Below are 115,343 nucleotides of genomic sequence, written 5' to 3'. Positions count from 1 at the left end.
CGCTGACCGAAAGCCCTCTTGCCCCCCTGCTCAACCGCTTGTTCGAAGAGGCCGAGGCGGTGTCGCCTCTCGCCATCCCGGAGATAGCGGCGCTCTCGCGCGAGGAGCGGGAGCGCATGATGCGAAGCAAGACGGACTACCTGGAGTTCTACGGACGGCTCAAGAACGCCGCGCTGGCCGTGTCGCGCGAGACGGGCCTCCTGCTCTACATGCTGGCGCGCAGTTCGGGCGCGCGGACCATCGTCGAGTTCGGGACGTCGTTCGGAATCTCCACGCTGCATCTGGCCGCCGCACTCCGAGACAATGGTGGGGGCCGCGTCATCACGAGTGAATTCGAGCCGTCGAAGGTCGCTCGTGCACGAAGCAACCTCGAAGCGGGCGGCCTCGCGGACCTGGTGGAGATTCGCGAAGGAGATGCACTGAAGACTCTCGCGCTCGACATCCCCCCGCGGGTCGACATGCTCCTGCTCGACGGGGCGAAGGCGCTCTACCCGGACATCCTGCGAATGCTCGAGGGCCAGCTCCGTCCGGGGGCGCTCATCGTCGCCGACAACGCCGACGACAGCCCCGACTACCTCGCGCGGGTTCGAGACCCGAGGAGTGGCTATCTCTCGACGCCATTCGCGGAGGACGTCGAGCTGTCCATGCGGCTCGGCTGAAGTGTGAGGACAGACGCGACATGAATCGCGAGTCCCCGGGTTGCCCACCGACAGCCCCGCTTCGACTTCATGGAGCTGTGGTGGGCAGACCTGAGGCGGCCCACGCATGGCACGAGGGTGAAACGGAAGGCCCGCACTGCTCGCCGACGATGTCCGAGCCCAGGCTCACGCCCACACTGTAACGCGGCCTGGAAGGGATTGTCGGGGCCGGTCATTCGGACTCAGCCCGGAGTGCCGGAGGGCGCCGACGACTGTTCGAGCGTCAGTGATTCGATGCATACCTGTGCCGTGCTTGCTTCGGACGTCGCTTGCTCCGCCGCGCTCGCTTCCTCGGTCAATGAGGGCGACCCACCCAGCCCCCCTCCACATTCGCAGGGGCCAAAACGGCTGTTGACGCAGTAGCGCACGCTCATCGAACCGTCGGGACAGAGGCACGTCTGGGTGTCTCCGTCCTGACAGAAGGCCAGTGCACTTCCAGTGGGGAGTGCCAGTGCAGCCACCAACAGCAGTCCCTGCATGAGTTTCGAAGTCATACGCGCACTCCTGGGGTTGGACCCGGACATCCGGATTCATTCGCATCATGAACCCACTGTCTGCGCATGGCCATGCGGGAAATCCCTATCTTCTCGTGAGGTCGTCAGTCGCCGTGGCGATCCGCGGGGAAGCAAGGGCCGCACCGGTCGGCGACAGAGAAGGTTGTCTCCTGGAGGGTATCCGTGGCCCATGCTCCTCGCAGAGGAAGGAGAGGCCCCGGGCTTGTTCGACGAGTGCTACTCTTGTAATGGAGTGAACATCGGGAACTCAGTTCCAGGAGAAAAATCCATGTGGGGAGCGACGGTCATCCGGGGCGTGTTGCTGGCGACGGGGCTGCTGGTGATGGGATGTGGTGGGTCGGGCGTTCCCTCTGAAGTGGAGGAGGACGTCGCTTCTCGTGAGGAGGGCCTGCACCCGATCTGCCACTCTCTGTACCGCGTGAAGTTCTACACCAACAGCGCCTACTCGACCCTGAGCGGGGAGGGGGCGTGTCTCACCTGTGAGCAGGCGATGACCCTCTACTACGGCCTGCCCACCAGCTACGCGGTCTACGAAGACGTGCGCGACATCTGCTTCTAGCGGATGAAGTTGTTGGGCATGCCGAGCACCTCGTTCGGGAGGTGCTGGGGGAGCTGCGTGACGAAGACGGGCTCGAGCCAGCGCTGTAGACTCATCCCTCATGTCTCCAAAGGCCCAGCCCTACACGACGCTCACCGGTGCGCGGTTCGAACCCCTGGCAACGGAGGTGGGTCTCGAGCGTTATTCCCTGATCGAGGTCAGCGATGATTCGGTCAACTACGAGGACCTCTTCGGCGGACGTGACGTCACCTTCGTGGTGCACGAGGGCACGCTCTCGTTGAGTGGTCCGACGTATGTGGGCAATGAGGATCCGATGGTGTGCGTCGTCGAAGGGGACGTCATCGTCGACGGCCCGCTGGTGATTCGCGACGTGGGCGTCTACGTGCCGCTGTGGATCAAGGGCTCGCTGATTGCGAGCGACCTCTTGTTGGTACACGAGGCGCAGGTGTTCATCGAGGGGGACCTCAAGCTGACGGGCAATCTCGTCACAAATGGGACGGATGCGACGCATCTGGTCGTCCACGGTGAGGCCCAGGTCGGCGCGTGGCTGCGGCCGAGTCAGAGAGGAGCCATCTATCTGCCGGCGTCGATTCCGGACCCCATCGAGGGAGATGCCCTCGTGGCTCGGCTTTCGCCCACGCTCAGCTCGTCACAGTCGTGGGTCGAGCACGTGCTCGCGGGGCAGCGGCTGCTGCGCGACTGAGGAAGAGGGACGGTCAATGCATAGGAGGGATGGGAGCCCCCTGCACGTACGGCAAGACCCGCCGCCTGCCTCCACACCTCACGCAGGCGAACACGTTGAAGTCGAACGTCCTCCTCGAATGGCCTTTCGGGAGGACGATGGGGACTCAGTCCAGTCGGCCCCGAAGTGACGGCTCGAGCTGTTGCAGCAGCTCTCGGGCCTGCTCTTCCTCCGTGAGGTGACGCTCGTAGCGCAGCCGGCCCGCCGTGAGCTCCCAGCAGTCGAGGATATCCTCGCACTGCGTGAGGATGGCGTACCAGCGCGCATCCTCGATCAGCGGCGCGGCACTCTCGAGGATGCGCTGCGCCAGCGCGTACTGCGCGTACACCATGTCAGCGCCGGCCGGCATGAACTCGAGGTAGAGCGACGCGGGCGGCAGCGGGGCGCTGTCACTCAGGTTGAAGCGCGGCCCACGACGGCCGGACCCCGGCTCGAACAACCCGATTGCGTTGCGCGGCGGCCCCCCTCCCATGTCCGGGTTTCGCGCCAGCGCCTCGGCCACCAGGCGCCGCGCCTCCTCCTCGCGTCCAGCCCGGACGGGGAGCATGGCGGTCCATCGGGTGTGGAGCGGAGCGACCTGCCAGACGCGGACGGTATGCATCAGCGAGGACCCGAGCCCCTCCAGGTGCGCCGAGGGCGCCTTGCTGCCGGGCGGATCTCGCTTCATCGACTGCCCAACATAGAGCAGCCGAACAGGTGCGTCGACCTGCCCGAACTCGGGCCATGGGAATCTCGCGCACGCTCGACCTCGGCGAGGGAGACCAGTCCGATGGGTGGACCGGCCACCTCGAATCAGCTCACGACGGCGTCACCTTCCCTCGGGTCCGAGGCCCCCAATCCGCGCGAGCAGTGGGGGCCTCGCGTCATCGCCTACGGGCGCTGCTGAGCGAGCAACCACTCGTAGAGGTTCGGGGAGTGATACGTGTGGTCCGTGTAGTAGGCCCGGGTGTAGGCCGCATGTCCCACGTTCTCGTAGCGAGTCACCACCGTCGGTGACGGAGGCGCGCAGGCGTTCAGTCGCGCGACGAAGTCCGTGGCCGTCCGCCCCCAACTGCTGTCGTTCGCCCCGTAGAACTGCCAGACCTTCACGTCCGCCTGCGCGAGATGGCACGCGTCGGTCGTCACGTTGTCCAGGTCCGGCGTCCAGATGATGCCGCCGTAGTGGGCACCATCCGTGGGGGCAATGGCCGCGATGCGCTGGGAGTTCGCGAGCGAGAACTCCACGAAGGCGGTGGTACCGAAGCCTCCCAGCGACAGGCCCGTCAGGTACACGCGCTTGGGATTGATGCGCAAGCCGGCCTGCGCGACGTCGAGCAGGCGCTCGATTTGATAGGGATGCCAGCTCGAGCCGCTCTCGCTCAACTGCGGGACGAGCACCACGAAGGACTCCGTCACCCCGTTGACTGTGAACTCCAGCGGTTGCCCCGCGTTGATCTGCGCGGGCACGCCATTGGCCAGCGTCCTGGACAGCTCCGTCGTGCCATTGCCACGCTCCCCGATGCCGTGGAGGAAGATGAGCAGCGGCCACCGACGGAGCGGGTCGGCGTCATACCCACGCGGCAACGACTCGTAGTACCCCATCTGACCGTTCCAGAGCTTGGGCACCGTGGTCACCCTCGGCGTGAGGGTGCGCTGGGTGACGGGCGGGGGCGGCGTGCTGGCGCGCCGGTGGGAGAGCATCCAGTGGTAGATGTTGCTGGCCACCGGCTGCGTGGGGGAAGCGCCCGAGCCGATGATCCAATGGTCCCCCGTCGTGGGGCGCGTGTAGCGCGGCGCAGGGTCCGGCGCGGGGGCGCAGGCGTTGAGGCCGTTCACCGCGGCGTCCGTCGAACTCACGTGCACCGTGCCGTCATCCGCCGCGTGGAAGGCCCACACGGGCACGTCCTCGGTGGCCAGCCGGCAGACCTGTGACACGCCGTTCACGCTGTAGACGCGCCCGCCCGAGAAGGGGACGATGGCGGCAATCTGGCGGGCGTGCGCGTCCGAGCGCTGCGGGAAGCTCCAGGTGTGGAACGCGCCCAGCGAGAAGCCCATCAGGTACACGCGGTCCGCGTCGGCGCGGAGATTCGCCTTGGCCGAGTCGATCATCGCCTGGGTGAAGAAGTCCTGCCAGTCGCCGTAGTTTCCGTGGAGCTGCGGAATCATGACGATGAACGACTCGGTCACTCCGTTGATGGCGAACTCCAACGGCAGGTTGTCCCGGACGAGCGTCATGTTGCCGAGCACGCTCGGCAGCGACTCCGGGGTGCTGCCCTTCTCGCCGACCCCGTGGTGAAAGACGATGACCGGCCACTTGCGGTTCGGGTCCGTGTTGTACCCGCGAGGCAGCGACTCGTAGTAGTGGATGAGCTTGCCGCCCGCCGTGACGGACTTCTCGGTGAGCGTGCGCAGGAAGGGCGTGCCGCTTCCCGTACTCGGCACCACGGACACGCTCGCGTCATCGGACGCGCTCGCGCCCTGGGCATCCGTCACCGTGAGGCGGAAGACGTAGGTGCCCTGCGCCAGGTTGCTCGCGACGAGCGGGGTCCAGGGGTTCTGGTAGAGCCGCGCCGTGGTGGGACCCGAGACCTGGGACCACACGAAGGTCATGCTCTGTCCCTCCGGGTCGGAGAAGGACTGCTGGAGCGCCACCGTGTTGGTGGGCAGCGGCACGGTGCGGTCGGCCCCGGCGTTCACCACGGGGGGCTGATTCACCACCACGCCGCCGTCCTGCTCGATGACCTCGAGCACGCCCAGGTAGCCGAAGATAGCGCCGGGCTTCATCGTCACGGTGATGTCCAAAGCCCCGTTGGAGGGCACCAGGTTCGTCAACTCCACCACGCCGTCGATGTTGTTGGTCGCCTGCAGCTCCACCGCCTGCGTGCCCACCGTGTAGCGCGTCGTCCTGTCCGCCGAGTCACCCGCCATCCGCGACGCATAGAAGCGCAGCGAGTAGGTGCCATTGATGGCCAGCCCGGAGAGGCGGACCTGCGCCTGCGAGTCCGTCCCCTCGTTGGTGCCAATGAAGAACGTGTCCCGCGTGGCCGACGCGGGATAGACGGTGCTCGCGGTGGTGCCCCCGCCGTTGTAGGCGCCCGTCCAGCCCTGCCAGAACCCGTCCGTTATCTGGAGCGACAACCCCGAGCCCACGCCCGTGGCGTCCACCAGGTTGCTCAGCGATGAGCCCGTGGAGCCGAAGTGGAGATTGTTCCACCCCGGCGTGGCGGTGGGCCCGTCACCGAAGTCGACGAGGAAGCGCCGCTCGGCGGCGACGGCCTCGGAGGCGCCCCAGACCTGGAGGAGCAGTGAGACCACCGCGAACATGGGAAGTCCGGGCAGTGCCCGGCGGGAGAGACGCATGATGGAGAACCCTCCTTGGTTCACCTCCATGGTATCCGGGCCTATCAATATTTACACGAATTTCGTGTTCCTTTGACTGTCGTAGTACCACTGTATCTGTATCCAGGCTGCCGGAAAGGTGGCCCCCCGCCGTGGCCTCGAGACGCCGTCTGGGGCACGTTGGTGCTGCCGCGCGTCTTTGCGCCAGGTCCCGAATCGTGTGCACGTGGTCCGGAGAGGGGCGGGGAGGAAGGCTCCTCGGAGGCATCATTCAGTGGTGTCTTGGATTGAAGTCAGCAGGCCCTGTCGAGAGAGCGACGATCATTTCAGACGCCAGTAACTTCAATGGCAACGGCCATGATGAGATGCAGAGCGCTGGCTCGGTCCGGGTAGGCTCGTCGGACAGAAGTGCGACAATGCTTGTTGCTTGGAAGATTCCTTTGGAATGGTAGTTGATTGGGGCTGGAACCTTCGCGTGGTCTTGATGGCAGGATTTGCGCCCGGAATGTGACGCTAATCACTCGCTTGGTGATATACAATCCGTGGCTGGGCCGGAAATTCTTCGCGGAGTTCCATCATGCCGCTACAATCGCGACGCCTCTTCTCGTGTCTTTGCATCTTGCTGCTGGCTGCGTGTGGAGGTGAGTCCTCCGACCTGGCCTCCCATTCCACCTCGCGCGGGTCGCTGGTCCAGGATGACTACGGAGACGTGCCGTGGGAGGCCACCCCCGTCGATCCCCATGCCGGCCCCATCGTGGGCGCCCTGGAGTTCGACGGGGACCACGACGTCTTCTCCTTCACCGCCCAGGCTGGGCGCTACTACCGTTTCCAGTGCCTCTTCTCCGGCCCGCTCTCGGAGTGGACCCTTCGCCGCTTCGACGCCCAGATGCAGGGGGCGGAGACCGAGGGGGTCTGGGCGCCGCCTGGAATGGGCATCCACTTCAAGGTGGCGGTCACGGAGCCCACGTACCTGAGCATCTCCTCCCGGCTCGCGGTGACGGTGAGTCCCTACTCCTGTGAAATCATCGAGCTGGGTTTGGACGACCATGGGGACCTGGCCGCCACCGCCACGCCCTGGAACCCAGCGACCGCTGCTACTGGCGTCCTTGAGTATGTCTTCGACCGGGATGTGTTCTCGCTGTCCCTTCCACGGGGAGCCGTCTATCGCGTGCGTTGCGAGTCGACGACGCTGAACCCCTGCAAGGTGAATGTCACCTCGCCGGTGGGGACTGCCACGGGAGCGACGGTCCAGGCAGCCGTCTTCAATGCCACGCACCCGGGGACCTACAGCGTAGAGGTCACCCCGGACTGGTACGCGCCCTTGCTCCTCAACGGTACCTACGCCCTCCAGCTCGACTTCCTCGAGGCCGACGACCATGGGGACGTGCTGGAGTTCGCCACACCGCTAACCCCTTCGCCCACGCCCTTCACCGGCAGGGTGTCGAATGCCAAGGACCGGGATGTCTTCACCTTCTCGGCGGTACAGGACCATCTCTATCGCTTCACCTGTAGTGCGCCACCGAGCCCTGGCCTCCTGCTCCGTGACGGCGCTGGGGTGGCGGTGGAGGGCTCGGTCCATGTGTCGGGTTGGAGCACGAGTGTCTCAGTGGAGGCGCCCGCTGCTGGTGGCTATTCCGTCGAACTCTTTCACGACAACTTCGTCGGCCCCTACACCTGCGCCCTTGAGGACCTGGGGCTGGATGACCATGGGGACTCGGCTGGTGTGGCGACGGCCATCGCGTTCCCCACGACGCTCGACGGCCACCTGGAGACGCGCGGGGACGTGGATGTGTTCGCGTTCCCTGTCCAGGCGGGGCGCATCTATCGCTTCCTTCGCACGAGCGGCACGGGGAGTTCCCAGGCCCTTCAGCTCAGGAATGCCCAGGGGCAGTCGCTCCAGACCTCGATCTCCGGGAATCTGATTCATGAGGCCGCGGAGGACGCGCAGTACACCCTGGAGGTGAAGCTTGATCCCGGTGGCATCCGCTACCCAGGAACGTACGTCATCGAGGCCACCGACATGGGGCCTGACGACCACGCGAACACGCAAGTGGGCGCGACCGTACTGGTGCCGGGGCAGACCGCGACGGGCTGGCGGCATCGCGAGCAGGACCGGGATGTCTTCGTCTTCCACGCGCAGGACCAGACCCTCTACAACTTGTACTGCACCGTGTGCGATCTCACCTTCGAGACGCCCAACGGGCCGGCGCGTCGGATTCACCATGGAGGTCCGACCCGGTTCTTTTTCGATCCGGTCGAGGCGGGGCCCATCTATGTCACCGTCAACCAGGCGTTCGTCGGGGCCTTCTATGACCTTCGGCTGGAGGTGGCCGCCGTGGATGACCATGGGGACGACGTGGCCCATGCCACGGTCATCACCTTCCCCTCGTCGTTCATGGCCGGGTTGGATTCCTTCTACGACGTGGATGTCTTCGCGGCCGACCTGGTGGCAGGTCAGCCGCGCCGGGTCCAGGTCCTGGGCGCCTACTCGATGTTCCAGGTGTTGGACCCGATGGGCCAGCCGGTGGCCGTGAACTCCGCGGGCGAGTTCACGCCGCAGCTCTCGGGGGGCCACCATGTCGTGGTCAAGGTCGACCCCTGGTATGCCTACCAATACGGGGCATTCCGGCTGACGCTGGACTGAGGTTGTCGGGGTTGCGCGAGGGCACGGAGGGTTCCTCCTCCGTGCCCTTGTTGTCTGGGGGCACACCTCCCGTGCGTGGCATCGAGAGCCGGGTGGCATCGAGTTGGAGAAGAGGCTCGCCACTCCGGAGGGCGCGACGAGCTGGACTCCGCCAGGGCGGGTCGTCCGGCGTCCCTCAGGGACTGACGATTCGCCCCAGGAAGAGCACGCTCTTCGTCTCCACCTCTTCGATGAAGAAGAAGAACGGGCGGTCCACCCGGAACTCCGGCGGGAGGGACACGGGGACGCCCTCGATGGCGGTGGCGGCGGCGGCCTCGGTGCCGCGCTCGTCCACGGCCACGAAGGTCTGGTGTTGCGCGCCGCTGAGCATCAAGCGCTCCTGCCGGGTGATTCCAGACAGGTCCGCCCGGGCGCCGAAGGCATCCACCATGCCCAACGCCTTCAGTGCGTCGACGACGGAGAGCGACTGGCTCACCTCGAAGCGAGGCATGCTCAGCATCACGCGATGGTCCCTCAATTGCGCGCGCACGGTGTCGAGGAAGGCGGCGGACAGGCGCTGCTCCACGTCCTGGAAGCGATTCGCATCGGGAATGACCAGAAGCATGCGGAAGGCGCGCCCCGCGTACGGAAGCGCGATGGCGTCATAACCATCACCCTCCGCGACGGGGAACAGCCAGGAGGTGTTCATCGTGGGGACAGGGGTCGTGGCTCCGTCCAGCCCGTGGAAGGGCTCCGAGCGGGTCCCCTGGGACATGAACGGCGCACGCCAGCTCCCCTTGAAGTACAAGGCATTGGCCAGGACCAGGCGCGTGTCCGGACGCACCTCGCCCTCGGGAATCAGGTCCTGGATGCGCCCGTTCGTCTTGCCGGAGACCCAGTCGTTGATGGAGCGACGCACGCCGTCCGCGTCCGCGGCGAAGTCCACCGCGTGCAGACCGGCGCCATGGTGCTCGGCGAGCACATCCAGGTAGGACGCCTCCAGGGGATAGCCCTGCTGGCTCCACAGGGCATTCACCGTGCGGAAGGTCGGCGCATCACCGGTGTCGCCATGCGACTGGCCGGCCTGGGCCTGGAGCGCCAGGTCCAATCGGTTGAGCGCGGGATGCAGCCGCTCCTGAGGCAGCGTGAAGCCCAGCGCCCGCGCCATCTGCGCCGCGGTGTCACCGCGCGCTCCGGCGTACACCATACTGAAGGCCCGGGTGAGGCTGAGCGGAGACAGGACGACATTCTCTCCGGGCTTGTCCACCTGCCGGTACATGGCCACGCCGAAGTCGGTGTTGCTCGCGACGAGCGAGGCGAAGTCGGTGTCGGAGACGACAGGCGCCGCCACCCGTTCCTTGTTGGAGGCCACCAGTTCCCCGGGAGCCGGAGTCTCGTCCTCCATGGGCGTCTGGCCGTCGGAGTGGCAGGCAGCCAATCCCAACAGCGCGGTGAATACACAAGCCTTCAGCGGGGTCGACGACATCGGGGTCCAGTCCTTTCGGAGTGCGGAGGACAGCCCTGGGAAGCAAGCGCCATGCGCATCCCTCCGGCCTGGGATTTCAATGGGTTGCCCTCGACGCGGGACGGCGCTCCTCGGATTTTCGAGGACAGGTCCTCGCCCCTTGAAGGAAATTCCGTGACGGCTGTTTCACCGAAACGGAAAGGCCTGGGATGACCAACCACCGGCTTACTCCAATCATCGTCCAGTCGGAGGACGTGGTCTCCCACGCCGACGAAGAGGTGGTTGCGGAAGAAGGCCCGTGAGTTCACGGGCCCCTTGGGGAGGGCGAGCTTCCGTCGGGGCCCGCACACGCGCCCGACACCGGAAAGCGGGTGGCGTGACGCGCGACGAGGGCCTTGCCCTGGAGCGCGAACAGACCGCCGTTGCCATACACGTAGAGCGTGCCCGCGTGGGACCTCAGACCGCGGAGCCTGCTCTGCTCCTTGCCCACCTGTTCGAAACACAGCTCCTTTCCCTCGGGCGTGAGCCGACCCAGCCCGTTCGCCGAGCACAGGCCAGGAAGTGGTGTGCGAGGACGGCGCGGACTACGTCTATGCCGACCTCTTCAACGACGACACGAACGTGGCGGAGACCCACTCCATCCTGCTCGCCTCCACCTCCGGAGAGAAATACGGTGACGGAAGAGTCTTCGCCCACGTACGGGTCGCGGCGACCGTGGCCACCGGTAAGGGCCGCGTGCTGCGCATGGAGCCGCTGTTGATGGCGCCTGGCGCAACGCTCATACATCAGAGGGATGGGGCCCAGTAGAGGGGAGGGAGGGTGCAGGGGGGCCGAGGAATGCCGCTGACGTGGCCGCCCGAGAGATGCACTCGTCCGGTGGACAGGCCGCGCAGCCCGCTTGGGGTACACGCCTGCCCAGACCTGCCCTGAGCCGTCCAACGACGCCGAGCGCTACTTCCTCTCGAGGGTGGCCGCGCAGCGGCTCGGCCGGCGCACCGTGGGGGTGGAAATCGAGGAGTAGTGCTACCGCGAGGTGGCCGCCCGGAGGCTTGAAGCGGCGGGACGCGAGTGCCCGGTGAGGGCAGCCTGACGTGCGCCCAAGCCCGCTCCGAAGTACCGGAGCGGGCATCGAGCTAAGTAGCCTGCAGCTCACCACCGGATTCGGGGCGGGAGCTACTCGCTGTGCGTCGCGCAGCTTGGCGATCTCGGGGAAGGTCGGTCCGCGCTAGGGCTCGCCCCCGGGCCCTACTGAATCTACTCCTCCGGGTCCGCAACTCTGTGGTGACTCCATGCAGTAGGGCGGATTCGCAGACGTGCCGGGGCAGCACGTCATCGCGCCTGGGTCGCGGCAACCGCTACTGCCATACGAAGCGCAAGTCCTGCGGCAAATAATACCGACACACGTATATGCAGCGGGGCAGGGCCCATCTTCAGGGAGACAGCGGTACAAGCCTTGCTCTTGCGCTTCGAAACTGGCCAGCTCTCCCTGCTCGTCCGCCGAAGTGCCACCACAGCCAGTCGCCGCGAGCCCCACTACGAATACACCCACCAGCAGTCCTCTGATGATGCTTTGCATGCGTCCCTCCGAGTGTGAACGTCGAGTCGGTGCAGCGATGCAATGGTAACACGTACAGCAAGTGCGGGTTGGTTGATGGCGCTGGTAGCGGCAACACGGTACATCTGGTGCAAGGATGGCGCAGCGCTGCCCCCTATTGACTCTCCACAATCCGTTCGTCCACGAGCACACGAAAGCGCAATGCGCCTCGCCCCTCGCCCACCACCGAGACGAGGTAGGAGTGTCTGGACCGCGCTGATGGCTCGGCCGCCCATGATGAGGGTGGCGTTCAGAGGCGTCTGCACGCCCTTGATGAGTCCCTGCCCGAAGTGATGCACCCGTCCGGTGGACAGGCCGCTTGAGCCCGCTTGGGGCACATGCCTGCCCAGACCGCGCTCCCCTCAGGTGGGTAGCAGGGGCCTGGACCTCGTGGCGCCGGATGCGCCTCAACACCCGGCGGCCTGGGTTGGCCCTCGTGCGGGGGCCAACCTCGCACAGGCTGGCGGACGATCAGCGCCTTGACCCACCCGTGGCCAAGGCGCGCACGCTCAGCCTCGAGCGCTGGGTATCCCGTCGCACCTCGAGGATGAGCTCGGACGTACGTGCCTTGCGGCTCTTAGGGATGAGATTGGATGTCGGCAATGATTGATCCGGCGCGGGATGCCCTTTCCGCCACTTCAAGAATGACAAGCCTTGCACTACAATGCGCGGAATGCGCACACCTCTCCACGCCGTTCCAGGACTCACCTGCGGGGTCGGGCTGCGGATTCTAACGAGCCTTCTCCTCGCGGCAGCGCTTGCTTGTGGCGAAGACGCGGGGATGAGCGTGGTCATCACCAGTCCCCTCGGTACAGCCTATGTACGCGATGCGGTGACGGTGCAGGTCGCGGTTCATGCGGGCACTCCCGATAGCGTGGAGTTGCTCCTGGATGGCAACGTCCTCGCGAAGCTCGTCGCTCCCTACCAATACACATGGGCCACCACTCATGTGCCAGAAGGCCAGTACCAGTTGACCGCACGGGTCCACCGTGGTTCCACCACCGCCGTGAGTCCGCACCTCGAGGTGGTGGTGGACCGCACGCCGCCGGAACTCATCTCCCGAAGCCCCACGCCTGGAAGTCCCGAGGAGTGGACTGGGGCTATTTCCTTCACGGCTTCAGAGCCGCTCCTCGTCGCCAGTCTCACGGATAGCAGCGTGCAGCTCAGAGCGGGCACGACGCCCGTACGCGCTCAGCGAGAACTCTCCACGGACGGGAAGACCGTGAGGGTTGCCTGCGACGAGCCCCTCTCTCTTCCCGTGGACATGACGCTGGACGTCACGGAGCAGGTCTCGGATCTGGCGGGTAACCACCTCATTCGCCCCACTGGCGTCTGGTCGTGGCACGCTCCTGCCTGGCGGCTGTTGGGGGCATCCGTGCATTCCGAGCCTGGTCGATACGCTGTCAGCACCGAGCAGCCATCGCTGGTGGTTCTTCCAAACGGAAAGCCTGTTGTGGCCTTCGAAGAGTGGAACTCCGTCGGCCCCTCTATGACCCTCAAGAGCATCGTCGCGCAATGGGATGGTGGTGACTGGCGCAGCATCGGTCCCCCCAATACCTACGGCTCCGGGAGGCTCGCGCTGGGGCTAGACAATGTCCCGCACTTCGCATGGACAGTCGATAGAACCGACTTTCATCTGCTCCGAAGAGACGGGGCTGCGTGGACTCCCATCCATGAATCCACTGGCAACGGCTATTCGTCGATCAACCGCTTTCTTTTTGGAATCGGCCCCAGAGGCCGCGCTGGCATTTCCGTGACCTGGTTCGACTCGGCCTCTTCGTCGAGCATGTCCTCGGTCCATGTCGGAGGAAGCGGGCCCTGGACGGAGGTACTTCCACCGCGCCGTGCGGAGATCTTCTCGCTGGCCATCGATTCCCTCCAGCGGCCATGGGTGGTGTACCAGGACGCTGGTTCGAATGAGCTGCGGGTGTTGCGTCTGGAGGGAACACAGATTTCAGCAGTCGGCGATTCTCTCCAGGTCGAGGCAGGCTCCTCCTCGGGTTCAGCGTATGCGGCGGATCTGAAGTTCGCGGCGGATGGCACGCCGGTGGTCGCATGGAGGGATGTGTCAAGCCTCTATGTCCAGCGATGGAACGGAACAGCCTGGACGAAGGTGGGGAACGCTCAATCGGTGCTTGGCTTCGGCTTTAGTAAACAGTCGGTCTCCCTGGCACTCGCACCCGAAGATGATGCTCCGGCCGTTGCCGTGGTCCAGTACTCCATGGGGCAGGAGGTGTCGGAACTCCGCGTCGTGGCATGGGACGGTTCTGGCTGGAATACGCTGCTGAGCGGCGTCCCGGCGGACCGGAGCAGCGAGCCCTTGCTTGCGCTCATGAGCGCGGGTCGCGTGGTTGTCGCCTGGGTCGCTCCGGCCAACGCCTCAGAGCCTGGGCCAGCCATGTTGCGCGTCCGCGCCAACCACTGACGCCGTGGAGTGCCATCCAGGGGCGCAAGACGCGAAGCACGCGGCCTGATTACGACCAACATGGCGTCTCAACAATCCGGTGCGGTACAGGGGCCCGCGCCGCGTCCTGGCGCTCACCAGGACGCGGCCGCGGGCTGTCTGAAGTATCAACGGCGGGGTGCTCGCGGTCGGTCATCCAGCGGGCGCTCCTCGACGGGAGGCGCCGCTATGACTCCTCGTCCAGAACGCGGCGGCGCTACGGTGTGAGCGTCGCGTTGAACGAGTAGTGGCCTGAGCCCTGCGTCACGCCGGTGGTGGGAAAGGTGACAGGCATCGCGCCGTACGTCCTGCTGACCCAACGCTCGGTCCCTGACCCGCTGCCATAGGCAAGGACGGTGCTGCCGCTGTTCAACCCCACCACGAGCCAATAGGTACCCGCCGGGAGGGAGACCGGCGTGACGACGTTGACGGTGTTCCACCCGACCACGGGGACGAACGACGTTGTCGTCGCCTTGAGGCTGCCGGGCGCGCCACCAGCGAGGCTGTCATAGACGGCCAGGGTCAGGTTGCCAGTCGAGGTCCCCAAGGCCTTGACGTTGATTCTCAAGGTCTGGAGCGTGGCCGTTTGTGTCAGCGCAACCTGGTTGCCGACCAGCAGATCCGCGAGGCCCGAGTCCGTGCCCGACAGGATGTTCGTCTCACCGATGGTGATTGACGAACTCGAGCTGGTCACGAACGAGTTCACCTGACCCACGCCGGTGCCGTCGGTGCTGCTGGCGAGCGCGCAGAAGTAGTACGTGGTGCCAGCCGTCAGGCCGGTGAGGGGCTGATTGAAGCTGACCGAGGTGCTTCCGCCGCCAAGGCTGACGCCGCCGCTGGTCGGGGCGCGGGCCCCGAAGGTGTCGTTGCAGCTTCCGGGATGGGTCGCGCTGTAGCGGAACCAGCCGGTGGTCGCGGCACCATTGGGGGTGCCCGCCCCGTTCAACGTGGTGCTGCTCGAAGTGACGCTGGTCGCATCCGAGGTGACGACGGTTGGAGCGGCTCCCGTGGCCGAAGTGGTGAACGACAGCACCGCGCTCGCGGGCGTCACTCCCACCGGATTGCTGGCGATGGCGCAGAAGTAGTACGTGGTGCTCGCCGCGAGCCCCGTCACTGGCTGGGTGTACGTGAGCGTCGAGCCGCCGCTGCCCAGGCTCACGCCACCGGTGGCGGGAGCGCGAGTTCCAAAGGTGTCGTCGCAGCTGCCGGGGTGGGTGGAGCTGTACCGGAACCAGCCCGTGCTCTGCGCGCCATGGGGGTTGGCCGAGCCGTTGAGCGAGGCGCCTGATGCGCCGACATTGCTGGCCGCCGAGGTGCTCGCGGTCGGAGCCACGGCGCCGCTGCATGGGGCATTGGTGTTGAGGGTGAGCACCCAGTCGTTGCAGGTGGTGGACTGCGGCGCCGCGTCGTCGCAGTTCGACTGGTGGCTCGTGGTCCACGGAGGGGTGGTGAAGTCCTGGGTCCCGGTGTTGGCGAAACTGGTGCCGACGGTCGTGTACGCACCGTTGGTGGGGTTGAACCATTTGACAGTGGAGGTGCCGCACAGCTTCGTCATGTCCACGCGGACGGTGCGGGACGACGGGATGTAGATGACCACCGCCGACCCGTTGGAGGTCCGCGCGGTCGTCGCGTAGTAGTTGGTCCGGACGGCGTTGTTGCCATAGCAGCTGGTGCTGTTGCTCCCGCTGGTGCACATGCCCTGGGTCACGATGGTGCTCCCGTTGACCGGGTCACCAGGCCCTCGGTCGGGGACCAGGTCCCACCAGTTGAACCCACTGGGACCATCGAAGAAGGTCCGCAAGTGCTGCATGAAGATTGCGCCTGGGTGCGTCGGGTTGTTGAGCAGGGACTTGTTGGGGAACGGCGCCCCCAGTTGCCACTCATGGGACGCCCCGTAGAGAGTGCCGACGGAGCCGGAGGTGATGGACCACCAGGCCACCTTCCGGGTGTCTCGCCCAGTCACTCCTTCGTCTTCGTACTTGGGCTCCATCAGGAAGCTGGGCATGATCGCCGGCAGGGTTCGCCCGTAGTCGACGTGCTGTTTGTAGTACGCCGCGTTGTAGTTGTAGACGCCGCTGAGGGTGACAAGGCCTCCCCACACCGACCAGTCGCCATCCAGGGAGCTGGTCCCGGTGATGGGGGCGAGCTGGAGCACGAAGAGCTTCGGCTTGACGTTGTCCGTGCTCTTGATTCCGCTCGCCACCGCGGCCATGCGCGCCTTGTCATTGACGTCGACATCGAAGTAGTCGCCGCCCATCCACCAGACGATGTTGTGGTGGTTCTTGTAGCGGTTGCCGAGATACTGGCCGTACTGGTTCGCCCGTGTCGTTCCATTCGCGACGAGGGTCTCGTGGAAGCCGACGGGACCGTCGATGGGCGTCGTGAAGAGCACGATGTTGTTCTGGTTGGCGGCCGCCACCAGGGCATCGACCCGGGCGAAGTAGGCCTCGTTCGGCGTGCTCAAGTCCCAGCAAGGGCCATAGTCGCAAGTCTGGGCGAGCGTCCCGGTGAAGGGCTTGATGCCGTCCCAGGTGGAGGAGTCAGGTTTGGAGTAGTCCTGAATCAACCAGACATCCGCGGCGTTGACGCCCTGGCTGGCCTTGGTGGCGAAGATGGTATTGAAGTCTGCGGGGTCGACTCCGGTGACGATGGATTGGGGATTGAATCCGTTCACGAGGAACGGGACGTTGTTCTGGTCGACCAGATAGCGCTGGTTGGCGCTGACCTTCAGCGGGAAGGTGAAGGTAGGCCCGATGCTCTTCTGGCCCGTGGTGTCGAGAGCAACGGCGTCGTCTGAAGTTTCGACCTGCGCCGAACAGGCTGTCATCACCGAGCAGATGGCGCCGAGCAGGGCCATCCGTAGAAGGCGGGCAGGGCGGCCCGATTCAGAAACGCCAACGTCATTGGAACTGCATGTCCATGAGCTCATGAAACAACTCCGAGTAACCCAGCCAGCGAACCGGCTTCGCGGCTGGAATGAGGCACCCTGTTGTGCGCGAACCGGGAAGGAACCCCCGCGAAATCGCGGAGGGGCATCACGTCTGGACGAGGGGTCGTCCAGTCCGTGGTGCTCATCGTGCGGTGAGTGCGGCCCACGCTCCTCTGGAGGTCGGCACGGAGGGAATCACCTGGCAGGCGTCGATGACCTTCCTGTCGAACCGCATTCGCGCAACACCTTCGTCGAGAGTGTGGGGGCTCTACGCATGAGGCCCGCCAGACTTTCCTGGAACTTTACGGGGTGTTTTTCAGCAGCGGGGCCCCCCGGACAAGTCCTGCGCGGTGACGCGCGACCGAGGGCAGCCCCATGCGTGGTGCCGTCCGGCAGTGGGCGCTTCATCCGATAGGCGATGCGGCCGTCCTCCGCTCGTGACAGCCGCTCCAGCGCACCGGGGGCCCGCGCTTCTCACAGGTGCCTGTTACTCCATCGAATCAGTGCCCTGGACCAGTGACATCACATCGAGCTCCGCCCCAACCACATACAAGGGCTCCGGAGGAGTCAAACTCCACGTCAAGCACTGGCCGGCCAGGTTTCTGCCGTAGGCGGGGCCTTCGTGTCTGGGACCTAGATGGAAGGCACGATTCTTTCCGGGAAAGCCCTGCGATTCGTCAATGTAGACGGCGTAGGCGCCGACGGTGCAGGACGCAGGGTAGACATGGGACACCGGTGTCGTGCATGCGGCATCCGCGAAATATCCGGGCTCGAGGTTGATCAAGTGTTGGCTTGGATAGCAGCGAAGCGTGCCCGCGGGGTCCGACCTGAACGTACACCGCGTCTCCAATTGCGTATCGACAATCTGGGTGGGCATCTTCACGGCCCCTCCCAGCTCCACGCCGCGCACCGTGAGTCGGCCATGGGTCTTGAGGTCGACCTCCTTCGCCTCGACCCAATTCCTGGCGGGAAGCTCGGCGCCAGCCCGGTAGTAGCGGACGTACCGTGGCTGAGGCGGCCGAGGCTGGCACCCGGGGTTGTTTTCACCGAGGGAGCCATAGACCTGGCTGACTTCCTCGCCGACAGCCACGACATGCAGACCCGAAGGGCACGTCTCTTCCGGATTGGCATACACCGCGAAGCGCGGCGCGGTGCAGAAGAGGTAGGAGGTCGTCGCGAATGCAGGTTCGGTGCACGCCGGGTCTACCGAGGCGGAGGCGCTCGCGCCTGTCGACTCACCCGACGGCAAGCAGCGAAGTGTCCCGTCACGCGCCAACCGAACGGTGCATTCCGTATCGCGGGTGGTGTCTTGGAGCGACTGGAAGCTCTCCGAGCCATCCTCGCCCTTGATGGTGTAGGCCTTGATGCCCCTGCCGCTCTGCTTCTCCTGAAGGACGCCACGAACGAGGTAGTCGCTGGCGGCCACCTCGGGTCCCACCCGGTAGAGGTAGGCGGCGTATCTCACTTCCCGAACGCAATCTCCGTTGTAGTCCCGCTGGAAGTAGCTCTCACTCCAGGCCTCCCCCACGGTGTGGAAGCGTTGAAGCCCATCACAGGTGCCATCCGTCTTCGAGATGAGGGTGTTGGGGCCCGGGGGGGTGGAGAAGTAGGCGAGGGGGATGGAGCAGTTGGCGTCGGTGTAGCCCTGGAGGCGGCTGTCCTCGGCGACCGTGATGTTGCCCGTGTCGGAGGCTACGCAGTAGTAGGCCCCATCGGGCGCCGCTTTCTGCCAGGTACAGGGCGTCTGGAACTGGCTGTCATAGAGCTGCTTGAACCAGCGCAAGCCATCGCTCGTGGAGAGGACCCTGGCCTTGAGCCGTGAGCCGTCCACGTGGCGCTCGATGGGCTCCGTCGCCACGGGCTCCGTCGTATCACCGCAGCCCGCTCCCCAGAGTGCGGCCAGGACCAGCCCGGTATAGATGCGCCCCATGATGTTCTCCTCGAATGAGTCGATACAGGGCGTGGCATGACGGCCGCGCCCAGCCAGCGCTCGAGCCGGCATCCGTCCTTTATCGTGCCGAGGAGAGGTGATGGCAACCCGCCGGGTGTGATGGCCAACCAACAGGGGCCTCTTCTTGACTTCCGTGCGGGAGGCAACGGCCCCCCGAGCCTGAAGCCGGCACCCTCAATTCATCGATTCAGTCCCCTCGACGAGCGAGGTCGCCTCGATTTCCGCCCCAACCTCATACACGGACGCTGGCGGCGCCCCCTCCAGCTCCGCGCATCTTCCCGCTTGGGCACCGTCCGCCTGGACGACATAGACGGGGCCTTCGTGCTGGGGGCCCAGATGGAAGGCGCGGTACCGCAGCCGAGGGCCCTGGGCGAAGTCCACGAAGACGGCGTACCCGCCGACAGTGCAGGGCGCGGGGAAGACAGGGGACACCCGCGTCGTGCATGCGGCATCCGCGAAGTATCCGAGCTTGAGGTCGATGCCGTGGCCCGCGGGGAAGCAGCGTTCCGTGCCCGAGGGGTCTGGATTGAAGAAGCACTCCGTCCCCAACTGTGTGTCGAAGAGCCTGGCGGGAACCTTCACCGCCCCTGCCACCTCCGCGCCGCGCACGATGAGACGGCCATGCGCCTTGAGGTCGATCTCCTTCGCCTCGGGCCAGTTCGTGGCGGGAAGCTCCGCGCCCGCCCGGTAGTAGCGGCCCTCCCGTGACCCAGGTGTGAGTGGCCGGCACGTGGGGTCGACTGCACTGGCGGGCGCGTAGACCTGGGTGACTTCCTCTCCAACCGCGATGACCTTCAAGTTCGGAGAGCACGCATCGTCCCCGTCGCTCATCAGCGAGAATCGAGGCCGGGTGCAGGCGCGGGGGGTGAACGTGGTGAGCGCGGGCTCGGTGCATGTCGGGTCCACCGAGACCGAGGCGAGCCAGCCCCTGGGTTCGCTGCTCGGAAGGCATCGAAGCTTCCCGTCACGCGCCCGGTTGACGACGCAGTTTGTGTCGTGGGTGGTGTCCTGGAGCGTCTCGAAGGTCTCCGACCCATCCTCGCCCGCGATGACGTAGGCCTTGATGCCCCCGCCACTCTGTTTCTCCCGCAGGGTCCCTCGAACGAAGTGGTCGCCAGTCACGAGCTCGGGGCCTATCCGGTAGTGGGTGGAGTGGCCCAGCGGTTCCCGGATGCAATCCCCGGCCTGGTTCCGGCGGTAGTAGGCCCCCGTCCAGGGCTCCCCCACGGAGTGGAAGCGTTGCAGCCCTTCGCAGGGGTCATCTGACCTCCTGATGAAGGTGTTCGGACCCGGCGCCTGGAAGAGGTCAGCGAGCGGGTCGGTGCACTCGGCGTCGGTGTATTCATCGTCGTGGCTGAAATGCGAGCCACCTCGGGACACCAGGCCCACGCCGTCGTCCACACAGTAGTAGGCACCATCGGGCGCGGCCTTCTGCCAGAAACACGTTGCCTGTCGCTGGCTGTCGTAGACCCGCTGGAACCAGCGCAGGCCATCGCTCGTGGAGATGACCTGGGCCTTGAGCCGTGAGCCGTCCACGTGGCGCTCGATGGGCTCCGTCGTCACGGGCTCCGTCGTATCGCCGCAGCCCGCTCCCCAGAGTGCGGACAGGATCAGCCCGGTATAGATGCGCCCCATGATGTTCCCCTCGTATGAGTCGATACAGGGCGCGGGATGCCGGCCGCGCCCGGCCAGCGCTCGGGCTGGCCTCGTCTCCCTATCGTGATTCGAAGAGGTTGATGTCACTGCGATGTAACCGCGAGTCCGTCGCCCGCATCTCCCTGCTCGATTCACGAGCGCATCCAGGCGCTCTGCGTGGAGGAAGACGCACTCGCGGAGGAGGGGGACCCCGCGGCGGCGTTGCGGTCCTTCAAGACCGCGTTCCAGCTGAGCCCCGAGCCGTGGCTGGACCAAGAGGCCACCACGTGGGTCCGCACGGCCATCGGTGACATGTTCTTCCAACTGGGAGATTTCGCGCGGGCACGGACCGCGCTCCTGGATGCGGTCCGGGCGCCCGAGGGTCTGCTTCCTCAAGACGCCGCTGCGCCCACCCCAGGGCGCCTGACGCCCAGGGGTGGACTGTCGCGGGATGCCCGGTGGTGCGCCATCACCGGCCCAGGGTGATGACAACGTCGGCCGAGAAGGTCCTCGCCCTCATCCCGACCCTTCGGTCGCCAAACAGGCAGATTTCCTTGCAGTGGTCGAAAGCCCTCCCGTCCCCAGGGATACAAGCGGTGAGCGCGTCCCCGCCCCAGCCTGCTCCATCATCGGCCTCGGCCATGAAGTAGACCCACGACTCCTGCGTCGTGAGGACATGGACCTCCTGATTCAGGCCGATTCCCCACCACCCGCGTGTCAGGTGCCCCCCCAGCGAGCCCCCACAGCTGGCGGCGGCGGGGAACGCGATGCAAATCCAGATGAATGAACCGTAGGTGTTGCGAAAACGCACCTGCCGGTTGCTTGCCTTGGTTTCGCCATCCAACGAGACAACCCGCGGCTGGGTCATCAAGTCTGGGATCGCCGGAGGACCGCCCTGGATGATGCCTGGAGGTTCGTACACGGTGTTGAACGGATTGAGATCAATCCGTGGGCGCGTCTGATAGCCGCGTCCGGGCGAGGGGGGGACGCCGTAGGGCCCGGTTGGGGCCGGGAGGTCACTCCCCTCGGCGGCCCATGCATTGGACGGCCGCACGGGGAGAATCCCGCTGGCGCCCATGCCCAACACCGCGCCCGCGCGAAGAAAGCTCCGCCTGTTCATCGAAGGCCTGTTTGATTGATGCATACGAGTCCTCTCGGGCTCGAAGAGGCCTTGTCGGAAACGCGGGCCGCCTCGAGCCTGAATCGACTTCATGCAAAGCAGCCTGCCCTTGCATGCCGTTCCGACCGCCGTCATGCAATCGGTTTGCATCTTAATGAGTGGCACGTCCGGGCCCTGGGCATTCCCATGGCGTCTGTTTGGAACCCGACAGCCGTGCCCCTCCGAGGCAGTGATTGTGCCAACAGGGGGGCTGGTCTTGATTCAAGAGCGTGCGGAGCCGCCCTTGGCGGCTCAGTGCCTCAAGCGGCGGCGCGGAGCTGCTCCACGTAGGCCTGGGCGGCGGAGGCCTCCACGCCATGCAGTCGCGCCATGTCGCGCGCGATGGCGGAGGGGTCATCTCCCATGCGCAGTTGCATGCGGATGTTGTGCTCGAAGGGCTGGAGGATTCGCAGCGCGTCCGCGCCTCGGGCTTCCTTGACGACGGGCGCCGCGCGCCGGCGCGAGCGGCCCATCTCCGCGCGGGCCTGCACGTAGGTGACGATGTTGGACAGCAGGTAGTACCAGGTCACGAAGAAGGAAATCGTGCCCCACCAGCCCAGGGTGACGTTGCGCAGCGTGTGGTGCCAGAACGCCTTGCCCAGACACGCCCGGCACAGGTCGGCGGCCGTCGTATGGGAGCGACGCGCGAACAACATGCCCACGTTGTGGTGCAGCTCAACAAAGACCGTCGTCTCGGACCGGGAACAGTGGTCGCATCGCATGGCGGCGCACCCTAACGGGTTCCTTGCCCGCGTTCGAGTACTCGGATTCAAGCCCGAAAAGCCGGGCGATCCGCGCAACTCCAATGGACATGGGAGATCACCGGGAACATGGGGCCGCGGATGCCCTGGCGGCCCCGGGTCCACCTCGAGTCCCGCGCGTCACCCCGAACCACGGTGGCGTGTGAGCGTCACCCGCGTCCGTGGACCCCCCGAGCGCTTTCCACGCGGCCCTCCCAAACCTCAGGCGCTGCCGAACGCTGTCTGTATAAACGACCCCGCGCGGCTCTCCACCTCACAGCAGGCCGCGCAGTCATCTCACGAATGCTCTGTCTCATCCGCGTGGACAGGTTCCGTGGCGGTGGGGCAGATCTTCTCGACGTCGCCCGCTGACAACCTCGCGGCGCTGAACCAGATGCCTGCCGCCGTGGCGGCCCTGCTGGCCTCGTCGCCTGAGTATCTGGAGCGATTCCAGTGCATGCCGCGAGGCGAGCATGTGCAGGCCGTCTCCAAGCTGGTGACGAACCTGATCGCCACCTGGGGCACAGCGTCTGCCGCAACCCGCACGCTGCAAGGTGCGGCTGTTGCTACGGCCGAGGTGCCAGTGCTTTCGCTATCTGCCCAAGGCGCGCTCGTCATGGGTCGTGTCGCGGTGCCGGTGGGGCGAGCGGCGGCGGTACTGAGCGGTGGGCCTGGAGCGGCGATCATCCTCCAGCGGGCGAAGGGGGCCTCGCCGTCGAAAGGGCCTGGCCAGTGGGGACCGGTCAATGAGTCCATGAAGCCGCCTGCCCGTCGTTACCAGGAACAGGTTACGGGCCACTCTGCCGATGATGCCTACTGGGTCGGCGGCATGAGCACGCAGACCGGCGGCGTGAAGTTCGACGGATTCAAGGACGGCGTGCTGTTGGAGGCCAAGGGACCTGGCTATGCGAAGTTCTTCGAGGGGCTGGAGCCCAAGGAGTGGTTTCGGAACTCCGGAGCAAAGGGGCTCGTTGAGCAAGCAGAGCGCCAGAGCAGAAAGGTTCGGGGCATGGGTATCCCCGTCCGGTGGCATGTCGCGGAGAAAGCGGCTGCCGATGCCTTGCGCGAACTCTTCAAGAACGCTCGGGTTGTAGGGGTCGAAATCGTCCACACCTCAGCTCTCTGAGTGGATAACCTCATGACCGTGAAGCTCGAATCCGAGACCTATCCCGACACCTACTTTGTCGGTGCCTACTGGGGGCCGCGCAAAGAGCCTCCCGAGGAGTGTGCCCACCGCACAGCGGACTTCCTCAACCTCTTGGCCAAGTGCGACCCGTTCCTGGCCGACTGGTACATGCCCACCAAGTCGCGCAAGGACGCGCGCAAGCATCCCCTCATGCCGCCTGACATGACTACGCTCGCTGAGATGTTCAGGCGAGGCGTCAACCGGGAGAAAGGGGGGCCCATCTTTGAGGACTTGGGCTTTAGCTTCTGGTTCGACAATGGCGGAACCGGCCGTGATTGTGCAGCCCTGCGCATCCACTGCGGCGGATACGCGGAAGCGTTCTCTAACTCCTGTTTCTTGTCACTCCCCAGCCAGGGCGCGAACGCGGAGCGATTATTCACGGCCCCTGCCTTGTCTTGCGTAGTGCGCAGCATGGCTCTTGCCTGGGAACCTGACTGGGTCGCCGCCATGTCCCGCACGCATCGGGATCTTGACGACAAGGACGGCAAGACTGACGTGTGGCTTGGCTGGGCGACGTACCTTGCACGTCACCGGGGCACGGTGCCTCCGCTTCCTGCTCCAGTGCGCATCGAGCCGGTGGGGGACCGAGGCACGCTCATCATCCTGACTCCCGAGCGATTCACCGTGACGAACCCGGAACATGTTGCGCTGTCGAGGCGCGTGCGTGAGCTGCTAGACCGAGCGGGGTTGTTGAAGCCGGTTCAGCCCCAAGCGTAGAAGAGTGGGGGACCCGAGTCGCCCGCTACTCGGCTCCACAACGCGGGCCGGTTCGAGCGCAAGAAGGGGACATGCTCATTTCCCCCATAGAGCCCCTCCCTGGGGGGAATCTGGCGGGACGGAGCGGTACGGGGCGGGATGGCGGAGGTCCAAAGTCCCCAGGAAAATCGCGGGGCAAGGCGACCCTGCCTGGATATGGGCGACAAACCCGCCCAAGCCCCCAGCTCAGTTCATCCACTCCGTCGAAACCATCAGCTCCGCGCGCCGGTTCTTCTCCGGCTCCGTCGTCGACAGCGGCCGGTCCTCTCCAAATGACAGCGTCGACAACCGCGCAGGCTCCACACCCAGTCGCCGCAGGTAATCACGGACCACGGAAGCACGGCGCTGGCCCAGGGCCAGATTGTACTCCGTCGTCCCCAGCTCACAGGTGTGCCCGGTGATGTTCACCCGTGCCTGGGGCCGCTTGCGCAGCGCGTCCGCCAGCTGCGTCAACGTGTCACGGAACTCGGGACGCAGCGTCGTCGAGTCGAGCTCGAAATAGACAGGCTCCAGGGCCAGGGGGAGCAGGTCCGTGTCTGAGGGCTCGGTCATGGTACCTCTGGCTATTTGCCTTCCGACCGCTCCCGACGGTGGATGGTGGAGACATCAATCCCGAGCAGCTCCGCCGCTCGCGTCTTGTTCCCGCCGCACCGCGCGACGGCCCAGGCGATGTACTCGCTTTCCAGCCGGCGCAGGGGAATGACTTCCCGTTGCGCCTCCAACAACGGGTGTTCCTCCGCGCCGCCCTCGCTGACGTGGGGACGAAGCTGCTCCAGGTCCACCGTGTCCCGGGTACCGAGCACCACCAGCCGCTCCACCAGATTCTCAAGCTCTCGCACATTCCCGGGCCAGCGCTGCGCACACAGCGCCGACACCGCCTCCTGCGCGAAGCGCTGCACCGGAGACCTTGGATTCCTCGCCCGCGCCTGCTCGAGGAAGTGCTCGGCCAGCGCGGGAATGTCCTCGGGCCGCTCCCGTAGCGGCGGCGCCTGCAACGTCACGACATTCAGCCGATAGAACAGGTCCGCCCGGAATCGGCCCTCCTTCACCCGGGCCTCCAAATCCTGGTGCGTCGCGGCCACCACCCGCACGTCCACCATCCGCGAGCCGTCCGCCCCCACCGCCCGCACCTCGCCCTCCGCCAGCACCCGCAACAGCCGCGCTTGCAGCTCCGGCGCCATGTCCCCGATTTCATCCAGGAACAGCGTGCCCCCATCCGCCTCCACGAAGAGCCCGCGCCTCGCGCTCGTCGCTCCGGAGAACGCCCCCTTCACATGGCCGAACAGCTCACTCTCCAGCAGCGAGTGGGGCAGGGCGGTGCAATTGACGGCGACGAAGGGCCCCGCGCGACGCGTGCCCTCGAAGTGCAGGGCCCGGGCAATCAACTCCTTGCCACTGCCGCTCTCACCCCGCACCAGCACCGGCGCGCTGGACCAGGCCACACGCTCCACCAGCGCATACAGCGCCCGCATCGCCGCGCTGCGCCCCACCATCGCCCCCAGCCGGCCCCGGTCCTCCGCCTGCTGCTTCAGTGTGCGGTGCTCGGAGCGCACCCGCCGCTCCTCCAGCGCGCGGCCCACGTAAAGCCGTACCTCGTCCAGCCGGAAGGGCTTGGCGAAGTAGTGCCACGCCCCGCGCTTCATCGCCTCCACGGCGTTCTCCACGCCGCCGAACGCCGTCATCATCAGCACCGGCAGGTCCGGGTCCAGCTTGCGCGCCGTCTCCAGCACGTCGAAGCCATCCACGTCCTGCATGCGCAAATCACAGATGACGGCGTCGTACACCCCGGCGCGAAGCTGCGCGATGGCATCCGCGCCTCCCGAGGCCACATCCACCGCGTAACCCGCATCGGACAAGGGCTCGCGCAGCATCTGTCCCATCTCGACGTGGTCATCGACGACGAGAACCCGGGCTCTAACCGACATGTTGCTCCTCTCGCGCGGGGGCCGCGGCGGGCCATTGCAGCATCACACGCGTCCCCTGACCGGGTGCGCTGTCCAGCTCGATGCGCCCGCCATGGTTCCGGACAATGTGCGCCACCATGGTCAGCCCCAGGCCCGTGCCCAGTCCGCGCTTCTTGGTGGTGAAGAATGGATCAAACACTTGATGCAGATGTCTCGCGGCGATGCCGCAGCCGTCATCCTCGACGGTGATGCGCACCCGACCCCAGGCCCCCGACGCATCCGCCTCGCCCGGCGTCGCCGTCAGCCTCACCCGTCCCCCCGGCTCGCACGCATCACACGCGTTGAGCAGCAGGTTGACGAGCACCTGCTGGAGCTGGTCCGAGTCCGCCGCCAACGCGGGCAACGGCTGCGACACGTCCATGCTCAGCACCACGCGCCGCCGCTCCGTCTCGACGCGCAGCAGCTCCTGCACGCTCTTCACCACGGACGGCAGCGTCACCGCACGCGACTCGGCGGGCTGCAGCCGCGAGAAGTCCAGCAACTGCCGGATGGTGCGGCTCACCCTGTCTATCTGCTCGACGATGGTCCCCAGCCCCGCGGACTGCGGGTGCTCGGGGCCCAGCTTGTCCTGCACGTATTCGGCGCGGCCCCGAATGACACCCAGCGGGGTGCCAATCTCATGCGCGATTCCCGCCGCCAGCACGCCCACTGTCGCCAGCTTCTCCGCGCGCAGCAGTTGTCCTTCCAGCGCGCGCAGGTTGCTCAGGTCCTCCAGCACCAACAGCGTGCGGACGTCGGGCTGGTGCGGCTCCAAGGGCACCGCGTGGACGTTGTACTGTCCTTCCTCCGCGAAGAGCCGCAGCGGCTCGCCGTGCAGACTGCGCACGCGGTTGTCGCCGCCCGCCGCGTTCACCAGCTCCTCCAGCCGCTGGATGACGGGCGCGTGGGCCTGCGGGAACGCCGCCGCCAGCGTCGAGCCCACCACATCCGGCGGCATCTTCGTGCTCAGCGCGCGATTCGCCGAGGTGATGCGTCCCGTCGTCGACAGGGCCAGCACGCCCGTGGGGATGTGGTCGAGAATCTTCTGCGTCTTGTCGTGCAGGTGCGCCAGGCGACTCGCGTGGCGCAGGCTCTCCTGGAGGGCCACGGCGCGGCTGCGCGCCAGCACCACATACACACCGAACGCGATGAGGAAGGACGAGAACAGGAACGCCGCGAAGGACAACCGCAGCACCAGGCTTCGCTCATGGGAACGCAGCCCTCGCGTGGAGGACAGCGTCGCCAGCGGCCACAGCGCGCCGTTCTTGATTCGCACCGGCACGAAGCTCGCCACCACCTCCGCGTCTCCCAATCCCAACCCCACCGCCTCCGTCCGCTCAATCACCAGCGAACCCGCTTCACCCGCGAGCATGCGCCGTGACAGCGCCGCGAGCCCCGGAGTTCCACGGACATCCGTGGCGAGCCCCTGATAGCGAGCCGCCAGCGTCGGCGCGCTCAGCGCGGTGGGCGCTCCATGCGCGCCGAGCAACAAGAGATGGGTGTCGCTCTCCGCGGTGAGCAGCTTCAGCGGCGCGAACAGCGGCTCGGCGTCCACCAGCACCACCACCGCGCCTCCGCCCCCGGGTGCATCCTCGGGCAGCGAGGTGGCGAAGGCCCGCAGCCACCCCGTCGAATCCCCAGACAGCGGAGGCGAGGACGCGATGTGACCCGAAGCTCCCTCCAGCACGCTCCTCGCGGTGCGGGCCAGCTCCTCCGCCGGGTATTGCTTCGCGAGCGACGCGCCCGTGCGCTTGTCCAAAAGCCGCAGCCGCTCCTTCCCATCCGGCCCGAAGACGACGATGGCCTTGTATTGCCCCACGGCCTCCAACAGCGCGCGCAGCTCGCGACGGTGCTCCTCGGCCGTGCCCGGTTGGGACAGCAACTCACCCGTGAAGCGCAGGTCCTCGCCCACGTCCTCCAGCGCCTCGGACACCCCTCGCGCGGCCTCCCGGAGCTGGGCCTGTCGCTCGCGGGCGAACTGGTCCACCAGCGCCTGCCTGTCCCGCTGGATGAAATACACGGCGCCGCCGATGACGCCGGTGAGCGCCGTGCACAGCAGCAAGACTGGCAGGAGGGAGGAGCGCATGAGGGCAGATACCAACATCCCGTCGCGAGGGGGTGGGGGAAGCCCGTCAGAGGGCTCCCTCCCCAGGAACCGGCTCGTCGCGTCGGAGGCCCACTCGGGGGGCTGGCGGGGCCTCAGGGCCTCGAGGCCTGCTGGTTGAGCTTCTGCGACACCTCGCGGACCTTGCCCTGGATGTGGCGCAGGTTCGTCGGACCCATCCGCAACAGGTGCTTCTGCGCGGGAGTGAGCGCCTCCAGCGCGGGGTCCGCGTAGACGTACAGTGCGCCCTTCGCCACCACCTCCACGTCCCCGTCGAGCACCGGCACCGCCAGCACCTGCTCGAAGGCCCGTCGGAGCGTCGCCTCGAGGGAGCTGCCCGGCGGCGCGCTCTCCTGGTGGAGCCGCTCGGCCAGCCGGTGCACCTCGCGCCAGGTGTCCACCAGCACCGTGGAGTCGAGGCTGCCCACCACCCGGCCCAGCGTGTCGTACCGGGTGTAGCCCTTCTTTCCGACGAGCGTCCGGCCCTCGCGGGTGCTGCTCACCTGGAAGTCCCCGGACGGCGCCAGGAAGGCGACCACGGCCCGAGGACTCTCTCCGCTGGCCATGTTGGACACCACGGCGACGAAGCGGCGCAGGAGGTCCGCCTCCCGCAGCCAGGCGCCGAACTGCGACATCGACGAGGCCCCCGAGAGCCGCGAGCGCAGGAGCGCGTCGACCTCCGCCGTGGGCGGCAGGGGCGCATCCGGAGCCCGGTCCACCACCGAGGGCACCACGGGCGCCTGGGTGACGACGACGGTCGGCGTGTCGGGCGCGCCATGGAGCAGGCCGTGCCAGACCCCGGCTCCCGCGAGTACCGCCGCGACCAGAATCACCAGCCCCCAACCCCAGAGCGCGCCCCGTTCGAGCTTCACCATCGCACCGCCGTCGTTGTCCATGTGTCCTCCGCGACCGGACCCAGGGATTGCAGCGGTGATGCCAGCGGGAAGGGGACAGGGTGGGCGGCGAGGCTTCACTCGGGAGCGTGTGCTCCCGGAGCCGTCAGCGCGCCCGCTCGCAAGCCCCGCGAGCATGGCGTTCCGCGCGCCACCCTGGCGGATTGCACCGGGGGCGCGCGGGACTCACTCAGGCTCGGGGCCGAGGCGCGCCCGCGGAACCGGCCGCCGGGGGCGGCATCGCCGACTCGGCCGTGACTTCCGCCCAACGGATGTGGAACGTCGCCGACGTCCCGTCGAACTCCTCGGGTAGCACCACCACCCGGAAGCCCCCGCACAGCTCCACCGCCCGAGCCAGCAGCCCCGCGGAGAACGTGGGGACGTCCGCCAGCACATCGTTCATCCGCAGCTCCACGAAGGTGGGGCTGCGCTCAACGATTTCGACCACACTGAAGTTGTTGCCGGCGCGAAAGCCCATCCCCGCGCGCAGCAGCATCCGCCGGGGGCCTGCCAGCCGGACGACGCCCAGGAGCGCGCGGCCAAAGAAGGTCCCGAAGTAGGCGTCCATGAACCGCTCGCCCAGCGAGTAGTACGCGGCTTCAGCGGGAACTCCGCCGTAGACGTGCCCAGCGGCGATGCGGAGGAACTCCTTCCACTGCTCCAGCGAATACGTCCGCCCAAGCTTCTGGTCGAGGTCCAGGCCCGCACGGCGCAGGTGCTCCCGACACGCTGGCGTGAGGCGGTTCTCGAGGGCGCGCACGAAGAGCGCTTCCACGGTTTGCGTGAAAATCAGCTTCTCGGAAGAAGTCATAGGGTCGCACCCTACACCGGTCGGCCCGTCGGATGCTCGCCCACAGGTGAATTGACGTTCAGTGTCCCTGTCGGCGAGCGACAGCCGGCCTGCTCCGTCCTGAAAAGTGCTGGATTCCCATGGGGTTAGCGCTCATCACGCGGTGCGGCGGCGGCGCGGGAGACCATGCCGCGCAGCCACCGGTGGGCCGGTTCATCGTCGAAACGCTCATGCCAGACCTGGAGGACGTCGAACGGTCTCAGGGAGACGGGCGGAGGAAGGATGCGCAGGGGGCAGAGGTCGAGGAAGAGCTCGGCCAGTCGGCGGGGGGCGGTGAGGACGTGGTTGGAGCGGACCATGGAGATGGCGGCGGTGAGGAAGTAGGGAATCCGCAGGCCGATGCGTCGACTGCGGCCCAGGCGCTCCAGCGCGACGTCCACGGCGCCCGCCCCCTCGCCCCGGGGGCTGACGAGGACATGGGGCAGGCGCAGGTACGTCTCCAGGTCCAGCTCCTCCTTCACCAGGGCGTTGTCGCGACGGACGACGCACACGAAGTCCTCGGTAAAGAGCTTCTGCTGGCGCAGCGCGGGGGCGGGGTCCGGGTAGGCGCCGATGACCAGGTCCACCTCGCCGCTCTCCAACTGGGCCTCCACCTGGGAGACGACGAGGGGGCGGATGGTGAGGTCCACCCGGGGGGCCTCGTCGTCGAACATCTCCAGCAGCGGGGGCAGCAGGGCGGCGGCGAAGTAGTCACCCGAGGCGATGGTGAAGCGCCGCGCCGAGGTGCGGGCCTCGAAGACGGACTCGTTGCGCAGCGCTCGTTGGACCTCCAGCAGTCCCCGGTGGAGTGGGGCGGCGAGCTGTTCGGCGCGCGGGGTCCGAATCATCCCTCCCCGGCCCCGGATGAGGAGGGCGTCTCCGAACTGCTCCCGGAGCTGCCGCAGGGCGTGGCTCATGGCGGACTGGGTGATGCCCACGCGCGCGGCCGCCCGGGTGACGTTGCCTTCCGTGAGCAGCGCATCCAGCGCCACGACGAGGTTGAGGTTGACGCCGGACAGGTCCAGTCCCGTGTTCGACGGCTGGCTCGGCGCGGGGGCGGCGCGAGGTTTGCGTCGGGTGGGGACGCGGCTCTTTCCCCGGGCAACATGCGACTTGCTCATGTGCCAATGAATAACATGCGATGGTCTCATGATGGGGGTGGGAACACTCTGGAGCCATCTCGAAGTCACCGGAGGCGTCCATGAGCGTCGTCATCAACACCCCGAATGGAAACATTGGCCGGAACCTCGCCCTGCGGCTGCTGGATGCGGGGCAGTCCCTCACCCTCATCAGCCGGAGCGCGGAGAAGGTGGCGGACCTGGTGAAGCGTGGCGCGAAGGTGGTGGAGGGGTCCTCGGACGACGCGGCCGTGTTGGACAAGGCCTTCGCCGGAGCCTCGGCGGTCTTCTGGCTGACGCCGCCCGCCATGCGCCCGGACTTCGTCGAATGGACCCAGGCCATGGGGCGACTGGCGGCGCAGAAGGCGAAGCAGCATGGCGTGAAGCGCGTGGTGGTGCTGTCCAGCGTCGGCGCGCAGTCGGGTCCAGGGACGGGGCCGGTGGGCGTGCTCCTCGCGGTGGAGGAGGCCTTCAAGGCCGCCGTCGCCGACGTCACCATCCTCCGTCCGGGCTACTTCATGGAGAACCTGCTGCGCGACCTGCCGTCGCTCGTGAACGCGAGCACGCTCTTCCTGACGACCTCTCCCGAGCGCCGCGCCCCCTTCGTCGCGACGGTGGACATCGCGCACAAGGCGGCGGACGTGCTGCTCGACGCGGGCTGGAAGGGGCACCGGTACATCGGCGTTCACGGGCCCCAGGACCTCACGTACACGGAGGTGGTGGGCATCCTCTCGCGAGAGCTCGGTCAGCCCGTGCGCTACGTGCAGGTCTCCTTCGACGACGCTCGCAAGGCGATGCTGGGCATGGGCCTGCCCGCGTTCATGGTCGACCTCTTCGTGCAGATGTACGAGGCCATCCCCGAAGGACGGATGGACGCGGCCGAGCCCCGGTCCGCGGAGACCACCACGTCCACGACGCTGGCTCAGTGGGCACGAGAGGTCCTCAAGCCCGCGGTGGCGCAGGCTCGCGCGTCCGCGGCGTAGCGCGCGGTGGGCCTGTCCCTGTGTGGCTTCACACTTCTTCATGAGCGCGTCATCTCTGTTCATCCCGGTGGGCTGGGATGGCGCGAGAATGGCGCCCGTCAATCAAGCGTGACGGGTGTCACCGAACGTGGAGCGAGAAGCATGGCGTCGGGGCAGGCAATCATCGGCGGGCTGCTGGGGCGGTTCCTGTTCAAGGAAGCGCGAGTGGGACAGGTGCGGGACGTGTCGCCGCACTTCCGCTGGATGGAGTGGGTGGGCGAGGGGCTGCGTGACGTCGAATGGAGCCCGGGGGACAAGGTGCAGGTCTTCCTTCCCGACGTGGGCATGCGGACGTACACGCCGCTGGGCTGGGACTCGACGCTGGGGTCCACGCGCTTCCTCGTCTACATGCACGGCGACAGCCCCGGCGCGCGATGGGGCCGCGACCTCAAGGTGGGAGACCGCTGCCAGTTCTTCGGGCCGAGAGGCTCCCTCGCGCTCAAGTCGCTCCCCGGGCCCGTGGTCCTCTTCGGGGACGAGACGTCGTTCGCCGTCGCGCACACGCTGAAGTACCTGAAGGCGGGCTCGGCGGACGTCGAGCACGTGTTCGAGGTCTCCTCGCGAGGAGAGTCGGAGGGGGTGCTGGGGGAGCTGGGCCTCGCGGGCGCCTCGGTGGTGGAGAAGCGGTCGGACGAAGCGCATCTCGCGGACGTGGAAGCCCGGCTGCGGGCGGCGCTGGAGCGACGGCGTGGCGCGCACCTGGTCCTGACGGGGCGGGCGCACGCCATCCAGGCCGTGAGGGCCCGGCTCCGTTCGAGCGGTGTCGCGCACGCGGGGCAGAAGGTGAAGGCGTACTGGGCCGAGGGGAAGAGCGGTCTCGACTGAGCGATAGAGCCGGGCGGATGACGGCTGCCGCACGGTTGACGAGTGAAGCGCTTGCGTGCGCGCCCGCACCGCTTCAAACACGATGCCCTCATGGACGAGCGCGCGACTGGCCCCCGGAAGTCGGACCCTTCCTACAACGTGCTGCACCAGCAGGGCACGCGGCAGCCGTTGGATGTCATCTTCAAGCCGCGCAGCGTGGCGGTGGTGGGTGCCAGTGAGCGTCCGGGCAGCGTGGGGCGCACCGTCCTCTGGAATCTCATCAGCAATCCCTTCGGCGGCACCGTCTATCCCATCAATCCGAAGCGCCCCAACGTGCTGGGCATTCGCGCGTGGCCGTCGCTGCGCGCGTTGCCGGAGCCGGTGGACCTGGCCGTCGTCGTCACGCCCGCGCCCGCCGTGCCCGATGTCATCCGCGAGTGCGCGGAGCTGGGCGTCCAGGGCGCCATCATCATCTCCGCCGGCTTCAAGGAGACGGGCGAGGCGGGCGCGCGGCTGGAGCGGGAAATCCTCCAGATTGCCCAGGCGGCGCGGATGCGCATCATCGGCCCCAACTGTCTGGGCGTGATGCGTCCGCCCACGGGCTTCAACGCGACATTCGCCGGGTCGATGGCGCGCCCGGGCAACGTGGCCTTCATCAGCCAGAGTGGCGCGCTTCTCACCGCCATCCTCGACTGGAGCCTGCGCGAGTCGGTGGGTTTCAGCGCCTTCGTCTCCGTGGGATCCATGCTGGACGTCGGCTGGGGCGACCTCATCGACTACCTGGCCGATGACCCGATGACGCGCTCCATCCTCATCTACATGGAGTCCATCGGGGATGCGCGAGCCTTCCTCTCCGCCGCGCGCGAGGTGGCGCTCACCAAGCCCATCATCGTCATCAAGGCGGGGCGCACCGCGCAGGCCGCACAGGCCGCCGCGTCCCACACGGGGACTCTGACGGGCAGCGACGAGGTGCTCACCGCCGCGTTCCGTCGCACCGGTGTGCTGCGCGTGGAGTCCATCTCCGACCTCTTCTACATGGCGGAGACGCTGGCGAAGCAGCCGCGCCCGGCGGGTCGTCGCCTCACCGTCCTCACCAACGCGGGCGGGCCTGGCGTGCTCGCCACGGACGCGCTGGTGTCGGGGGGCGGCGAGCTGGCGGTGCTCGGCGACGAGACGCGGAAGGCGCTGGACGGCTTTCTGCCGCCCCAGTGGAGCCATGGCAATCCGGTGGACGTGCTCGGCGACGCGGACCCGGAGCGTTACGCGAAGGCCCTGGAGGTCGCGGGGAAGGACCCGAACAGTGACGGGCTGTTGGTCATCCTCACGCCGCAGGACATGACGGAGCCCACGCAGACGGCGGACCGGCTCAAGCCCTACGCGAAGCTCTCCGGCAAGCCGGTGCTGGCGAGCTGGATGGGCGGCTCGGAGGTCGTCGCGGGCGAACGCATCCTCAACGACGCGGGCATTCCGACCTTCGGCTATCCCGACACGGCCGCGCGCATCTTCAATTACATGTGGCGCTACTCGTACAACCTCGCGGGCCTGTACGAGACGCCGACGCTGGCCGAGGAGCCCACGGGCGGGAGGGACGCGGCGCGGCGACTGGTGGATGCCGCGCGAGCGCAAGGACGCACGCTCCTGACGGAGCACGAGTCCAAGCAGTTGTTGGCCGCCTATGGCATCCCCACCGTGGAGACGCGGCTCGCCACCACGGAGGAGGGCGCGGTGGCCCAGGCGCAGGCGCTCGGATATCCCGTGGTCCTCAAGCTCCACTCCTTCACGGTGACGCACAAGACGGACGTGGGCGGCGTGCGGCTCGACCTTCCGGACGCGGAGGCGGTGCGCGCCGCGTTCCGAGGCATCCGCGAGCGACTGGTGGAACTGGGGAAGGGGGAGGCCTTCGACGGCGTCACCGTCCAGCCCATGGTGAAGCTGGGTGGCTACGAGCTCATCGTGGGCAGCAGCCTGGACCCGCAGTTCGGTCCGGTGTTGCTCTTCGGCGCGGGCGGGACGCTGGTGGAGGTGTTCAAGGACCGGGCGCTGGGGCTGCCTCCGCTGAACACGACGCTCGCGCGGCGGATGATGGAGCAGACGCGCATCCTCCAGGCGCTGCGCGGGGTGCGCGGGGCGAAGCCGGTGGACCTGCCGGCGCTGGAGCGGCTGCTCGTGCGCTTCGGTCAGCTCGTCGTCGAGCAGCGCCTGGTGAAGGAGGTGGACATCAACCCCCTGCTGGCCTCACCGGAGCGACTGCTCGCGCTGGACGCGCGCGTGGTGCTGCACCCGCCCGACGTGACGGAGGCGGAGCTGCCCAGGCTCGCCATCGAGCCCTATCCGCAGCAGTACGTGTCTCCGTTCAAGATGAAGAGCGGCGAGGAGCTGCTGCTGCGGCCCATCCGTCCGGAGGACGAGCCGAAGATGGAGCGCTTCCACCGGACGCTCTCCGAGCAGACGGTGTTCCTGCGCTACGCGGGGCTGATGCAGTTGAGCACGCGCGTGGCGCACGAGCGGCTGGCGCGCATCTGCTTCAACGACTACGCGCGGGAGATGGCGCTGGTGGCCGAGCGGCGCAGCGGAGAGATTCTGGGGGTGGGGCGGCTGACGCGGCTGCGGGGGACTCGGGACGCGGAGTTCGCCATCCTCATCAGCGATGAGGTGCAGCACCAGGGCCTGGGCTCGGAGATGCTGCGGCGACTGGTGGAGGTGGGCCGCGCGTGGGGCATGCAGCGCATCGTCGCGGACATCCTCGCGGGCAACCGCGCCATGCAGAACGTCAGCAAGCGACTGGGGTTCTCCATCCTCCCCCACGAGGAGCTGGCCCCGGACATGGTCAAAGCGGTGAAGGTGCTCTGAGTCACATCCGGGGCCGCCAGGTGGCTACTTCGCTTCGAGGTTCAGCTCGAGGTCGAACGCCACGTCGCTCGACTCCGCGTTGGCCTGCTTCACCATCACCGCGATGATGTTCTCCCCCACGACGAAGGCCGAACCGTCGAAGCTGGCCGTGCTGATGACGGCGTCCTTCAACACGCCGCTGGCGAAGGTGCCATGGCCGAGGCCGTTGTCGGCGTACCGCGAGTAGACGAGCTTCCCGTTCACCCAGATGGCCACGCCGTCGTCATGCAGGACGCGGAGGTTGGCGGTGCGGATGGCCTCGCCGAGCGTGAGCTTCTTGCGGAAGTAGACGCTCGGTTGGAGGGGCGTCGTCTTGGTGATCACGGTGTGCTCGTCCCCGTCGCCGTAGCCGAGCTTCGCGGGGCCCGAGCGCCACGCGCCGTCGTCGAAGTTGAGCGACGTCCACTGCGTGCCCGGGTTCACGTTGCGGTCATCGAAATTCCAGTACTCGCCGAAGGCGATGGCCTGGAACTGGGGCGTCCGGGAGATGGTGAAGGGCAGGTCCGTGCGATCATCGATGTCCGGCCGCGAGGCGTCCGAGATTCGCAGCACGCCCTTGGCCGTCTCGGTGCCCGGCACCGCCCACTCATAGAAACCGATGTTCGGGATACCCTGGTCGACCGTGGTCCAGTTGGCCCCGTCGTCGGGCGAGAACTGCACCCTCACGTTGTCGACACCCGCGCCGTGGGTCATCCACTGGAGCATCTGGACGTTGCCCGGGCGCAGCGTCTCGCCGCCGTTGGGGCTCTCCATGATGAGGGCATCGTGCTGCATGCCGTCGGTGGCCACCTTCAGCTCCAGGTCGAAGGACAAATCACTGGAGGTGGCGTTCGCCTGCTTCACCATGACGGCCAGCGTGTTCTCTCCCATCAAGAAGCGAGAGCCGGGGATGGTCGTCTCGCTCAGGCTGTTGTCGGAGGCGGTGCCGGAGGCATAGGCCGAGTGCGCGGTGGAGCCGACGTACTTGGAGAACACCTGGGTGCCATTGAGGAACACCGCCACGCCGTCGTCGTGAATCACCTGGAGCGTGGCCTGCTCCACCATGCCGTGGACGGTGAACTTGCGGCGGAAGTAGACGGTGGGCTGCGCCGGCGTCGTCTTCGTCAGCGCCGTCTCCTCGTCCGTCTCGCCATAGCCGAGCTGGGCCGGTCCCTTCTTCCAGGTCGCGTCGCTGAAGCCAGAAGACGTCCACGCGGAGCCCGGGTCGACGTTGCGGTCGTCGTACTTCCACTCGGAGCCGAAGGCCACCGCGGTGTAGCCGGTGTTGGGAGGAGGGTCGGTGGGGGGCGGCGTCGTGCCTCCTCCGCCGATGCGGATGATCTTCGCGACCGACGGCACCTTCTTCGAGTTGAGCAGGAACAGCATGTAGTGCCCGGGCGGCGCCACGTTCGGATTGGGCGGCGCGACGACGTTGAGCCCCCCTCCGCTGGCGGTGAAGCGCAGCTTCATGAAGCGCTGGTTTTCGTCGAAGGCGTGGGTGACGGAGCCCAGGCGAACCCACGACGCCATGGTGATGCTGGCCGCCTCGGGGGTGTTGACGCGGAAGGTCTCTCCGTAGGCGATGGACGCGGGCGCGGAGGCGATGGTGGGGCGCGGGCCATTGAAGAGGTATGGCGGGGAGAAGACCTGCATCGTCTTGACGTTGCGGCTGCCCGCGGACAGCACGCGCCCGTCCGGCAACAGCAGGGTGGTGGAGTGGTAGCCGCGATAGGCCGACGCGGGCGCGAGCACCGACCACTGCTCGGTGACGGGGTTCCACAGCTCCGTCTCCAGGCGGGGGTACTTGGGGTTGTCGGTGCCGGGGCCACTGTGGCCGCCGGTGATGAGCACCGTGCCGTCCGGGAGCATGGTGCTGTTGTGCTGGCGGCGCACGTAGCGCATGGGCGGCACCGTGCGCCAGGCGGGCTTCGTGGCGTTGAGGTCCAGAATCTCGACGTTGTTGGTGGGGGGATTGTCGCCACCGGTGACCAGCACCTTGCCGTCGTCATACATCACCGCGCTGCCCGCGTTGCGGCTGTGGGCGTAGCTGGTGCGAGGCCCGGAGGTCCAGGAGCCGGTGCCATCCGTGTCGAGGTACCGCGCGGGCTTCCAGTACCCCGCCATGAGCGTCTTTCCCGTGTTCGTCACGAACATCCACGGGTAGTACATGAGGTCCAGGCTCGCGCCCGTCAGGTTGCGCCAGGAGTTCTTCGACGTCTGCCAGACTTGAGGAATCAGGTTCTTGGTCCTGTCCTCCTTCGCGCCGCCAATCACCAGCATGTCCCCGTTGGCGAGCGTGGTGACGGTGGGGTACCAGCGGCCGGCGTTCATGTTCGGCAACCGCGTCCAGGTGAGCTTGAAGGGGTCGAAGGTGGCGGCGTAGGGCAGGCCGGAGTCATTGTCGATGTGGCCACCCGCCACGAACAGCCGACCGTCCGGCATGAAGGCGTGGCCCGCGCAGAAGATGTTGAAGCCCGCCTTGGGCAGCGTGGTGAGGACGTTGGTCTGCGGGTCCCAGAGCGTGGGGGTGTCGCCGTCTCCGAATTCGGAGAAGAACATCACCTTGCCCGTGGGCAGCAGGTGGGTGTGGACCGCCGAGTACGGCCATTTCTGGACGGCGGTCCATTGTCCCACGGAGGCGGGTTGTGCCTGGGCGACCGATAACGAGGCCCAGGCAGCGAGAAAGGCAAGACGCCACGGATGGAACATCAGGCTGCCCCTTTGTTGGTCGAAAGGTCGCGCAACGGTAGGCACGGGCCCTGCGAGCCACATCGTTCCGGCGTGCGTGGACAATGACGCGGGGTGGACCGAATCCCGGCGCCCGCGTCCGGGTCAGGACCGTTCGTGGGACACGGGTGTCTGATTTCCCAGCGGACTCGAAACGGTGGCTGCTCTAGAGTCCGCCGGGTGATGGACACCCCTGAGTCCCAAGCGCCGCTCGCTGCCCTGCTTCCCAAGAAGGGCGAGCCCCCGCTCGACGCTGACAGCATCCTGGACCGCTTCGTCGGCTACGTCTCCACGAACGGCCTCAGCCTCTACCCGGCCCAGGAGGAAGCCATCCTGGAGCTGCTGGCGGGCAAGCACCTGTTCCTCAAGACACCCACCGGCTCCGGCAAGTCCCTGGTGGCCACCGCCCTCCACTTCAAGGCCATGGCCGAGGGCAAGGTCTCCTTCTACACCTGCCCCATCAAGGCGCTGGTGAACGAGAAGTTCTTCGCGCTCTGTGATGCCTTCGGCGCGGAGAACGTGGGCATGCTCACCGGCGACGCGAGCATCAACCGCGACGCGCCCATCATCTGCTGCACCGCCGAAATCCTCTCCAACCTGGCGCTGCGCGACGCGGGCGCCCGGGTGGACTACGTGGTGATGGACGAGTTCCACTACTACTCGGACAGGGACCGTGGCGTGGCGTGGCAGATTCCGCTCATCGCGCTGCCCCAGGCGACGTTCCTCCTGATGTCGGCCACGCTGGGGCCCACGCACATCATCGAAGAGAGCCTCCAGAAGCTCACCGGCCGGGAGGTCGCCACCGTGCGCAGCACCCAGCGCCCGGTGCCGCTGGACTTCGACTACCGCGAGTCCGCGCTGCACGAGACGATTGAGGACCTCATCGCGCGCAAGAAGTACCCCATCTACCTGGTGAACTTCACGCAGCGCGCCGCCGCCGAGCAGGCGCAGAACCTCATGAGCGTGGACTTCTCCACCAAGGAGGAGAAGGAGGCCATCCGCCTCGCGCTGATGGACGCGCCCTTCGACACGCCGTACGGCAAGGACTTCCAGCGCTATCTGCGCCACGGCATCGGCATGCACCACGCGGGCCTGTTGCCCAAGTACCGCCTGCTGGTGGAGAAGCTGGCCCAGGGCGGCCACCTCAAGGTCATCAGCGGCACGGATACCCTGGGCGTGGGCGTGAACATCCCCATCCGCACGGTGCTCTTCACGCAGCTCTTCAAGTTCAACGGCGAGAAGCTCACCACGCTGAGCGTGCGCGACTTCCTGCAGATTTCAGGTCGCGCGGGTCGCAAGGGGTTCGACAACGAGGGCAGCGTCGTCGCCCAGGCGCCCGAGTATGTCGTCGAGAACGTCAAGCAGGCCGCCAAGGAAGCCGCGGGCAAGAAGAAGACGCCCAAGGCGAAGCCGCCGCAGAAGAACTTCGTCCAGTACGACAAGAGCACCTTCGAGCGGCTCCAGACGGGCATGCCCGAGCCGCTGGAGTCCCGCTTCGCCGTGTCCCACGGCATGATTCTCAACCTGCTCCAGAGCGACCACATCCGGGGCACCGGGGGCTATCACCGGTTGGTGCAGCTCATCCAGCGCTGCCATGACTCGGACTTCCTGAAGCGGCGACACTTGAAGGAGGCGGCGCGGGACTTCCGCACACTGCGCGGCGCGGGAATCGTGGAGGTGACGCGCGGCGAGGGCGGCTCGGGGGCCACGGTGAAGGTGGCGCAGGAGCTCCAGTACGACTTCAGTCTCAACCACACGCTGTCGCTGTACCTGCTGGAGACGCTGGAGCTGTTGGACCCCACCACGGAGACGTACGCGCTGGACGTGGTGACGCTGGTGGAGTCCATCCTGGAGAACCCGGAGGTGGTGCTCTACGCGCAGCTGCACCAGCTCAAGGGCGAGAAGATTCAAGAGATGAAGGCGCGCGGCGTCGAATACGACGACCGCATGGAGGAGCTGGAGAAGCTGGAGTGGCCGAAGCCGAACCGCGAGTTCATCTACGGCACCTTCAACGCCTTCGCGCGCAAGCATCCGTGGGTGGGCGAGGAGAACATCCGGCCCAAGGCCGTGGTGCGCGACATGTTCGAGCGCTTCATGTCCTTCCACGACTACGTGCGGGAGTACGGGCTGCAGCGCAGCGAAGGCGTGCTGCTGCGCTATGTCAGCGACGTGTACAAGACGCTGTCGCAGACGGTGCCGGAGCGCTTCCGCACGGAGGAGGTGGAGGACATCATCGACCACCTGCGGGCCACCATTCGTCAGGTGGACTCCAGCCTCGTGGACGAGTGGGAGCGGATGAAGAACCCGGGCGCCGTCGTCGAGGCGAAGCCGGCCGTGGAGCTCAAGCCGAAGGAGCTCACCGAGGACCCTCGCGCCTTCGCGGCCCGCGTGCGCGAGGAGCTGCACCGGCTGCTGCGCGCGCTGGGGCAGAAGCGCTACTCGGATGCGCTGTCGCTCCTGGACAACGCCCTGGGCGAGTGGACCGCGCCGAAGCTGGAGCAGGCCATGGTGCCGTACCACGAGGAGCACAAAATCGTGGTGCTCACGCCCCAGGCTCGCAAGCCGGCCAACACGTTCCTCAAGGAGTCGGGACAGCGGCTCTGGGAGGTCCAGCAGCGCATCATGGACCCCGAGGGCCATGGCGACTGGATGATCGACTGCGAGATTGACCTGCGGGACAGGCGGCTGGACGAAGGCCCCATCCTCATCCTGCGCCGCATCGGTCCGTGAGGTTCAGCTCTCGGAGGCGGGCGTCGTCAGCTCGCCTCCGGCCAGCGGGGCTTCTTCTTCGCCCAGGGTGGACTCCTCGACGTCGAAGTCGCCCTTGCCGTCGGAGATGAGGACCATCCGCCAGTCGTGGGTGGAGAGGATGACGTGCTCGGCGTCGCACTGGACGTCGACCGCCACGTCCTCGACGGTCCACGAGCCGACCCACACCGTCATCTTGTCGATGCACTCGGTGTCGCCGCACTCCTCGGTGGAGGCGACCCACAGGCGGCCCTCTGGCGCGGCGATGCAGGACACGGGCTCCGCGTGGCGCAGGCGGGGCGGGGCCATCTCGTCCGGCGCGCCCTCGAAGAGGTCCTCACGTTCCGGCATCCCCGCGTCGAAGAGGGACGGAGTCGTGTCTGTCTGCTCGGGGGGCTGAGCGAGCGTCGTCGGCTTCGCCAGGGCCCCGGGCGCGGCCAGAAAGCCGCACATCGCCGCCACCTTCCAACACCGTGTCATCCACATGACCTTGTGCTCCTGAGCGGCGCTGTTGGCCGCGTCTCGTGCACAGGGGTTCTGCAAGGCGCGGACCGGGCCTGCGTGCGGGCGCGGAGACACAGCGGTGAGCCTGTGTCTGGGGGGCGTTCAGTCCGCTCCCGTGGTTCCGCGCGGTGACCTGCGGGCGCTTCGCTCCGATTCAAGGGGTCGTCGTGGAGCGGAGCTGCGGCGGGGCGGGCGGGGGCGGGATGGGGACTTCGGAGGAGCGCGCCTCGGCCAGCTCCTTGGCGAGCCACGCGAGGCCCTCGTCATTCGGGGCGAGGGTACTCGCGCGTGTCGCCAGCTCGCGTGCCAGCTCCAGGCGTCCCGCGCGGAGGTGATGCTCGGCGGCCACGTTCAGCATGGCTGGCGCCTTGGGGGCCGCCGCGAGTCCCGCCGCCACGGCGTTCTCCAGGGGTGCGGTCGCGAAGTTGAAGCCCGGCAGGGCCTGCAGCGCCCGCGCATAGGCTCGCAGCGCGTCGGCGTATCGGCCCAGGCCCGTGAGTGCCACGGCCCGCAGATGGTGGGTGACGGCGAGGTCGGGAACGGCGGCGAGCACCGCGTCCGCATCCTCCAGCGCGCCCGCATACAAACCCCACCGCACGCGCGCCAGTCCTCGCGCATGTCGTGCGCTCAACAGGTCGTGCATCGCGAAGAGCCTTGCCTCCCAGCGCGCGCGTTGCTCGCCCGCTGCCTCGGGCAATACCTCGGCTCCCACGACCGCGAAGGCCAGCGCATCCAGCGTTCCGCCTCGCTGCTCCAGGGACGCCGCCGCTGCCTTGAGTGCCCCCGCGCGGTCGCCCTGTGTGAGCAGGCAGTCCGCCACGACGAGGGCCGGATCCAGCGACGTGTCATAGAGAGCGCCCCGATAGCCCGCGGCCTGTGCCGCCCTCGCCGCGTCGAGCGCCTGCTCACAGTGGCCCGCTCGCCGCGCCAGCTCCGAGGCGAAGTAGAGGTCCATGGGCGTATCGAGCCCGAGCTTCTCCACGGACAGCGCTCCGGAACGCTCGGCGACGGCGGGTGACTCGAAGGGGACACCGCGTAAGGCTCGGCTGAGCGCGGTGAACGGATGCGCTGCCTGGAGCTGTTCGAAGGCCCGCGTTGCTTCGTCATAGTGGCCCGCGCGCAGGGCCTCGTTCAGCGCGGTGCCCGGGCTGCCGACCGCCTCGGTGCGTTCCAACATCCGGTCCACGTCACGGACGAAGGGAAAGAATGACGGCAGCGCCAGGCACAGCGCCAAGGCCGCCACGCTGGCGCCCAACACGCGAGGCTGACGTCGCGATTCGAACATCGCGACGGCGAGGGCGCTCGCGAGCAGTGCCCACGCGGGTAGGGCGGCCACCCGATAACGACTCACCACGTAGAAGCCCACGGCCAGCGCGGTGCTCGCCGCGAGGTACAGCACGACGAGACCGATGGGCCGTCGCCGCGCGAACATCACGCCCAGCCCCGCGAGTCCCAGCAGCCCGAGGACCTGGGCATTCAGGAGCGGCAGGCCCGCGAGTCCCGCCTCGGCCCGGCGCACTTCGACCAGGTCGTGTCCCTCCGGGCCGAAGAGGAAGAACGCCAGCTTGCGACCGAAGAGGCCCAGGAAGGTGCCCGGTTCCTCCAGCGCGAAGTTCAGCGTCTTGCGCATCCAGTACAACTCGGTGCGAGTGGGGGAGAGGTCTTCACCTGCCTCCGCGCGAGCGAACTGGCGGTAGAGGCTGTGGGCGTGGTCAGGCCGCTCGGGAGAGCGGAGCTGGGCCTCGTACTGCTTGATGAGCGTGGGGGGCTGGGCGCCCAGGCCGGTGCCCTCGGGCCGGTTGCCCATGTGCAGCACCGCGCCCGCGCTCATGGTCGCGCCGAGATGCGAGCCCACCGTCGCGCGGATGACCTGCGCGGGCAGCCAGGAGGAGAACAGCCCCGTGACGAGCAGCACTCCGGCCACCTTGAGGCCGGTGCGTCGCGCCGCGTGCCGGGTCTCCCATAGCACCCAGCCCGTGGCGAGGACGAGGATGGCGAGCCCCGTGGGGCGCGTCGCCGCGGAGAGTCCGAGCAGGACGCCCGTGCCCACCAGCCAACGTGTCCGGAAGCCAGGCCTCGCGTGGGCGAGCAGCGCGAGCGCGCCCAGGTTGAGCACCATCACCAGGAGGTCCGGCTCCAGGGTGGCCTCATAAAGCAGCACCGGCGTCGTCACCGCGACGAGCGCGGCGGCGAGCAGGCCCACGGCTCGCGACAGCAGTCGGGCGCCGAGCACATAGACGGCGATGAGTCCGAGGGCGCCCGCGAGGCTCTGGACCCACCGCAGCGCAGTGGGGGACAGCGCGACGTTGAGGAGCAGGTAGAGCGGGCTGAAGTCCGCGCCCTGCTCGGGGAGCATCCGGTCCGTCATCAGCAGGCGAGCACTGTCGGGGTACTTGGCGAACATGCTCCCGGGGAGCAGCACCAGCCCCAGCGCGACGTGCGCGACGCACAGCACCAGCAGGACGAGGGGTAGGAGCCCACGGGGGAAGGGGCGGCTCAAGCTCACGGGGGGACCATACCGGATGTGCCTGCTGGAATCGTCGGCGCTCGCCTGGTCGGGTGGGGGGCGAGAGGTGGTGTGAAGGGGCGCCGCTCCTGCTCATGGCCGGACCGCATCAGAGCCCCCCTTTGGCACGGAGCCTGGTCAGCTCGTTGCTGGCCGAGCCGTCGGCGCGGTGGCTCGCTGGCCGACCCCCCCAGCGGGTCGGTTCAGGTTGCCTTCAGCGCGGCCATCGCCATCCCAATACGACGAATCAAACGAGGAGCTGGACCATGGGCTATCGCATCGAGCGTCCTGCGGAGCTGTTCGAGTCCGTTCGCTACAACACCAAGACGACCCCCGACCTTCGCGGGGCAATGCGGAAGAAGGTCGAGGAGCTTGAGAAGCGCATCGCAGAGCGCGAAGGCCGGCTGCAGCGAATTCGCGACGAGTACCAGATCGACCCCGAGCGTCTGGCCACCCTGGTCATCCAGTACCAGAACAAAGAGTCTGATTTCGTCTCCTACCAGGCTCAAGGCGGCTCTCCCCGTGACACCGTCGTGCCCGCTGGGGTCATCGCCAACATCATCCGTGAGCGGGAGATGATCGACTCGGAGCGAGGTCAAATCCGCAAGCTGGAGCTGGTCCTGCGGAACCTCCCCGAGTCGGAGCTGTACAACGACCCCAGGACGGGAGAGGTCAAGAGCCGGCAGCCGTTGCATCAGCTGACGGATGACGAGCTCGAGTACCTCGGGTTCTGAGTCGGACGAGAAGTGGGGGCCCCCGGACATTGCCCGCGCGAACCCTGGCGGAAGCGGTTACGGTCCACGACATATGGCTCGTATGCGCGCCGTGGATCAGCCGCTCCGTCGTGATGTCCGCCTGCTGGGGCGACTGTTGGGAGAAGTGCTCGTCGAACAGGAAGGGCAGGAGCTGTTCGACCTGGAGGAAGAGGTGCGCCGGCTGGCCATCCAGCGGCGGCGTGGCCCGGTGCCGGGGCGACGTGCCTCCGCGGCCGAGCTGGCGGACATCCTGAAACGCCTGCCCCTGGAACAGGCCGAGCCCGTGCTTCGCGCCTTCTCGGTCTACTTCCAGCTCGTGAATCTGGCCGAGCAGCACCACCGCATCCGCCGCGCCCGCGCCCATGCTGGCGCCGAGTCCCCCAGTCCCCAGCGAGGCTCGCTGGAGGCGACGCTGCTGTCTCTCAAGGACGCGGGCATTTCCGCCTCACGCGTGCGCGAAGCGCTCCGACAGATGAAGGTGACGCTGACGCTCACCGCGCATCCCACGCAGGCCGTGCGCCGCACGTTGCTGGAGAAGCTCTACCGGATGGCGGGGCTGCTGGAGGAGCGGGACCGCTGCGAGCTGACCCCCCGCGAGAGCGCCGACAACGTGGAGTCGCTCCGCGAGGAGATCACCACGCTGTGGCAGACGGACGAGCTGCGCCGCGAGCGTCCTACCGTGGGCGACGAGGTGAAGAACATCCTCTGGTACGTGGAGGAGGTGCTCGCCGAGCAACTCTCGGAGCTGCCCGAGGTGCTGGAGTGGGCCTTCGAGCGCGCGTACGGCGAGCCGCTCGGGCAGGTGGTCACTCCGGTGCGCGTCCACTCGTGGGTGGGCGGCGACATGGATGGCAACCCGCTCGTCACGCCCGAGGTCTTCGGCGACACGCTGCGCGCGCACCGTGCTCGCGGCCTGCGTCTCTTGATGCAGGGCCTGGAGCGCCTGGGCGGAATGCTCTCCCAGTCGGACCGACACGCGAAGCCATCACAGGAGCTGCTCGCCTCGCTGGAGCGCGATGCGGCGCAGCTTCCCGAGGCCGAGCAGCGCCTGGGGCCTCGCACCGTGGGCGAGCCCTGGCGTCGCAAGCTGCGCTTCATGGAGGAGCGGCTGCATCAGGCGCTGCGCCACGTGCTGGCCCAGCGCACCGGCGACGCGGGGCCGATGCCCGAGAGCGCGTACCGGACGCCGGAGTCTCTGCTCTCCGATTTGGACCTGCTGGCGCGCTCACTGGTGGAGGCGAAGGCCGGCAACGCGGGGCTCCGACAGGTGCGGCGCATGCGCGAGCGGGTGTGCGCGCTGGGCCTGTCCCTGGCCGAACTCGAGGCCCGTGTTCCGGCCGAGGACGCCGTGAGCGCGGCGGCCTCGCTGGAGCCAGGTGGTCCCGCGCCGTCGGAGGGTGGAAAGCGCCTGCTCGCGGTGCTGGAAAAGCTGCGCGAGGCCCAGGCCGAGGCGGGAGAGCCCGCCTGCCGCACGCTCATCCTCAGCATGGCCAGCACCGCCGAGGACGTGCTCGCGGCCTTCCGCTGCATCAAGCATGCGGGCCTGTGGGACGCGCGGCGGGGCTGCGCCACCGTGGACGTGGTTCCCCTGTTCGAGCAGCTGGGCGCGCTGGACTCCGGACCGGACGTGCTGCGCACGCTCTTCGCGCATCCCGAATACCGCAAGCACGTCGACGCGCGGGGCGCGCAAGAGGTCATGGTCGGCTACAGCGACTCGGGCAAGGAGGTGGGGTTGCTGGCCGCCAGTGCCGCGCTCTACCGCGCGCAGGTGGCGCTCACCGAGGCGGCGCGCGAGGCGGGTGTCCCGCTGCGGCTGTTCCATGGACGAGGTGAGTCGGTGGCTCGCGGTGGTGGCCCGGCGCAGGAGGCCATCCTCGCGCTGCCTCCTGGCGCGGTGGCGGGGGGCTACAAGGCCACGGAGCAGGGCGAGGCGCTGGACCACAAGTACGCGCGCCCGGAGCTCGCACGCCGCACGCTGGAGCTCATCGTCGGAGGGGTGTTGCCGCACCTGCTGGATGCGCAGCCGCGCCCGTCGCCGGAAGACGAGAAGGAGTTTCGCGCCGCGTTCGACACGCTGGCCGAGACGGGCCGCGAGGCGTACCGCGCCCTGGTGTGGGACGACCCCCGGTTCCTGGAGCTCTTCACCGCCGCGACGCCGGTGGAGGAGATCTCCGCGTTGCCCATCGGCTCGCGCCCCAGCAAGCGCAAGGCGGGAGGACTGGAGACGCTGCGCGCGATTCCGTGGGTGTTCGCCTGGACGCAGAATCGGGCCATCATCCCCGGCTGGTACGGCGTGGGCTCCGCGCTGGAGGCGTTCGCGAAGGAGCCCGGTGGACCCGCGCTGCTCAAGCGCATGTACCGCCAGTGGCCCTTCTTCAAGGCCGTCATCGACAACGTCACCATGGTGCTGGCCAAGTCGGACATGGCCATCGCGGGCCGGTACGCGGCCCTTGCCCCCGCGTCCACGCGTCCGCTGTGGCGCCTGATTCAACAGGAGCATCGGCGCACGCGTCGGCAGGTGAAGCGACTGACGGGGGAGGCCCGGCTCTTGGACCACAACCCCCAGCTCCAGCGCGCCATCTCCCTGCGCAACCCGTACGTGGACCCGATGTCCTTCCTCCAGGTGGAGTTGATGCGCCGCAAGCGCGAGAGCGCGTGTGACTGCGACAGGCCCCTGTTGCTCTCGCTCAACGGTATCGCGGCCGGCATGCGCAACACGGGTTAGTCTTTCCGGGAGGAGGCGTCGGATGGCCAGGGACACATTCACGGTGGAGGACGTCAACCCGAAGCACGGCTTCGCGCGGCTGCGTCCGGACTCGGGCGAGGGGCTCTTCAACGCGCCGCTCTATCCGGAGCCGGAGTCCGGCGCGCCGCCCTTCCAGCTTCGCAAGGGAGACCGGGTGACGGGGCTGCGCCGGGGCCAGGCCGTGGCCGACGTGGCCTGGGTGTCGCGCGCGGAGCCTCCCTATGAACTGGTGGAGCGCATGGGTGAGCTGCTCGCGAAGCTGGAGCCGTGGGAGCTGAAGGTGCCTGCCACGGCCATGGAGCTCGCGGAGCATCACTGGCGCGACAGCCGAGAGGACCCTTTGCGCCAGGAGCTTTTGTCCCAGCTCCCGACGTTCTTCGACTTCGAGCTGTCGCATCCGTTCAAGGACGGCGCGCTGCTGGAGCGACTGGAGGCGGCCATGCAGCCCTACCTCCCGGGCTTCGCCGTGAAGCCGCTGCAAGGGCGCAACGCCTTCGTCGTGGACCCGGGCGCCGTCGAGGTCGAGGTCGGCGAGGGTGACTGGGATGCGCCCGCGAAGACCTTCGCGCCCTTGCTGCTGCGCGTGAATGCACAGCTGGAGGCCGCGGGCGCGCCGGTGCGCTGGGTGCCCGCGGAGAACGACTGGCTCCTGCTGCCGCCAGGGCTGGCGGAGCTGCTCGTCCTGCACGGCGTGCTCGGTCCTCGCTGAGCCGCCGCCGCGACGCGCGCGGCTACAACTGGCCGCGCTCGCGCAGGGTGCGCACCACCTCGGTCGCCATCACCCGGTGGCCATCGGTGCTCGGGTGGATGCCGTCCACGCCCAGCCCTTCCAGGTAGAGGTGCACGTTGCCCGTGCGCCTCATCACCGACTCCAGGTCGATGACCTCCGCGCCCGTGCCGCCGGCGCGCAGCCACGCGTTGAAGCTGAGCCGCTGCGACTTCACGTACTCATAGGCGCCGTAGTTCGTCTTCTCCTTTGGCAGCAGCGTGCTCACCCAGACGTGGCAGAAGGGCTCCAGCCGCTGCACCAGCAGGAGCATCCGCGTCTCCATCTGCTCCTCCGCGCCCTCGTCGCCCAGGTCATTGGTGCCCAGGAGCACCAGGCAGTCGGTGATGCCCTTCACCGCGAGCACCTCGTCGTCGAGCAGCATCAGCGCGTCGTAGAAGCCCTGGCCGCTGACGCCCGCGTTGACCACGGGCACGCCCAGCTGGGACTCCACCAGCGCGGGCCACGCGTTGCGCGTGTCGTTGCGCAGGTCGACATAGCCCTCGGTGATGCTGTCGCCCATCGCCAGGAAGGCCCGGCCCGTGGGGCCCTCCACGTCCACCGTCGCCACGCCCACGGAGCGCTCGAAGGCCTCGCCACCGAGCGCCTCCGACGCCTGGGAGTGCGTGCCGACCCGCGCGAAGCTGCCGGGAAACGCGTTGATGGCGCTGGCCGCCAGCGCGCCGCGAACCTCGAAGGTGATGGCCAGGTCGTCGCGGAACGTCACCGGAAAGGTGAGCGGGTCCGACCTCACCAGTGCGCGCGCGCCCGAGGTGAAGCCCGGTTTGCCCTCGAAGCTCAAGGCCACCGGCGTGGTCACGAGCGAGCCGTCCGCGCCGGCCCGCGCCACGGTGGCGCGCTGGAGCGTGAGCGCTCCGTCACCCGCGCGGAACGTCACCTGGATTCGCTCTCCGGCCCGCGCCACCGGCACCCGCATGCGGAACGTCGTGACGCTGCTCACGGAGTAGGACCAGCGCAGGGCCTGATGGAAGCCGGGCTGGAAGCTCACGGCCGGCGGTGTTGGTTGTGCGGGTGGGGGCGCGGTTCGCACCTGCCCCTCGTCGTTCAGCACCAGCGGCGGTGCCACCTCCACGGACGCGTCCGGCGCATTCGAGGTTTCATTCTGCTCCTGAGAGGGCTCTTCCCACACGGGGTCTTCCGCGTTGCTGGGAGTGCACGCCCATTGCGCACCGCCCACACACGCCAGGACTCCGAGCCACGTCCGCCACATTCGCATCGTCGCTCCCTCCCGAGGACGCACGATGCTCACCGCTCATTCCCGCGACGACCACCCGACACACGCGCAAGGCCCGAGGCGCGCGGCGCACGCCTCCCTGGTCTCCGGGCGAGACGGAGCCGCGAGTGTCCCTCGCGTGCGCATTCGCCGCCCTTGCGTGGCCTCGCGGCGTCCACCTAGGGCAACGGAGTTACCCCGCGTGGGCACTCCGCTTCAGGGGATGCATGCGCCCACACCGGGATTGTCATTCAGTGGACGACACGTCCCGGCGGTACAGGCGGGAGTGCCCGAGGGCCGGCACAGCGGCCGGCAGTTGAGCCCACGCCCCGTATTCACACACGCGCTGCCCGGCGCGCACTGGTTGCTGAAGTCGCACGTCTCGCCCGTGCCGCGCGTGCCGCTGCCCGCACAGACGGGGCCCGACGAGGCCGGATAGCAGCTCAGCGGCGCGGTGCAGCCCTGGGCGAAGGGGTCGCACGCCTGCGAGCGCGGCCCGCACAGCAGCGGCAGCTCCGACGTGCCCGCGAGCCGCAGCACCGTGTTGCACTCGCCCGCATCCCCGCACTGCGTCGTCGCGTGGCACAGCCGGCGACAGAAGAAGCCCGTGCCGCCGTCGTCCTGCCGCTCGTCCTTGCAGAACAGGCCCGCGGCGCACGTGTCGTATTCGACGCCGCCATCCGTGGGCGCCAGCGTGCACCGCGCGCCCTCCGCGCTCGCACCCGCCTCCACGCACCGCCGCTCCGTCGTCGCGCCCGCGCTCACGTATGTGCAGCGCTGACCCTGCGCACAGTTCTGCTGGACGACGTCGCATGCCGCCGCGAAGCACCGGCTGCCCGTCTTGCCGCTCCCCAGGTCCGCGAAGTGGCAGCTTTGGCCCGTTCCACAGCCTTCCTGCCTTGCGACGTTGCATGCGAAGTCAGGGCTCGGCCCGCCGTCTCCCGGATGCCCGCCGCCATCCGGGTCCCCCGGCACCCCGGAGTCTTCACCGTTGGGCGCGGGCTTGTTGTCATCGTCATCACATCCAGGCGCCAAGAGCGCCAGGAAGAGGGTCCCCGTCAACACCGCGAGCCACGCGCGCATCCCACGCTCCCGAATCGAAGTCAGCGGGGACTTACCTGATGGAGTTCATTCGTGGGGGCCCACTTGAATCGTGCCTGGAAAGCAGCGGACACTTGCCGGATGACCGATGCCCAAGGGGTGGCTCGGCGCGTCAGAATCCCTGAGGTTGGGATGGCAGCGGGTCGCCAGCAGTGGCCAGGGGGTAGCGGGTGCACATGACTAGCAAGGTGGCGGAAGCAGAGATGGCACCAGGAGATCCTTCCGCGTACGCGAACCGTCGCACCGATGAGCGCGTGGCGGCGAAGTTCGCGGTTCGTTTCGAGCACACGGAGGACGCCGCGCGAGCGCTGCGCGTGTTCTCCATCAACGTGTCGGCGGGCGGCCTGTGCCTGCGCACGCGCAAGGCCTACGACGTAGGTTCGCAGGTGCGGCTGTCCATGGACATCGCGGGCGAGGAGTTCCACCTCAATGGCATCATCGCGTGGGTGCGCGATGAGGAGGAGGCCATTGGCGTGCGCTTCACGGACGTGAGCGACGAGGACCGCGCGCGGCTCCACCGGGTGGTGGAGAGCTTCAAGAAGCGCTGACGCCCGGTGGAGACACGACGGAGCCGGCCCTAGTGGCGGCCCTCTGTCTCCACATGGCGGAACACGCCCGCATCGATTTCGGAGAAGCCGCACGCCGTATAGAAGTTGCGCGCCTCCGGGCTGATGGCCATGGGCGAGACGAGCTGGAGCTGACGGGCGCTGAGCACCTTGCAGCGCTCCAGGATCTGCTTGATGAGCGCGCGGCCCACGCCCCGACGCCGCCAGGTCTCCGTCACCACCAGCTCGTCGATGGTGGCCACGCGTCCGCGCAGCCGCAGCTGCGGCCGGTGCGAGAACGACAGCATGCCCACGGGTTTGTCCTGGGGATCGCCCGCGACGAAGATTTCAATCTCCGGATGGCTCACCACCCAGTGCACGGTCTGCTGGTCCGTGCCCTGGGGATAGCCCAGCTCGCGAAGCAGCAAGGCCATTGCCTCCGCGTCGCCCCGACGGGCGCGGCGAATGCGAAAGGCGGGGGCATCTGTTCCCGCGGGGGTGACGGTCCGGACGATTGGCTGTGACAAGGCAGTTGGGAGTCTAACGAAAGGGCCGCCGCTCCTCCAAAGAGGAACGGCGGCCCGGAACTTTCCGTGGTGCGGGAACCACGGCGTACTTGTGGGTGCGACGCTTACGGCTGCTCGCCAGCAAGGGAGCGCAGGGCGTCGGTGATGTCGTTCTGCTGGGGCACGGAGGCCATCTCCAGCGTGTCGGCCAGGCCGATGCCGGGGACGAACTTGCCGGCCACGAGGCGGGGCGGAGCGAGCAGCGAGTAGAAGAGCTCCTCCACCGTGCGGCGCAAGAGGTGCTCACCGAAGTTCGTCACCTCGGTGTCCTCGTTGACGAACAGGACGCGGCCCGTCTTCTGGACGGAGGTCTTGATCATCTCCCAGTCGTAGGGCCACAGCGAGCGCAGGTCGATGACCTCCACGCTGATGCCCTCGTCGGCGAGCGTCGCCGCGGCGCGCGCGCACAGGGGCAGGGTGCGGCCGTAGCTGACGACGGTCAGCTGCGTGCCCTCGCGCAGGAGCTTGCCCTTTCCAATGGGAATGGCGAACGCCTCCAGCTCCGCGGGCCACTGGGGCTTCCACTGCGAGCGGTCACCCAGGGGCGCGTCGATCATCTTCGACAGCGCGCGGTCGTCGTCCGGCTCGCCGGGGATGCGCTCGTCGCCCTTCACGCGCAACAGCGCCTTGGGCTCCAGGAACATGACGGGGTTCTGTTCCTTGCACGCGGAGATGAGCAGCCCGTACGCATCCAGCGGCGTGGAGGGCATGACCACCTTCCAGCCGGGGATGTGCGTCATCGTCGCGTCGAACGAGTGCGAGTGGTAGATGGACCCGCGGATGCCGCTGCCCACCGGGGTGCGCACCACCATGGGCAGGTTCCAGTCGCCGTTGCTCGCCCAGCAGGTGTTGCCCGCCAGCTTGAGCAGGTCGATGGTGTTGTAGACGTAGTCGCAGAACTGGATCTCCGCGACGGGCCGACCGCCACCCAGCGAGATTCCCATGGCCGCGCCGATGATGCCGCGCTCGTCCAGGGGCGAGTTCCACGCCGTCTTCAAACCCTGCGTGCAGGTGAAGACGCCGCCGAGCGGAGCGCCGACGTCCTCTCCGAAGATGTCCGTCACGCCGAGGTTCTCCTCGGCGTAGTGGAGGGCCATGCGAATGGCCTGTGCCATGTTGGCCATGGGTTACTTGTCCTCCGCGAAGATGTGCTTCCAGATGGTCTCCGGGGCTGGCAGCGGCTCGTCCCGGGCGATGCGGGCGGCGGCGGCCATGTCCTCGGTGTAGCGGTTGCGCAGCTCGTCCATCTGCTGGCGCGTCAGGACGCCGTCGGCCTCCAGCCGGGTCTCGAACTGCTTGAGGCAGTCGATCTCCTCGGACACGTAGTTGGCGCCGGACGCGGACGAGTGGCCGTACAGGCGCGACACGTTGGCCTCCAGGAGGAACGGCTTGCGCTCGGTGCGCACGTACTCCATCGCCTCCTTCAGCTCCGTGTACGCCTCCACCGGGTCATTGCCGTTGATGGTCTTGGAGCGGATGTTGAACGCCTTGCCGCGCTCGCTCACTCGCGTTTCGCCGTGCTGGCCCTCCGCCGAGGTGGAGATGCCCCACTTGTTGTTGGTGACGATGATGAGCACCGGCAGCGGGTTGGCGGGGCGGCTGCTCCAGATGAGGCAGGTGGCGAAATCGCCCTCGGCCGTGCCGGCGTCGCCGCCGGTGACGATGGTGATGGCGTCACCGCCCACGCGCTTCTGCATCATGGCCGTACCCGGTGCGATGGAGTACTGGACCTCGATGGGCGAGCTGACGGGGGCCACGTTGTACTTGCGCAGGGAGAAGTGGCCCGCGAAGTTGCGGCCGCCGGAGTACGGGTCCGACGCCGTGTTCTTCATCTGCCGCAGCGCGCCGATGGGCTCCTCGCCCAGGGCGAGCAGCGTGCCGGACTGGCGGTAGTGGGCGTGGAGGTAGTCGTACTCGGGGCCCTGGCCCTTCTTCATCAGCAGGCCGAGCGGGACGTTGAACGCCTCCTCACCGGGACCGCCAATCCAGAAGTAGCCGTGGCCCTGCTTGTACATCTGGATGAGGCGCTCCTCGAGGACGCGCGTTTTGACCATGAGGTCGTGGATACGAACCAGCAGCTCCCTGTCGAGCGGGAGCGGCGCGGACGATTCTTTGATGAGTCTGGGTCGAGACACGCGCGGGCTTCCTCTGGCTGGAGGGGACGCCCCTATAACCCGGATGCGCCCCCTTTTCTCAAGCGTGCAGATGGCCTCCTGTCGGCCCCCTGGTCAAAGGGCGCCCGGTGGCGCGGCGCGGCAATCAGCCTTGCTCATCCAACTTAGGAGTGGCGGCCCGTCGCAGGGCCGTGACGCGGTCCGTTAGCTCCCCGTCGGCGCCGGCTCGCACGGAGATGGTCTCCAGCGTCTCGTCGGACAGGTTCGCGGCCCGAGGCCCCGAGAGCAGCGCGGTCAGCTCCGGTGTGCGTCCGGCCTCCAGCAGCGCGAGGACCAGGGCATGTCCCGTGTGGGATGAGGGCGTCCGGGAGAAGGCCTCCTGGAGGGGCTTCACCGCCAGGGTCGCGAGGCCGCTGTCCAAAAGCAGCTGTCCCACCGCGGCCGGGTCATGAGGGGCCTCCGGCCCGGTGTCCTCCAGATCGGGACGTCGGGCGAGGACGGGGGCTTCCGCGGTGGTGGCCATTTCGTTGGCGGCGGTGGGGGAGGGTGGGGCGGGGCTTCGACCCAGCAACTGGTCGAGGGTGACGGCGCCCACCGTCGACGCGCGTCGCGGGGCCACGCGGCGAGGGGGTGAAGCGGGCTGGAAGCGGACCTCGCGGGGGAGCTGTCGCAGTTGCTCCAGGTTCATCACCCCGAACATCAGGGCCATCACCCCGACCCAGACGGTGCGCTGCCAGACGGCGAGCCCCACCATCACAACCGCCGTGACGATGCCGACGAGGTGCAGGGCCCGCTCATACCGGTACCCCTTGCGCGCTCGCACGAGCGACGCGAGCAGGTGACCTCCATCCAGGGGCTGCACGGGCAGCAGGTTGAAGAGTCCCCAGCCGAGGTTCACCCAGAGCAGCTGCCGCACGGCCAGGCCCACCAGCCCGCCCTGCTCGCCCAGCGGCGTGACGACCGAGGCCGCCCACACCAGCCCGCCCAGCAGGAAGCCCGCCCCGGGGCCCGCGAAGCTCACCCACGCGAACTGGCGGTGCGTGAGCTGGTCCGTGCCCTGCGCGGTTCCACCCATCCCGTGCAGGGAGATGCTCGCGGTGGAGCCGAAGTGGCGGAACGCCCACGCGTGGCCCAGCTCGTGGAGGAGCACCGAGGCGAACACCACCGCGACCCACAGTGCCAGGTGGGCCAGCCCGGAGGCGAAGCTCCAGCCCGTCGCCACGGTCGTGAGGAAGAAGAGCGGATGGACGCGGACGGGAAACCCGGACACGTGGAAGTGGGGCTTCATGCGTCCGGGATGCTAACCGGCGTTTCGAGCGGACGCCCGGTGAAGGCCCGGTGCTCCGCTTCGCACCGGATGTGAAGTGTCCGCCAGGCCAACCCACGCACCACACCTCGTGGGAAGCCTCGGCCCGAGGGCCCGACGTGACGTGCCGTGGGGGGCAAGGTCTCGCGAAGCAGGAGAAGTGCGCTAGAGTCGCGGCTCTTTCCCGCTCCCCGCCGCGCCTTGGCGTGGCCTTCCGGGTGTGTCCTTGTCCAGCACGAACACGCGTCTGAACCCCACACCTGAGCCCGGCACGTCCCCCGGCACGTCTCCTGGCGGCACGCTGTCGCCCGCCGATAGGACGGGCTCTCGGGAAATCACCGGCACTCGCGAGTCCACCGCCACGCGGCTGACGTCCAACGTGGGCCTGCCCCACGTCGAGGCGACGGGCACGCTCATCGCTCCGCTGGAGGCCGGGGAGCTGCCCAATGTAGCGGCCATCCGGGGCCTCCGGTTGGACCAGATCCTCCTGCTCACCACCACCGCGCTGGTGGTGGTCATCGTCGGCATGGTGGCGGCGCTGTCCGTTGCCTCCACGCAGTCCCAGTTCGAGGAGACCGCGCGCCGCTCCACCGAGCGCATCCAGGAGCAGGCCCGCGAGCTGGGACAGACGGTGGGCAGGACGCTGGCGCTGACCTCCGTCACCAACCTGCGCGACAACAACTACGACTTCCTGCAGGGCGTGGCCGGTTCCATGGTCGGGGCCAACCCCAACATCCTCCGCGTGCAGATCATCGACCCGGAGGGCGTGGTGATGGCGGACAGCGAGCCGAAGGCCGCCGATGCGCCCGACAAGCCCGCCGCCGATGGCGCTGCCGATGATGCGCCCGCCAAGCGAGTCGTCGAGCAGCGACTGGTACAGGCGTTCTTCCAGAACCAGGCGGTGTACGAGATTCATGAGCCCATCAACTACGGCTCCAGCAGCGGCATGGGGTTGGTGGTCATCAGCTACTCGCTGCGCGCCCTCCAGAATCAGCTGGGGGAGCTGGAGCGTGACAAGCGCGCCACCATGGAGACCAACACCTGGCGCATGCTCGCCCTGGGGGTGGGTTTCGTGGTGCTGGCGGGCGTGGTCGCCGCGTTCCAGAGCCGCAGGATTACCCGTCCGCTGGGCGTGCTCACCCACAAGGTGATGCAGCTGGCCGCCGGAGACCTGGGTGCGCGCACCCAGTCCGCCACTGGCGCCGGACGCGAGGTGAAGACGCTGGGCGTGGTGTTCAACCACATGGCCGAGCGCATCAAGGTGCTGCTGGACGACGTGCGCGCCAAGGCCCAACTGGAGCGCGAGGTGTCCCTTGCCCGCACGGTGCAGGAGACGCTGCTGCCCGGACGAGATGCCGTGCAGGTGGGGCCGCTGCGCATCGCCGGCCTCGTCGTCACCGCCGACGCGTGTGGTGGCGACTGGTGGTTCCGCGCGGTGCTGGACGAGCAGCGGGTGGTCATCGGCATTGGCGACGTGACGGGCCACGGCCTGTCCACCTCGCTGGTTGCCACCAGCGCCACCAGCGGCTTCGCCTCCGCGATGACGCTGCGCGAGCCCACCGAGGTCAACGCGCAGATGCTCATCACCGCGCTGAACGTGACGCTGGCCAACGTGGGCCGCGGCGAGCACCAGATGTCCAGCGCCCTGGCCGTCATCGACGTGTCCAACGGCCTGGTGGACTACGCGGCGGGCGCGCACCCCAGCCCGCTCGTCTTCAACAAGCACAGCGGGCAGGTGGCCTCGCTGCCCGCGCGCGGGCCGCTGCTCGGCGCGTCCGTGACGTCGCAGTTCTCGTCCCGCCAGGCGCAGCTGCGGCCAGGGGACATCATCGTCTGGTACACCGACGGCATCACCGAAGCGCGGGACGGGGCGGGGCGCATGTACGGCACCCAGCGTCTGGCCGCGGCGGTGCAAGCCCATGCCCACCTGTCCGCGGAGGCGCTGCGTGATGCGCTGCTCGCGGACGCCCGCGCGCACAGCGCCGGCCAGCCCCAGCGCGATGACATCACCGTCGTCGTGGCCGAGTACAGCCCCGCCTGACCCCTGGACGACACCCGCATGCGCCGCACACCCCACACCCCCATGCGACGCCTCGTCCCGGCGCTCGCCCTGCTGGCCTCGCTGGCCGGCCCTCCCGCCCTGGCCCAGTACCGCCCTCCACCCATGTCCGAGTCGCAGCGGCTGGTGAAGGACGGCGAGACGGCCCAGGTGTCCGCCAGCGCCGCGAGCGCCTCCGGTGACAAGAAGGAAGCGGACGAGAAATACCGCAAGGCCCTGGGCCTCTTCGAGCAGGCCCTGGCCGCCGAGCCGGGCTCCGTCGCCGCCGCCGCGGGCGTGGGCTCCGCCGCCAACGCGCTGCAGGACTGGGCGCGCACCGTGGACCGGGTCAAGCCCGTGCAGGCGGCGAATGCGTCCGAGCTGTCCCTGGCGTACCCGCTGGGCGTGGCCCTCTTCAAGCTGCGCCGCTTCCCGGAGGCGGTGCCTCTCTTGGAGCAGGTGGCCGGCGCGGACCAGGCCGAGCACCTCATCGTCCACTACTACCTGGCCAGCTACTACCTCTTCGCTCAGCAGGGCGACGCGGCGGTGACACGGTTGCAGAAGTATCTGACGCTGCGTCCCGCGAAGCTGGCTGGCAACGACTTCCAGGTCCATGAGCTGCTGGGCCGGGCGCACGTGCTGCGCCGGGACGCGGTGGCCGCTCGCGCGTCCTTCACCCAGGCGCAGGCGGGCCGGCCGGAGTCGCCCACCGTGCAGCAGGGGCTCGCCAGCGTGCTGGAGCTGGAAGGAAAGTTGGGCGAGGCGCGGACGTTGCTCGAAGGGGTCACCACGCGCTTCCCGCAGGTGGCCGAGCCGAAGGAGAAGCTGGCCCGGCTGTACCTCGCCTCGGGCGAGGTGCCGCGCGCGGAGGCGCAGGCGGTGGCCATGGTGAAGCTGGGGGCGTCGCCCTCCGCGTACCTGCTGCTCGGTGACGTGCGCCTGGCGCAGAAGCAGGCCCCCGCCGCCGAGGAGGCGTACCGCAAGGTGCTGGAGCTGCAGCCCGGACTGGTGCTGGGACAGATGGCGGTCGGCAAGGCGCTCCAGGCGCAGGGCCGGCACGAGGAGGCCATCCAGTTCCTGGAGGCCGCGGTGCGCTCGGGCGCGAGCAGCGTGGAGCTGTGGGCATCGCTCGGCTCCGTCAACCGCCGCGCGGGCCGCTTCCAGCGCGCGGTGGAGGTGCACCGGCGCGTCGTGGAGATGGTGCCGAGGCAGGCGTTGGGCTGGATGCTGCTGGGCGCGGACCACTTCGCCACCGGCCAGTGGGACCAGGCCATCGAGGACTACGGCAACGCGCTCCAGGTGGAGCCCACGCACGCCGGGGCGAAGCAGTGGCTGGCCCGCGCGCTCGCGCACCGTGCCCGGGACAGGGGCGGGGCGGGGCGGGCGGACGACGCCGTGCGCGACCTGCGCCGCGCGTTCGACCTGGACCGCAGCGCCCTCATGGCCCGTCGGCTGACGGCGGCGCTGATGGAGACGCGCGGCTACGCGGATGCGCGCAAGGTGATGGAGCAGGGCGCGACGCTGCCGGGCGCGACGTGGCGCGAGCAGCTGCTGCTGGGCTACGCGCGGCTGGGCGCCGGCGACGCGCAGGCGGCCCTGGAGGCCTTTGGCCGCGCGGGCAATCAGACGGAGGAGCCGGACCAGCAGGCCGAGGCGTCCGTGGGCGCGGCGCTCGCGGAGGTGGAGCTGGGACAGGTGGACGCAGCCGTGCAGCGGCTCACCGAGGTGGGGCCGTCGCGCACGGCCGCGAGCGTGGCGCAGGCCAACCTGCCGCGCGTGCTGGTGCGTCGCGCGCTGGCCCGCCTGGAGACGGGGGATGTCGAAGGCGCCGACCGGGACCTGGACGCGGTGGACAAGCTGGGCACCGGCAAGCGCACGGACCTGACGAAGCTGGTCCTCTTCGCCCGGGGGCTGACGCGCGCGGAGGGCGGTCGCCACGCGGAGGCGAGCGCCGCGCTGAAGAAGGCCCTCACCCCGGCGCAGCCCTGGGCCTGGCCCAACACCCGCGCCCTGGCGGAGGCCTTCGTCCTCTACAAGAAGGGGCAGGTGGCGGCCTCGCGCAAGCAACTGGCCGCCGCGTCCAAGAAGCCCATGCCGGGCCAGCCCCGGTGGCTCGCGTCGCTGACGGGCGCGCTGCACCGGCGCGAGGCCTCTCTGGCCTACGCCTCCGGCAACATGAAGGGCGCGGAGAAGGCCCTCAAGGCCGCGCTCACCGCGGAGCCCGAGGACGTGCTGCTCCAGCACAACCAGGCCTGCGTCGACTGGCGCAAAGGCAAGTCGTCCGAGGCCCTGGCCACGTGGCGTCGCCTGGAGCCCTCCGTCTCCGTCGCCTCGCTCAACCTGGGCATCGACGCCCAGGAGCGCCGTCACGAACCCGCCGAGGCCGTGGATGCGTGGCGCCGCTACCTCGCCTCCGGCCCCGGACCCCGCCAGGCCCAGGTGCGTGAGTGGAAGGAACGCCTGCAGAGCCTCCATGGCCTCGCCGAGCCCTCGGGCGCGGCGCCGACCGGAGCCACCGCGGAGGAGACCACCCCATGAAGACGCTCCGCTTTGTCCTGACCAGCCTCGCGCTGGCCCTCTGCTTCGTCACCCCCGCTGGCGCGGCCCCGAAGAAGGCCACGCTTGGCGTCTTCCTGGCCACGACGCTGAGCGACGGCCAGGAGCGCTTCCAGTACGCGGAGGCCCTGGCGGCGAAGCTGACCGAGTCGATGGACCGCCCGGTGGCCGCCAAGAGCTTTGGCCGCTACGAGGACTTCTCGCGCGCCATCGCCGACGGGCTGGTGGACTTCGCCGTGGTGGAGGGGTGGGCCGCCGTGCAGCTCGGCGCCCGCGCCACGCCGCTGGCCTGGGCGTCCCGTCCCGGCGAGTCGCAGCAGCGCTGGGCCATCGTCTCCACCCACAAGGGCGTGGTGAAGGACCTCGCCGGCAAGCGCCTGGCGTTGGTGAAGGGCGCGGGGCCCGCGGATCCCAAGTTCGTCACCCACGCCGTCCTGGGAGGGGACCTGGACGCGCAGCGGCACTTCAAGCTCGCCCCCGTCCCCAACGTGGAGTCCGCCCTGAAGATGCTGGAGGCCAAGGGCGCCGAGGCGGCCCTGGTACCCATGTCCCACGTCCCCAAGGACAAGGACCTGCGCATCCTCTTCCGCAGCGCCCGGCTGCCGGGGGCCGTCCTGGTCGACCTGCGCAACCACAAGGCGGCGCTGGACGCGGCCCTCGGTTCCGTGGGCGCCGTGGCTCCTTTCGAGCCCTTCGCCCGCGTCCAGGGTAAGGACTTCGAGGACTTCCGACGTCTCGTGACCCAGGGTCCGCCCCGCCGGCAGCCCGTCTTCGCCGACGCGCCGGACCTGCGCGTGGACGCGGAAGTCCTGGTCCGCGCCGAGGAGCTGGGACCCTCCCTCCCGTCCTTCGCGGGCGACCTCGCCGTGGCCGCCGAACAGCCGGATGACTGAATTGACGCAACCTTGGACGCGCCAGCCCGAAACACTCTTGAGTTTCAGGGAATGAGAATCACCGACTTGGCCCAGCAGGTCCTCTGGGGTAGCTTGTTTTCCTACGGCGCGAGCGTGCAGGTGAGCGAATTCGTCCAAAGACCGATTGCCCTGGCGCCGCGCCCGCCAACAGGGGCGAACAGGACCGCGGGGGCTCCTCCCATTCCGCGGATGTGAGAACGATGCACTCGAAAGTGTCTGCTGATCCGCTGCGAGGTGCGGTGGGAGCTTACGCGGGGCGCCAAGGTAACCGCGCCGCCATGGTGGTGTCCGTCCTCTTCTTCGCGCTGGCCCTGGCCCATCCGTCCGTGGCCCAGGCCCAGGCCGCCGACGCCGCGGCCGAGTCGCCGCCGAAGGTGAAGCGCAAGAAGCGCGTCGCCGCGCCGGGAACGAAAGTCCCAGGAGCGACGAAGACGCCCGCGACGAAGCCCCCGCGCTCGGCCAAGAAGCCCCCGAAGACGCGCAAGTCCACCAAGCCGGTGGAGGCGCCGATCCCCGACTCGGAGATTCCGGTGCTGGGCGCTGGCCCCGAGACGGCTGATCCGTCCCTGGGTGGAGAGTCCGTCACGGCGGAGCCGCCGGTGCCGGTCGCCCCTTCGCCCATCGTGGAGTCCCCCCCAGCGAGTCCTCCCGCCGCTCCGGTGGCGAGCCCTACGGCGACCACGCAGGATCCGCTGGGCACCCCGTCCCCTTCGCACGGGGCGGTGCAGCCCGCGACGACCCGCGAGCCGCACGCGCCGGTCGCCACCGACAACGTCCCCATCAGCGCGCCCTTCGCCCAGCCCACCACGGACCGGCCCATGCCGCCCCCGTCCGGACTGGCGAGCCTGCCCGGTGAGGATCCGCTGGGCGGCGCGGATGCCCTGGAGGAGTCGGTCAACCGCGTGCTGAGCGAGGCGGTGGTGTCGACGGCCTCCAAGCGCAAGCAGCGCATCGCGGACGTGCCGCTGACCGTGTCCTGGATTCCGGCCGAGGAGCTGGAGGGCACCGGCCAGTTCTCGCTGTGCGAGGCCATCCAGTATTTCCCCGGCATGGAGTGCCGGCGCGGGTCCATGCGCAAGGCGGCGGTGAGCGCGCGCGGCCTGGGCTCCAACTACCTGTCCAACCGGCTGCTGCTGCTCAAGGACGGCCGCCCGCTGACGGACCCGTGGACGGGCCAGTTCTACGCGGACGAGACGACGCCGCTCGTCAACCTCAAGCAGGTGGAGGTCATCCGGGGCCCGGGCTCCTCGCTGTACGGCTCCAACGCCTTCAGCGGCGTCATCAACATCATCGAGCGCCAGCCGGCGGACCTCATCGCTCCGGGACGCAACGTGGGCGCCGAGGCGCGCATCCTCGCGGGCCAGGACCAGACGTGGCGCCTGCACGGCAACGTGGCCGGTCGCGGCGGCCCCGTGGAGGCGCTGCTGGGCTACTACGGCTATGGCTCGGATGGTCCTCAGCTCTTCAATGACCCCGCCACGGGCCTGGTGGACACGAACCAGGATTCGATGGTGCACCAGGTGAACGGCAAGGTGCGCGTGGGGCCCCTGGCGCTGGACGCGGACTTCACGGACGCGACCATTGGCCGTCCGGGTGGCTCGCACACGCAGATCTCCACCGTGGGCAACTGCGGCCGGTGCCACTACACGCCGAACGACGAGGAGTCCGTCCAGAACTTCAACGCCTCCGCGCAGGTGGACCAGCAGGTGACGGACAGCCTGCGCCTGTTCGGTCAGGCGTACGGCTTCTTCAAGCGCCGCGACGTGGTGCTGGAGAACGCCTTCGGTGGCGACCCCACGCGCGCGCTGGGCAAGCGCCGCCGGCTGGGTGGCGAGGTTCGCGCGCTGTACTCGGCGGGCCCGGTGTCGGTGACGTTTGGTGGCGACTTGAAGCTGGACCAGGTCAACGTGCCCAACGTGCTGCCGGGCCTGTCCATGGACGACACGAAGCAGACCATCCTCGGTGGCTTCGTGGACGCGGAGTACCGCCTGACGGAGCGCCTGGTGCTGAGCGGAGGCGCCCGGTATGACCGCTACCAGATTCCCGAGGTCGTCTGGCGCGAGCGGACCGACCAGATCTCCCCGCGCGCCAGCATCGTCTTCCACGCGGTGCCGGAGCTGCTCACGCTGCGCACCAACTACGGCCGCGCCTTCCGCGCGCCCACCCTGGCGGAGCTGGCCATCAACCAGCAGATGTACGCGTCCACGCTGGTGGGTAACGCCGAGCTTCGCGCGGAGACGCTGGACACGTTCGAGGGCTCCGTGGACTTCTGGCCCTTCGACCGGCGCGTGCGCCTGACGGCGACGGGCTTCTACAATGTGGCCAAGAACTTCATCAATCAGGAGCTCGTCTTCGGCTCGGTGTCCCAGTTCCGCAACATGGGCGACGCGCGCATCGCCGGCCTGGAGCTGGAGGCGGCGGCGCAGATTCCGTCCATCAACTCGTCGTTCGACGTGGCCTACCAGCTGCTCGACGCGAAGAACGTGCCCTTCGACGACAGCCCGGAGACGCCGCTGGACTACGCGCCCACGCACCGCATCTACGCGCGTGGCCGCACCAACATCGGCAAGGTGGCCTTCGTGGAGCTGTACGCGCTCTTCGTCGGGCCGCGCTTCGACCCGGGCTTCCAGGTGGACGAGGCGACGGGCCTGCCCACCTCCCGCGTGCAGCTGCCCAGCTACCTCACGGCCAGCGCCCGCGTGGGCTTCAACGTCTACGACGGCATCGCCGTGTCGTTCCTCGGCTCCAACCTCTTCAACGCGGCCTACGAGGAGTCTCACGGCTTCCCCGCGCCGCCCCAATCCTTCTTCAGTGAAGTCAAGGTACGCTATTAGGCACCGCGTTTGAGTACCGCTCCCCACCTGGAGGCCGGGGGCCTCCTGCTGATCGCCGATGCATCCCTGCCCGCCACCGCGCTCGAGCAGGCGGTGCCTCTGCTGGCACAGGGTGGGGTGGGAGGGCAGGGCGCCCTGGTGCTGTTCGACGGGGTGCTCAAGCCCGAGCACGCGCAATGGCTGCGGCGCGAGCCTCCCGCCCTGCTCCTGGCCGCGCGCGAGCGGGACGGCGGGCCCTCCATGTGGGAGGTCCGGCTGTTGGGCGCGCTCTGGAAAGAGGGCTCGCTGCTGCCGGAGCAGGCGGAGGTGTCGCGCCATCCGCTGCGCCGCATGGTGGACATCAACACGGCGGCCACGGCGGCAGCCGTGGCGGTGAGCGACGCGCAGGGCAGCCGCGTCTCGGCGGGGCTGGTGGCGGACGTGGTGCATGAAATCGCCGTCAACGCGCTCCTGGATGCGCCGGTGGATGCGCGGGGCGAGCCTCGCTACGCGCACCGCCGCACCGAGGTGCGCGAAGTGGAGGCGGAGGACGCCTGCGAGCTGGTGTTCGCGGTGGAGGACGGCCGGATGTGGCTGGAAGTGGCGGACCGCTTCGGCGGCCTGCGGCCGGGCTCGTTCGCCCGGGCGCTGGAAGGGTGGGGACAGCGCGTGAAGGTGGATGCGTCTGGTGGTGGAGCGGGTCTTGGATTGCGTCGCATCCTCGAGCACTGCGACACGGTGGCGGTCCGGGTGACCGCTGGCCGGGAGTCGCGAGTCGTGTGCGTGGTGGACCTGGGAGACGCGCGCCGCCGCGCGGCCCAGCCCAAGTCACTGATGTTCTGTCTGCATGAGGTCAGGGCCGGTGGATAGCCAGGGTTCCAACGCCATCATCAGCCGGCTCCGCGTGGGTACCATCACCCACGTCCGGATTGCTGGTGTCATCGACGAGACCTTCCCGCTGACGTCGACCCATCCGGAGCTCACGGGGCTCCTGGTGGTCGACCTCGGCCGGGTGGAGCGCATCAGCTCCTTCGGGGTCCGTCGGTGGATTGAATTCGCCGCGAAGCTGCCTCCGGGCGCGCTGGGGCTGTACGTCGTGCATGCGCCCCCCGTCGTGGTGGATCAGCTCAACATGGTGGAGGGCTTCGCGGGCGTCGCGCGCGTGCTCTCCGTCCTCGCCCCGTACACCTGTCGCACCTGCAACGAAGACCGGATGCGGGTGGTGAATCTGGTGGACGAGGCCCAGGTCATCGCCGAGGAGCGCGCGCCCGAGCACACCTGTCCCGTCTGCTCCAATCCGCTGGAGTTCGCGGACCTGCCGAGCGAGTTCTTCGACTACGCGCGCCGTCAGCAGTTCGGCACCGTGGACCCGGTGGTGATGCGCTACCTGCGCGCGAGCATGCCGACGGAGCAGTCGGAGCTCCCGCAGCACCTGAAAATCGTCCAGGACGACGTCACGTTCATCTCGCTGGCCAGCACGCTCAAGGGCGACCTCAACGTGCGCAGGCTCGCGTCCGGGCTGGAGGGGCGCGCCGCGTTCGACTTCAGCCACGTCAGCAAGGTGGAGCCGGAGGCGCTGCCCAAGCTGGAGCAGGTGCTGGACACCGCGGCGCAGGGCGCCCAGGTGGTGCTCTGCCGCGTGCCTCCGCCGGTGCTGGCGGTGCTGGCGCGCTCGTCCAAGCTGATGCCGGGCCGGCTGGCCACGCTGTGGCTGCCGTGCGAGTGCCGCAACTGCGGCCAGGTGAGCCACCAGCGCATCCAGGCGCACGAGTACCTGGCGCAGTTGCGTGCGCACCAGACGACCATCTCCATCGAGTGCCCCATCTGCGGCGGCAGCGCCCAGGTGCCGCACATGCCACAGCTCCAGGGGTTCCTGGCGCGCGTGCAGCTGACGGACCGGCCCCTGGAGGACATCGAGGCGTTGGAGCCGCGCGCGCTCAGTCAGTACCTGTTCGGGTCCACCAACATCGACCCGCAGGCCAACAAGGGCTCGCCCACCGACATCTCCAACTCGCTGGGCAGCACCAAGCTCAACATCATCCGACGACTGGGCCAGGGCGGCATGGCCGAGGTCTTCCTCGCCAAGCAGGTGGGCGTGAAGGGCTTCGAGAAGTTCGTCGTGATGAAGAAGATCCTCCCGCAGTTCGCGCAGAACCCCGAGTTCGTGGACATGCTGTTCGCGGAGGCCCGCGCCAACGCGCGGCTCACGCACCCCAACGTCGTGCAGACCTTCGACGTGGGCGTGTCCGACGGCGTCGCGTACATCCTGATGGAGTACGTGCGCGGGCCGGACATGAAGCGGCTGGTGAATGAGCTGCGCCGCAAGGGCATGGCGCTGCCGCTGGAGCACGCGCTGCGCATCGTCGCGGAAGTGGCCGCGGGGCTTCACTACGCGCACGCCTATGTGGACCCGGCGGGCATTCCGCACCCGGTGGTGCACCGGGACGTCAGCCCCCACAACGTCCTCATCTCCCTGGACGGCGCCATCAAGCTGAGTGACTTCGGCATCGCCAAGGTGGCGGGCGAGGAGAACACGCAGGCGGGCGTGCTGAAGGGGAAGATTTCGTACATCTCCCCGGAGGCGGCGTCGGGCCGTACGCTGGACGCGCGCAACGACGTCTTCGCGCTCGGCGTCGTGCTCTTCGAGCTGCTCACCGGACAGTTGCCGTTCCGCAGGGACCACGACGCGGCCACGCTCAACGCCATCGTTCGAGACCCCGCGCCCGTCCCCTCGCAGCTGCGGCCGCAGATTCCGCAGGACGTCTCCGACCTCGTCCTGCGCGCGCTCGTGAAGGACCCGGCGCGCCGCACCCCGTCGGCCGCGGCGATGCGTGAGGAAATCGAAGCGGTGATGGCGCATCACCGCCTCAACTCGTCTCCGGCGGCGGTGGCCCAGTTCTTCAAGGACACGCTCGGCGACCGGCTGGTGGAGTACGCGCCCTCGTCCGCGTCGGGAACAGGCAGCCATCCCAAGCCCGTCCCCACGGGCACCGGCACGGGCAGTGGCAACGTCGGCAGTGGCGACATGGTGGCCCCCAGCGATGGGAAGACGCCGAACCGGGGCACGAGCAGTGGCCCGAAGCCGACGACCGCGGGCAGCGGCAACATCCCGCGTCCGACGGGGACGGGCAGCGGCAATGTGTCCGCGCCGCCCGTTTCGTCCAGCGGCCCTCGTCCCGCGCCTGTCGCCCCCCGGCCCGCGACGCCGCCTCCCGTGGCCCCGCGTCCTCCGACGCCGCCTCCCGTGGCGCATCGTCCTCCGCCGCCTCCTCCTGCCCTGACGCCGCCGTTGCCGATGCTCCCGGAGCTGGATGCCTCGGACCGGACCGAGGTGGTGTTGCTGCAGGGGAATGTGCCGCCGCCTCCCGCGCCGGCCCGGCCGCCCCCCGCGCCGCGTCCGTCGCAGCCGGGACACACCGCGGTGCCCGCGCCCCAGCGGCCTTCCTCGACGATGGTGCCCGCGGCGGGTGTGGCGCCTCGCCCCGGGCAACCCAGGCCTTCTTCACCGACGCATCAGAGCCCTGTCGCCGCGCCGCGTCCTCCGCCTCCGGTACAGGTGCACGCGGTGCCCGCGGCGGCGGACGAGTCGGAGCGGCGCTCGTCGCTGAAGTGGGCGGCCATGGGTGGCGGCCTGCTGCTGGTGGTGGCCGTGGTGGCGGTGGTGCTGCTGCGCGGCTCCGACTCCATGTTCCGCAACCTGGAAGAGGGCGAGCACGTGTACGTCGGCGGCGTGCGCCTGGAGTCTGGCGCGCAGACGTTGCCGGCACCGCCCTCGGGGCCGTTGCTCATCGCCACGGCGGTGAACGGCAAGCTGCGGCGGTTCGGCACCACGCAGCTGCGCGAGGATATCGACGTGCGCACGCTGGCGGATGCGATGCCCCAGCCGGGGACTCGCGGGGTGCTGAGCGTGGCGAGCAGCGCTCCGGGCTGCCAGGTCCAGGTGGATGGTGCTCCGCTGCCCAACCGCACGCCGGTGAACAAGGCCTCCATCGAGGCCGGCAGGGAGCTGGAAGTGGTGGTGAGTTGTCCTGGCGCCGCGAGCAAGCAGTGGGTGCTGGCGGTACCGGGGCAGGAGATTGTCCTGACGGCTCAGCAGCACGACTGAACGGCTGGCCTCGGGCCGCCTTCGGGCGCCCCACGAGGTTGAAGGGCATGTGACCCATGAAGGGCTGGACCTTCTTCCCCCACCTCGTCGTGCGGACGACGGGTTTCCCATTCGACTGGTTGGAGCGGTTGGGATGCCCGGAGTCGGCGGCGTGGGCGCGTCGTCTCGAAGCGGAGCGGCGCGGGCTGGAGGCGCTGCGAGCCCAGGGGCCTCGCGTGCGCCGCCCTCCGCGAGAGCTGCTGGCGGCACTCAAGGCGGGGCGGCCCGTCAACACGGAGGGCCTGGAGTCTCCCGAGCGCTTCGCGGAGTGGAATGTCCGCGCGGCGGCGGCCCAGGAGGCCGAGGCGGGTTTCGCGGAGGCGATGGAGCGCGAGCTTGCGGCGGTGGAGGCCCAGGCCGTGGCCCTGTGTCGCGAGCCGCGCTTCCTGGAGGCCGTGGCCAGCTCCAGTCCGCCGGTGGCCAAGGACCTGCTCGCGGGACGAGAAGGCTCGCGGCTCCGACGGCAGGTCGCCAGCTATCTGCAGCGGCTGTGCGCGAAGAACGAGACGATGGGCTTCTTTGGCCCCATCAACTACGGCCGTGTGGACCCGTCCGCTCCCACGGGCGTGACGTTGCGCTGGTCCGGTCCCGAGACGCTGGTGGGGCGCAACACCTTCGCGGCCTCGTGGCTGGTGCAGGGGTTGGTGCGAGCCATCGCGTTCGACCCCGACATCGCGTCGTGGCTGGTGCCGCGCCGCAAGGCGTTCGCGGAGATGCCCGCGCGCAAGTCGGGCCCCACGCCGGAGAGCGCGGAGGAGCTGCTGCCTCGGTTGGTGGAGCTGGCGGATGGGACGCGCACGTTGGCGGCCCTGGCCTCGTCGCTGGGCGTGGCGCCCGGTCTGGCCCGCGAGGCGCTGCGGCTGGGCTGTGACAAGTCGCTGCTCACCCATCAGCTCGAGGTGCCCTCCGCGGTGCACCATCCCGTGGATGACCTGGCCGAACGTGTCGCCGCCCTGCCGAGCGGGGGGGCCCGACGTCACGTCGAGGGACTGAGCGCGCTGCTGGAGTTGATGGGGCGCTACGGCGCGGCGGACGCGAGCGGGAAGATGTCGCTCCAGGACGCCTTCGCGAGGCGGGCGAAGGAGCAGTGGGGCGTGGCTCCTCCGACGGAGCGAGGGCCCGCGTCCGAGTCGCACAACTTCTACCAGGACCGGCTCGCGCTTCGGGAGGAGTGCGGAGGCGACTTGCGGCTCGAGGTGGGCGGCGAGCGTGCCCGGGAGCTGGGGACCCGGATGGAGCCGGCGCTGGCGTGGATGGCCGAGGCGGCCTGGCGCACGCGAGACGCGGCCCGCGCGGCGGTGGCGCAGAAGGTGGGCTCTCGCACGGTTCCCTTCTGGAAGGTGGCGGCGGCCAGCGCGGACCTGCCGGTGCCGCTGGACACGTCCATGGCGGAGTTGCTCGCGCAGGCGATTCCGAGCGCGGACGCGCGCACCGTCGAACTGGGCGCGGTGGAGCCGCCCGCCTGGGACATGGCCCGCGCACTGCCGCTCGTCACCTCGGTGGATCTGCTCGTTGGCGCGAAGGACGTAGAGGCGTGGGGGCAGGGCGACTACACGCTGGTGATGGGAGACATCCACGACACCGCGCTCGTATGGGGCTGGGCGCTCCAGTTCCACCCCGCGCGCGGCAAGGTGGAGAGCGCCATGGTGAGAGCGCTCGGTGCGCTTCCTCGCGCGATGCCGTTGGTGACGGTGCTGCCCTCGCGTCGCACGGGACTGTTGCCCTCGGAGTTTCCGGGGCCGGTGGTGGAGTTGGGCGGTGTGAGCTCCCGCGCTTCCGCGTGGCGGATTCCCCTGGATGACCTGTTCGTGGAGAGCGACGGGAAGAGCGCGCGGCTGGTGTCGAAGCGGCTCGGCTCCGAGGTGTGTCTCTACAACGGCGAGCTGGAGAGCGCGGTGCATACGGCGTTCTCCCTTCCGCGCATCCGTCCGCTGCGGGTGTCGCTGGGAGCGCACACGCCCCGCGTGACGCTCGGTGGGGTGGTGGTGCAGCGTGAGCAGTGGCGGCTGGACGCAGCGGCGTGTGAGGTGTTGCTCGCGTGCAAGGATGACCGCTCGAGGCTGCGGGTCGCCGTGGGCCTGTGGGATGCACGGGGCCTTCCCGAGTGTGTCTTCGCGAAGTTCAAGGGGGAGCGAAAGCCCGTGCTGGTGGACGTGCGCAGCCCGCCCTTGCTGCGCGTCTTCCTCAACCTGCTGGAGCAGAAGGAAGAGGTCATCCTCTCGGAGATGTTGCCCGGGCCAGAGCAGCTCTGGCTCCGAGGTCCTGGAGGGCGCCACACCGTGGAGCTTCGCTGCACGTTGATGTGGGGAGGCCCGAGGGCCGGTGCGCCTCCGACGTTGGAGGAGGGGAGATGAAGTGGCTGGTGCTACCGCCACACCGGGACGTGACGCTCGTTCCGGAAGTCCCCGAGGGGTGGCACCTATTGGACCTGGCGAGGGACTTCGTCCGCCGGGTCTTCTCCGCGGAGTCGGTGGAGGCGGAGGCCCTGGTCCGCGAGTCGTCGCCCCCGTCGCCACAAGCGATGCGCGAGCTGCTCCTGCTGCGAGTCGCGCAGGGACTTCGCGACAGAGGGCCCATCCCGGAGCTGCGGGCCCTGGGCGCGGTGCTGACGGCCATCTCTGGCCCGCCTCACGGTGTCCACCTGCGGTTGGATGATGTGGAGCTGGAGTCCGGCACGACGGAGCGGAGCGGGGATGTCCAGCGTGTGGCGGGGTTGCCCGCGTCGTACTCGGATGACGTGGCGGGTGTCCTCGCGCGCTTCGAGGAAGCGGAGTGTGTCCGCGTGTGGCTGGAGCGAGACCTCCAGCTTCCCGCCGCGGTGACACTCGCGCAGGCGTGTCCGGCCCACGTCGCCCTGGAGGTCGCGGGGCCCTTCGGCTGGGCGCATCGCAAGGTGCTGGCGCGGATGCCGGCCTTCCGGCGCGCCGCGTTTCCAGAACACGTGCCCCCGCTGAGCTGGCGGGTGGTTCCGCTGGACGGTGCCCCTGGCGCTGACGATGTCCTGTGGGTCCCCGATGGGCTGGGGCTGGAGGTCATCGCTCCCTACCCATGGGGCGATGAGCAGGACTGGGCATACCTGGAGGCACCGCCCGCCGGTGACGCGGAACCGGAGGCGCGGCGAAGCGCGGGCTGGCTCGGTGCCTGCTTTCTGAAGGATGTGCGCGCCTTCACCGGGGGGGCACGCTGGGCGGGCCACGTGTCGCTTGGCTCACTCCTGGCGGCTGACGTGCTCGTGGAGAGCGGCTGCCAGACGGTGGTGGTGGGCTTCTGCCTCATCGAGAACGGCCGGGTGATGGACATCGACCGCCGGTTCATTCCGGTGGAGCAGCTCGTCCAGGGCTATCAAGCCCTGAAGGCTGCGGGCGTGCGGGTCGTCGCGGAGTGGTGGGTGGGCGCGCCGGGTGTGGACGAGGAGTCCCTGGACGTCACGCTGGCAGCGCTGGAGGGCGCGCGCTTCTTCGACCAACTCGCGGGGGTGCGCCCGTTCCACGCGTCGGTGGAGCGCATCGCTCGAGTTCGTGACCTGGGGCGATGGTGGGGACATCCTGGTGACCCTCCGGCGGACCGGGACTTGTCCCGCAGTCGCCCCATTGAAAAGCCCGGCACGATTCCCGGGGCACGCCTGCCCTCCGTGCTCGCCTCGTTGGCGAGCCGCCTGCTGAGTCGCGCCCCGCTCAGTCCGGGCCGGGTTGCGGCGGCCTTCATGCTCGCGCCCGCAGCTCCATTGCTTGGCGACGACACCGCGCATGAAGCCGCCGCGCCTCTGGTGCTAGTACGCGCGACGAATACCGCGCATGGCGCTGCCACGCCCGCAGCTCCAGAGCCCGGCAAAGACACCGCGCATGAAGTCGCCGCGACTCCAGCGCCTGTACGCGCGACGAATACCGCGAATGGAACTGCCACGCCCGCAGCGCAGACCTCGCACGAGGTCGCCGCGACTCCAGCGCCTGAACGCGCGACGAATACCGCGCATGGAGCAGCCACGCCCGCGGCGCAGACCTCGCACGAAGTCGCCGCGCCCGTGGTTCCAGCGCCCGCGAACGAAGCCGCCGCGCTCATCCGGCTGGACGCGGACTGCGCGGTGGTGCGGCTGCCGGCATCGCTCGATGGCGCCCCGAAGCCCACGTGGTACGCGGCGAACCTGCGCACCGGTGTCGTGCTCGCGATGGATGCGCGCCTCGCGCCGGTGCTGTCCCGACTGACGGTGCCCACCACCGCGTCGGTCGCGCTGGGAGCGGTGCCGGAGGCGCAGCGAGCGAAGCTGGTCGAGACGTTGGTGACGAAGTCCATCCTGGAGAGGACGCACGGATGAGCGAGCGCTGGACCTTGGGCGAGGTGTTCGTGCTCCGGCACGCCGGCTTCCCATTCGATTGGCTGGAGTCGCTCGGGTTCTCCGACGAGGTGCTGGGCGAGGCGAACCTGCTGCTCGACGACGAGCGGGCGCTCCTGGACGCGGTGCGCGCCGAGGGCGACGAATCGGGGGCGAAGGCACTCCAGGATTCGTTCGAGCAGGGCCGCGTGCCCACGCTGAAGTCCCGCCACGGCCAGACGAGTCGTGACGCGCTGGAGCGCTATCGCGTGAGGCGCGAAGCCCTTCAGGCTCGGTATGCGAATGAGCGCACGGACCTTCGCTTGAAGCTGCGAGAGCGCGCGGCGGACCCCGCCATCCAGGAGGCCGTGTTCCTCTCCAGTCCGGCGATGTTCGACAACGTCTGGGCCCGCTACCTGCGAGGGGGCGAGCAGAAGGACACGTCCGACGCTCGCCGCGTGGACCGACAGGTCTACACGTACCTCCAGCGCTTCTGCGCGAAGAACGAGACGACCAGCTTCTTCGGGCCCATCTCCTACGGCGAGCGCACCGACGCGGATGACTTCGACGTGCGCACGGTGGCGAGCGGCGACACGAGCCGGCGCACGTTCTTCTCCTTCTGGGCGGTGACGGAGCTGGCGCGCGCGGTGGGGCGCGAGCGGACGCTGCGGCCTCACCTGCCACTGCGCCTCAACCCCCTCTTCACGGTGTCCCCGGGCCGCGCCGCGTGCGAAGCCCTGCAACTGGAGGTTCCGCTGGCCGAGGGCGCCGAGAAGCTCCTGGCCGTGCTGCGAGCGCATCCGACACCCGCCGCCGCCGCGCAGGTGCTGGGCCTCGCGGTCGAAGAGGTGATGCGCGCGGCCCTGCCCCTGGTGAAGGGCGCGTTGCTGCTGTGGGGGCTGCCGTTCCGGCCCAACGACTTCACCACCTTCGAGAGCGTGCGTGACTCCGTCGCGGCCCTGCCGGAGCTGGAGGCCCGCGCACTCTGGTTGGCGCGGTTGGACACACTCTCGCGTCTGAAGGCCGAGTTCGAGACCGCGAACCTGACGCGTCGTCGCGCCTTGTTGCCAGAGCTGGAGGCCCTCTTCACGGAGGCCACGGGCAAGCCCGCGCGGCGCGGTGATGGCCAAGTGTACGCGGACCGGCTCATCATCTACGAGGAGGCCAGCTCTCCTTTTCGCCTGCGCTTCGGCCAACGCTTCACGGAGGAACTCGAGTCCGCGCTCACCGGTCCCCTGGAGCTGTCCGCGGCCTACGGCGAGCGCGTGCAGCAGGGCTTCCGCGAGCAGGTCCGCGACGCGCTCGGCACCGACGAACGGCCGGTGGACCTCCTGGAGTACGCGGTCCGGCTGCGTCCCGACCAGGTCACGGGCAGCCGCTTCTCTCCCGTGCCTCCGGTGTTGCTGGACGAGGATTCCTCACGGGCGCGCTCGCTGCCGGTGGACTTCCTGGGCACGTCCACGCCGGGCGGCCGGTATGCGCTGCCGGATGTCTGCCTCGCGTCGAAGGGGGAGGGCGCTGGGTTCGAGGTGATGCTCGCGCGCGTGCACCACCACCTGATGCTGCGAAGCTGGCTGAGCGCCTTCTTCCCGTCGCGGGAGCGGTACTCGGCGGTGGCCTCGCGGTGGCTGGACGCGGACCCCGCGGCACGTGGACTGGTGGGCCTGTCCATCCGCCGTCGCAACAAGGGCTTCTACGTGTTTCCCGGCCGGCGCCTCGTGTACGCGGTGTCGGACGTATTGGACGTCGAGGACGGCGCGATGACGCCAGCCGACGTGAAGGTGCTCCCGACGTCGCAAGGGCCGGTGTTGGTGGACGGGAAGGGTGAGCGGCTGCACCTGTACCTGCCCCTGGATGACTTCTCGTCCTATCCGCCCTTCGCCGCGCTGGCGCATCCCCAGGTGCTCCATGCCCCGCTGCGCACGAAGGGCAGCCACCTGCCGCGCCTGAGCATCGGCGGCGCGGTGTACCAGCGTGAGCGTTGGGAGCTGACCTCGGAGAAGCTGGCGCGCCCCACCGGCTTCGACCTCTTCCTCGCCGCGCAGCGCGAGCGGCGTACGCGCGGGTGGCCTCGCTTCGTCTTCATGCGCAGCTCGAAGGAGCGCAAGCCCTACCTCATCGACACCGCGAGCCCCTTCGCCCTGGACCTGCTCTCGCACCTGTCGCGCGAAGCCGAGCGGCTGTCGGTGGAGGAGATGTACCCGGCCCCCGCGCAGCTCTGGCTCAAGGACGCCCGGGGGCGCTACACCTGTGAGCTGCGCATGCAGTTCACTCGCTGGAGCGAGGGCACCCCTCCGCTTTGACATCCGAGGCGCGTCCGCGAACAGAATGGGGCAAAGCCACGGCCAGCCCCTGGAGAGCCCATGTCCGGAGAGAACACCGTCGTTCCTGAGACTCGGAAGCTGAAGCGCCCCGTGGAGGAGATTCGCGCGGAGCTGCTGGTCGACGCGGACGTGAAGGAGCAGGCGCGCCTCCTCCAGATTTCCGTCGAGGCCTATGTCGAGAAGATCCTCGACTACGCCCAGCACCCGCAGAAGCAGATGCCGCTGCAAATCACCCTCGACGGTGACCTCAAGGCCAAGGACCCCAAGGCCGCCACCGTGGCGGAGATCCAAGACCATCTGGACAAGCTCATCAGCGGCGAGGTGATCATCAGCCGCGCGCAGATGCGCGACGGCTTCAGCGCGGGACAGGGTGACGACCGCTACAAGGCCGCGCTCGCCTCGGACGCGGTCCTCAAGGGCGCCCCGGAATCCCGCGGTGGAACGCCTCCGCCCCAGGACCCCCGGAAGGGTTGATCGCCTGATTTATCGGCGGCATTTCTCCCCGGGTGCCGACAAGGTGGGATGTAAACCCACGGAATCCCGGGGACTTTGGCGGACGGTGGGATTTGTTCCAGGCCCCACGGAACTTCGGGAGCGGTGGACCGATAACTCCACTGTCAGGCTGGCTCGCGGCGGACGCGGAGCGATGCCAGACCTCGGGAGATAGCGACCATGGGGCTCTTCAAGGACGTTCTCGGCAAGGCGCTGGACATCATCAAGCCGGCCCTCACGGCCATCAACCCCGCGCTCGGTATCGCGGCGGGCTTCGTCAGCGGCCTGATGAAGGGCGAGAACCCCCTCCAGGCCGGCCTGGGCGCCGCCATGGACATGTTCCCTGGCGCGAGTGTCGCGAAGAACCTGCTGAACAACTTCCCCGGTAAGTCCCTCCTCGAGGGCATGGGCGGCAACAGCCTGGTGAGCGGTCTGCTCGACAAGGTCTCCAAGCCGAGCCAGGTCACCGACCTGCTCACCGACGTGATGAAGGCGAACACGGAGAAGGGCCTGTCGGAGCAGAGCGTGAAGAACGCGCAGGAGCTGTTCGCCAAGCGCATGGCCGAGACCGCGGTCGCCTGATTCACGCGGTCGACTTCACTTTCGCCCTCCCCCCCGGGCGCCGCACCCTGAAGCAGGGTCGGCGCCCTTCGTGTATTCAAGGGGCAACCCCTCGCATTGCCTTGGTGAGTCTCGCGGATGAGTTCCAGCTCGGATGTCGTGGTCCTGGGTGCCGGTGTGGTGGGGCTGTCGGCGGCGAGGCGGCTGGCGGCCACCGGGGCGCGCGTGACGGTGCTGGACGCAGTGGACCCCGGCGGCAGGGGTTCCCGCGCTGCCGCGGGTGTGGCGATTCCGTCCGTGCGCCTCTACGACGACCCGGCCATGCTCGCTTTCTCGCAGGCGGGAAGGGCGACGCTGGCGGACGAACTGGCCTCTCTTCCGGAGGGCCACCTGCTGCGCCGGGGCCAGGGCATCCTGCGCATCGCCGCGGATGCGAAGGGGCGTGACGCGCTCGCCGAGCGCGCGGCCCGACATCCGGACGAACTGGGCACGTGGGTGGATGCGGCCCGATTGGTGGAGCTGGAGCCCGCGCTGGAGGGAACGCCGCTGCTGGGCGCGTTCGAGTCCGCGCGGGGCCACATGGTCGACACGGACGGCTACGTCAACGCGCTGCTGGGCGCGGCGCTGCGCGCGGGTGTGCGGCTGCGGCTCGGTGAGTCCGCGCGGTCCGTGGAGGAGACCGCCGACGCCGTGGTGCTGCGGACCGACCGCGAGACGCTGCGCGCGGACCAGCTCATCGTCAGCGCGGGGCCGTGGTCATCGACCTTCCCGGGGCTGCCACCGCTGCCGCTCAAGCCGGTGCGTGGGCAGATGCTGGTGGTGCACCAGCCGGGCCTGTCCCTCTCTCGCGTCGTCTCCGGGCCCACGTACCTGGCGCCCTGGCGCGCGGGAGAAATCGTCGTCGGCGCCACGGAGGAGGACGTCGGCTTCGTGGAGAACGTGACGCCCGCGGGCCTGCTGCACCTGAGCGCCACCGTGGCGAAGCTCGCGCCGCGTCTGCGGGAGGCTCGCTTCGTGCGCGCCTGGGCGGGCTTGCGCGCGGTGACGCCGGATGGTCGCCCGTACCTGGGCCGCTACCCGGGCACTCAGCGCACCTTCGTCGCCACGGGCCTGGGAGGGCAGGGCATCCTCACCGGCGCCCACGCGGCGACCGTGCTCGTGGAGCTGGTCGCGTGGGGACGAACGGAAATCGCCGCGCCCTTCGCGCCGAGCAGGGCGTCGTCGTTGAACGCCGTCGTCGAAGAGCGTCGCTAGTACAGGCTGACCGAGTCGAAAGGCCGGTTCAGCTTCGTCCGGGGGCGGGGCAGCAGGGCTTGCACCGCCGCGGCGTCGCCTCGTCCCAGCGCGTCGACCAGGGCTTGCGTCTCCTTGGGCCACGTGGAGCTGGCGCGGGCGCAGCGCAGGGCCTCGGACCAGTCCGAGCGTCCGGCGGCCAGGGCCAGCCCCGCGAGGCTCTCCGCTGCCTTGAGCGGCTCGCCGATTTCGCGCGCGTGTTGCTCCGCGCGCGCGTACCAGTCCACCGCCGAGTCCATCTTCCCGTCGTCCAGGAACATGCGCCCCAGCTCCGAGGCGATGACCTGTCGGTGGAAGGAGTCCTTCAGGGCCTCCGCGCTGGCATACGCCTGTGTGAAGTGCTCCACCGCCTCCGCGCGTGCTCCCGAGGCGAACTCCAGCCCCGCCAGCCGGTAGCGATGGTGCTTGGAGAAGTTGACGCCCCACTTCTCGCTGATGCCCTCGAAGCGCCGCCACGTGGCGATGGCGTCGGAGAACTGCCGCGCCGACTCCTGGAGGTAGCTGGCGTTGGAGATGAGGTTGATCTTCAGATGCGTGGCGCTCGCGTCGTGCAGGTCGCCCACGCAGCGCATGGCGAGCTTCTCCTCGACCAGCGCCTTGTCGAGCTTGCGCTCCTGGAACCACGTCAGCGCGCACACGTTGCGCAGCCAGCCCTCCTGGAGCGCGCGGTCCGGCGCGGTGCTCTTCGCCAGCGCGGCCACGCCCGCTTCCACCTCGACGCGCGCATTGGGGAGCTGGCCGAAGCGCTTGGTCAACGTCAGCGCGCGGAACATGTGCAGCCGCGCCACCAGCTCCGGAGGAATGTGGCACTCCAGCCCTCGGCCGAACGCCTCCATCGCCGCGTCGTGTGCGCCGGTGAAGACATGCACCACGCCCATGCTGCGGTGGAGCAGCGCCTTCAGCTCATCCACGTCGCCCAGGCTGCTCCGGTCGATTTCGATGGCGGGGGTGGAGAACCCCGTGTCCAGCACGTCCCACGCCTGGGCCACGCGCGAGGCGAGGTGCGAGTCCGGGTCTCCGTCCAGCAGCGCCAGGCCGTGCTCCGCGGCCAGCAAGGCGCCTTCATAGTTCGTGGTGAAGAAGCACTGACGGATGGCGAGGATGGCCGCCGCCACGCGCGACTCACGCGACTCCGAGCCATCCACCACGAGCCGCAGGTAGCGGCCCTCCAGGTCCACCGCCGGCTCTTCCCGACGCGAGGACACTGGACCCGGGCCCGACGCGTGGGGGACGCGCAGCCTGTCGCTCAGCGCATCCAGGTAGGCCTGCCGCCGTGACTCGAAGACGGCGGCGCCATGGGGACGCCGCATCCTCCAGCCGGTGAACAGCAGCGTCCCGTCCAGTCCGTCCAGCCGCGCCCACTCGGCCGCGCGCATCACCGCGCGCAGGCTGACCAGGTCACACTCTCCAGCGCCGTGGAGCACCAGGGGACGGCCGCTCACGCGCAGCGTCTCGACGATGGCGCGCGCGGCGACGGTGAGAATCCAGAATGCCTGCTCGGATTCGCGGTGGAGCCGACGCTCGGAGGGAGAGAGCGCCAGGTCACCCAGGTCGGCGGCCCCCTGGATGGCGCCCGGAAACAGCCGGTTCCACTCCGAGGGATGCGCGGCGGCCACGGCGCGGACGACCTCGGGAGCGGTCTCCTCGCAGGCACGGAGGACCTTCCTCAGTCCCCCAAAGGCGGTGGGCAGCGCCACCCCCACGTCCACTTCGATGGCCCGGGAAGGCAGCGCGGAGGGAACTCCCTGCTCCACGGACACTGCGAAGGAGACACCAAGTACAGCGGGTGGGGCGCTCACTGTGGGTCCTCGAGAGGGGGTCGAGAAGGCGTGCCTGCTGATTCTTCGACAGGCCCCACTTTCACATCCTCTTAGCAGTCGAGCAATCCACGGCCGACGTGTTCACTCAGAGTGAATGTCTCGGGAAGGCAGGGCGCGTCACAGGCCTCATTCCGCGGGGGCTGGAGCGGACAGGCCCTGGGTGTGATGGAGGATGAGTCGGGGAAGCCATCCGCCGAGCTTGCGACAATGTCTCAAGGCCGACAGGTCCATTTCCTTGTACGGCACGCCCCTCGCGCCTCGGCCGAAGTAGTGGATGACCCAGGCATTCTCCAGGAGCCATGCCACCTGGTCCTCGGACAGGCGGAGCTCGCCGGTGAAGCCGCTCTCGGAGGGCCAGTTGAGTCGCCCGGTGGGCAGCGATTCGACGAGGTGGTGATGGGTGCTGATGAGGCGGTTGCACACCGTCTGGTCCGTCCAGTGGTCCCACGCCTCGTCGGGGATGGCCATCATCGCGGAGAGCCAGTGCCGGGCGAAGGCGTCTCCTGGGGGACTGGCGCAGACCCCGGCGCAGCGGCGGCGCGAGTCCCAACACTCCTCGCCAATCGTGAAGCGCTCCACGTCGGGCAGCGGGCGCAGCGTCACGGTGTCGAACGCGTCCAGGTACCAACCGCCGTTCTGATGGAGCGCGAAGGCCCGCATGCGCCGTGAGGCGACCTCCGGCCGCGTCGTGCCCAACTGGGCGCTGAGCTGCGCCAGGTCCTCGAAGCGGGCACCGGGGAGCAGGGGTTGATAGCGGCGGATGCCCTGCTCATCGCAGTAGACGAACGTCCGGGCCTGGGGATTGTGCTTCATGGCCGAGCGGATGGCCGCGACGACGGTGGGGCGGAAGGCTCCACCGTGAAAGCAGAAGTTGAGGGCGGGCGTCATGTCGGGTTCAGGCCGCGAGGAGGGCGTGGATGGCGTCGAACGCATCGCCCATCAGCGAGCGCACCGTGTCGGTGGGATGGGGGTGCCAGTAGCGATGGTGAACGCGCTTGGGGTCCACATTCGCGTCATGGATGCACGCGACGAAGAAGGACGGGTCGTCGAGCACGAGGAGCTTGCGGGACGGGTCGCTCCAGAGGAACCGCGCGTCCTCTCCGATGTTGATGTCGGGGAATGGGTTCCGACTCCAGAAGGACTTCGTGTAGCAGAGCGTGTTGCCGGAGACCCAGGGGCGCTGGCCGGCGGGATAGACGTACTGCCAGGAGCGGTCCGTCGCGGGTTGGTGGTAGTAGACGCGCGTGAGCCCGCAGACGGAGGCGCCCGCGTCGAGCAGTGACGTGGCCTGATAGCGAAGGCGTCGAGGGGCGGACCAGTCGTCGTCGTCCCAGTGGACGATGAGTTTTCCACGCGCGGACTGACAGGCGAGGTTGCGCTTGGCTCCCACGGAGTGTCGGCGCTCCAGTCGCAGGTAGCGGATGCGCGGGTCCTCGGGCAGCAAGTCCTCCACGGCCTGGGTGCCATCGTCGACGATGATGAGCTCTTTCTCCGGCCAGTCCTGCGCGAGGAACCAGCGCACCGCCAGCGGGACGAACTGGCGCCGGTTGAACGTGGGCATGATGCAGGACACCGTGGGCCGAGCTTCGTCACGCGACGGGAGGACCGTGAGCCGTGGCTCATCGGTGCCGAGAGCGGCGGCGGCACGAGCGAGGGTGAGCGTGGGCTTCGCCTCTTCTTGCGTCCGCGCTGGAGGTGGCGTCGGGCTGGGAGCCACTTCCTGACGGGTGGCCATGGCGCGCTTTTCGAGCACGACCAGGGTGCCCGCGGTGTGGAGCGCGCGGTAGCGACCCTCATGGAGCAGCTCTCGCACGAGCCGCTTCACGCCGGGGAAGTAGTCGGCGCAGTCGTGGAAGGCGACCAGTCCTCCCACGGCGAGCCAGGGCTCCAGGTGGAGGAAGTCGGCCGACACGCTGGCGTAGTCGTGGAGCCCGTCCACCAGGAGCAGGGAGATGGGCTCGTTCCACGCCACGGTGGGCGCGTGTTGGTGGTGGACCTGGATGCGCGCCGCGAGCCCGGTCCGCTGGAGGGTGTGTTCGAGCTTCGCGCGCGTGGAGCCCATGTTCTGGAGGTTGCTTCCGCGAGCGCCCACGACACCGTCACCCGGGTCGATGGCGTGGATGGGCGGCGCGACTCCGAGCGCCTGCGCCACGCGGCCGAGCACGACGGTGGCCTTGCCGCAGTAGCTCCCCACCTCCACCACGGCATGCGTCGCGGGCAAGGAGGTCAGCGCGCGAGAGGTGGCGGCGATGAGCAGGTCTGCCTCGTCGTCGGTGAGCCAGCCTTCGACTTCGCGCATCTCCGCGAGGATGGGCCGCGTGAGCAGCAGCCCGGAAGACTCCGAGCGTGCCGCGTCCATCACCGGGGCTTCGCTTGAGGCGCGCGTGTCCGGCACGGCATTCCGTTCGCCGTGGGGCTTCGCGTCAGGCATCCCCGCGAGCGCGGAGGGGCTCTCATATCGTCCGAAGTGATTGCGCACATGGGCGCGCAGCGGGTCGTCGAGCTGGCGCGGGATGGGGTGTGCCCAGAACACGTTGGGCGTGGCCATCGCGGCGTCGAGCTGGGCGGTGGAGTACCGGACGCGATAGCGGACCACCTCGTAGTCACATGGGCTGGTGAGCACGCGGTGGCCGAGCAGGGCCGTGAGCGTGGGGAACAGCACCTCTTCGGTGGCCCAGATGCGCGAGCGGCGGAGGATGTCCTGGAGCTGCGAGTCGCGCTCGAACAGCGAGACGAGGTCCTGGGCCGCGTCGGCGCTGAAGACCGTGGACGGCCAGAACGTCCAATGGACGAACTGGGATTCTCCATTGGGAAACCTGCGCAGGAAGGGACGCCACAGGTCCACTTCGCGCCGCGCATGGACCGCGGGCGCCGTGCGAGCTCCCGGGCCGTGCGGCGCCTGCACGTTGCCCAGCAGGCCCGCGCCGGGATTCGCGGAGAAGAACGCGCGCAGGTGCTCGGAGTACCCGGGCCGCAGGCCCAGTTGGTCCGAGTCGACGATGGTCATCGCGTCGAACGGATGGTGCTCCCGCGCGAAGCGGAAGCAGTCGAGCGCGAAGTCGTGCAGCCAGCCCCACTTCATCGGCCGTGGGGTGGGGTGGATGACGGCGTTGAAGTGCTCGAAGGGAAAACCCTCGAGCAGCTTCGGGTTGTGCCCGCCGTTGTAGAGCAGGATGAGCGAGCTGGGGTCCAGGTGATGCAGGTTGCGCACGAGGTCGACGACGCAGTCGGGACGCTCGTGGACAAGGCAGGCGAAGATGTTTCGCATGCGGGAAACCTCCCGGGTCCTAGTCCTGCGTTTCCATCAGGTCGCTCCAGGTGGTGACACCTCCAAGCACCTGGCAAAGTTCCTGGACCTTGATGGCAAGGGTCGCGCCGCTCTCGAAAAAGTCCGTGTCGAATCGACCCAGGGAGATGAGCAGTCGCTCGGGTTCGGTGGCCCACCGCTTCACGTCGATTCGAGCGTCGGGCCAATCCCCCAATTCTTGGGCCAGCTCCGCGATGAGCGTGGGTGGGGCCTCGGCAACCTCCCGCTGAAGCTCGGGGGGCGTCAGGGCTCCACTTCGGAGCGCCTCCAACTGCTTGAGTACGACCTCCGCCTGGGGAATGGCCGCGCCATCCAGGAAGTCCGCGACGACGAGACAGTCCATGGGTGGCTGTGAGGGCTCTCCTGTCCAACTGGAGTCACTCGCGAAGCTGCGTCTCAGTTCGAAGTCCGACCACGTGTGCTGGAGTGGCTGCGCGAGCTGAACCTCGACTTGCCAGTGGTCGTTCCAGATATCCTCCCAGTCGTCGGCGTCGAGGTCGTCCGCCAGGTAATTCGTGGCGAAATGGCTCACGCGCCAGGAGGTGAACGCGGTGTTGGGTATTCCGAGGTCGCTGAGCATCTGCTCCACCATCTCCCGACTCCCCTGGTGGAGTTGTTTGACGGCGGTGGCGAAGACCGCGAAGCCCAACGTCCGTCCGTCGTCCTGCATCGCGGCATTCCAAAGAATGAAGTTTTCCATGGGACCCTCGGCTATGTGGCGCTACGGATCCTTCGGACCACGGAACCGCTCCGTCACCTTACGATTGTAACTGCCCTGGTTCTTGCCCGCGTTACAAGAGCCGCACATGACGATGAGGTGCGAGTCGTCGTCATACCAATTGTTCCGTTCGCCCTGAAGCATGTCGTTGCCCCCGCTGGGCTTGTTCCACTGGTCCACGACCTGCTCGGTGTGCTCGACCTCGATCTCCGAGCGGAGGAGCAGGGGTTTGTGGTTGGGCCCCAACTTGCCGGTGTTCTCGCAGCGATAGAGTGGCGCTCCGCTGGGAGATTTCGTCGGGGAGAGCGCGCGGCTGAGCATGTTCGCCAGGGGCTGCTTCCGGAACTTCTTCTTGTAGAACCGGTCTCGGATGACAATTCCAGGCGTGATCTCCATCGTCGCCTTGTCGACGTATTTGGAGACTTTCTTGAGGTCGTGCTCGTCTGTCTCGTCGCCTGGATTGACCTTGCCCTTGGCTCGGTACTTCGTACCCCCCGTCTTCTTCAGTTCGAGCGTCTTCAGTTTGTACTTCGTCTTGATGCCGGGCAGCTTGCCGTTGACGGAATTGACCGAGGCCTCGGGTTGAGAGAGGAGGGCGTTCGCCTCTCGCAGTGCGGCCTGAAGGTCGCGTTGCTTCTCCGCCGGTGTCCTGTTGTCCGGAGGCTGCTCCTTGGCTCCTCCGCCCCCGAACATCCGCTTCGCCAGGGCGACCAGCTTCGCCAGGACCTTGTCGATGGCGCGGTCCACCATCCCCTGCACCTTGAGGATGGTCTCCTTGATCTTGTCGCTGATGCCGCCCAGGCCGATGAGCCGCGCCAGGAAGCTGATGACCACGGGCACCGCGCGTCCCAACGCCTGCTCAATCCAGTTGGCCGCGCCGCCAATCGCTCCCGTGGCGATGGCGTGCACCGAGCTGATGATGGCCTCGATGAGCGCCATGATTTGACTGGCGCGCTCGATGAAGAACATCACCGTGTTGTAGATGGCGAGGACGGCCTGGATGATGGCGCCCGCTGGGTTGAACATGGAGATGATTTTCGTGATGGCCTGTTTGACGACGGTCTCGATGAGCCACGACTTCAGTGCCTCGATGACCATGTCCTTCAGGTTGCCGAGGTTCTCCTTCATCTGTTCCCACATCGCCGCGGGGCCAGACGTGACGAGGGTGCGCACCAACTCGAAGACCTTCTCCAGCAGGCCCACGGTGCGCTCGCCCAGGAGCTTCACGGCCTTGGCGCGCATCCGCTCATAGGTGATGCCCAGCACCGCGAGCACCAGCTTGAGGATGCTCGGCAGCGTCAGGTCCGTGGGGATGGGGATGCCTGCCTGCGCCAGCGCTCCGAAGAGCCACTGCATGAAGCCGCGAATCAGGTGGGCCTTGATGTTGCCCAGGAACTGCTGGACGCCCAGCTTGATGGCGGAGATGAGGTTGGACAGGAACCCGATGGGGTCCGCGAGGATGAGCTTGATGGTCTCCCAGCCCTTGCGGAGCAGGGCCATCAGCTTGTCCTTGAACTCGGTGAGGATCTTGATGACCTCGCCGATGGCGTCCGCCAGCTTCTTCAGCGCGCCGGCGTTCTCCTCCTCCAACTTCTTGAGCGCCGCGTCCGCCTTGTCGAACGCGTCCTTGTATTTCTGGGCCAGCTTCTGGGCCAGGTCGTTCTTCTTCGCGTCGATGCCGCTTCTCAGCTCGTCGAAGCGCTCGCCCACCGCCTTCTGGGCCTCTTGTCCCACGCTCTGCAAGTCGCGAGGGAGGCTGTCGACATAGGCCTTGATGGCGGCCTGTCCCTTGTCCACGTCGGCCTTGGCCTGGGCCAGCCGGTTGTCCACCGCGGTGGAGATGCGCACCGCGAGCGCGTCCATCTTCGAGGCGAAGCGCACGCGGGCCTGACCGAGGATGACCTTGATGCCCTCGGGCACGGGGCGGAACAGGTCCGCCACCCAGCGCGCCTTGCCCGTCAGGCCGCTGTAGCGGTCGTCCTTGAACTTCTCGATCTCACGGTCCGCATAGGACTTCATGTCCCCCAGGGCCGCCTCGGCGCCCAGGTCGAACATGCGCATGACGTCCGCTTCGAGCGTGGACAGCCGCGAGTCCACCCGTTGCTTCGTCTGCTGATACATCCGCTCGATGTTCGCGGTGACTTCCTTGCGCCGGGCCTCGTCCTTCTGCTTCGCCAGGAGCTGGCGCGTCTTCACCTTGCTGTTGCCGGACACGCGGACGCCGGCCATCTGCGCCACGCCGGCACGGGCGTCTCCGCCTGCCTTCGCCTTGGCCTGACCCAGGGTGCCCGTCTCGCTCGCGCGATACTTGCCGGGCGCGGCCCCGGCGGTCTTCTCCACCTGGCCCTTCTCCGAAATCACCTTGGAGAAGCGCGGGTCATTCGCCTTCTTGAGCTGGTCGGGCGTCAGCTCCGCGTCCTTCATCTGCTGGTCGGCGTCCTGCTTGCCCTTCTCCAGCGCCTGCACCTGGGTGTTCGGCTTGGGTGCGGGCATGGCCTCCGCGCCGTTGACCGGGAGCGACTCGGGCGCGGGCTCGGAGGGCATCGCCGAGGACTGCCGGGCGGGCACGCTGCTGGGGTCTGGAGCCGCCGCCGTCGCGGCCTCCGTGGGGCCCGTGGCCGCCTGCTTCGATTCGCTGACGCCTCCGGCGACGCTGTCCTTCACCTGCGCCGTCTCGTTGCCCTCCATGAAGCTGTCGGCGTCATCCAGCGTCTTCGGCATCGCCTTCTCGATTTCCGCGCGCAACATCGCGAGGAAACCGTTGGGCTCTGTCTTGGGCGCTTCCGCCGCCTTCATGGCGTCGACTTGATTGCCCTTCGCCCCCGCGAGCTGCTCGGTGGGCGGGGACACGGCGGCTGCCTGCGCCTCCGCGGCCTTCTGCGACGCGGGAGGATGCTTCTTCGTCTTGTCGGAGCTCTTCTTGAGCTGCTCGATGACCTTGCGGAAGCGTGGGTCCTTCTCCGCGTCACCGCCGACCTTGATGGCCGCGCCTCCCGGTGCCGCCGCGCTCGTGGCCCCCGCGCGCGCGGGCGCCGCTCCTCGCGCGGGTGCGCGGGAGGCAGCTCGGGCGGGTGCGCGGGCGGGAGGCATGGGTGGTCTCTCTCAGCCTCGCAGGGACGGCGTGGTGGACCGACGCAGCGGGCAGACGTCTCCGGCCTTGCGGTACTCGCGAGTCACGCCCGCCTCCAGGTGCGCGGAGCCGAGCGGCGCCTGCTCCTCCAGCGCGAGCAATGAGGCGTGCAGCACCGCGTTGCGAATCTGTCCGCCGCTGAGCTGGCAGCGCGCGGCCACCTCGCGAAGCAACTGGCTGTCCACCGCGTGCGCGGGAGGAAGGTGGAGCTGCCAGAGCGTCCAGCGCTCGGAGGCGTCCGGGGAGCGGAAGTCCACCACCACGTCCATCCGCCGCTGGAACGCGGTGTCGATGGCGTCGGCTGCGTTGGTGGTGATGATGAGGATGCCTTCGTAGGACTCGATGCGCTGGAGGAGGTAGTTCGTCTCCAGGTTGGCGTAGCGGTCCGTGGAGGAGCCCACGCCCGTGCGCCGCGCGAAGAGCGCGTCGCCCTCGTCGAAGAGCAGCACCACGTCCAGCTCCTCGGCGAGCGCGAAGATGCGCGCGAGGTTCTTCTCCGTCTCGCCGATGTACTTGTTCACCACCGAGGACAGCTCCACCCGGTACACGTCCAGCCCGAGCGCCGCCGATACGAGCCGCGCGGCCAGCGTCTTGCCCGTGCCACTGGGGCCCTGGAAGAGGGCGCGCACACCCGCGGTGAGCTGTCGAGCCAGTGCGCTTCCCACCGCCGCACCCATGCGCTCGCGGTTGCGACAGCGCGTCTCCAGGAGGCGAAGCTCGCGCAACGTCTCGCTCGCGACGGAGAGCTGGCTCCAATCCCCTGGAGTCGTCACGCGCACGGCGAGGGTGTCCAGGGCCTGTCGATTGAGCGCACGCGTGGCCTCGCGCACGTCCGAGGGTTCCACATGCACTCGGTCCGCGAGTGCCGCGTGCGCCTGGGCCAGGCGGGCCGCGCGTCGGAGGTGTCCCCGGGTGAGGCGAAAGCCCGTGCTCAACGTCTCCAGGGCGGGACAGGCGCGACCGGCGAGTCCTCGCTCCCAGTGCAGCATGCGTTCGTCGGGGCCCGGCATCGCCACGTCCAGCGTGAGCGCGCGGTCGACACCGTCTCCCGTGACACCGCCCAGTCGGCCGAGCACGACGCCCAGCGGTCCGTCGAGTCCCTCCAACGAGGGAATCTCAGCGGCCTCGCCTGGAGGCGGGTCCGTCACCGCCACGGGCATCGCGTGCAGCAGCGTCGCCAGCGGGCCCACGACGCGCCAGCGCGGGTCCTCTCCTTTCTGGAGTCCTTCCACTTCGAGCACGCCGCGTCCGAGCGAGCGGGCCACGGTGCGCAGCAGCGTGCGCCGCCCATTGTGACGAGGTCCCCGCAGCACCACCGCGCGCACCTCATCGGAGCCGAGCAGCGTGGGCAGTCGTTCCAGGGCCTCGCGGAGTGACTCTGGAATGATGAGCGGCTCGTCCTGTTCCAGCCGCTCCAAGGGGTGGTGTTTCATCCACGACGTGGGCTTGTCGGGCGCCTCTCCTCGCAGCGCATCCCAGACCGCGCCAGGGACATGGAGCGCCCACTCGGAGCGAGGGGCCTCGCGGTCCGTCACCTCCACGAGCCCCAGCTCCATCAAGCGGCGCAACCGCGCGCGCGTCTCTCCCCGGTCCTCATCGCCGCGCCAGCCCGCGTTCAGCAGGCCGAGCGTGGGACGGTGGAGCGTGGGCGTGCCCTGGAGTGACGCGAACAGTGCGCCGAAGCGGGCATCTTCTTCCACCATGCCCACCGCGAGCAGGAGCGTCAGCGTGTCATGATCCAACAGCGCGGCCCGGCGCAGCGCGCGCAGGGGGAGGTGTTCGGTGACGTCCTCTTCCCATGCGGAGATCGCCTCGGCCCACGGGCCTGCTCCGGTCGACACTTCATGTGGGTCGATGCCCAGCTCGGTGAGCTCCGCCCGGTAGGCTTCCAGGAAGGGGAAACGCGCGAGGAGGGAGTCCTCGCCACCGCACAGGCTTGCACCCTGGGCCAGTACGCGTGACGCGGCGGCGAAGAAGTAGAGCTTGAAGTGCTCGTGTGCTTGGGACTCGATGGGAGGAGGCTGTGAGATGGACATGGCGCGCCTCGGGCTCACTCGAAGTGGAAGGTGAGGTGTCGCCCCTCGGAGGGCAGCCACCCGATGTCGCGGTCCAGGCCCGCGATGCGCACCGCCAGCGGGAGCTGCGACAGGAACAGCACCACGTCCACATGCCCCTCCGTCACGTGAAGTCGCGCGTCATGTGCGAGCAGTGTCGCGTCCAGGGCTGACGCATCTTCTGACGACACGCCCAGCGCGCGGCACAGTCGGGCTCGACAGAACGGCACCAGCCATCCGAGCCAGCGCTCCAGGGGCTCGGTGTCGAGCCGACCTGTCTCGTCACCTCGGGAGAGCGTGAATGCCGAGCCGACGAAGTAGGGCGAAAGCTCGCTGTTCACGAGAACGTCCGCGTCCTGTTCATCATAGGGAACGTCCAGCACGAGGAAACCCGCGGGGTGCCTCACGCGCAGCCGTCCTTCGTGACTGCTCCAGGTCCAGTGGGAGTCGCGCGCCGAGCGGAACGTGCGCAGCCAGGCGGGAGGGATTCGCCACGCATCGGGAGGCGCGAAGTCCTGGCCGGGAAGGGCTCCGGGCTTTCGGCCGGCGAGCAAGGCCAGCACCTTCCACACCGGGTCCGAGGGGCGCGGGTCCACGCACAGGCGCCGGCCCACGAGCGTGACGAAGTCCCAGAGCGATAGGGGAAGGTTCGGATGGGCCGGCATCGAGAAGTCGCCGTACAGCTCCAGGAACAGGCCCAGGTTGACCAGATAGAAGAGGCCGCCGAGTCGGGTGGAAAAGGGCAGTCCCCACGCGCGTCCGGAGGGTGGCTCGAGCTCTCGGAGTGGCGTCGGTGGTGTCGTGGTGTGCACGGGGGACCGCGAAAGGTCTTCAGTTGCGGAGGCTGGCGAGGCGTGACGAGGCAGCGTGCGCTCATCGCTCGGCGGAGACTCGATGGCCTTCGATACGCCGTGGGTGTCCGTACGCTCCAGGACCCCCTCGTCCGCCGTCGTTGCCTCGCCTCGGGATGCGGATTGCTTTGTCGTCGCGCCCTCGGAAGGAGATGTCTCCAGACCGGGCCTCTTCAGGAGGTCGTCGACAGGGGGCGCGAATTCGGTGTCGTCGGGAGCTGCTTCGGAGTGTGGCTTTGGGAGAACGCTGGCCACGACAGGTTCGGGCGGGGCCGCGTGCCGAGCCTCGTTGGGTGCGAAGGGAGAGGGGACCGCGAGCGCCTCGTGAGCATCTCGCCAGATGCCCACGGCGGGGAGGAACTCCAAACGACGTGCCTCCACGGGAACGCGACGCAGCGTGAGCGCGACTCCGAGCAGCGCACCGTGCTCGCGTGAGTCCTTCAATGTCCGCGCTTCAGGTGCCCACGACTCCCATGGGGCGTTTGTCGCGAGCACCGTTCCCTCCGATTTCATCGTGCTCGAGGGACTCGCGGGGACCGTGGGCCGCTCACCGCTCACATCTCGCGAAGGTGCGTCGAGGGCGGCGGCGGAAAGCCCGTGGACCTGGAGCACGCGAGTGAGCAGGGCCCGGGCCTCCGGCGGCGTGAACAGCGACACCACGGCACGGACCTCGCGTCGCCGGGTGAGGAACTCCAGGGCGCTCGGGACGTACTCGGGCGCGCGCAGCCATTCCGCGACGACGGTGCGGGACAGGTCCGCGTTGGAAAACAATCCCCGCCACCACCAGTGGGCGCTCGCGAGGCCCCGGCTTACATCGCTCGCCAGACACGCCAGCAGCTCGGAGGGATCCGCGAACAGCACGGCCTCCGCGCCAGGTGGAACGACGCCATGCGCGGGCCTCGCCGCACGAGCCACCTGCTCTCGCAGCACCGAGGACAGCGCCTCGTTCCACGCCGCGGGCGGGCGCAGGGCCTGCTGATTCAAGGGGAGCACCCCGGGCTTCGGGTCCATCAATCGGCGGATGCACACGGTGGCGGAGGGAGGAAGCCCCGGTGGAAGCAGGTCGGCGCCCGCCAGCACGGCCTCCAGCCGCAGCCGCGCCGAGAGCGGCTCCAGCTCCGCCCCGCGCAGCCGCAGCCGCTGGATGACCGTCCTGCCTCGTGCCGCCTGCTCATGCATCGTCGCGACGTCCTCTTGGGTTCGACACCAGCGTCCGCTTCCACTTCGTGATGTGCGTGTGCTTCCGGCCGGGCCAGGAGCCCCGTGGCCAGGGGCTCCCAGAAGCCAGACGTCAATCCCCGTCGTGGTGCTTGCGGCGGCGGCTCGCCAGGAACCCCAGGGCCACGAGCCCCAGGACACCGGTGGAACCACTCGGACGCGTGTGCTTGCACGGGCAGCCCTCCCCGGGAGGCGGCACGGGAGGTCCCGAGCCTCCATCCCCTCCACCCGTTCCGCCATCACGCCCGGTGCCGTTGTCCGGAGGCCGCGGCTCCACCGGCTCCAGCTTCGTCACCGGCCCCTTGGCCACGGGCGTCCCGTTCACCAGCACGATGATTTCAGTGCCGTCGCCAATCTCACTCAGGCGGACCTCGTAGGTGCCGTCGAGCTTGGGCGTGGTGGCCGGGGCCTGCCGGCCCTTGCCGTTGATCTGCACGACGACGCGGTCCTCGAAGCCCGGGCCCACGTAGTTCCCCAGCGCGTCACGCGGCGTCAGCACCAGCACGTAGCTGCCCGTGTCGACCTTCGTCACCTGGACGTCGGTCTTCGGGCCAAACGGCAGCACGTCCACCTGTGTCTCGAGAATCTCCGTGCGCCGCAGCGGCTCTCCGCTGGGGCCTTTCATCAAGAGCTGGAAATGGAAGCGGTACGTGCCAGGCGTCTGCGTGTCCTTGAACTCCAGCTTGTAGATGCCGGGCGCGGTCTCCTTCAGCACCAGCTCATCCTTGCCGACGGTGGTCCCCATCTTCTTCAGGAACTCGGGGTCCTTCATCAGCGTGTCCAGCTTGCCCTGGTACGGCGACACCGGGTCCGGACTCTGCTCGCCGCGTCCCTCGCCGCGCGTCTCGTGCATCAGCGTGCCCAGCGCCCCGTTCGGGGTCTCCACCAGGACGGTCAGCTCGCCGTTGTCGAGGTTCTCCAGCGGCTTGCCGTCGAACGTCACCTGCGCGACGACGTTGAGCGGCTGGCCGGCGGAGTGGCGCAGCTTGTCGAGCGAGAGCTGGAAGTCGAGGCTCTTCTCCTGCACATAGGCGGCGAGCTGGTACGGAATGGCGGGGCTCGCCGTCCCGGGGATGCGGTTCACCGTGAGCTGCCATTTGCCGACCGGACCCGCCTTGGGGAAGTCGTAGCGGTTCAGGATGTGGCTGCGGCCCGTCTTCACCGCCACGGGCTTCGGGTTGCTGCCGTCCGGCGCGGTCACCTTGAGCGTCACGGGTTGCCCGCGCGGGCTCGTGGTGAACCAGCCCAGGTTGACGTAGAGGCTCTGCACCGTGCCGTCCACGTCGACGGACCGGGTCGCGGTGTTGGTGCCCGAGGGCAGGGTGGTGGAGCTCTGGAGCAGTGTGGCGAGCGTGTTGCCCTTGAGCGCCGTCACCAGTTGCTGCGCGAAGGCCGTCGTGGTGCCGCTGCTCGTCGTCAGGTGGTTCTGCCCCGCCGTCTGCAGGGAGATGGCGTTCATCAGGTCCGCGTACGGGACGGCGCCGCTGGCCACTGCGACCGTCAAGATGGGGACGCAGTGATTGGTAAGGCGCTCCGTCGTTCCGGGGGTGACTTCCAGCACCTTGAAGCCGATGTCCGGGCCCGTGCCGTCCTTCACCATCGGATTGACGTTCTGCATGCCGTCCGTCATCACCACGAGCGTCAGGTCGTTGACCTTGTCCGCCTGCCACGCGGCGAGCGCATCCCGGATGCCGCCGCCCATCGCCGTGGTGCCCGCGGTGATGTTCGCGTTCACATGGCTGACGGCCTGTTCCCACGGGTGGCCGCCATCCATGAGCGCCGGAGCGCGCTCGACGAACAGCTTGCCGTTGAACTTGGTCGGCTCGGAGTCGCTCTCGAAGTAGACGAGCGCCAGCCGGTCCCTGCCCAGCCCCGTGCCGCCCGTCTCGCTCAGCGGATCCAACCCCTCCACCTCCCAGAAGTGGATGAACTGCTCGGCGGCGCTCTGGAGCGCGAGCCACTTCTGGATGTTCGCCGGGTCACCGGGCGTCGCGGAGATCATGCTGCCGGAGCGGTCCAGCACCAGCGCCACGTCCATGGGAATGCGGCCCCGATTCACCCCCGGAGGCGGCACCGTCCAATTCGTCAGGCCCTTCACCCGTCGCGAGGAGCAGGTGCACTGGTCCACCGATGGCGCGGCGAAGGTCGTGGTGCGATAGCCCGTGAGGTTGTTGAAGTTCGCGGCGTCCGGCGTGAAGCGAATCGTCCCGGAGCCATCCTGGGGGAGCTTGATGCCGCAGAGGTTGTCCACGGCGGCCAGGACGTCCCGGCGCTTGTAGTCGATGATGATGGCGTTGGTGCCGGCTCCGACGATGAACACGTTGTCGCCGTTGGCCAGATTGACGGGCCCGCCGCCCACCGTCACATCGGTGTTGCCCAGGGGCGTCTCGAAGTTCAGCGTCGCGCCGTTCTGAATCGGCGTGGTGGACTCGAGCATCACCTTCACGCGGGTGATGGGAATGGTCGTCGCGGGCGCGGAGATGGCGAGCTCGTGCGTCGCCGCCAGGGAGCCCGTCGCCCCCAGCAGGAAGGGAATCGCGAGCCAGGAAAGCCTCTTGGAATGTCTTGGCATGTGTGGACCTCAGGGCTTGTAGATTTCGAGTGCCTGCGTGGGAGACATGGCCGTCCCCACGCGCACCTTGATGTTGATGATCTTGCTGTCCCCGGAGAGGTTGATGCCGGTCAGGGACGTGGGGATGGTGACGACGAGCCGGCTTGGCAGCGTGGACGTGCCCAGGGGCTGAACGCCAATGGGCGTGCCCGACGTGCCATCGCGGGGCTGGTCATCGAAGAACACGCGGATGTTGGTCAGTGTGGAGCCGAAGTTCTGGCCGTTGATGATCAGCTCGCCACCCAGCGGTGCATTGGCGATGCTGAAGGGGGTGATTGCGGGCAGGGGCGTGCCCGTGGGGCCCAGGATGATGAGCTGCGCGGAGGTCGCGCCCGCGGGGTTGGTCACCACCACCGTCACCGTCTTCTGCTGGCCGGCGGCGGGCGGGTTGGCGACGGAGGGCACGACGACGAACAGCGAGTAGCGCGTGCTCGCGTTCGAGGGCGGCGCGGCCACGGTCCCGTCGAACGTCACCGTGTTGTTGGCGCGCACCGCGTCGAAGTTCTCGCCGATGATCTGCACCTCCGTGCCGATGTTCGGCGTCAGCGGAGAGAAGCCGCTGACGGTGGGCTTCGCCGGAGGCGTGGGCGTGGAGCCGGCGATGGTTGCGATGAGGAGGTGGATGCCCGTGCCGTCCGGCACCCGGGTGCCCGGCGTGGGAATCTGCCCGATGACCGGCCGCGCGTTGTTCTTCGGGTCATTGAGGTTCACCACCAGGCCCGAGGCATCCATCGACAGGGCGAGCTGGAGGTTGCCGCCGGACTGCGCCAGCAGGGCCTTCACGTCGAGCAGCGTTCGGCTGAAGAGGTTGGGCACCACGTTGGGCCCACCCGACGTGGTGGCCAGCGCGTTGAGCAGCTGGATGATTGCGTTGATGAGCTCGGCGCTGATGAGGTCGCCGGGCTTGACGAGGTTGAGTGGGTCGGCCATCGGGGTCTCCTCGCGGCCTGCGAGAGATGGAAGGTGGGAAGGTCAGCGGGGCAGCGCGTAGTTGCCGAAGTGCCAGTGCGCGGCGTCGGACCGCGCGTCACCCAGGTAGGGCAGGTAGCCACTGGCGAAGACGAGATAGGGCTGGGGCCGGGGTGTGCTCGCGTCGCTCTGCGCAAGCTGGTTCTCGTGGACCAGGTAGAGCCACAGGAAGGGCTCCTTGCGGACCAGGTCCACGGGCGGATACGCCAGCGACATCCTCAAGAGGGATTGCAGCCGCGAGCCCTCCACGTGGACCGGCGCCTCGGGGGGATACGTGAGCCCGTCGAAGAACTTCGTGTACGTGAAGCCCCGCGCGCCCGTCATGCCCTCCAGCGGCAACAGGCCCACCGCGGGCAGTGCCACGAAGTGGTCCAGCGCGCGCACCGTCTCCGGCGTCCCGGTGCGCAGCGTGTCCAGGTGCTCCTGGAACTGGAGGAAGCTCGCCTCGCCCTCCGTGGCTCGGCGGTCCTCGAGCCCCAGGCCCCAGCGCTCCGGCGTGGCCACTCGCGCGGGCCGGCGTCGCGCGGCCCAGGCATCCACCCAGCGCAGGCCCACGCCCGCCTTCCAGTGCACCACCGCCAGCGGCACGTCACACGGTGTCAGCGCCGTGGGCCGCAGTTTGTCGATGAGGCCATAGGGTGGGTTCGCGGGCCCGAAGGGATTCACCATCCACGCGCGGCTCGCCGCGTCCGACGTGCCCAGGCACAGGTGCGCCACCCGGTTGCGCAGCCGCGCTTCGTCCGAGAGCTGGGCCGCCGTCAGCTTCAAGTCCAGCAGCCGGAAGCGCACGCCCTCCACCCGCCGCTTCGCCTCGCAGCCGGAGGAGGGATTTCCGCCCAGGCCGCTGACGGGCGCGCGCCCCTCGCGGCCGGACGCGGGCGAGAGGACCAGCAGGTACACGCCCGTGCCGGACACGTAGTCGCTGCTGCCCGGCGCGCAGGTCTCGAAGCCGCCCGTGGCGGTGGCCGTCGCGCCACTGCCGCTGTTGGAGGGGCCTCGCACCAGGGACACCTCTACCGGCTGGAGCAGCTCCAGTGCGTGGCCCGCGCGGCTGAGCGCCAGGCCCGCCGTCACCGTGACGAGCGGCGAGGACACGGTGCTTCCCGGAGCGATGGACACCGCGAGCCCGTGGGCGACACCTTCGCCCATGGCTCGCACGTGTCGTCCCAGGGCCGCCTCGTGGGCGGTCTGCTCCTGACTCAGGTCCTCGGCGGACAGCAGCCGGCCGTTGAAGAAGTTCGTCGAGCGGATGCCGTCCTCGAGGAACGCGGTGTCCAGGTCGATGCGCATGGCCTACCTCGTGCCTTCCGTGCCAACGCGGGCCTTCGGCTTCGCGTCGCCACTGGAGGATTTCTTCTTCGCGGGGACGGCGTACTGGCTCACCTCCACGATGAGGCCCAGCTTGCGCAGGGTGGCGATGGGAAGCAGGGCGTCCTTGTCCCGCACCTTCAGCAGCAGGCCATCCGCGTCCGCGCGTACGAAGGTGACGGAGGGCTGCGTCACCAGTCCGTTCTGCGGCTCCACCAGCGTCGCCTTGACCACGTAGCGCCACTGGTCCGGCTGGTGCGCGAAGCCGTCGAAGCTCAGCGTCACGAGCCCGACGTCCACCTTCGTCGCCTTCAAACCGTTGTAGCCAACGTCGGTGGAGGTGTCGTCGATGGGAATCATCCCCGCCGCGATGAGGGAGTAGGGCGGCAGGTTGTCCGGGTGGTGCACCGCCGAGGCGTCACGGGCGAGCCCCGCCAGCAGCCACTCCTGGAGCATGCGCTGGTGCAGCAGGTACGGCCGCTGCCTCTCGTCCACCGTCTTCGTGCCCGCCGCGTCGACCTTCCACGGACCGGTGCCCAGCTCGCGCACCAACGGCAGGTCCACGGCCGCCAGCAGGACGCCGTCGTTCGGCGACTCCGGCGCGGGAGACACGGGTTGGGTGCAGCCCTGGGACTCGCCCAGCCAGTTCGTCCGCCACAAGGGACGCAGCTCCGTCACCCACAGCCGCGACGCCTCGCGCAGGAAGGCCTCCACGTCCGTCTCCAGCACCGGCAGGGGTCCACCCGGCGGGTCGTCCAGCACGTAGTCGTCCACCGGTGACACCGGCGACGAGGGGACGACGGAGCCGCGCAGCAGGGTGATGAACTGATCCAGCGTCGTGGGCGTGGGCGTGGAGGAGACCACGTTCATGTTCCGCCGCAGCCAGCGCACGAAGTCGCGCACCGCGCTCTCCTCGAGCGGAGGCGGGGGCGGCTGGAGCGCCAGCTCCAGGTGGAAGTCGTCCGTCACACGCGAGGGCGCGGTGGTGTCGTCCTCGGTGCGGCACGGCTCTCCCGGCACGGGGACCGGGTCCGTCAGGCAGTCGCGGTGACGAAGCACCACGTAGACCGTCAGCCGGTTGCCGGCACGCAGGTAGGCATCCACCTCCGTGCCGCGCGCGATGAGCCAGTCGTTGAGCGCGGCGCACTGGGTGGGCGTCACGCGGACCAGTTGTCCTCGCGGTGTCAGCGCCGCGCCGGGGGTGACGCGCACCTCCGGGCCGCGCGTGCCGGTGCCGTGGCTCACGGCGAGGCCCCAGGCGGTGCCGTAGCCGAGGAGGTCGCGCGCGAGCCATCTGTCGCGCTCCGACAGGTAGGCGAACTCCTGGGTGAAGTCGTCCACGCCCAGCACCATGCCGAGCACGTAGTTGACGTGTCTGGTCGGGTCGGCCGGCGCGCGCTGCACTGACGTGGAAGTGAAGGTGCTCATTGGATGTCGCTCCCGTGGGTCTCACGGCGCCCGAGCAAGTCCCGCCCCAGGATTCGCCGGTCCGCGGCGTCCTGGGGTGGTCTCGGGGCCAGATGGCTTTCCGCCAGGTATTCGCGTCCGAGCCGCATGGCGGGCATCAGCTCGGGGGCACGGCTGCCCAGATCGACCAGGGTGTCCACGCCCAGGCGGGCTTCGCCGACGCGGAACATGTCCCAGTAGAACTTCACGTCGAACACGGTGTGGGCCGGCTTCTCCACCGCCACCACCCGCATCGCCTGCTCTTGTCGCGCGCGCTGCTCCTGCGCCGCGCTGCCTCGTGGGACGGGCAGCACCACCGTGAAGCGATGGGCCGCCGCACGCACCGGCAGCACCACCGTCTCGAAGTGGTACCAGTCCGACTGCGCCGGACCGTCCCCGGGCAGCGTCACTGGCAACACGGCCTGCGTGAAGTCCGTCAGCGTGGTGCCATGCGCCGCGTTGAGGGCCTGCACCGTCCGATAGCGTCGCGTGAGGAAGTCGAGCCAGCGCGGCGCGCTCGCGGCCGTGGCGGCCGGGATGAAGCCGAGCGTCTCCTGCGTGAAGGCTCGCCACACGGTGGCCACCGCGACCTGGGTGGGCTCACGCAAGGGGAGCGCATCGGACGCCGCCGTCACACCCGCGTCGGCGAGCGCGGCTTGATAGCGCTCCAGCAGCCTCGCGATGCCCTGGGCGGGCTCCCAGCGGCGCGACGTGGCGGCGGGCTGGATGCGGATGCCTCCCGTCTCGGAGGTGTCCGTCGCGAAGAGGAACGGGGTGCGCGCGGTGCGGAAGCGCTCGACGATGCGGTAGCGGGCGCGCGTCGGCTCGGTGTCGTCGGTGAAGATGGACGCGTCAGGGCAGTCGTCCAGGGCCACGCGCAGCGCCATGCGCAGGCCGCGCGGCGTGCCTCGCCACTGAAAGAAGTCCAGCGTGTGACGGAGGAAGAGGCGGCGACGCGTCTCGTCCCAGGCCGGGTCCAGCGCCACGCCGAACCAGGAGGCCAGCCACTCGAGCGCCTCCGGGGGCGCGCTCCTCGCGTCGAAGAGGACCTGTGCGGCGGCGATGCGGTCTTCCAGGGGCGTGAGCAGTCCCTCGGGGTTCGCGAGGAAGCGGTCCAGGAAGCTGGCCGACTCAGGGTCCTGTCGGTACAGGCCCGGGAGGTACTGCTCCGCGTAGGAGAAGCGCGGGTACCACGCTCGCATCGCGTGGATGCGCGGAGTCGCGGCGCCGCCTCCCTGGAGGACCAGCTCCACCTGCGCGAAGCGGCCCCTGGCGCGCTGGAAGAGCACCTCGAAGGTGCCTCGGTGCTCGCCCCGCGCCGTCGTGGTGAAGGGCAGCTCGGAGCCGCCTCCTCGCTTGTAGAGCGCGGGCTCTTCGCTGAAGGGAAGGGCCTCCAGGTCCGAGCGCTCATTGGCCGCGCGACTGCGCACGACGATGCGTGCTCCGGGCGGAAGGGAGCCGTCCAACAGCAGCCGATGCCACACGCAGTCAGGCGTCCGTCCATCGAGCACGGGCGTGCGCAGCGTGCCCTCGGACACGTAGCGCGGGCGTCGCTGCGCCACGAGCGGGATGAACGTGTCCGCGAAGTCGTAGAGGGCCTGCCCGTCCGAGGCGATGAGCGCCTTGCCGCCAAACAACCGCAGCGGCAGGTACTCCGGCTGCGCCACCGCGACGAGGTTACCGCCTTCCGAGGTGTGCAGCTCGAAGGCGAAGGCCTGGTTGCCGTCCCGACCCACCACGACGACGCGGCCCACCGAGCCATCCGACCCGGCCGGAAGCAGTGCCATGTCATGCGCCACCAGGACGTACGACGACGCGGGACTGTTGTCGCCAAGGAGGCCATCGACCTCCAGCGGCACGGGGGCGCCTGTCAGGACGCCGTCGCGGTAGACCAGCAGGCGACTGTCCTCGGTGCCCCGGTCCAGCACGAGCACGCGGCCGTCAGGCAGCACCTCCACGGAGATGGGGTCCTGGGCGGCGACGGGCGTCGACGCATCCAGCGTCACCGGCCGTGGGAAGGTGACGGCGGGAATCGTTCGCGTCGGTCCTCCGGCCAGGGGCTGGAAGGCTTCCACCCGTGACGCGGAGAGCACGTCATCCACGCCCGTGCGCACCACGCGGAAGCCCGCGTCCAGGCGCCACAGGCGGCGGTGCTGACGGTCGAGCACCACCACACCGCCATCGGGAGTGGCCGCCATGTCCCACGGCGCGAAGGGCACACCCGTGGGCCACAGGTGTCGCACCGGAGGGCCGCCCGAGTGCAGGTCGAACACGAGCAGCCCCGCGGGCGCGAGCGTGCCGACGACCAGGTAGTGATGCCCGCTGATGGCCATGGCTCCGAGCAGCTCGGGCTTGGGAGGCGTGGGCGGAATCAGCGGGCCGAAGCCGCCCGTGCCGGAGACGGGTGCGGCCTCGGGCGTGACGGGCCAGAAGTCGCTCGTCTGCCTCGAACCGCTGGAGAGCACCTTCAGCGTGCGCCCGTCGAGAGCCACCCAGTAGACGTTGCCATAGCGGTCCTTCGCGGCGCCGCGCCGGTCCTCCAGCACGGGAGGCACGTCGCGCGGCGCGGCGATGAAGCGGAACAGCTCCGCGCGCAGGGACACCTCCGCGCGCGATGAGTCCCACGCGACGTCCGCGCCGGTGCCGGACGCCTCGCTCCACGCTTCGGAGAGCACGCGGCCCTTCGAGGTGCAGCGGCCCCAGTCGTCGCGACCGAGCAGCAGATGAAAGCGAGCGCCGTTGGCATCCATCTATCGGCACTCCTCGGGGACGATGGGCACCGAGACGAACGGCCGCTGCGTCGTCGTGACGGACGTGCCGCGCAGGTCGTCGAGCGAGGGCGCGTCACCCACGGCCACCGAGAGTCCGGCGAGCCGGGGGAGCTGGAGCCCCGTCATCGGTATCTGGTCCTGCTGCGTGCCCGTGGCCAGCCCCAGCCGCACCCCGCGCACCAGCGCCACGCCCGCCACGCGACTGGCCACCGCCGCCAGCTCCAGCGACACCACCGCCTTGCGCAGCGGCCAGCCACGCCGGGCCACGGTGGACAGGTTCGCGCCCGCCAGCGACACCGTCTGCTCCAGCAACTCCGCGTCCTCGGGGGGCAGGGGCGACAGGAACTCGACGAGGGCCGCCTTCACCGCCTCGCGCACCTGTGCCTGCGAGACTCCCGCCACCACCTCCAGGCCCACCGTCACCCAGACGGGCTTGTACTGGGGGCGGCGCACGAAGACCTCGGTCGTCACCAGTCGACGCGGCGAGAGCCAGCAGGCAATCGCATCGAGGAACGTGTCCGGCCCCTCCGCCTCGCGCGCATCAGGCTCCGCGCGGGGAATGGCCAACACCGTCACCGCGCCGGGTGCATCACCTGGTTCGTTGGGCGAGAGGGCAGGGTGGAACGCGGGCAGCACATCCACTCGGCCCACCGCGACACCGGGCGTGCGCAGCGTCACCGCCTCGAAGTCCTGTGCCGTCACCAGCCTGTCCCGGTGCTGGAGGAACCGCGAGATGTGCCGCTCTCCTTCGCGCACGCCCTCCGCGTCGGAGCCGCCCCACGTGGGCAGCGGATTCGCCACCTGGATGCCTGGAGGAAGCGCGGGCCCACTCGCCACCGTGCCCGTGGCCACATTGCCGGCGCGACCCACGCCGTGGTCATAGTCAGCGCGCAGCGTGGCCCCAAGCGGCGGCCTCGCGCCGTGGGCACCGTCACCGAAGCGAAGCTCTCCCGCCTCCGCGTCCAGACGGAACACCTTCACGCGTGTCTGCGCGGGGCGCGGCGAGCCGGGCGGCAGGCGCGGGTCCGGCACGGAGACCTCGGGGCCCGCGCTCGTCAGGTCATCGATTTCCTCCCACGTCTCGGTGATTCCATTCACCGTGACGCTCAGCTTCACCGAGCCCGGCAACACCGGCGCGCGCGACAGCTTCAGCGCCTGGTCCGGCTCGCCCGAGCCCGTGGGCAGCAGCTCGCTCGTCACGCGCTCTCGCTGGGACACGGGCGCGGCGTTGATGCCGGCCCACAGGAGCTTCGTCGTCACCGGCGCCGAAGCGGTGATGCGCACCCAGGTGATGACGCGCGCCTCCAGTTCCTCGTCGTCGAGCGAGGGAGGGAAGTCGCGCGTGCCCGCCTCCAGCGGATCCAGGTTCGTCCACAGCTCCAACTCGCCGAGCGTGGAGGGCAGGGGGACGTCCACCACGGAGGGCTCGCCAGGCATCTCCGAGGTGACCAGGGTGCGCCAGCTCGCGTTGCGCAGCGCCGGGTCCTCCGGGAGCTTGCCGTCCACGGGCAAGCGGGGAAGCTGGAACTGGAGCACCGCCGAGCCCACGGGCCGCGCCTGTCCATTGGGGACCAGGTCTCGTCCCTCGGAGCCACCGGCGGGCGCGAGTCCCACCGTCAGCACCTTGCCCTTCAACTCCTCCCTCGCCCGTGTCAGCGCATCGGGGAGCTTCCGGTCCGCCGGCCGCAGCAGCACCGCCACCCACAGCGCCTTGTCCAGCGTCTCGGTGTTGAGGTCCAACGGCTCCGTGCCGCGCGGAGAGAAGGGCGTCGTCTCGTAGAACTGGAGTTCGTTGAGCGGCGCGGGCGGCGGCGCGGTGGCGGTGAAGGAGGCGTAGAGCTCCTGGTAGTACTCCTTCACCCGCTCCTCGGGCGCGACGCTCCGCTTGTAGAAGCACGCCGCCTCCACGGGCAGCACGTCCAGGCCGCGCTCGGTGCGGAAGGGCACCTGGCCGGCGCGGACCTCCACGCCCTCCGTCAGCGTGAGGGCCTGGGGCGGACCGCCGCGCTCGTTGCGGAAGGCGACGAGGCCGCGCGCGGACGCGGCCGGCAGCAGCGGCACGCCGAGCAGTTGGAGGAACTTGAGCCGGTTGCGCTCCGGAATCTGGTTGGCGCGGTACAGCAGGCTCTCCGTCAGGAAGGCGAAGAGCTCCAGCAGCGTGACGCCCGGGTCGGACTTGTTGAAGTTGGTCCACTCGGGGTTGTGGATGGGGATGCGTGCCAGCGCCTCGTCGAGGAGCTGCTGGTACTTGCGGTCATCGATGGGCGGGAGGGTGAGTGGCACGATGTCGTTACCCCGCGAGCGTGACGCTCAGGTTGAGCCGCTCTCGTGCGCCGGTGGCCACGAGCTTGTAGGTGATGGTCGCCGTGGCGGCCCGAGCGTCCTGTGGGTCCGCGTCCACGCTGACCGACTCCACCGCGATGCGGGGCTCCCACTGCGCCAGGGCCCGGTTGATGCGATCGGCGATTTGATGCCGTGTGGTGACGGTGTTCGGCTCGAACAGGAAGCGCCCGAGCCCCGCGCCGAACTCCGGCAGCATCAGCCGCTCGCGCTGCTCGGTGGCGAGGATGATTTGAATGGCTTCACGCACGTTGCGCTCACCCTCGGACCACTGCATGCGCCCATCCGGGCCCACGCGAGGGGGGAAGCCGAGTCCGCGTCCAATGAGTTTTCCGGCGTCCATGGACTCACCCCACCCTGGGCTTGGGCAGACAGATTTTCAGGAAGGGCATCCACCAGAAGATGATGTTGAGCAGGCTGAAGAAGATCATCAGGACGATGAACGCGCAGAGCGTGATGATGGGAATGGAGAACATGCACAGCTCTCCCAGGTCGAAGCTCAGCCCGTCGTCGAGTTCCCCCTTCATCGTCTTCTCCAACCCCGCCACCCGAGACATCTGCTTGCGCAGCCCCTTCGACAGCGTGAAGCCGACGTTCTTCTTGAACTTGCGCAGCCCCCGGATGCTGGTGTCCAACGGCAGCTCGATGCGCACCGGTCGCGCGGGTGCGTCCGAATCAAAGAACGGCGCCAGGGTGAAACCCTTCGATGGCGCGCTGACGATGGGCGGGCACAGCGCGCCGCACGCCGGCTTCAAATACACGCACCTCAGCACGTAGAGCGCCTTGCCCGGCTCCTCCAGCTTGGACACCGGCTCCGGCTCCGAGGGCAGCGAGTACACCCCCGCCACCACCGCCGCGCCCAACGCCGAGCGCAGCGCCGCCACCGTCACCTCGGTGCAGAGCCGCAGGTTGTAGTCGAGCCCGCCCGTGCCGCCGTTGAGGATGGCCGTGCGCTGCTGCATCGCCTTGCGCAGCGCCTGCTGCCACGTGTCCCCGGAGCTGCCTTCCACGCGGTGGCTGCCTGTCAGCAACAGGAACAGCGTGCGCAGGGGAGAACCCGCCGCGGGCGTGGGTCCTGGTGACGCCTTGTCCAGGAGCGTCCACAGCGCGGGGAGGCGCTCCTCCAGGAAGGTGGCGAAGTCCACGAGCAGGAAGCGCGTTACTTCCTTCTGGACGGCGACCGCCTCGCTCGTCGCCTTCGTGTACGCGAGGAGCTGCTCGAACGGCGCGACCACTTGCCCCTCGGCCTCGTCCGCCAGCATCTTGTCCGGGTCCAACCCCGTGCTCGGGTCGTCGTCCTGGAAGGCCGCCGCGGACTCGAAGGTGTCGCGACTGGAGGTGGGCACCAGCCCCACGAGCATCCGTCGCCGTTTCCCCTCGGAGGCGAAGTTCATCGGGAAGAGGGGCAAGAGTTCCTCGCCCTTCGCCAGCGCGCCTGTCTCCGCCGTGCTCAGCTCCTTCCAGATGCGCCGCTTGTCGGCGGGACTGCCGGGCGAAGCTGGCACCCACGCGCCTTCCTTGCCGCCGCCCAGGGAGCGACGCAGGACGAACGCGGCCTTCTCTCCGCTCGCGGTGTCCACGACGTGGTCCGGCAGGCCCGGCAGTCGACACACGAGGCTCGTGGCCACCAGATAGAAGCGCCCGTGCGCCGGCTGGTACAGCTTGGGCGGCGTATTGACCTCGTCGTCCGGAGGCTCGCCGGGCATGCGCTCGCGGTAGCTCTTGAAGCGCGTCACCAGCAGGTCCGTCAGGTCCGGCCGCGTGGGCGCCTGGAGTCGCTCCGCCAGCTCCTCCATGAAGCGATCCGAGTCGAACTGGAGGATGCCGGGCGCCTGGAGTCGCGCCAGCTTGTCGGGCGCGGGGCCCCACAACGGCGAGGCCGTCACCCACTGCACCGGATGGGGAAGGGTTGTCGCCATCACCACACGTTCCCCGCGCCCGGCGTATACGAGGCGCTGACCACGCTGTTGGTGATGACCGTGTCCGCCTGCACCACGCCGCTGAACTTGGACATGCCCGCGTTGACGGTGAGCATCCCGGCCGAAATCTCCGCCGTGCTCGCGTTGATGGTGACCTTGGCCGCGGCATTCACGGTGATGCCGCTGGGCTCCATCTTCAGCGAGTTGCCGTTGCTGTCCTTCGCCTCGATGGAGCCGGGCCCGTCCTTGAGCGTCACCGTCTGACCGGCGGGCGTCTCCAGCGTGAGCGTCTCCTGTCCGTCCGTGTCATCGAGCGTGATGACGATGCCGTTGCGCGAGCGCAGCACCTTCTTCGCGTTGCGGCCCGCGCCATCCATGGACTCCGGCGGCGTGTCCTTGCCGTTCCACAGCGCGCCGACGACATAGGGCCGCCGAGCGTCGCCCGCCTCGAAGCCGACGAGCACCTCGTCATCCACGTCCGGCACGAACCAGGAGCCGCGATTCTTGCCGCCCATCAGCGTGGCCAGCCGTGCCCACGCCTCATAGCGTCCGCCGCCCGCCGCGTCGGCGGCCCATGGCAGCAGCACCTTCACCCGACCCTGGCTGTCCGGGTCCTTGAGGTCCGTGACTCGCGCTGGATACAGGCCGTAGAAGCGGCCACCCAGGCCGTCCGCGACGCGCTCGTCCAACACCTGTTCCCACGCCGCGTCCGCGCTCATGACGCCTTCCCCAGTCCCACGCGCTCCGCCACGAGCTCCGTGCGAAGGCCGCGCGCGCCGTCGAACAGGTGCTTCACCTCGGCCAGGTGGTACTTGCCGCTGAACAGCGGCCCCAGGCCCGTCAGCTCCACGCGCGCCCCCACGCGCAGCTTCGCGTCTGTCTGCGCCGTGCCACGTCCCACCACGAAGCGCCGCGCCTGTTGTCGGAAGTGCGCGTCCGCGCGCGCCTGCGCCTCCGGGACACTCATGGGTGCCGCGTGCACCACGGCTTCCTTGCGCTCGGCCAGCTTCGAGGCCAGCAGGCTCGCCCCGCTCTCGTCCTTCTCCAGCTCCGCGCCCAGCACCGAAGGGCCGGCCTCACACGCAATCGCGTCCTTCTCCGCCACGTTCCACCCGCCCACCGTCACCGAGGAGCGCTGACCCGCCAGGTCCGCCAGCACCGTGAAGGACATCAGCTCGTTGCCACGTCCCAGCTTCAGGGGCTGGCCACTGGAGCGGCTTGCGCGCGCCTTCGCCTTCAGCGTGCGGCCCTCCACCCATAGCTCCGCGCCCAGCGCACGGCAGCGCTCGCGCAGGAAGGCGAGGTCGCTCTGGTTCACCTGGGCCAGCACGGGGTGCTTGGGCCCTGGGACCTCCACCTCGGCCGTCAGGCCATGTTTGCCCGCGAGCTGGCGCAGGACGTCCTCGTCCGTCGCGTTCTCGTACGTCGCCGTCCGCCGCGTCATCCGCAGGTCCTGGAGGCGGTCCTCGGCCAGCACCGTGAGGGTGGGGGAGGCGCTCTCCGGGAAGCCGGCCTCCAGGCCGGTGATGCGCCCCTCGAAGAGGACATCCTGGGTGCCCAGCCGCACCTCGAACGGCTTGCCGAAGTCGAGCACCGAGCGGTCGAAGTAGAGAAACCCCGTCTCGCCATCCTTCGGACCCCAGTTGCCGAACGTCGCCTCGCACCGGTACAGCCCTTGCGCCGTCTCGACGATGCACAGCTCCAGCAGCCCACTGGCGAGCGTGGGGTGCTCGCGACCGTCCACCCGCAGCGTGGGGCGGGAGGCGCGCAGCTTGGAGTCATTGCTTGTTCCGTCGGCCATGGCGCTCTCCGACTCAGTGCGCGCGCACGCGTGCGTGCCGTTCGCGGTGGAGGACCTGGGCGCGCTCCTGCTCGTGCGCCTTCTGCACCGCTGACGCGCCACCTTCGGCCGAGCCCCCGGACCCGCCCCCTGACGGCGTGGACGCCGCTGGCGGCGCGCTCACCACTTCCATCTCGTTGATGACCACGGCCATGCACGCCCCCCGCTACCGCCTGACTCCGATGTTGATGCCCGCCTGCAAGTCGATGAGCTGCCCCGGGGCCAGTCGCCTCGGGTTCTCGATTCCGTTCGCGGAGGCGATGCCCTGCCAGCTCGCGCCCTTGCCCTCGTTCGACGCGAGCCCCTGCACCGTCGAGCCCTCCGGCGCGGACTTCATGGGCGCCTCTCCCGCGCCCTTGCCGCTGGGGTTCGGACTGGCTCCCGCGGGAGGCTGCGTGGGCGCGAAGACGAAGGCGGTGATCTTCTGCTGCGACAGGCTGAAGCTGACGCTGGCGCGCAGGGGCAGGCCCTCGGCGGAGAACAGCTCCAGCGACTCCTCCATCGACTCCATGATTCCGTCGAACTGGAAGCTGCCCCACAGGAAGCGCACGGCGGGCGGGACGAACTTGTCGCCCTCCTTCTTCGGAGTGATAAAGAAGGCCACCTTCGCGGTGAGCTTGCGCACGTCCTCCACCGCGTCCGAGGCGCCCTCCGGCTGGCCCGTGACGTCGAACCACAACTGCACGCTCAGCTTGGTGGTGCCCGCGCCGACGAACTGCTGCGCGGGTGTGCCGCGCTGGTCTCCGCCTCCAGAGGGCTGCTGCACCTGGTTGGCGTAGGCGACCTTCAGCGTCTCCGGGTTGAACTGCACCACGGTGGACGTGGTCTGCTCGTCAATCGGGTGCTCGAAGTTGGAGTCGAGCTGGAGCAGCTTCGCCTTCGCGAGCGGCGTGGCGTCGTCGGACATGGCTCAGGCGCCTCCGGCTTTGCGGGTGAGGGACTCGTAGGCGATTTGAAGCTCCTCGATGGCCACCATGCCGTCCTTCGCGTTGAGCGGAGGGGCCTTGAGCTTCACGGGCAGGCAGCGCGACAGGACGAAGCGCGCGCGCTCCTTCCGTTCGAGCCCGGGACCGAACATCACCACCTCCGCGCTCGCGCGCAGGCGGGGACGCGTCCTCATGATTTCGAACCACCGCCACAGGTCCTCGTTGGCGCTCATGCCGCGCTTGAGCGTGAGCTGGCCGAAGCTGTGCGCGCCGGTGAGGCGAATCTGCCGGCCGTTGTTGCCGCCCTCGCGGATGGTCTTCACGTCCATCGTCATCTCCAGGCCGTCGCATTCGGAGAACGCGGCGAAGCACGCGGTGGGCGCGAGGTCTGGGATGTCGATCTCCACCGCGAAGGCGAAGGCGATGAAGGGGTCGATGACCGTCTCGTCCTCGGTCGTGGCCATGGCCTAGCGCGCCTCCGTGACGAGCCCGCGGTCGCCGCTCTGGACGAGCCGCACGTTGAGGAAGGTGAGGGGTTGGGACGGGGCCACGCGCAGGTCCACGTAGAAGCGCCCCTGCTCGACGAGGCTGGGGGTGTTCAGCTCGGAGCCCGTCACCACCTGGAAGGCGCCTTCGCGCGTCTTGCCGGCGAAGGCGCCCCGGACGAAGAGGTCTCCGAGCAGTGACTCGAAGCCGCGCTGCACCCGGCGGCGGAAGCTGGCGTCGTTGGGCTCGAAGACGTAGGTCGCGCCCAGGCGTAGCGCCGCGCGTCGCAGCAGGGACAGCAGCCGACGGACGTGGATGGGCCGCAGCTCCGGGTCCGTGGCCAGCGTGTCCGCGGACAGCGTGAGGAAGGCGCGCGGCTCCTGGCGCACGACGTTGACCTGCGCTTCCTGGAGGTCCAGCCACCAGTCGCGGCCCAACGCCGGACTCAGCGCCACCACCCCCGTCCAGGGCTCGTTCGCGGGAGCCACCCAGGCGCCTCGCTCCAGCGCGCGCCGGGCGAGCACGCCGCACGCGTTGCCGTCCGGAGGCATGCGCCGGGGCTCCGCGGGTTTGTTCTCCTCGGAGACGAAGGTCCACGGGTGATAGAGCGCGCCGTGCGACAGCGCCGCGTCCTCCGCGAAGCCAATCGGAGGCACGCCGTCCTCTTCCGCGCCGAGTGGCGACTGGAGCGTCCCCGCGTGCGCGAGCGCGTCCTCCTCGCGGTAGTGCTCGGGCAGCGACAGCACGGCCAGCAGGTCTCCGCGAGCCCGCGCCATGCGCACCAGCGCGCGCTGCACCGCGAGCAGCGGCCCCACGTCGTAGGACGAAGCCGGCAGCAGCTGCCACCGCGCGGGAGGCGACACGCTGACGGCCACGCCCGGAGTCCAGGGTCCGGTGATTCCCGCCCGTTCCGCGCGGACGCGATGGTAGCGAGTGCCCGGCGTGCGCCCGTACAGCGTGCGCGTGGTGAGCGGCCCCCGGTACAGCACGGCCGCATCGCTGAAGTCCGGGCGCAGCGCCTCCTCCAGCACATACTCGATTCCCGTTCCGGGCAGCGTGGCCCAGGTCAGCGTGAAAGGCTGACTTGAGGTGGGCTCCGGTGGTGAGGCGACCAGTGGCGCGGGCGCGGGCGGCGGCTCGTGCGCGCAATCGAGGAACGTCCCCCAGTCGGGCTCGGGCAGCGGCTCGTTTGGCGCGGGCGGCGGGACGGAGGGCCTGCCCGTGAGTACCCAGGCGCGATGGATGGCGTCCGGCGCGGCCACCAACGTCGCGTCCAGTCGGTCCATGACGGCGTGGAGGCCCTTGAGCGAGCGCGGGCGGCTGCTCTGGTAGCGCAGGAAGTCCGCCTGGGCCGGCAGTGCCTCGATGCTCACCGACTTCAGGTCCGCATCCAGGAAGAGGTCCGCGTCGAAGGACGCAAGTCCGTCACGCGTCAGCGAGTCCCCGGCGGGTGGCGTGCAGCCCACGTAGGCGGTGGGCGAGTCCGACAGTCCGAGGGGAATGGAGAACGCCTCACCCCGCGCTCCCGGGCCGGCAAGGGGGAAGCGGCTGCTGGGGATGCCCTGGCGCCAGTCGCTCGGCAGCCGCTCTTCGGGAAGCCGCGAGGGAAGCGTCTCCGCGTCCTCGAAGCGAGCCCGCTCGGTGTCCGTGGGCAGCGCGGCCCAGTGGCGCGGATGGCTCGGGCACAAGCCGAGCCGCTCGAGCTGCGCGGGCTGCTCCGCGCTCCGGCGGGTCCACAGGCCCAGCGTCAATCGCTCGCACCAGGCTGGCGCCGAGCTCACGGCACCGGGCGTGGACGTCAGCACGCGAGAGGCGACGCCGGAGACCTGCACCGCTCCCGCGCCCACCTGTCCCAGCATGACGGACTCCACCAGGAGCCAGTGCTCGCCCAGCGACGCCTCCATCAACCGCAGCACCGCACCCGGAGGCGGCGCGCCCTCCGGAGTCACGCTCAACGTGAGGGTGAGCACACGGGGCGCATCGCCCGGGCCCGGGTCCGTCATCGCCGTCACCCCGAGCGTGGCGACCTCCCCTTCGCCTCGGGTCCACGACGCGGTGGGCAGCGACGTTGGCGCCACGCTCGATTCGAGCCACCGGGCCTTCTTCGTGCGCACGCGCACCGTCACGCGTCGAGGCGTGGGCCCCGAGTAGGACGGCGCCGCCTCCTGGCCCACGGCTTCCACCGACTCCACGGGCACGAGCAGCGCGCAAGCGGTGCCATCGAAGCCCACGCGCAGCAGATCTCCCACGGCCACTCCACCCGAGGCCGTCACGACGAGCGTCGCGTCGCCGCTCCCCGTGGTGCTCCAGTCCACCAGGTCCACCAGCTCGCGATGGATGGATGCCGCCACGCGCACCGGGTCCGACCAGCTCCCTTCCGAGCGCGCCCGGGCCACGGCCGTGGACACCGCTCCACCTTCCGAGCAACGCAGCAGCCCGGGGACAGGGAAGGTGTTGGACTTCGCGTCGGGCCCCGCCACGCGGACGACCCAGCAGCGGCGTCCCCCGTTGCGGAAGAAGGCGCGCACCGCCGAGGCCAGGTGCCCCTGCACGGGCTCTCCGCGCTCGGCGTCCCATGCGAGCAGCGGGGCCTCGCCGAACACCGCCTCGAAGTCCGCCACGTCCTCCACCGCCACCGGCACGTGCAGGGGACCGGAGGAGGCGAAGCCCACGAACGCGCCCACGTCCATCCGGGGCAACACGTCCACGACGGACGGTGCCTGGATTTCGAAGCGCAAGCCGGGGAGGCGTCTGGCGGCGGGGCGGCTCACGTCACTCCATCTCCAGGCGCTCGTACGCGATGGTGAGCTCCTCGATGGCCACGTCCGTCCCCTTCGCGTTGAAGGGGCCGCTGACGTGCTTGATGATGCGCGCGCGCAGCAGCTTCCACGTCTGCACCACCGCGGTGTGGTCCTCGTTCTGGAGCTGGATGGTGACGGTGCGCAGCGCGTTGGACTCGCCGTTGCGCAGTTGGTCCAACCACTTGTAGAGGCTGAGCGAGCCAATCACCCCGCGCTTCATGGTGACGTCCGTCGCCTTGTTCAGGCCGGTGATTTTCCGGACGCTGTTCTCCTTCTCGTTGCCGTTGCGGTACTCCGCGACGGTGACCTCCATGCCCACGTTGGAGATCTCCTGGAAACCCGCGTCCGGCCCTTCGGTGCCGTTGCCGGCGCCCAGGTCGACCAGGAAGTTGAACTGCACATAGGGGCGATCACGAAAGACAGCCATGGGTGGTCTCCAGAGGGATTACTTCCGGTCGCCGGTCCACTGACCGATGCGGAAGATGACGAACTCGGCCGGGCGCAGCGGCGCCACGCCGATGAGGCAGACCAGCCGACCGTTATCCAGGTCGTTCTGGCTCATGGTGCTGCGGTCGCACTTCACGAAGTACGCCTTCTCCGGCTTCTCTCCGAGCAGCGCGCCCTGCTGCCACTCATTGAGCATGAAGTCTTCAATGGTGCGCCGCACGTTGGCCCAGAGCTGCTCGCCGTTCGGCTCGAACACCGCCCACTGGGTCCCCTTGTCGATGGAGCGCTCCAGGTAGGCGAAGTAGCGCCGCAGGTTGACGTACTTCCACTCGGGGTCCGACGCCGTCGTGCGCGCGCCCCACAGCCGGTTGCCGCGCCCCTCGAAGTAGCGGAACGCGTTGATGCCCTCCGGATTGAGCACCTCCTGCTGCGCCTTGCTCAGGTTCGTCTCGAAGCCGAGCGCCAGGTTCACCACCTCGTTGGCGGGGGCCTTGTAGACGGCGCGGTTGACGTCGTTGCGCGCGTAGATGCCCGCCACGAAGCCGCTGGGCGGCAGGAAGATGGGCTGGCGCGTGACGGGGTCCAGCACCTTCACCCACGGGTAGTAGAGCGCCGCGTAGCTGGTGTCGATTTTCGCGCGCAGCGCCCGCACCTGTCCGAGCGTCTGCCCGTTGCCGCTGTCCAGCACGGCGATGCGGTACTTCATCCGCTGCGCGTGGGAGATGAGCAGGTTGATGATGGTGGCGGCGTTGGCGCCGTAGCCGTTCTCGTAACCGAACGTGGAGCCCGGCGCGGCGACGATGGAGATGTCCTCCAGGTCCTCGAAGTGGAACAGGCCCGTCTTGCGCGTCGTGTTGGGGACCTGCTGGCCCTTGTAGTCGTCGGCGGTGGGGCGCATGCCGTCGCTGCCGCCCTTGAGCAGCACCTCCAGCGAGCGCTGCGACTCGGGCGAGTCCGGGTCCTCCAGCGCGGAGTCCAGCGGCGGGCTCATGATGGGGCTGGCGAGGCTCGCATCCAGGAAGGCGCCGAGCACCTCCACGCCGTCATCCAGGTTCTGCGTGGAGATGATGATGGGGACGTCGCGGTTCTTCGCCGGCTCGTCCGCGTCGTAGGCGAAGCGCGCGGACAGCGAGTCCGCCGCGCCGCTGCGCGTGTGCCCGGGGTCCAGGGCCAGCCCGTCCCACGTCTGCGCGGAGGCCGGGTCATCCATGGGGATGACCGTCACGGCGACGGTGACGACGCGAATCTCGAAGCCCGCGTTTTCTTGAAGCGACGAGAGGAAGAGGGGGCTGCCGGCGCCGCCGGTGAACTTCCAGTCCTGCACGTCCTCATCCCACGTGGCCAGGTAGAACTCGCCGGTGCCCACGGGGCTGGAGATGGGGGACTGGATGTCGCGGATGAGCACGACGTCGCGCGCCAGGAGCGCGCCCACGCGGGGCGTGCCGTCCTCGAACGAGAGGACGTTCTGGCCCACGCGCAGGGAGAAGCGCACGCGCAGGTTTCCGGCCGAGCCCGGGAAGCGCGCCGTCAGCGACAGCGTGTCCGTCTTGGGGTTCGCGCTCGCATCCAGGAGCGCGCGGGCGTGGCCGTCGTTGTACTCGTTGGAGACGGCGGTGCCGGTGCCAAGGTCGATGGTGGTGTCCAGGCCCGTGTAGAGCGCGTCGTCCGGACGGCGGAAGGCGCGGCTGATGTAGAGCCGCTTGCCGCCCTCCTCGAAGAAGGCGCGCGCCGCGTGCCACGTGTAGTTGTGCAGCGTGACGTCGTCGGTGAAGGCGAGCTGTCGGCGGTTGCCGTGGATGCGCTCGAACTCCACCACGCTGGTGATGAGCTCGGGCTCCAGCTCCACGGGCCCGTAGCGGGTGGGGCCGATGAAGCCGGTGGTGGTGGTGCTCACGCCCTCGATGGACTTCGAGCGGAAGCTGGTCTCTTCGACGAATACACCGGGAGCGAGATATTCAGGCATCGGTCATTTCCTAGGGAGGTGAACCCGTGGGGGTGATCCACAGCCGGGAGGCAGGCGCGTCCTGGGTGCGCAGGACGAGCTCCTGGCCGTAGCGCAGCGTTGGCTCGAGCAGCGCCTGGGGGCTGCCCGTATCCGCCCACACCCCCGCCGGGGGTTGGGACAGCGTGGTGCACACGTCCGGCAGCGCCGTCCCGGGTGCGCGGTAGTCGTGACGGACGCGAAGCTGGAGCGGCCAGGTCTGCTCCAAGAGCGGAGGCCCCGGAGGCAGGCTGGACGCGTCCACGGGCGAGCCGGGAGCGAAGTCCACGGGAGCCGGGTACGGGAAGAACAGCGCGAGCCGTCCGCGCTCATCCGTCATGCCGAGCGCGGTGATGCCCCCCGTGGGCGTGACTTCCACCAGCGCCCATGCGGCGGGGGCTTTCGCCTTCGTGTCCCACAGCTCCGCGCGCACGACGGCCATGGGCACGGCGCTCTGCCGCGTGGGCGCGGAGAAGAGCGGCACGGAGGGAGACGGTGGCGACAGCGGCGAGGGGGGTGAGGTGACGCAGTCGAGGGAGAAGAGGCCCCGATGTGGAAGCGCCGCGCGGAAGGCGCACGACACGAAGCGGTTCAAGGTGTCATGCACTTCGATGGTGTAGGGACGGCGCGAGGGCAGGGCGGCCCACCACGCGTCGTCGCCGGCGTGCTCGCCTCCGAACTCCAAGTCTCGCAAGCCGGGGAGGTTCATCAGCAGGTGGAGGCCCGAGCGGTTGACCACGGATTCGCGGCGCAACGCGGGCTGTCCTTCGGGGAACGCGCTGACGCGCAGTCCTTCGCCGACCGATGCACCCGTGGCCTCGTCGCGGAAGCGGATGCCGAGCGGGGCCACGCGCGACACGTGCTCGAGGACGTGGATGGCGGGCCTCATCGCTCGGTCACCTTTCCGGGCGACATCACGCGCGTCTGGACGGGGCCGGCTTCCTCGTCGGCGATGGCGGATTCGATGCCGACCATGCGCGCGATGTACGAGGCTGAGACCTGGATGTTCGGCTTGCCGGGCTCCCAGACGTTGAGCATGTCCTGGATGGAGAGCGGCTCGTAGACGACGGTGACTGTTTCATCCGGGAGGAAGGTGTCTGTCTCGGGAGTGCCGTAGTGATTGAGGAAGCTGGCGGTGAGGGTGGGGGTGTCCTCGAGCTGGCGCATGGCCCAGCCGAGGAGCCGGTGTTGCTTGGCGGCGGACTTCGCCCAGGGCGTGAGCAGGTAGTAGAGGTCGACGGGGAGGGGCCGACGGGTGCGGCGTCCCTGCGAGTCGAGTCGACCGGGAAGGTTGCGACGCGTGGTGCTGGGGGTGACGCGGAAGAGGAAGAGGGAGATGCCCTCGTCCATGGGGGCCTTGAAGTCGGAGGCCTGATAGAGGCGGAACTTCGCGCCCTCGAACTCAGGCTTCGGACAGGCCTGCTCGAGCAGGGCCAGAAGGGCTTGTCCCACCGCTGGTATCGCTGCGTACGTCGCCACCGAGCTGTGCCCCCAGCGCTGACATCCGCCCCCCACCCACACCCCCATGGTGCGGTGGGAAGGTCAGCGGCTGGACAGCAACGCGCGTGCCCACGTGGCGAAGCGTGCGCGCGTGAGTGATCCCAGGCACTTGAGTGACGGGGTGAGCGCACGCGCCGGGCCAGGGCGGATGAATTGCTCCAGCGGGTGGCGCGGAACCTCGCGGAATCGTTGCGGAGTCAGGGGTGGACGAAAAGGTCCACCGGTTCCGGGCCGCTCACGGCTGACTGCTGATTGGGTGTTGAAGTCGTGCAGGCCTCATGAAGGCAAGACCTCGATGCTCATCCGCTGGCTTGGTCCGTCTGGGGCATGCGCTCATACTCTGAGTCGTAGCTTGGCTTGTCAGAGGGGCCTCTCACGATGAACCTGAAGTCCTCAGCAAAGATTGCAGAGATTGTAGTCACGATAGCGTGCGTTGTTCTGCTCGGCGCGGGGTGCCGAGAGGAGAGAACTCCCTCAAGCGGGGAACTGGGCACAAACGAATCGTTCGAGACGGCGAGCCTTCGGGGGCGCGTCGCCGCCGGGAGGCGCCATACGCTCTTCGTACGTCCTGACGGGACGGTGTCGGCCTGGGGGGACAATACCCATGGACAGCTTGGGAATGGCACACAGCAGGCTCAACGATTTCCGGTGCGGGCTTGGGTTGTAAATCGAATCAATACGGTCAGCGCCGGCGATCTGCACTCGCTGGCGCTGAAGGCAGATGGCACGGTTTGGGCTTGGGGCCGTAATGAGCTTGGGCAGCTTGGGGATGGTACAACCACGACGCGCATTGTCCCGATACAGGTACCTGAGTTGACGGAGGTTGTGAGACTTGCTGCAGGCTTCTCACACTCATTGGCATTGAAGTCGGACGGTACGGTGTGGGCCTGGGGAAGCAATGGGGCAGGTCGGCTTGGAGATGGTACCACCATCACGCGCCTGTCTCCTGTGCAGGTAGCGGGGTTGTCGGGAGTGGTCGCGGTTGCAGCAGGAAATGCGCACTCGCTGGCATTGAAGTCGGATGGCACGGTATGGGCATGGGGTAGCAATACCAGCGGCCAATTGGGAAACGGCACTGCGGAGTCGAGTGCGCTCCCGCTGCCTGTCCCGATGCTGCGCGAGGTCACAGGGGTCTCAGGCGGCAGCAATCACTCGTTGGCTCGGAGTTCAGATGGTTCTGTGTGGGCGTGGGGTAACAACTCAAGTGGCCAACTAGGTAATGGCACGACGACCTCACGCACTACTCCTGAAAAGGTCGTGGGCTTGATGGAGGTCGACGGAGTCGTAGGAGCTGAGATGCACTCGATGGCGCTGAAAGCAGATGGTTCGGTGTGGACATGGGGCTCCAACCTGAGGGGCCAATTGGGGGACGGGACTACGACGCAGCGGTCTGTACCGGTCCCAGTGGCTTCGTTGGTTGGTGTTCAAGCGATCGCTGCAGGAAGCGGGCTGCACTCCGTAGCCATGAAGGCCAATGGTGAGATCTGGGCGTGGGGCCAGAATGTGGAGGGCCAACTTGGGGATGGTACTGATACGCCCAGAAGCCTGCCAACGAAAACAAAGGAGTTGGTGGAGAGGAGAATGATTGCGGCAGGTGGGTCTCATTCATTGGCGCTGGACGTGGACGGAACTGTCTGGGCATGGGGGTCGAATTCCTTCGGCCAATTGGGGAATGGGACGCGAATCCGTTCGTTGATACCAATCCCCGTGGCAGGTCTGGACGACGTGGTGGCGCTCGCTGCAGGCTCCTATCATTCGCTTGCGGTGAAAGAGGATGGTACCGTTTGGGCCTGGGGCGACAACGCGGGCGCCCAATTAGAGGACCTAACAAAAGTCAGGGCTGGGGTGGCCACCGACGAAGGGCATCCCCAGCTTGAGTGCATGGTCCGCGAACTCGTTCCCGACGCCTTCTGGCAGCGTGTGGCGCCGCTGCTGCCTCCGCCG

General features: G+C 68.7%; 79 protein-coding genes and 1 pseudogene (1 of these 80 running past the window's edge). 31 read left to right on the top strand and 49 right to left on the bottom strand.

Going from position 1 to position 115,343, the window contains the following annotated elements; all coding sequences use genetic code 11:
* Positions 1-659, top strand: partial view of an O-methyltransferase gene (locus HUA78_RS39540; protein ID WP_174463517.1) — the 3' portion only. Its footprint begins 7 nt before the window's first position; only the last 659 of its 666 coding nucleotides appear in the window; its start codon lies beyond the left edge, outside the window; its stop codon occupies positions 657-659.
* Positions 660-880: 221 nt separating this feature from the next.
* Here HUA78_RS39540 and HUA78_RS46050 read toward each other — a convergent pair whose 3' ends face one another.
* A complete protein-coding gene (locus HUA78_RS46050; RefSeq protein ID WP_174465106.1) occupies positions 881-1,192 on the bottom strand; it encodes a hypothetical protein in 312 nt (103 codons plus the stop codon).
* Positions 1,193-1,481: 289 nt separating this feature from the next.
* Between HUA78_RS46050 and HUA78_RS39535 the strand changes: the two genes are divergently transcribed.
* Together HUA78_RS39535 and HUA78_RS39530 are read left to right on the top strand one after the other, a co-directional pair.
* On the top strand, positions 1,482-1,772 hold the full coding sequence (locus HUA78_RS39535; protein ID WP_174478574.1) for a hypothetical protein: 291 nt from the start codon (positions 1,482-1,484) through the stop codon (positions 1,770-1,772).
* A 100-nt stretch (positions 1,773-1,872) separates the two neighbouring features.
* The gene (locus HUA78_RS39530; protein WP_174478573.1) at positions 1,873-2,475 is read left to right on the top strand and encodes a hypothetical protein; all 603 of its coding nucleotides are present in this window, start codon (positions 1,873-1,875) and stop codon (positions 2,473-2,475) included.
* Between the two features lie 145 nt (positions 2,476-2,620).
* On the opposite strand, the gene HUA78_RS39525 is transcribed toward HUA78_RS39530, so the two are convergent.
* Together HUA78_RS39525 and HUA78_RS39520 are read right to left on the bottom strand one after the other, a co-directional pair.
* The gene (locus HUA78_RS39525) at positions 2,621-3,181 is read right to left on the bottom strand and encodes a hypothetical protein (protein ID WP_174478572.1); all 561 of its coding nucleotides are present in this window, start codon (positions 3,179-3,181) and stop codon (positions 2,621-2,623) included.
* Positions 3,182-3,384: 203 nt separating this feature from the next.
* On the bottom strand, positions 3,385-5,853 hold the full coding sequence (locus tag HUA78_RS39520) for a hypothetical protein (RefSeq protein ID WP_174478571.1): 2,469 nt from the start codon (positions 5,851-5,853) through the stop codon (positions 3,385-3,387).
* A gap of 556 nt (positions 5,854-6,409) precedes the next feature.
* On the opposite strand from HUA78_RS39520, the gene HUA78_RS39515 reads away from it, so the two are divergent.
* On the top strand, positions 6,410-8,476 hold the full coding sequence (locus tag HUA78_RS39515; protein WP_174478570.1) for a hypothetical protein: 2,067 nt from the start codon (positions 6,410-6,412) through the stop codon (positions 8,474-8,476).
* Positions 8,477-8,651: 175 nt separating this feature from the next.
* Here HUA78_RS39515 and HUA78_RS39510 read toward each other — a convergent pair whose 3' ends face one another.
* Entirely contained in the window at positions 8,652-9,941 is a 1,290-nt protein-coding gene (locus HUA78_RS39510; RefSeq protein WP_174478569.1) for a serpin family protein, read from the bottom strand.
* 543 nt (positions 9,942-10,484) lie between these two features.
* On the opposite strand from HUA78_RS39510, the gene HUA78_RS39505 reads away from it, so the two are divergent.
* From HUA78_RS39505 to HUA78_RS39500, 3 genes are all read left to right on the top strand, one after another.
* Positions 10,485-10,727 (top strand): hypothetical protein, encoded by a 243-nt coding sequence (locus HUA78_RS39505; protein WP_174455735.1) that lies wholly within the window; start codon positions 10,485-10,487, stop codon positions 10,725-10,727.
* A 91-nt stretch (positions 10,728-10,818) separates the two neighbouring features.
* A complete protein-coding gene (locus HUA78_RS47360) occupies positions 10,819-10,941 on the top strand; it encodes a hypothetical protein (protein ID WP_256433636.1) in 123 nt (40 codons plus the stop codon).
* 1,354 nt (positions 10,942-12,295) lie between these two features.
* Positions 12,296-13,939: an Ig-like domain-containing protein gene (locus HUA78_RS39500; protein WP_174455732.1), complete on the top strand. Its 1,644-nt coding sequence runs from the start codon at positions 12,296-12,298 to the stop codon at positions 13,937-13,939.
* Positions 13,940-14,174: 235 nt separating this feature from the next.
* On the opposite strand, the gene HUA78_RS39495 is transcribed toward HUA78_RS39500, so the two are convergent.
* The 3 genes from HUA78_RS39495 to HUA78_RS39485 form a co-directional block, all read right to left on the bottom strand.
* Positions 14,175-16,814: a DUF4038 domain-containing protein gene (locus HUA78_RS39495; RefSeq protein ID WP_174478568.1), complete on the bottom strand. Its 2,640-nt coding sequence runs from the start codon at positions 16,812-16,814 to the stop codon at positions 14,175-14,177.
* Between the two features lie 559 nt (positions 16,815-17,373).
* Positions 17,374-18,816 (bottom strand): hypothetical protein, encoded by a 1,443-nt coding sequence (locus HUA78_RS39490; protein ID WP_174478567.1) that lies wholly within the window; start codon positions 18,814-18,816, stop codon positions 17,374-17,376.
* Between the two features lie 195 nt (positions 18,817-19,011).
* Complete coding sequence (locus HUA78_RS39485) at positions 19,012-20,472, bottom strand: hypothetical protein (protein WP_174455729.1); 1,461 nt, start codon at positions 20,470-20,472, stop codon at positions 19,012-19,014.
* Between the two features lie 177 nt (positions 20,473-20,649).
* Here HUA78_RS39485 and HUA78_RS39480 point away from each other — a divergent pair, with 177 nt between their 5' ends.
* On the top strand, positions 20,650-20,958 hold the full coding sequence (locus HUA78_RS39480) for a tol-pal system YbgF family protein (protein WP_174455728.1): 309 nt from the start codon (positions 20,650-20,652) through the stop codon (positions 20,956-20,958).
* On the opposite strand, the gene HUA78_RS46045 is transcribed toward HUA78_RS39480, so the two are convergent.
* Complete coding sequence (locus HUA78_RS46045) at positions 20,942-21,616, bottom strand: twin-arginine translocation signal domain-containing protein (RefSeq protein WP_217442772.1); 675 nt, start codon at positions 21,614-21,616, stop codon at positions 20,942-20,944. The genes HUA78_RS39480 and HUA78_RS46045 overlap by 17 nt on opposite strands.
* Before the next feature lie 275 nt (positions 21,617-21,891).
* A complete protein-coding gene (locus HUA78_RS39470) occupies positions 21,892-22,353 on the bottom strand; it encodes a hypothetical protein (protein WP_174455573.1) in 462 nt (153 codons plus the stop codon).
* Positions 22,354-22,711: 358 nt separating this feature from the next.
* Between HUA78_RS39470 and HUA78_RS47895 the strand changes: the two genes are divergently transcribed.
* On the top strand, positions 22,712-23,497 hold the full coding sequence (locus HUA78_RS47895; protein ID WP_371745771.1) for a restriction endonuclease fold toxin 5 domain-containing protein: 786 nt from the start codon (positions 22,712-22,714) through the stop codon (positions 23,495-23,497).
* A gap of 12 nt (positions 23,498-23,509) precedes the next feature.
* Positions 23,510-24,274 (top strand): immunity 52 family protein, encoded by a 765-nt coding sequence (locus HUA78_RS39460; RefSeq protein ID WP_174465940.1) that lies wholly within the window; start codon positions 23,510-23,512, stop codon positions 24,272-24,274.
* Positions 24,275-24,499: 225 nt separating this feature from the next.
* Here the strand turns inward: HUA78_RS39460 and HUA78_RS39455 are convergent, their stop codons facing one another.
* The 6 genes from HUA78_RS39455 to HUA78_RS39430 form a co-directional block, all read right to left on the bottom strand.
* Positions 24,500-24,865: an OmpA family protein gene (locus tag HUA78_RS39455; protein WP_174478565.1), complete on the bottom strand. Its 366-nt coding sequence runs from the start codon at positions 24,863-24,865 to the stop codon at positions 24,500-24,502.
* Positions 24,866-24,876: 11 nt separating this feature from the next.
* On the bottom strand, positions 24,877-26,238 hold the full coding sequence (locus tag HUA78_RS39450) for a sigma-54 dependent transcriptional regulator (RefSeq protein WP_141641196.1): 1,362 nt from the start codon (positions 26,236-26,238) through the stop codon (positions 24,877-24,879).
* Positions 26,228-28,342: a nitrogen regulation protein NR(II) gene (locus HUA78_RS39445; protein WP_174478564.1), complete on the bottom strand. Its 2,115-nt coding sequence runs from the start codon at positions 28,340-28,342 to the stop codon at positions 26,228-26,230. Before HUA78_RS39445 ends, HUA78_RS39450 begins: the two co-directional genes overlap by 11 nt.
* Before the next feature lie 113 nt (positions 28,343-28,455).
* Positions 28,456-29,256, bottom strand: coding sequence for a DUF3014 domain-containing protein (locus HUA78_RS39440; RefSeq protein WP_174478563.1), 801 nt, complete (start codon positions 29,254-29,256; stop codon positions 28,456-28,458).
* Between the two features lie 187 nt (positions 29,257-29,443).
* Complete coding sequence (locus HUA78_RS39435; RefSeq protein ID WP_141641193.1) at positions 29,444-30,064, bottom strand: DUF2378 family protein; 621 nt, start codon at positions 30,062-30,064, stop codon at positions 29,444-29,446.
* Between the two features lie 125 nt (positions 30,065-30,189).
* Complete coding sequence (locus HUA78_RS39430) at positions 30,190-31,203, bottom strand: LysR family transcriptional regulator (RefSeq protein WP_174478562.1); 1,014 nt, start codon at positions 31,201-31,203, stop codon at positions 30,190-30,192.
* An 80-nt stretch (positions 31,204-31,283) separates the two neighbouring features.
* Here HUA78_RS39430 and HUA78_RS39425 point away from each other — a divergent pair, with 80 nt between their 5' ends.
* The 3 genes from HUA78_RS39425 to HUA78_RS39415 all read left to right on the top strand — a co-directional run bounded on the left by HUA78_RS39425 (position 31,284) and on the right by HUA78_RS39415 (position 35,876).
* Complete coding sequence (locus tag HUA78_RS39425) at positions 31,284-32,183, top strand: NmrA family NAD(P)-binding protein (RefSeq protein WP_174478561.1); 900 nt, start codon at positions 31,284-31,286, stop codon at positions 32,181-32,183.
* Positions 32,184-32,324: 141 nt separating this feature from the next.
* A complete protein-coding gene (locus HUA78_RS39420; protein ID WP_174455720.1) occupies positions 32,325-33,047 on the top strand; it encodes a siderophore-interacting protein in 723 nt (240 codons plus the stop codon).
* Between the two features lie 90 nt (positions 33,048-33,137).
* Positions 33,138-35,876 carry a bifunctional acetate--CoA ligase family protein/GNAT family N-acetyltransferase gene (locus HUA78_RS39415; protein WP_174465944.1) on the top strand — a complete coding sequence of 913 codons (2,739 nt, stop codon included), beginning with the start codon at positions 33,138-33,140 and terminating at the stop codon, positions 35,874-35,876.
* A 24-nt stretch (positions 35,877-35,900) separates the two neighbouring features.
* Here the strand turns inward: HUA78_RS39415 and HUA78_RS39410 are convergent, their stop codons facing one another.
* On the bottom strand, positions 35,901-38,528 hold the full coding sequence (locus HUA78_RS39410; protein ID WP_371745770.1) for a galactose oxidase-like domain-containing protein: 2,628 nt from the start codon (positions 38,526-38,528) through the stop codon (positions 35,901-35,903).
* A 276-nt stretch (positions 38,529-38,804) separates the two neighbouring features.
* On the opposite strand from HUA78_RS39410, the gene HUA78_RS39405 reads away from it, so the two are divergent.
* Complete coding sequence (locus HUA78_RS39405) at positions 38,805-41,351, top strand: RNA helicase (RefSeq protein WP_174455718.1); 2,547 nt, start codon at positions 38,805-38,807, stop codon at positions 41,349-41,351.
* A 3-nt stretch (positions 41,352-41,354) separates the two neighbouring features.
* On the opposite strand, the gene HUA78_RS39400 is transcribed toward HUA78_RS39405, so the two are convergent.
* Complete coding sequence (locus HUA78_RS39400) at positions 41,355-41,849, bottom strand: hypothetical protein (RefSeq protein WP_174478560.1); 495 nt, start codon at positions 41,847-41,849, stop codon at positions 41,355-41,357.
* A 178-nt stretch (positions 41,850-42,027) separates the two neighbouring features.
* Positions 42,028-44,379 (bottom strand): glycosyltransferase family 39 protein, encoded by a 2,352-nt coding sequence (locus HUA78_RS39395; protein WP_174478559.1) that lies wholly within the window; start codon positions 44,377-44,379, stop codon positions 42,028-42,030.
* Between the two features lie 266 nt (positions 44,380-44,645).
* On the opposite strand from HUA78_RS39395, the gene HUA78_RS39390 reads away from it, so the two are divergent.
* From HUA78_RS39390 to HUA78_RS39380, 3 genes are all read left to right on the top strand, one after another.
* Positions 44,646-45,113 (top strand): hypothetical protein, encoded by a 468-nt coding sequence (locus tag HUA78_RS39390; protein ID WP_174455715.1) that lies wholly within the window; start codon positions 44,646-44,648, stop codon positions 45,111-45,113.
* A 73-nt stretch (positions 45,114-45,186) separates the two neighbouring features.
* The gene (locus tag HUA78_RS39385; protein WP_174478558.1) at positions 45,187-47,859 is read left to right on the top strand and encodes a phosphoenolpyruvate carboxylase; all 2,673 of its coding nucleotides are present in this window, start codon (positions 45,187-45,189) and stop codon (positions 47,857-47,859) included.
* Positions 47,860-47,881: 22 nt separating this feature from the next.
* On the top strand, positions 47,882-48,589 hold the full coding sequence (locus HUA78_RS39380; RefSeq protein WP_141648399.1) for a hypothetical protein: 708 nt from the start codon (positions 47,882-47,884) through the stop codon (positions 48,587-48,589).
* 22 nt (positions 48,590-48,611) lie between these two features.
* Here HUA78_RS39380 and HUA78_RS39375 read toward each other — a convergent pair whose 3' ends face one another.
* The gene (locus tag HUA78_RS39375; RefSeq protein ID WP_174463556.1) at positions 48,612-49,883 is read right to left on the bottom strand and encodes a GDSL-type esterase/lipase family protein; all 1,272 of its coding nucleotides are present in this window, start codon (positions 49,881-49,883) and stop codon (positions 48,612-48,614) included.
* Positions 49,884-50,096: 213 nt separating this feature from the next.
* Positions 50,097-50,963, bottom strand: a complete 867-nt coding sequence (locus HUA78_RS39370; protein ID WP_141648397.1) for a hypothetical protein — start codon at positions 50,961-50,963, stop codon at positions 50,097-50,099.
* A 194-nt stretch (positions 50,964-51,157) separates the two neighbouring features.
* On the opposite strand from HUA78_RS39370, the gene HUA78_RS39365 reads away from it, so the two are divergent.
* On the top strand, positions 51,158-51,529 hold the full coding sequence (locus HUA78_RS39365; RefSeq protein ID WP_141648396.1) for a TIGR02266 family protein: 372 nt from the start codon (positions 51,158-51,160) through the stop codon (positions 51,527-51,529).
* 29 nt (positions 51,530-51,558) lie between these two features.
* Here HUA78_RS39365 and HUA78_RS39360 read toward each other — a convergent pair whose 3' ends face one another.
* From HUA78_RS39360 to HUA78_RS39345, 4 genes are all read right to left on the bottom strand, one after another.
* The gene (locus HUA78_RS39360; protein ID WP_174478557.1) at positions 51,559-52,053 is read right to left on the bottom strand and encodes a GNAT family N-acetyltransferase; all 495 of its coding nucleotides are present in this window, start codon (positions 52,051-52,053) and stop codon (positions 51,559-51,561) included.
* A 104-nt stretch (positions 52,054-52,157) separates the two neighbouring features.
* Positions 52,158-53,216 (bottom strand): alpha-ketoacid dehydrogenase subunit beta, encoded by a 1,059-nt coding sequence (locus HUA78_RS39355; protein ID WP_174455711.1) that lies wholly within the window; start codon positions 53,214-53,216, stop codon positions 52,158-52,160.
* A gap of 3 nt (positions 53,217-53,219) precedes the next feature.
* Positions 53,220-54,227 (bottom strand): thiamine pyrophosphate-dependent dehydrogenase E1 component subunit alpha, encoded by a 1,008-nt coding sequence (locus tag HUA78_RS39350; RefSeq protein WP_141648393.1) that lies wholly within the window; start codon positions 54,225-54,227, stop codon positions 53,220-53,222.
* 124 nt (positions 54,228-54,351) lie between these two features.
* Positions 54,352-55,494 carry a M50 family metallopeptidase gene (locus tag HUA78_RS39345; protein ID WP_174478556.1) on the bottom strand — a complete coding sequence of 381 codons (1,143 nt, stop codon included), beginning with the start codon at positions 55,492-55,494 and terminating at the stop codon, positions 54,352-54,354.
* Positions 55,495-55,738: 244 nt separating this feature from the next.
* Between HUA78_RS39345 and HUA78_RS39340 the strand changes: the two genes are divergently transcribed.
* The 12 genes from HUA78_RS39340 to HUA78_RS39285 all read left to right on the top strand — a co-directional run bounded on the left by HUA78_RS39340 (position 55,739) and on the right by HUA78_RS39285 (position 76,917).
* Positions 55,739-57,553: a SpoIIE family protein phosphatase gene (locus HUA78_RS39340; RefSeq protein WP_174468777.1), complete on the top strand. Its 1,815-nt coding sequence runs from the start codon at positions 55,739-55,741 to the stop codon at positions 57,551-57,553.
* Positions 57,554-57,571: 18 nt separating this feature from the next.
* Positions 57,572-60,088 carry a tetratricopeptide repeat protein gene (locus HUA78_RS39335; RefSeq protein ID WP_174478555.1) on the top strand — a complete coding sequence of 839 codons (2,517 nt, stop codon included), beginning with the start codon at positions 57,572-57,574 and terminating at the stop codon, positions 60,086-60,088.
* Positions 60,085-60,999, top strand: a complete 915-nt coding sequence (locus tag HUA78_RS39330; RefSeq protein WP_174478554.1) for a PhnD/SsuA/transferrin family substrate-binding protein — start codon at positions 60,085-60,087, stop codon at positions 60,997-60,999. Before HUA78_RS39335 ends, HUA78_RS39330 begins: the two co-directional genes overlap by 4 nt.
* Before the next feature lie 299 nt (positions 61,000-61,298).
* Positions 61,299-63,854, top strand: coding sequence for a TonB-dependent siderophore receptor (locus HUA78_RS39325; RefSeq protein ID WP_254624149.1), 2,556 nt, complete (start codon positions 61,299-61,301; stop codon positions 63,852-63,854).
* 9 nt (positions 63,855-63,863) lie between these two features.
* Positions 63,864-64,703, top strand: coding sequence for a hypothetical protein (locus HUA78_RS39320; protein ID WP_174463560.1), 840 nt, complete (start codon positions 63,864-63,866; stop codon positions 64,701-64,703).
* Positions 64,696-67,938 (top strand): serine/threonine-protein kinase, encoded by a 3,243-nt coding sequence (locus HUA78_RS39315; protein WP_174463561.1) that lies wholly within the window; start codon positions 64,696-64,698, stop codon positions 67,936-67,938. The genes HUA78_RS39320 and HUA78_RS39315 overlap by 8 nt, the downstream gene beginning before the upstream one ends.
* 56 nt (positions 67,939-67,994) lie before the next feature.
* The gene (locus HUA78_RS39310) at positions 67,995-70,331 is read left to right on the top strand and encodes a lantibiotic dehydratase (RefSeq protein WP_174478552.1); all 2,337 of its coding nucleotides are present in this window, start codon (positions 67,995-67,997) and stop codon (positions 70,329-70,331) included.
* Entirely contained in the window at positions 70,328-72,289 is a 1,962-nt protein-coding gene (locus tag HUA78_RS39305; RefSeq protein ID WP_174478551.1) for a hypothetical protein, read from the top strand. The genes HUA78_RS39310 and HUA78_RS39305 overlap by 4 nt, the downstream gene beginning before the upstream one ends.
* Positions 72,286-74,589, top strand: coding sequence for a lantibiotic dehydratase (locus HUA78_RS39300; protein WP_174478550.1), 2,304 nt, complete (start codon positions 72,286-72,288; stop codon positions 74,587-74,589). The genes HUA78_RS39305 and HUA78_RS39300 overlap by 4 nt, the downstream gene beginning before the upstream one ends.
* Positions 74,590-74,649: 60 nt before the next feature.
* Complete coding sequence (locus HUA78_RS39295; protein WP_174467190.1) at positions 74,650-75,084, top strand: hypothetical protein; 435 nt, start codon at positions 74,650-74,652, stop codon at positions 75,082-75,084.
* A gap of 198 nt (positions 75,085-75,282) precedes the next feature.
* Positions 75,283-75,684, top strand: a complete 402-nt coding sequence (locus tag HUA78_RS39290; protein WP_174478549.1) for a hypothetical protein — start codon at positions 75,283-75,285, stop codon at positions 75,682-75,684.
* 117 nt (positions 75,685-75,801) lie between these two features.
* Positions 75,802-76,917: an FAD-binding oxidoreductase gene (locus HUA78_RS39285; RefSeq protein WP_174463566.1), complete on the top strand. Its 1,116-nt coding sequence runs from the start codon at positions 75,802-75,804 to the stop codon at positions 76,915-76,917.
* Here HUA78_RS39285 and HUA78_RS39280 read toward each other — a convergent pair.
* From HUA78_RS39280 to HUA78_RS39160, 25 genes are all read right to left on the bottom strand, one after another.
* Entirely contained in the window at positions 76,914-78,710 is a 1,797-nt protein-coding gene (locus HUA78_RS39280) for a tetratricopeptide repeat protein (RefSeq protein ID WP_371745769.1), read from the bottom strand. The two genes, HUA78_RS39285 and HUA78_RS39280, sit on opposite strands and share 4 nt — an antisense overlap.
* 192 nt (positions 78,711-78,902) lie before the next feature.
* Entirely contained in the window at positions 78,903-79,664 is a 762-nt protein-coding gene (locus tag HUA78_RS39275) for a hypothetical protein (protein ID WP_174467191.1), read from the bottom strand.
* Positions 79,665-79,671: 7 nt separating this feature from the next.
* Complete coding sequence (locus tag HUA78_RS39270) at positions 79,672-82,044, bottom strand: glycosyltransferase (RefSeq protein ID WP_174478548.1); 2,373 nt, start codon at positions 82,042-82,044, stop codon at positions 79,672-79,674.
* Positions 82,045-82,063: 19 nt separating this feature from the next.
* Positions 82,064-82,783 (bottom strand): hypothetical protein, encoded by a 720-nt coding sequence (locus tag HUA78_RS39265; protein WP_174478547.1) that lies wholly within the window; start codon positions 82,781-82,783, stop codon positions 82,064-82,066.
* Between the two features lie 21 nt (positions 82,784-82,804).
* Entirely contained in the window at positions 82,805-85,891 is a 3,087-nt protein-coding gene (locus tag HUA78_RS39260; RefSeq protein ID WP_174478546.1) for a hypothetical protein, read from the bottom strand.
* A gap of 12 nt (positions 85,892-85,903) precedes the next feature.
* A complete protein-coding gene (locus HUA78_RS39255; protein WP_174478545.1) occupies positions 85,904-87,967 on the bottom strand; it encodes an ATP-binding protein in 2,064 nt (687 codons plus the stop codon).
* A 14-nt stretch (positions 87,968-87,981) separates the two neighbouring features.
* On the bottom strand, positions 87,982-90,015 hold the full coding sequence (locus tag HUA78_RS39250; protein ID WP_174478544.1) for a hypothetical protein: 2,034 nt from the start codon (positions 90,013-90,015) through the stop codon (positions 87,982-87,984).
* 112 nt (positions 90,016-90,127) lie between these two features.
* Positions 90,128-92,626: a hypothetical protein gene (locus HUA78_RS39245; RefSeq protein ID WP_174478543.1), complete on the bottom strand. Its 2,499-nt coding sequence runs from the start codon at positions 92,624-92,626 to the stop codon at positions 90,128-90,130.
* Positions 92,627-92,635: 9 nt separating this feature from the next.
* On the bottom strand, positions 92,636-93,595 hold the full coding sequence (locus HUA78_RS39240) for an IPT/TIG domain-containing protein (protein ID WP_174463574.1): 960 nt from the start codon (positions 93,593-93,595) through the stop codon (positions 92,636-92,638).
* A gap of 42 nt (positions 93,596-93,637) precedes the next feature.
* Positions 93,638-94,924, bottom strand: coding sequence for a hypothetical protein (locus HUA78_RS39235; RefSeq protein ID WP_174478542.1), 1,287 nt, complete (start codon positions 94,922-94,924; stop codon positions 93,638-93,640).
* 3 nt (positions 94,925-94,927) lie between these two features.
* The gene (locus HUA78_RS39230) at positions 94,928-96,370 is read right to left on the bottom strand and encodes a hypothetical protein (RefSeq protein WP_174478541.1); all 1,443 of its coding nucleotides are present in this window, start codon (positions 96,368-96,370) and stop codon (positions 94,928-94,930) included.
* Positions 96,367-99,138 carry a phage tail protein gene (locus HUA78_RS39225; protein WP_174478540.1) on the bottom strand — a complete coding sequence of 924 codons (2,772 nt, stop codon included), beginning with the start codon at positions 99,136-99,138 and terminating at the stop codon, positions 96,367-96,369. Before HUA78_RS39225 ends, HUA78_RS39230 begins: the two co-directional genes overlap by 4 nt.
* The gene (locus tag HUA78_RS47890; RefSeq protein ID WP_174478539.1) at positions 99,139-101,442 is read right to left on the bottom strand and encodes a baseplate J/gp47 family protein; all 2,304 of its coding nucleotides are present in this window, start codon (positions 101,440-101,442) and stop codon (positions 99,139-99,141) included.
* A 7-nt stretch (positions 101,443-101,449) separates the two neighbouring features.
* Positions 101,450-101,842, bottom strand: coding sequence for a GPW/gp25 family protein (locus HUA78_RS39215; protein ID WP_141643590.1), 393 nt, complete (start codon positions 101,840-101,842; stop codon positions 101,450-101,452).
* Positions 101,843-101,846: 4 nt separating this feature from the next.
* Positions 101,847-103,418 carry a hypothetical protein gene (locus HUA78_RS39210; protein WP_174478538.1) on the bottom strand — a complete coding sequence of 524 codons (1,572 nt, stop codon included), beginning with the start codon at positions 103,416-103,418 and terminating at the stop codon, positions 101,847-101,849.
* Complete coding sequence (locus tag HUA78_RS39205) at positions 103,418-104,137, bottom strand: phage baseplate assembly protein V (protein ID WP_141643592.1); 720 nt, start codon at positions 104,135-104,137, stop codon at positions 103,418-103,420. The genes HUA78_RS39210 and HUA78_RS39205 overlap by 1 nt, the downstream gene beginning before the upstream one ends.
* A complete protein-coding gene (locus tag HUA78_RS39200; protein WP_141643593.1) occupies positions 104,134-105,219 on the bottom strand; it encodes a phage late control D family protein in 1,086 nt (361 codons plus the stop codon). Before HUA78_RS39200 ends, HUA78_RS39205 begins: the two co-directional genes overlap by 4 nt.
* A 13-nt stretch (positions 105,220-105,232) precedes the next feature.
* Positions 105,233-105,412: a hypothetical protein gene (locus tag HUA78_RS39195; RefSeq protein ID WP_174455683.1), complete on the bottom strand. Its 180-nt coding sequence runs from the start codon at positions 105,410-105,412 to the stop codon at positions 105,233-105,235.
* Positions 105,413-105,424: 12 nt separating this feature from the next.
* A complete protein-coding gene (locus tag HUA78_RS39190) occupies positions 105,425-106,165 on the bottom strand; it encodes a peptidoglycan-binding protein (protein WP_174455682.1) in 741 nt (246 codons plus the stop codon).
* A gap of 3 nt (positions 106,166-106,168) precedes the next feature.
* Complete coding sequence (locus tag HUA78_RS39185) at positions 106,169-106,648, bottom strand: phage tail protein (RefSeq protein WP_141643596.1); 480 nt, start codon at positions 106,646-106,648, stop codon at positions 106,169-106,171.
* Between the two features lie 3 nt (positions 106,649-106,651).
* The gene (locus HUA78_RS39180) at positions 106,652-109,441 is read right to left on the bottom strand and encodes a phage tail sheath family protein (protein ID WP_174478537.1); all 2,790 of its coding nucleotides are present in this window, start codon (positions 109,439-109,441) and stop codon (positions 106,652-106,654) included.
* Position 109,442: 1 nt separating this feature from the next.
* Positions 109,443-109,898: a phage tail protein gene (locus HUA78_RS39175; protein WP_141643598.1), complete on the bottom strand. Its 456-nt coding sequence runs from the start codon at positions 109,896-109,898 to the stop codon at positions 109,443-109,445.
* An 18-nt stretch (positions 109,899-109,916) separates the two neighbouring features.
* Complete coding sequence (locus tag HUA78_RS46945) at positions 109,917-111,881, bottom strand: phage tail sheath subtilisin-like domain-containing protein (RefSeq protein ID WP_174478536.1); 1,965 nt, start codon at positions 111,879-111,881, stop codon at positions 109,917-109,919.
* A gap of 10 nt (positions 111,882-111,891) precedes the next feature.
* Positions 111,892-112,788, bottom strand: a complete 897-nt coding sequence (locus tag HUA78_RS39165; RefSeq protein WP_174478535.1) for a hypothetical protein — start codon at positions 112,786-112,788, stop codon at positions 111,892-111,894.
* Positions 112,785-113,351, bottom strand: a complete 567-nt coding sequence (locus HUA78_RS39160; RefSeq protein WP_174464897.1) for a DUF4255 domain-containing protein — start codon at positions 113,349-113,351, stop codon at positions 112,785-112,787. The genes HUA78_RS39165 and HUA78_RS39160 overlap by 4 nt, the downstream gene beginning before the upstream one ends.
* A gap of 426 nt (positions 113,352-113,777) precedes the next feature.
* On the opposite strand from HUA78_RS39160, the pseudogene HUA78_RS39155 reads away from it, so the two are divergent.
* Positions 113,778-115,343 (top strand): annotated as a pseudogene (locus tag HUA78_RS39155) (RCC1 repeat-containing protein); the annotation flags it as partial.

This window comes from Myxococcus sp. CA033, from assembly GCF_013336625.1.
GTDB lineage: Bacteria > Myxococcota > Myxococcia > Myxococcales > Myxococcaceae > Myxococcus > Myxococcus llanfairpwllgwyngyllgogerychwyrndrobwllllantysiliogogogochensis.
The sequence above is the reverse complement of the archived record's forward strand: the minus strand, read 5'-3'. Positions and strand labels throughout refer to the sequence as shown.

Bases quoted from the DNA above. Each gene is read 5' to 3' on its own strand.
- HUA78_RS39520 (WP_174478571.1), bottom strand. From the start codon at position 5,853: ATGCGTCTCTCCCGCCGGGCACTGCCCGGACTTCCCATGTTCGCGGTG.
- HUA78_RS46945 (WP_174478536.1), bottom strand. From the start codon at position 111,881: ATGCCTGAATATCTCGCTCCCGGTGTATTCGTCGAAGAGACCAGCTTC.
- HUA78_RS39515 (WP_174478570.1), top strand. From the start codon at position 6,410: ATGCCGCTACAATCGCGACGCCTCTTCTCGTGTCTTTGCATCTTGCTG.
- HUA78_RS39345 (WP_174478556.1), bottom strand. From the start codon at position 55,494: ATGAAGCCCCACTTCCACGTGTCCGGGTTTCCCGTCCGCGTCCATCCG.
- HUA78_RS46050 (WP_174465106.1), bottom strand. From the start codon at position 1,192: ATGACTTCGAAACTCATGCAGGGACTGCTGTTGGTGGCTGCACTGGCA.
- HUA78_RS39255 (WP_174478545.1), bottom strand. From the start codon at position 87,967: ATGTCCATCTCACAGCCTCCTCCCATCGAGTCCCAAGCACACGAGCAC.
- HUA78_RS46045 (WP_217442772.1), bottom strand. From the start codon at position 21,616: ATGCATCAATCAAACAGGCCTTCGATGAACAGGCGGAGCTTTCTTCGC.
- HUA78_RS39390 (WP_174455715.1), top strand. From the start codon at position 44,646: ATGGGCTATCGCATCGAGCGTCCTGCGGAGCTGTTCGAGTCCGTTCGC.
- HUA78_RS39485 (WP_174455729.1), bottom strand. From the start codon at position 20,472: ATGGGGCGCATCTATACCGGGCTGATCCTGTCCGCACTCTGGGGAGCG.
- HUA78_RS39245 (WP_174478543.1), bottom strand. From the start codon at position 92,626: ATGCCAAGACATTCCAAGAGGCTTTCCTGGCTCGCGATTCCCTTCCTG.
- HUA78_RS39335 (WP_174478555.1), top strand. From the start codon at position 57,572: ATGCGCCGCACACCCCACACCCCCATGCGACGCCTCGTCCCGGCGCTC.
- HUA78_RS39470 (WP_174455573.1), bottom strand. From the start codon at position 22,353: ATGCGATGCGACCACTGTTCCCGGTCCGAGACGACGGTCTTTGTTGAG.
- HUA78_RS39310 (WP_174478552.1), top strand. From the start codon at position 67,995: ATGAAGGGCTGGACCTTCTTCCCCCACCTCGTCGTGCGGACGACGGGT.
- HUA78_RS39235 (WP_174478542.1), bottom strand. From the start codon at position 94,924: ATGCGCATCGACCTGGACACCGCGTTCCTCGAGGACGGCATCCGCTCG.
- HUA78_RS39405 (WP_174455718.1), top strand. From the start codon at position 38,805: ATGGACACCCCTGAGTCCCAAGCGCCGCTCGCTGCCCTGCTTCCCAAG.
- HUA78_RS39355 (WP_174455711.1), bottom strand. From the start codon at position 53,216: ATGGCCAACATGGCACAGGCCATTCGCATGGCCCTCCACTACGCCGAG.
- HUA78_RS39455 (WP_174478565.1), bottom strand. From the start codon at position 24,865: ATGACCGAGCCCTCAGACACGGACCTGCTCCCCCTGGCCCTGGAGCCT.
- HUA78_RS39385 (WP_174478558.1), top strand. From the start codon at position 45,187: ATGGCTCGTATGCGCGCCGTGGATCAGCCGCTCCGTCGTGATGTCCGC.
- HUA78_RS39375 (WP_174463556.1), bottom strand. From the start codon at position 49,883: ATGCGAATGTGGCGGACGTGGCTCGGAGTCCTGGCGTGTGTGGGCGGT.
- HUA78_RS39165 (WP_174478535.1), bottom strand. From the start codon at position 112,788: ATGAGGCCCGCCATCCACGTCCTCGAGCACGTGTCGCGCGTGGCCCCG.
- HUA78_RS39305 (WP_174478551.1), top strand. From the start codon at position 70,328: ATGAAGTGGCTGGTGCTACCGCCACACCGGGACGTGACGCTCGTTCCG.
- HUA78_RS39275 (WP_174467191.1), bottom strand. From the start codon at position 79,664: ATGACGCCCGCCCTCAACTTCTGCTTTCACGGTGGAGCCTTCCGCCCC.
- HUA78_RS39530 (WP_174478573.1), top strand. From the start codon at position 1,873: ATGTCTCCAAAGGCCCAGCCCTACACGACGCTCACCGGTGCGCGGTTC.
- HUA78_RS39295 (WP_174467190.1), top strand. From the start codon at position 74,650: ATGTCCGGAGAGAACACCGTCGTTCCTGAGACTCGGAAGCTGAAGCGC.
- HUA78_RS39290 (WP_174478549.1), top strand. From the start codon at position 75,283: ATGGGGCTCTTCAAGGACGTTCTCGGCAAGGCGCTGGACATCATCAAG.
- HUA78_RS39420 (WP_174455720.1), top strand. From the start codon at position 32,325: ATGGCGTCGGGGCAGGCAATCATCGGCGGGCTGCTGGGGCGGTTCCTG.
- HUA78_RS39415 (WP_174465944.1), top strand. From the start codon at position 33,138: ATGGACGAGCGCGCGACTGGCCCCCGGAAGTCGGACCCTTCCTACAAC.
- HUA78_RS39215 (WP_141643590.1), bottom strand. From the start codon at position 101,842: ATGGACGCCGGAAAACTCATTGGACGCGGACTCGGCTTCCCCCCTCGC.
- HUA78_RS39435 (WP_141641193.1), bottom strand. From the start codon at position 30,064: ATGACTTCTTCCGAGAAGCTGATTTTCACGCAAACCGTGGAAGCGCTC.
- HUA78_RS39260 (WP_174478546.1), bottom strand. From the start codon at position 85,891: ATGCCTCCCGCCCGCGCACCCGCCCGAGCTGCCTCCCGCGCACCCGCG.
- HUA78_RS39225 (WP_174478540.1), bottom strand. From the start codon at position 99,138: ATGGATGCCAACGGCGCTCGCTTTCATCTGCTGCTCGGTCGCGACGAC.
- HUA78_RS39495 (WP_174478568.1), bottom strand. From the start codon at position 16,814: ATGGCCCTGCTCGGCGCCATCTGCTCGGTGATGACAGCCTGTTCGGCG.
- HUA78_RS39250 (WP_174478544.1), bottom strand. From the start codon at position 90,015: ATGCATGAGCAGGCGGCACGAGGCAGGACGGTCATCCAGCGGCTGCGG.
- HUA78_RS39535 (WP_174478574.1), top strand. From the start codon at position 1,482: ATGTGGGGAGCGACGGTCATCCGGGGCGTGTTGCTGGCGACGGGGCTG.
- HUA78_RS39185 (WP_141643596.1), bottom strand. From the start codon at position 106,648: ATGGCCACGACCGAGGACGAGACGGTCATCGACCCCTTCATCGCCTTC.
- HUA78_RS39210 (WP_174478538.1), bottom strand. From the start codon at position 103,418: ATGGCGACAACCCTTCCCCATCCGGTGCAGTGGGTGACGGCCTCGCCG.
- HUA78_RS39190 (WP_174455682.1), bottom strand. From the start codon at position 106,165: ATGTCCGACGACGCCACGCCGCTCGCGAAGGCGAAGCTGCTCCAGCTC.
- HUA78_RS39325 (WP_254624149.1), top strand. From the start codon at position 61,299: ATGGTGGTGTCCGTCCTCTTCTTCGCGCTGGCCCTGGCCCATCCGTCC.
- HUA78_RS39425 (WP_174478561.1), top strand. From the start codon at position 31,284: ATGAGCGTCGTCATCAACACCCCGAATGGAAACATTGGCCGGAACCTC.
- HUA78_RS39430 (WP_174478562.1), bottom strand. From the start codon at position 31,203: ATGAGCAAGTCGCATGTTGCCCGGGGAAAGAGCCGCGTCCCCACCCGA.
- HUA78_RS39525 (WP_174478572.1), bottom strand. From the start codon at position 3,181: ATGAAGCGAGATCCGCCCGGCAGCAAGGCGCCCTCGGCGCACCTGGAG.
- HUA78_RS39230 (WP_174478541.1), bottom strand. From the start codon at position 96,370: ATGAGCACCTTCACTTCCACGTCAGTGCAGCGCGCGCCGGCCGACCCG.
- HUA78_RS39270 (WP_174478548.1), bottom strand. From the start codon at position 82,044: ATGCGAAACATCTTCGCCTGCCTTGTCCACGAGCGTCCCGACTGCGTC.
- HUA78_RS39265 (WP_174478547.1), bottom strand. From the start codon at position 82,783: ATGGAAAACTTCATTCTTTGGAATGCCGCGATGCAGGACGACGGACGG.
- HUA78_RS39175 (WP_141643598.1), bottom strand. From the start codon at position 109,898: ATGGCTGTCTTTCGTGATCGCCCCTATGTGCAGTTCAACTTCCTGGTC.
- HUA78_RS39240 (WP_174463574.1), bottom strand. From the start codon at position 93,595: ATGGCCGACCCACTCAACCTCGTCAAGCCCGGCGACCTCATCAGCGCC.
- HUA78_RS39200 (WP_141643593.1), bottom strand. From the start codon at position 105,219: ATGGCCGACGGAACAAGCAATGACTCCAAGCTGCGCGCCTCCCGCCCC.
- HUA78_RS39400 (WP_174478560.1), bottom strand. From the start codon at position 41,849: ATGACACGGTGTTGGAAGGTGGCGGCGATGTGCGGCTTTCTGGCCGCG.
- HUA78_RS39380 (WP_141648399.1), top strand. From the start codon at position 47,882: ATGGCCAGGGACACATTCACGGTGGAGGACGTCAACCCGAAGCACGGC.
- HUA78_RS39440 (WP_174478563.1), bottom strand. From the start codon at position 29,256: ATGGACAACGACGGCGGTGCGATGGTGAAGCTCGAACGGGGCGCGCTC.
- HUA78_RS39370 (WP_141648397.1), bottom strand. From the start codon at position 50,963: ATGCGCGCGTGGCTCGCGGTGTTGACGGGGACCCTCTTCCTGGCGCTC.
- HUA78_RS39445 (WP_174478564.1), bottom strand. From the start codon at position 28,342: ATGCGCTCCTCCCTCCTGCCAGTCTTGCTGCTGTGCACGGCGCTCACC.
- HUA78_RS39510 (WP_174478569.1), bottom strand. From the start codon at position 9,941: ATGTCGTCGACCCCGCTGAAGGCTTGTGTATTCACCGCGCTGTTGGGA.
- HUA78_RS39285 (WP_174463566.1), top strand. From the start codon at position 75,802: ATGAGTTCCAGCTCGGATGTCGTGGTCCTGGGTGCCGGTGTGGTGGGG.
- HUA78_RS39330 (WP_174478554.1), top strand. From the start codon at position 60,085: ATGAAGACGCTCCGCTTTGTCCTGACCAGCCTCGCGCTGGCCCTCTGC.
- HUA78_RS39450 (WP_141641196.1), bottom strand. From the start codon at position 26,238: ATGTCGGTTAGAGCCCGGGTTCTCGTCGTCGATGACCACGTCGAGATG.
- HUA78_RS39300 (WP_174478550.1), top strand. From the start codon at position 72,286: ATGAGCGAGCGCTGGACCTTGGGCGAGGTGTTCGTGCTCCGGCACGCC.
- HUA78_RS39460 (WP_174465940.1), top strand. From the start codon at position 23,510: ATGACCGTGAAGCTCGAATCCGAGACCTATCCCGACACCTACTTTGTC.
- HUA78_RS39490 (WP_174478567.1), bottom strand. From the start codon at position 18,816: ATGGGGCGCATCTATACCGGGCTGGTCCTGGCCGCACTCTGGGGAGCG.
- HUA78_RS39195 (WP_174455683.1), bottom strand. From the start codon at position 105,412: ATGGCCGTGGTCATCAACGAGATGGAAGTGGTGAGCGCGCCGCCAGCG.
- HUA78_RS39205 (WP_141643592.1), bottom strand. From the start codon at position 104,137: ATGAGCGCGGACGCGGCGTGGGAACAGGTGTTGGACGAGCGCGTCGCG.
- HUA78_RS39365 (WP_141648396.1), top strand. From the start codon at position 51,158: ATGACTAGCAAGGTGGCGGAAGCAGAGATGGCACCAGGAGATCCTTCC.
- HUA78_RS39500 (WP_174455732.1), top strand. From the start codon at position 12,296: ATGAGCGTGGTCATCACCAGTCCCCTCGGTACAGCCTATGTACGCGAT.